The sequence below is a fragment of the Flavivirga amylovorans genome (assembly GCF_030540875.1).
Classification (GTDB): Bacteria; Bacteroidota; Bacteroidia; order Flavobacteriales; family Flavobacteriaceae; genus Flavivirga; species Flavivirga amylovorans.
Genome location: NZ_JAUOEM010000003.1, coordinates 115,344 through 230,686 on the forward strand (window position 1 = coordinate 115,344; position 115,343 = coordinate 230,686).

Here is a 115,343-nt window from a genome sequence, read left to right on the forward strand (position 1 = left end):
CTGAAGAAAACATGGATTTACGTAAAGATCCAATGTCTTTACAACGTTTAAAAGAAGCTGCTGAAAAAGCTAAGATTGAATTATCATCTTCTGCGCAAACAGAAATCAACTTGCCATATATCACAGCGACTGCAAGTGGACCAAAACACTTGGTACGCACATTAACACGTTCTAAATTTGAGCAATTAATTGACGATTTAGTAAAACGTACTATAGAGCCTTGCGAATCTGCTTTAAAAGCGGCAGGTTTATCTAAAAGTGATATTGATGAAGTTATATTAGTAGGAGGTTCTACTCGTATTCCTGCAGTACAAGGAGCTGTTGAGAAATTCTTTGGAAAAACACCAAGTAAAGGTGTAAATCCAGATGAAGTTGTATCATTAGGAGCTGGTATCCAAGGAGGTGTATTAACAGGAGACGTTAAAGATGTATTGCTTTTAGATGTCACACCATTATCTCTAGGTATAGAAACTATGGGTAATGTATTTACAAAGCTTATTGAAGCTAATACAACAATACCTACTAAGAAGTCACAAGTATTCTCTACAGCGGCAGATAATCAACCATCGGTTGAAATCCATGTATTGCAAGGGGAAAGAGCTATGGCTGCAGATAATAAAACAATTGGACGTTTCCACTTAGACGGTATTCCACCAGCAAGACGAGGAACACCACAAATTGAAGTGACGTTTGATATTGATGCCAATGGTATCATTAAAGTTTCTGCTACGGATAAAGCGACTAATAAATCACAAGATATTCGTATTGAAGCATCTTCAGGTTTAACGGAAGAAGAAATCCAAAAGATGAAAGCAGATGCAGAAGCGAATGCAGAGGCAGATGCAAAAGCAGCCGAAAGTGCTCAGAAATTAAATGAAGCAGATTCTATGATTTTTCAAACGGAAAAACAATTAGAAGAGTTTGGTGATAAATTATCTGACGATAAAAAGAAACCAATCGAAGAGGCTTTAGAAGAATTGAAAAAAGCTTACGAAACTAAAGATTTAGAGGTTATTACGCCTGCTTTAGATAAAATAAATGAAGCTTGGAAAGTTGCTTCAGAAGAAATGTATAAAGCACAAGCTGAAGCCCAAGGAGGTGCACCAGGACCAGATGCTGGAGCTGGAGAACAAACTCAAGCTGAAGAAGGAAGCGACGTAGAAGACGTAGACTTCGAAGAAGTCAAGTAGCCTGTCCTGAGCGAAGTCGAAGGATAGACTTCGAAGAAGTTAAGTAAGTAGAGAACTAATTTTGTTTGACAAAATTAAGTGAATCACTTATCCTGAGAGAATTCGAAGGATCTTAATATAGATTAAAAGTAAAGAGGCTGTCTAAAAAGTCAAGACAGCCTCTTTTTTATTCGGATAGGTGTCGGAGAGATTTTTCAAATACGCAATTCTCAAGGACTTGAAAAAACTTTTTAGACGCCCTCTTTATTTCGTTTGTTTTTTAATCACTTTTAAAACCCATACTTTTGAACGCTAGTAAATCACAATATGTTATTTTCAACTAAAATTCAATCAAATTATAAGCCCAAACGTTTAGCTGTAAAACTAAATGCAAAAGGGGAGCAATTTGTCGTAAAAAAGCATCCATGGGTGTTTTCAAATAACATTGTAAAGATTAATGATGATGCTAAAACAGGTGATTTAGCGATTGTTTTTAGTAAGAATAAAAATAAAGTCGTTGGTTTAGGCTTGTATGATGCGAATTCGCCCATACGTATAAAAATAATTCATAGTGACGCTTCAAAAGCAGAAATAAACGCCGATTTTTTTCATCTAAAAATAGAAGAAGCTTATAAAAAACGATTAGAATTATTAAAAACAAATACAACTAGTTATCGTTTATTATTTGGCGAAAACGATGGTTTTCCTGGGTTAATTGCCGATGTTTACGATACTGTTTTAGTTGTGAAATTATATTCGGAGATTTGGCTACCGTATTTGGAGCCTATTTTAAAAAGTTTGCAAATCGTTTCTAATGTAGATACCGTTGTTATTCGTTTAAGTCGTGGACTAGAACAATCAAAAAACCATCAATTAAAAGATGGAGAAGTCGTTTTCGGAACTTTAGAGAATGAAGTTGTTCAATTTATAGAGCATAATGTAAAGTTTTCAGCGAATGTTATTAAAGGCCATAAGACAGGTTATTTTTTGGATCACCGGGCAAACCGAAAACAAGTAGGTGAATGGAGTGGAGGAAAAACAGTTTTAGATGTTTTTTCCTATGCAGGAGGTTTTTCTGTACATGCTTTATACAATGGAGCTAAATCGGTTACAAGTTTAGATATAAGTAAACAGGCATTAGAAATTGCCTATCAAAATGGAAAACTAAATGATTATTCAGGGAAGCATGATACCATTGCTGGAGATGCTTTTGTAGAGCTTAAAAAAATGATCAAAAGCAAACAAACTTTTGATGTCGTGGTTATTGACCCTCCGAGTTTTGCCAAACAACAATCTGAAATAGATCTTGCTAAAAGAAAATATGCACAATTAGCTGAATTAGGAATTCAATTAACTGCTAGTAAGGGGCTTTTAGTTTTAGCATCTTGCTCATCAAGAGTTCTAGCACAGTCATTTTTTGATATTAATCTACAGGTATTAAATAATCAATCACGACCGTTTAATAATATTTTAAATACGTATCACGATATAGATCATCCAATCAGCTTCCCTGAAGGTGCTTATTTAAAATGTGGGTATTATAGATTTTTAAATTAAGCCTTAAAGGAACAAGTTTTACAGAAAAATTCCTTTTTCATCGGTTTTTACCATAATAGTTTTGTTGTTGTTTTTTATTTTGACCTTGTATTTCTGAATTAAGGAATCTTTATTATGATCATATCTTATGAGATAGGTATCTTCAATGATACCCCAATTTGGAAATCGTTTGGAAATCGCTTGCATAACAGCTAATGGTAACTTTACGTTTTTATACTTTTCGTTAGTTCGTATTATTTTCCCTTTTTTATTATATGCAGCGATTATTATTCCTTCAGGAACAGAAAAAGATATTTCGTAAATATCATCTATTCTATCATAAAGCTTAGAGAGTTCTTCGTGGTCATAATTTAGAATTTCATCTTCTAATTTTTTGACGCGTTTAGGCGTATGATCTAAATCTGTTACATCCAAATATTTGTAATTCACAGAAATTACAGTGTTTGGTAGTTCAATTGTTTGAGAATTGATTTGGGTGGTTAATCCAAAAATAAAGAAACCAAATAATATTTTTTTCATGGCTAACAATATTAAATTTAATGCCATTAAAATTAACTATGCATGCATAATAAAACTATGATAAAAGTCATACTTTCAAATATTTATGCTAAATATTATCTAATAGTTTGATTTTCATTCAATGGAATGTTATTGCTAAGGCTATAACATATCTTTTAAAAATTATAGATAACCGTAGTAATGCTTTTAATAAGAAATTAATAAAAAATACTGTGATTATGTACAAGCATAAATATATTATGCATGCATAATATATTTATGCTTATATTTGTATAGATTAATTTAAAATAGCTATGCAAACTAAATTGACAGAACTACTTCATATAAAGTATCCCATAATACAAGCCCCAATGTTTTTGGTATCCAATGTTGCTATGGTCACAGAAGCTATGAAAGGCGGTATAGCTGGGTGTATTCCTGCGTTAAATTACAGAACATTGGAAGAATTACGTTCCGCTATAAAAGAACTAAAAGCAAATAGAGTAGAAGGTGGTTCTTTTGGGTTTAACTTAATCGTAAATAAATCAAACGTAAAATATAAAGGCCAATTAGAAGTGATTTGCGAAGAAGGTTGTGATTTTATTATCACATCTTTGGGCAGTCCTGAAGAAACAATTAATCAAGCCCATAAAGTAGGGATTAAAGTGTTTTGTGATGTGGTCGATTTAAAATTTGCAAAAAAAGTAGAGCAACTTGGTGCAGATGCTATTATCGCTGTAAATAATCAGGCTGGTGGTCATCGAGGTGATAAAACCCCAGAAGACTTGATTAAAGAACTAAGTACAGATTGTAGTATTCCTATAATTTCGGCTGGCGGTGTTGGTAATAAAGGAGATATTGATACTATGTTAGGTTATGGAGCAGCTGGGGTATCTGTTGGAAGCCCATTTATTGCCTCTATAGAAGCTGGTGTTACCGAAGAATATAAACAAGCTTGTGTTGATTATGGCGCGAATGATATCGTTATGACTGAACGTATTTCGGGTACCCCATGTACAGTCATAAATACACCTTATGTTCAAAAAATTGGAACGAAACAAACTTGGTTAGAATCGGTTTTAAATAAAAACAAGAAGCTTAAAAAATGGGTAAAAATGATTCGTTTCTCAATTGGTATGAACGCTACCAAAAATGCAGCAACCAAAGCAACATATAAAACTGTTTGGGTTGCAGGTCCAAGTATTGAGTATACAAAAGAAATTCTACCAACTAAAGAAATTGTTAATCGCTTAGTTAATTAACCAAAGCGATTTTAGCTTTCTTTTTTTTGTTCTTGTTCTTTCCAACAAATAAGTTCAATGTTGTACTAACTGTTAAACCTCCAACGGTTGTAGCAATAGCCTCTCCCGTATCAAACCTTTCATTTTGTATACCACCATCGTAAACCTCTTTAGCCAAACCTGCTAATGCAGAAGCTCCTAAACTATACCAAAAGGCTTTTTTCTTATTTTTTGTTGTAGTATAAACTATAGTATAAGTAGTAGCCGATATTAATGCACCAGCCCCTAGATGTAACTTGTCATCTGCCGAAATAAATTGTGCACTGCATAATCCTGTAAAACAGAAGATTAAAATGGTAATTAGAGTTTTCATTAAATTATTAGTGTTTGGTTTGTTGGGTGTAATTTTATATAATATTTACAATAAGGTTAATAAATACTTGTTGAAATACAGTTTTATTTGGTTACAGAGTATTTTTTTTGCCATAATAGTTACTTTTGATAATCATATTCTAATCCATTATTATGCAAATTAAAACAGAATCACAGCTTCGTGAATTATATGGTTTTCCTAAAGGAAGAGCCAAAGAAAAAGTACTCTCTAGTTTAGAAAAGCATGCCATTCGCTTTATTGAAACGTCACCATTTCTGGTTATGTCAACATGCGATAATGAGGGCAAATTAGATGCGTCTCCAAGAGGCGGTACTTCTGGATTTGTAAAAGTAACTAGTAACACAGAAATAGTAATTCCTGATGCTAAAGGAAATAATATTGTTGATAGTATTGGTAACATTATAGAAACAGGTATGGTTGGTCTGTTGTTTGTAATACCAGGATTAGATGAAACACTTCGTATTAACGGCCAGGCTATTGTTAGTACAGATGCTAAACATTTAGAATTATTTACTTCAGAAAAAAACCTTCCAAAAGCATGCATAGTTATTACTATACAAGAAGTGTTTTTACATTGTGCAAAAGCCTTTATGCGTTCTAAGTTATGGGAAGAAGGATCAAAGATTGATAGAAACTCATTTCCAACTATGGGGAAAATGTTAAAAGATCAGCTAGGATCTGATGAAGCTCCAGAATCCAGAGAAGATATGGTTGAACGCTATAAAAAAGACTTATAAATTCAATTTATAAAAAACATATTGCCAGAAGGGCTATCCATGGTAGAATTGGCTTTGCGTTGGATTTTAGATCACCCGTCTGTAAGTTGTGTTATTCCGGGAGCTAGTTCTACAAAACACGTTTTATCAAATACAAGTGTTTCCAATTTTAAACCATTGTCTGAAGACACCCATCGATTATTATCAAATCTGTATTTAAAAGAGATCCATCAGTGCATCCGTGGATCTTATTAATTATAAAAATGATATATTTGAGTATTATTTAAAGGTTTAGCTAACGCTGAATAATAAGGAATTGTGTTAAAATCACAAGCTGTCGCGCAACTGTATGTAATATAAAATATTACAAGCCAGATACTTCCCTTTAAAAAATGACAAACGTGCTTTCGCGATTTAAAGCCAAGTCAAGACACATACGTTTCCAACATGCTAAATGTAATTAGTTTATTGTTGGGGTCTTGCTTCTTTTTATCTCTGCACATAAATACAGAAGCAATGAAAATGAAATCAAACACATTACAGGGGCCATTAAAATGCTGGGATATTTACTCAATGCATCTAGCAAAACAAGCCTTAAATTTTAATAAGCAAAACGATATTGAAATTTTAAAAGCTTATAAAATGAAATTTGATTGGTCTTTTGATATTGAAGCCGTACTTGCCAAAAGTGAGTTTGAAGCGTTAATTCTTACCGATTTAATGCAGGAAATACAATGGGTAAACGGTGGGTTTACAAAAATGACAGGCTATTCTTTTAAATATGTAAAAGGAAAGAAACCTAATTTTTTACAAGGTAAAAATACATCTCCCAAAACGTTAAATAATATACGTAACTATTTAAAAAGTGGTGTTCATTTTAAAGAAAATATCGTTAACTACAGAAGAAATGGTGAGATGTATAATTGTAATATTGAAGTCTATCCACTAAAAGATGGTAATAATATAATTACACACCTTTTAGCTTTAGAAAAAGAGGTTAAACTATAAGTCTATACTTATTTTATTGGTATATAAAATTCGGTTTTTAGTTTATGCGGCTCAACACGTTCTGGGTTACTTATATATTTTTCTCTAACAACGTCATCACGTAATTCATAATCGTTATTTAGTAACCATTCATTAAAAATGTAATTGTATACTTCTTGAAAAAAATCATAACTACCTTGATATAAAAAGATAGCAAACTTACCACCTTTAAGTATTTTAGTGCCAATATCTCCAGAGGCTTGGGCATCTTTGCGTATAACTAAACAAGAATCATATCTAATTTTATCTTCGTCTGTTACTTTTGGGTCATCATAAGGCAAACCTAGGTGTTCTATTCCTGCTGTAAATAGCTTTTGTTCTTTTACTAGACCCCAAAGCTTTTTCCAGGCTCCCATATAATCTAATGTTTTATAGGGACCTTGCATGCGCAGGTAGATACATTTTTTGTCTTCTATATCTAGAATTTTAGGTTTTTTAATGTTTAAACTTTGACTTTTTTCAATGTTGGATGTTGTTTCCATAATGTTCGATTTTTTAATTGTGAAAAATTTGTTTTTGCGATACGCAGTTGGAGATACTCCAAAATGATTTTTAAACCTTTTAGATAATGATGAAGGTGTTTCAAAACCAACATTATAAGCAATGCTTTCAATATCTAAAGACGTATAACGAATCATTTTAGCAGCTGTTTCTACACGTGTTCTAGAAATGTATGCTCCAATGGGTTCTCCTAAAAGCGCTCTACTAATACGATGAAAATGAAACGGCGAAAAATGTGAGATCTCGGCCAGCGTTTTTATGTCTATTTTACTATCTAGGTTATTGTGAATATATTCTACAATAATATTTAGTTTTTGTTCGTAAAAAGCCTTGTTCGTTTGTTTCCGTGTCATTTTTAAAGTATTGATATTGCAAATGTATTCACAAATCAATGTACAAACTTTTCCAAACTTGCTGAGTTATTATAATGAACTCATTTAGACTTTTTCAATTTGCTAAAAAATGGCTGTTTTCAGCGCTGTTTTTGTCTTTTTTTCCTTCCGTAGCTCTGCTATGCAACTCAAAAAAGTCTTCAACATAGGCAAAAACTTCTAATTTTCGCTTAAATCCAAAAAGCCTAAATGAGTTCAATGTCATAATCATATAAAATAAAAATTAATCATTTATTATGTAACGTATAAGGCATATTGGTCGTCATACTTTAAAATGTTTAATATTTAAATGGAATCATTGTAAAATTTAAATCTTATGATTTCTTAAAACGAACATGGAAACCTAAGCTTTTTCAATATGTAAATTATGTGAAAAGTTTGTGAAAGTTTATAATTTCATTATTACTTAAGTAAAGGAAATTCTAAGTTTGTTTATGTAAAGTGATCTCATGTTAAGGTGTTATCAGTCAAACCATTTATTAGAACATAATAATCTAAAATTTAAGCAAATCAATCAAAATTCAAACTTATGAAGTCAATGTCAAATTACTTTTTACACAAAACAGGGTTTTTAGTACTTTTTTTATTATTAATGAGCAGTGTGTGCTTTGCACAATCCAAAGTAGAGCAAATAGATAAACTTATAACTGCCTATACAGAATATGGTAAGTTTAATGGTTCTGTATTAGTATCAGATCATGGTAAGGTTATTTATAAAAAAGGATTTGGTATGGCAAATATGGAATGGGATATTCCAAACCAAACCAATACAAAACACCGTTTAGGGTCTATTACTAAACAGTTTACAGCGATGCTTATATTACAATTGGCAGCAGACGGAAAATTAGACTTACAAGCTCCAATCACTAAATACCTTCCAGATTACCCAAAAGAAACTGGAGACAAAATAACGACCCACCATTTACTAACACATACATCTGGAATACCAAACTACACAGCATTTCCTAAGTTTTTTCAAGAAGAAAGCCGTAATTCATATACACCAGATGAGTTTGTGAAAAAGTTTGCAGATAAAGCGTTGGAGTTTACACCGGGCGAAAAATTTAATTATAGCAATTCAGGATATTTTCTTCTTGGTGTTCTTGTTGAAAAATTATCTGGTAAAACTTATGAACAAATGCTTCATGATAAAATTTTCACACCATTAAGCATGAATGAATCTGGTTACGATAATCATGGTGAAATTTTAAAAAATAGGGCTACAGGTTACGAAAAAAGAGGTGGTAAGTTTATAAATTCAAATTATTTAGACATGTCTATTCCATATGCTGCAGGCTCCATGTATTCAACTGTGGAAGATTTATATAAATGGGATCAAGCACTATATACCAATACGATATTGTCAAAAGAATACATGGATTTATATTTTAAACCTTATATCTCTGCTTTTGGAAACAGTCATTATGCCTATGGTTGGGGTGTTGGCTATAATAAAATCGGTAAGTCTTCCGATAGTATATACACCATAGGTCATGGCGGTGGTATTAATGGATTTAATACCAATATTTCCAGAGCACCGTCTGATAAATCTTTGGTTGTACTTTTAAATAATACAGGACGTGCACCACTTAATCAAATGACCAGAGCTATTAGGGGTATTATATATGGTAAGGATTATAAAATGCCTAAAAAATCGGTAGCCAATGAGGTATTAGCCGTTATAGAAAACAAAGGTGTTGATGCAGGAATTGCACATTATAATACCATAAAGGATTCTAAAGATTATGATTTAAGAGAAAATGAAATGAATGGCATTGGTTACCAACTTATGGGGTCTGGTAAGGTGGATGAAGCAGTAAAAGTGTTTAAGCTAAATGTTGAGGCATTCCCAAAATCATCAAATGTTTATGATAGCTATGGAGAAGCACTTATGAATTCAGGAAAGAACGATTTGGCTATTGAGAATTATAAGAAATCTGTTGAGATAAACCCTAATAATTTAGCAGGTATTGAGGCTTTAAAAAAATTAGGAGCAGATGTAAGCGATATAGAAAAAGAAGTCGTTGTACCGGATGATATTTTGGAAACCTATGTAGGTAAGTTTGAACTCATGCCTAGTTTTATTATTACTATAACAAAAGAAGGCAGTCAATTAAAAGCACAGGCCACAGGACAAGCAAAATTTGATATATTTCCTAAATCTGAAAATGTATTCTATTTAAAAGTGGTGAATGCACAATTGACTTTTAATAAGAATGAAGCTGATAAAGTAGATAGTGCAACATTATTACAAAACGGACAAGAAGTAACTGGTAAACGTATTGAAGAATAATAATTATGTAAACTTAATTTATTATTTGTTGAGATTAGATAAACACTTTTCATGTATTACCTACTTACTAGAGCATACGTTTTTTGTCATTACTGTCTTTCAGCTTAGCCTGTTTTGGGCAGAGTCATAAGCTTTAATGATAAACTACAGCAGGAATGACAATTTAAACTAAATCATTTATAATATCTACATTAACTTCATGTACACCTTCAAAGGGGATGATGTTTACATGACTTCCAAATAATTCAATGGCTCTTTTAGTTTCAAGTGCCATACGGTCTTTACTTAAAAAAGTATCATTAGTTCCATAGACTAGTGATACTTTAGCTTTTAAAAATTTTAAATCATCAACAATTAATTCTTTAGGAATACCTCCAGAATGTAGTATTAATTGATCGCATTGTAATTTTCTTTTAACTACATAACGTGCCGCAATACTCACACCTTGCGAATACCCAAAAACGATTAGTTTTTTATCTTTTGGAATATTTTCAGCTTCTAGAACAGCATCTAAATAGCTTAAGATATTCTTGGTCTCTGCTATTGTATTTTCTTTAGTTAACCAACTAGCACCAACATGTTTAAACTTAGAACCTAAATAATATTTGCTACTTGCCTGCGGTGCGATAATATAATTCTCTTCAGCATTTATTTGTTTAAAATATTTTAAAAAATAACGGCTCAGATATCCCATACCATGGCATACCAGCCAAACATGTTTTGTTTTACTGCTTAATATATTTAAAGTAGAATACGTATTTGTTGTTTGATATGATATTTCTTTTTCGCTAGAATTCATTTGTTAAACTGGTTTTGTACTTTTGTTTCGTCATTAAAAATAAATTATTATATGCAATTATCTAAGGAAAAAGTATTGGCTAAAGCTAATTCAGCTTGTAAAGATACTTTAATGGAAACCTTGAACATTGAAGTTGTAGATTTTGGCGATAATTTTTTAGTGGCCAGGATGCCTGTGAATTCTAGGGTATATCAACCAGATGGAGTGTTACATGGTGGTGCTACAGCTGCTTTAGCGGAAAGTGTTGGCAGTTTTGCAACGCATATTTTTATAGATACAGAAAAATTCTTTGTACGTGGTATAGAAATTACAGCAAACCATTTAAAGAGTGTAAAAGAAGGGTTTGTTTATGCAAAGGCTACCTTTTTACATAAAGGCAGAACTACACAATTATTAGACATACGAGTAACGGACGAAGCCGATAATTTAATATCAATTTGTAAATTGTCTACTATAGCTTTACCAAAAAGAAATAGTTAATGGTGCTGGACTTTTTTAAACGTATTGAAACCCAATACAACAGTAAATCACCCTTTGTAGCTTACAGAAAGCCAAATGAGAAGAAGGTGAGTTCCTTATTGCAAGAAACAAACGATTTACATTTTACAAACGATTTTACGGAAAAAGGATTTGTTTTTTCTCCATTTGATGATGCAGAAAAAACAGTTTTAATACCCTTTGGAGGCTCTGAATCTATTGAAGTAGATATAGATTTAGAAGATCATAGAGCGTTTATAAAAGAAAAAGAATTCGATATAGTTAAAGCGGAAGCATTAAATGAAAAGCAACAACACATCAATCTAATTAAAAAAGGAATTGAAGCTATTTCTAATGGTGGATTTAAAAAAGTAGTGCTGTCCAGACAAGAATCGGTTAACATTTCAGAACCAAATCCAATAACTATTTTTAAAAACCTTTTACATACTTATAAATCTGCATTTGTGTATTGTTGGTATCATCCAAAGGTAGGACTGTGGCTAGGAGCAACACCAGAAACATTAATAAAGATTGAAGGGAGTAGATTTTCAATCATGGCATTGGCTGGTACACAAGATTACCAAGGTACTTTAGATGTGGTTTGGCAGGATAAAGAAAAACAAGAACAACAATTCGTTACCGATTTTATAGTAGATAACTTAAAATCTTCAGTAGAGAATTTTAAAGTATCTGATGTAGAAACAGTAAAAGCTGGTAACTTACTACATTTAAGAACGATGATTTCTGCTCGGTTAAAATCGGAATCAAATTTAAAACAAGTCATTTCTCTGCTACACCCAACACCAGCCGTTTGTGGTCTGCCCAAGCTTGAAGCAAAAGCGTTTATTTTAAATAATGAAGACTATGACAGAGCTTTTTACACAGGGTTTTTAGGTGAGTTAAATATGGAAACTCAATTACAATCCAGGTCTGCAAAACGCAATATTGAAAATAGGGCTTATACCATCAATAAAAAAAGCACAAGACTTTATGTAAACTTAAGATGTATGCAATTAAAAAATGCCAAAGCGTTTATTTATGTTGGTGGAGGTATAACGAAACATTCTAACCCAGAAAGGGAATGGGAGGAAACTGTATCTAAAACTTTAGTAATTAAAAACGTTTTGTAGTTAGGTATTTGGACCTATTTCTTATTTTTGTACTAGATTATTAATCCATGATTTATCCAAAAATTCCATTGGCGCAAACTGTTGTACAGTTATGTAAAGCAAAAGGTGTCAAACATATTGTTATCTCTCCAGGTAGTAGAAATGCACCATTGACCATTGGTTTTTCTAACGACGATTATTTTAAGTGTTATAGTATTGTAGACGAACGTTGTGCCGCTTTTTTTGCCTTAGGAATTGCTCAACAATTACAAGAACCAGCGGTAGTAGTTTGTACGTCTGGTAGTGCATTGTTGAATTATTACCCTGCCGTTGCCGAAGCTTTTTATAGTGATATTCCTTTAATTGTATTATCGGCAGACAGACCAAAGCATTTAATAGGTATTGGCGATGGACAAACCATTAATCAGAAAAATGTGTTTGAAAACCATGTACTGTATTCTTCAAATTTAAAACTCGATTTAAAAGAGAAAGATACTCATGGAGTAGAAGAGGAGCTGCCTATTTTTAAAAACATGGAGAATAAGGTTGAAACGTTACTAGGATTAAAGAAAACCATTCAGCAGTATAATGAAGAAGAGATTGATAAGGCCATAAATATGACACTTCTTGAAAATGGTCCTGTACATATTAACGTTCCGTTTGATGAACCATTATATGATATGGTTGAGGAGTTATATGTAAAACCAAAGTCAACAAATCCTGAAAATAAGCCGTTACAAATTGATGATTATATTTTAGGAGATTGTATAAAAAATTGGAATGCAGCCTCAAAAAAAATGGTACTTGTGGGGGTTAATCAGCCCAATCAAATAGAGCAACGCTGGTTAGACACTTTAGCAGCAGACGAAAGTGTTATTGTATTTACGGAAACCACATCCAATTTACATCACGATACATTTTTTCCAAGCATCGATAAGCTAATAGCTCCTTTAACAGGTGACCATTTTAAAAAATTACAACCAGATATTTTACTCACATTTGGAGGCTTGATCGTTTCAAAAAAAGTAAAAGCATTTTTAAGAGCATATAAGCCCCAACAACATTGGCACATAGATGAAAAGAAAGCAAATGACACATTTTTTAGTTTGAATAATTTTGTGAAAACAACACCAAATTATTTCTTTTCTAAATTTTTACCTCAAACAAGATTGGTTACAAGTAATTACAAGTCATATTGGAGTCATTTGAAAGCGTTGAGACTCGTTAAGCATAATGATTATTTAAACAGCATAGATTTTAGCGATTTAAAAGCTTTTGATACCATATTGAGAGCAATACCAAACGATACCTGTTTGCAGTTAGGAAACAGTTCTACAGTGCGCTACGCACAATTATTCGACTTAAATAAAACATTAAGGGTATTTTGTAATCGCGGTACTAGCGGTATTGACGGCTGTACAGCTACAGCTATTGGCTGTGCTGTGGTAAACAATAAGCAAACTACTTTAATAACTGGTGATTTAAGCTTTATTTACGATAGTAATGCCTTGTGGAATAATTACATTCCTAATAATTTTAGAATCATTGTTATTAATAATCAAGGAGGTGGTATTTTTAGAATTCTTCCTGGTCATAAAAACACTGAAAATTTTGATACTTATTTTGAAACAAACCATCAATTAACAGCAGAACATTTGTGTAATATGTATGGATTTAACTATGAATCTGTTTCATCTGAAACAGCCTTGAAAGCATCATTAAAATCATTTTATTCAGATGGAGATCACCCTAAATTATTAGAAATTTTTACACCAAAAAACCTTAATGATGAGGTACTTCTAAATTACTTCAAGTTTATTGGCTAAAACAATATGTAACTTTTTCTTACTTTTTGTCTTTAAAAATTGGTTACCTTTAAAACAGTTATTAAGACAAGTATTTTACAAACACATTAAAAACACATTATTATGAGTAAAAGAGATGAACTTATTGCAAAGTATGCTGCAGATTTAAAAGACAAATGCGGTGTTAATGCAGACATGGATTTATTAACCAAAGTGGCTATTGGATGTGGTCCATCAATTTACAATGCTGATTCTTCAACCGTTTCTGGTTCGGACGAATCTGAATTAGCTACAGTAAAGAATAATTTTTTAATTAAAAAATTAGGGTTAAATGATAGTGCTGATTTAGATAAAGGTATTACAATTGTGATGGATAAGTATGGTCAATCTAATCGTAATAAGTATAGAGTCGTCGTGTATTATTTATTAACGAAGCATTTTAAAAAAGAATCTGTTTATTAATAGGTCTTCTCTTATATAGAAATAATGAGCGCTACTATTTTTTTGTAGCGCTTTTTTTTACTCATAACCTTGAGCTTATTTTATTTATAAATCGTTTAGATTCAAATAAAAATACTCAGCCTAATATTATTACCTTTGTCGCATGATACATTTAGGACAGATAAATACATTAGAAATACTTCGTGAAACAGATCATGGTGTGTATTTAATTGATGATGAAGACAATGAAGTGTTATTACCAAATAGGTATGTACCAGATACGTTTAAAATTTGGGAGAAATTAGAGGTTTTTGTGTATTTGGATAACGAAGAACGCCCTGTTGCTTCTACGGATATGCCCTATATTAAGCGCGATGATTTTGCTTTATTGCGTTGTAATCAAGTAACTGATTATGGAGCGTTTTTAGATTGGGGGCTAGTTAAAGAATTGTTTTGCCCGTTTAAAGAACAAGCTTTTAAAATGAAACCCGGAGGTTGGTACTTGGTGCATTGTTATTTGGACGAAAAAACAGATAGGTTAGTAGCTTCTAGTAAAACAAATCGTTTTTTAGATAATAAAGAACTGACTGTAAAGGTGTTTGATGAAGTTGATTTAATTGTATCGCATCCATCGGATATAGGAATGAATGTTATAGTAAATAAAACACATGCTGGTTTAATTTATAAAGATGCCATTTTTTCAGACCTTAGTGTTGGTGATAAATTAAAAGGTATCGTTAAGAAAATCCGCCCAGGGAATAAGTTAGATATTACTTTAGGACAAATAGGGTATAGGAATATCGAGCCTAATGCAGAACGTATTATGCATGAACTTCATGATAATAGTGGATATTTAAAACTTACAGACAAATCTAGTCCAGAAGTTATTAAAGAAACATTGCAAATGAGTAAGAAAAATTTCAAAAAGGCAGTAGGTACGTTATATAAGCAACGCCAAATCGAAATAAAACCTGATGGTATTTATTTAGTTTAATGTGTGCATAAGTTGCTGTTTTACTTTATTGTAAACACTATCAATAGCTTCATATAAATTATCATAATCAATGTTATCAGAAAGACAGAAATTGTTTTCAATTTTTGCATTCATTTTACTTGCTGGATTATGCCCTACAACTCCATAAGCACATAAGTTCTTTGCTTGATTTCTAAATAAATCAGCATCCATTAGCTTTACAGAATATGAGTATATTCTATTAGCAATAACACCAAATGGTCTTGAATTTCCAAAATATGATTTAAACTCATCAAAAAAACCAATGGAGTTATTAATATCAATATCGACCCCTTCATTAAATTCAATTACAGCGATATGGTTGAAAAAAAAGATGGTTCCTAGTTCTTTTTTTTTAGTTTTTATAATATGGTTAGAAATTTCAGACTCAATTATTTTCATATCCTTTAATTTATTATATCCTTCTTTTTTAATTTTAATTATTCAAATTGAAGTTATAATGATTTGATTATTAATAAATAACCTTTTATGCGTGCTGAATTTTTTCAGCTTGCAAATATACAATGCTTGCATAATATATTTACATCTGTTTAATATTATTATGTAAATTTTATTCCTAGATTAAATAAGTTAACTATTCTGTAAGTGGTTGACTATGTTATTGTTAATAGTTTAATTAATTGAGAAAAGTTTTGAATATTATCTATTATGTTATTAGTGAAATAGTATGGAAGCAAACATTAAACTTGGTCTAAAAGTACTTTTTTACATTAAGCTTGAAGATTACAATACTTTTTCAATTTGCTAAAAAATTGCTGTTTTCAGCTCTGTTTTATCTTTTTTTCCTTCCGTAGCTCTACTATGCAACTCAAAAAAGTCTTCAACATAGGCAAAAACTTCTAATTTTCGTTTAAATCCAAAAAGTCTAAATGAGTTCAGTGTAAAGAAAGCAGAATGTCATTTTTTACCTTACTGTAAATACTGTTCATGGCTTCATGAATGGTATTGTAATTGATTTTATTCCTATCACAGAACCTATTCTCAATTTCAGCATTCATTTTACTGGCATTATTATGACCAACTACCGCATAATAACATAAGTTACTAATCTTTTTCCTAAATAAATCTGCATCCATTAGCTTTACAGAATAAGAGTTTATTCTATTAGCTATGACTCCAAATGGTCTGGAGTGACCATAATAGCTTATTAGCTCATCAAAAAATTCAGATGAATTATTTATATCAATATGTACACCTTCGTTAAATTCTATAACAGCTATGTGTTTAAAAAAGAAGATGTTTCCTAATTCTTTTTGTACAGATTCAACAATGTGAGTTGAGAAGTCAGATTCGGCAATTTTCATATGCTATTATATCTTCTTTTTTTAGGGTTGAGAGTATGGAAGTTATAATTTCTGTTAATTTATATCAGAAGACTATAAAATGACAGAACGTAAATATACTATGAGCGAATATTATAGTCAAGATTAAATACAAGCCAATCATATTATTATGAATAATTCTTTATTTTTTGTTTTGCATTATTTAATTGTTAAGATTTTGTTTAAAATGTTAATAAATGTTTATCTTTTCTTGTTTTATTATTCTGTATTTAAGAATCAAGAATTAATTCTATTCTTTTGTTATGTGAAAATTCTTAATCAATAACGCGCGTTTTGTGGTTTAACTTATAGGCATTAAGATTATCAAATTTAGTATTTTTGCAAAATGATTAATCAGGACACCATAGTAGCTTTAGCAACACCATCTGGAGCTGGAGCTATTGCTATTATAAGATTATCTGGAAAAGATGCTATAGACTTTGTAGAAAGCCAATTTAAATCTGTTTCGGGAAAGAAGCTAAGTAAACAAACTACTCATACAATTCATTTGGGTCATATTGTAGATGGTAATAGAACCATAGATGAAGTATTAGTATCGGTTTTTAAAAATCCCAATTCTTATACAGGTGAAAATGTTGTTGAGATTTCATGTCATGGTTCCAATTATATTCAGCAAGAAATTATTCAATTGTTTTTGCGTCAAGGCTGCAGAATGGCTACAGCTGGTGAGTTTACCTTGCGTGCCTTTTTAAATGGTAAATTAGATTTAAGCCAGGCAGAAGCTGTGGCAGATTTAATTTCTAGTGATAATGAAGCGTCGCATCAAATTGCCATGCAGCAAATGCGTGGTGGTTTTTCATCAGAAATAGCAAAACTTCGTGAAGAGCTTTTAAACTTTGCATCTTTAATAGAATTAGAACTTGATTTTGCCGAAGAAGATGTTGAGTTTGCAGATAGAACACAATTTAAAGATTTAATCGAACGTATTACGTTTGTTCTTAAGCGTTTAATAGATTCATTTGCTGTTGGAAATGTTATTAAAAATGGTATTCCAGTTGCGATAGTAGGAGAACCAAATGTTGGAAAATCGACACTTTTAAATGCACTTTTAAATGAAGAACGCGCTATTGTAAGCGAAATAGCAGGGACTACCAGAGATACTATTGAAGATGAAATATCTATTGGAGGGATAGGTTTCAGATTTATCGATACCGCAGGAATAAGAGATACTAAAGATGTAGTAGAAAGTATAGGGATAAAAAAGACCTTTGAAAAAATAGAACAGGCGCAAGTTGTTGTATATCTTTTTGAGTCTAATGTTATTTCAAATACTAATGAGAAGTCTCAAAATATTAAGATAGAGATAGAAAAGATTAAGAACAAATACCCTCAAAAACCATTGGTAGTAATTGCCAATAAAGTTGATAAGCTTTCAGAAAATGAAGTTGCTATTTTAAATGATGAGCTCTATGTCATTTCCAGCGCTAGCGAGAAATCCCATATTCAGTTACTATCAGCAAAAAAAGGTATAGGCGTAGAGGAGTTAAAAAACAAACTTTTAAGTTTTGTAAATACTGGCGCTCTAAGAAATAATGATACGATTGTTACAAACTCGCGACATTACGATTCTCTTTTAAAAGCGTTTGAAGAAATTGATAAAGTTAAATCTGGATTGGATTCTGGCTTATCCGGAGATCTTTTAGCTATAGATATTCGTCAAGCATTATTTCATTTTGGAGAGATTACAGGAGAAATCACAAATGATGATCTATTGGGGAATATCTTTGCTAATTTTTGTATCGGGAAGTAGATTTCAATTTTTTAGTATGATTAGATTCCATGGTTGATGTATAGTTGAGAATAGCTTATAAAGGATAAATAGTTTAAGGGTTTATATGATTTTACAGTATTATAGTTAGATATAATATTTCACAGTACATTCTACATGACAAAAAATCAATTAACTTACTCTTTATTGTTTACTTTAATATTAACCGCTTCTTGTCGTCAATCTAAAAATATTGAAATTAAAGACACCCAAATCCAATTAGATTCACCTCTTAATATAAGATTTGGTAAACTGGTTACCTATCCAGCAGATTCATCATCCATCCCGAGAAGTATCGATTTAGAATCTGGAAAAGAAAAAACCACATCGTCTAGAACTTGGACAAGTGGTTTCTTTGCAGGTAATTTATGGTATTTATATGTGCTTACTCATAATGAGCTATATAAAACCAAAGCTATTGAATGGACTGAATTTATTGAAAGAGAAAAAAATAATGATACCGACCATGATATTGGTTTCAAGGTCTTTAATAGTTTTGGTAATGCATATAAAATAACAAATAATGATTCTTATGCTGAAATAATTGCAGAAAGTGCAAAAACGTTGATAACAAGGTATGATGCTAACATAAAAGCCATTAAATCTTGGGAATCAAAAGAGGGGAAATGGGAATATCCAGTTATTATAGATAATATGATGAATTTAGAACTCCTGTTCGAAGCATCCCTAATAACAAAAGACAGCATATATTACCATATAGCAGTAGAGCACGCAAATACGACATTAAAAAATCATTTTCGTAAAGACAATAGCACCTATCATGTTGTTGATTATAATGCAACAGGAAAAGTTAAAGCGAAAATGACTCATCAAGGACTTCATAACGAATCTGCGTGGGCTAGAGGACAAGCATGGGCTATTTATGGATATACTATGGCTTACAGATTTACTAAAGATGAAGCATATTTAAATCAGGCAGTACAAGCAGCAGCGTTTTATTTAAACCATAAAAAATTGTCATCCGATGGCATCCCGTTTTGGGATTTTAATGATCCCAATATACCGAATGCCCCTAAAGATGTGTCTTCCGCTACTATTATAGCCTCTGCCTTTTTTGAATTAGCTGAATACACAAAGAATAGCTTATATCTGAATTATGCCAATAAAATTTTGGAGACTTTAAAACAACCTCAATATTTGTTGGGTAAAACAATAAACGCTCCCTTTATTCTGAATAGAAGTACAGGTAATTACAATAAAAACAGTGAAATAGATTGCCCTATTGTATATGCCGATTATTACTTTTTAGAAGCTTTAATCAGGCAGCAAAGCGGCCTTTTTTTAATCCAAACAAAAGAATAAGTCTAAAAAAGAAGTTATAATCTGGTTTTTTATTTTAGAACGCATCTGGACTTTTTAAACTAACATTTAAAGTCGGCTATACATAAAATAGCAATATTGAATGAAATTTATCTTAATAGTAAACCACTATTTATGTTTTGATTTAATCAGAGGGTAAATTATCTTTAAAATAATAGCTTTGTTTAATAAAACCCCGACCAAATAAGAGAAAGAAATACGAATCCTCTTCAAACCCCTCTCTAATCTTCTTAAAAGCTATTCTCATTTGAGATTCAACCGTTTTTATTGAAATACCCAAACTTACAGCTATATCTTTGTATTTTAAACCTTCAATTTTGTTGAGTAAAATAATTTTTTTGCACTTTGGAGGCAAATTTACTAATATTTGGTTCATTTTTTTTAGTCTTTTTTCCAATACAAAATCATCTTCTTCAATAACACTTTCTAAAGACCTTTTCCATATTTCGCTTAGATAAAGCTGCTCTTTTTTATTTTTATTAATAGTATCTATAAATCTGTTTAAGGTAATGGAATATAAATAACTTTTTGGACTTTTATTTGGATCTAATTTAGCCCTGTTTTTCCAGAAATTAATAAAAGCATCTTGTACAATATCTTCAGCTTTTTCTTTGTCGTTATTAAAAGTAACAATATATGCGACTAAACGATTGTAATATTTATCAAAAAAAAAGTTGAAACCTTCCTCTTCACCCTTTTTTAATTTTAATACAGCCTCTAGTTCATTCATAAAATTTAAATATACTCTTTGTTAAATCAACAAAATTTCTGAATTATTTTCAAAAATATAAATTTTTATTAAGGGTTTTTTTAAAAATATAGTAATAGTAGTGTAATTTAAACATATACAATTGAATAAACTTGTTATAAAATTAATTGTTGGAACTATAACTAAAGAAGAAATTATAGAACTTCAGAGGTTATCAAAAGAGTCTAAAAACAAAAAGAAGTTAGAATCTATTTTAAGGAAGTATCATGACCTTAATCTTTCTCTTTTAGAAAATGATCTTGATAAAGCACATCAAAAAATCATAAAGGGTATAAGAGTTAATGATAGAAAAGTTAGAAAACCGTATTTCTACTGGACCAAGTATGCCGCAGTTTTTTTAATCTTACTAAGTATTGCTTGGGTTTTTAAAGATAGTTTTCTTAAAACGAATACAAATGAAACAAATTTATTTCCCAAAGATGAAATTATTACACTAGAACTAAGTAACGGAGACATATTACCTATTAATATATTTGAAAGCCAAAAGATAAAAAACACAGATGGAAAAATAGTTAGTTATCAAAATGCAGATAGTTTAAATTATACGTTTGAAAATGCTGAAACAAAACTTACCTATAATACACTTAATATCCCAAACGGCAAACAATTTAAATTAAGGCTCTCAGATGGTACCATGGTGCATTTAAATTCGGGTTCTTCATTAAAATATCCAGTGTCATTTTTTAGTAGCGGTAGTAGAGAGGTCTTTTTAGAAGGAGAAGCTTATTTTGATGTTGATCATGATAAAAACAGACCATTTTTAGTAAATACCAATAATTTAAATATTAATGTTTTAGGTACTAAATTTAATGTAAGCTCTTATAATGAAGATGCGTTTACTGAGGTTGTTTTGGTTGAAGGTTCTGTTGCACTTCAAGACTTTAAAAACTTAGATACTAGTATCGTATTAGAGCCTAAGCAAAAAGGAATTCTTAAAAATAACTCGCAAAATATCGAAGTTTCATTAGTAAATACGGCATTTTATACGGCATGGATTGATGGTAAATTAGTGTTTAGAAATATGTCTTTTAATACCATTATTAAAAAGTTAGAACGGCACTATAGTGTACAAATTGAAAATAACAACAAAATTTTAGGTGAAGAAATTTTCAATGCCAGTTTTGATCCTATGACCATTGAAGAAGTTTTAAGTTCTTTTAAAGAAACCCACAAAATAAATTATACAATTAAAAACAATAAAGTACTAATTAATTAATTCTAAAAAATAATTATAAGAATAAATAAAATTAAAAATCCGGAAGGTATTGCAGTACCTCCCGGAAATAATAAGTGATTAAACTAATTGAGTAACCACCTTTAAACATTCAAATTTATGAAAAAACTCAAAACAAGAGTTAAAAACGCAGATAATTCTCTATGTCCTAATTTTAAAATCAAGATGAGATTGACAATTTTATTTATGTTTTCGTTGATTTTTGGGCTTCAAGCTAATAATAGTTATTCTCAAAAAACTAAGATTACTATTAATATTGAAAATAGCTCTGTTGCTGAAGTGATTGATCATATTGAGCTTACAACCGATTTTAGATTTGTTTACAAAATTAAATTTGTTGATATTAAACGCAATATTTCAATAAAGGCAGAGCAGAAAACGATACATGAAATTCTTGACATTTTATTTAAAGACACGAATACTGATTACATTATAAAAGATACCCTGATTGTTCTCAAACAAAGAGAAACAATTAAACCTGCTCAAAAAGAAAGGCAAATTCAAGATAAAATTAAAATCACGGGTAAAGTACTTGATCAAAGTAATGTTCCTTTGCCTGGGGCGTCAGTTTTAGAATTAGGAACAGCAAATGGTGCCCAAACTAATTTTGATGGAGCATTTACACTAGAGGTAACCAACCCAAATACAATTCTTAAAATTTCGTATTTAGGATATACAAGTGTAGAGGTGCCATTAAACGGGCAAATAAATATAGTTGTTAACTTAAAAGAGAGTTCTGAGAGTTTAAGTGAAATTGTTGTTGTTGGTTATGGTACGCAAAGAAAAAGTGATATTACGGGTTCGGTAAGTTCAGTTTCAAGAAACCGTTTAGAACAAGTTCCTAATACAAATTTTACCCAAGCCATACAAGGTGCTGTACCTGGTGTTAATATACAAACAACAGGGTCTTCTGCAGATGGTGATGAAATAAACATATTAATAAGAGGAAGAAATTCTTTTAGTAATTCAAGAAATACCCCTTTAATTGTTTTAGATGGTGTACCGTATAACGGAAATATGTCTGATATAAACCCTACGGATATTGCCTCTATTGATATTTTAAAAGACGCATCATCTGCTGCTATATATGGTTCTAGAGCTGCTAACGGTGTTATTTTAATAACCTCAAAAAAGGGCGTAAAAGGGCAAGTAAGGTTTTCTTATGACGGGTTATACGGTACAGAGGCTTTAACTGAGTTTCCAAAACCAATGTCTCCAGCCGAATTTTATAATTTTAAACGTATTCGCGATGCCAGCTTATTAACAGATTCTGAGATAGAACTTTTTGAAAATGGCGGAGGAACAGATTGGTTAGACTTAGCTACAAGAACAGGAACACGACAACAACATACATTATCTGCTTCTGGAGGTGGAGAAAAAACCAAGTATTACATATCAGGAAGTTATTTAGATGTACAAGGTGTAGCCGTTAATGATCAATTTAAAAGAACAACATTACGAGTTAATCTTGATACAGAACTAACAGATTGGCTAAAATTAGGAACCAATACACAAATGTCTTTCTCAGAGCGCGATGGCCAAAATGCAAGTTTTGGCTTAGCCTACAGAGTTAATCCTTTAACAACAGCTTTTGACGAAGATGGAAATTTAACTCTAGATCCTTGGCCCGAAGATATTCAATCACAAAACCCCCTTCACAACCTACTATATAAAGACAATTACGATACCTATAAAGTTTTTACTAACAACTATTTAGATGTTACGCTGCCTTTTATAAAAGGATTATCATATAGAATAAATACGGGTGTGGAATTTACATCAATTAACAGACAACAATATCAAGGTAGAGATACAAAAAATGGCTTTAGAGACCAAGGGCGAGCTGAATTAGAAGATAATATAAGCACTAATGTTTTAGTTGAAAACCTACTAAACTATAATAATAAATTTGGTAAAAATACTATTGGAGTAACAGCACTATATAGTTATCAAAAAATCAAGGCAGAAATTAGAACACTTCAGTCCAGGGGATTTCCAAGCGATGATTTAACCTGGTATCAGGCTGAGTTGGGAGCGGTAGTGGAACCAGGTTATAGTTTTTCAGAACAGATTACGTTATCTTCAATGTTAAGGATAAATTATAATTATGACGATAGATTTTTGCTAACATTTACAGGCAGGCGTGATGGTTATTCAGGATTTGGTGAAAACAATAAATGGGGTGATTTTTTGTCAGGAGCATTAGGTTGGAATATACATAATGAAGCATTTATGAAAAATTCCATATTTAATACACTTAAAGTTAGAAGCTCTTATGGTTTAAATGGAAATCAAGCCATTGGACCCTACCAAACCTTAACAACATTAGACAACAGGCCTTACTTAAATGGATCTGAAACAGCAATAGGATTTATTCCAGATGATATTGGTAACCCAAACTTAAAATGGGAATCTACGCTAATGGCGAATATTGGTTTGGAATATGCTTTATTAAATAATAGAATAAGTGGTTCTATTGAATATTACTCCTCAAAAACTAAAGACCTTCTGCTTAATCGGACCATTTCATCAGTATCTGGAGATAATGCTATCATAGATAACATAGGAGAGCTTACAAATACAGGTCTTGAATTGATGATTTCAGGAGATATTATTAGTAATGACGATTTTCGTTGGAACGTATCGGCCAACGCCACATGGACAAAAAATGAAATCACTGAACTTTATGGTGATGGTACCGATGATCTGGAAAACCAGTGGTTTATAGGTAGGCCTATAAATGTTGCTTTTGATTTAGAATTCGATGGTGTTTACCAAATAGGTGAAGATATTGCATCATCCGCTCAACCAAATGCCCAACCCGGATTTGCAAAAATTGTCGATCAGAATAATGATGGCGTCATTGATGATGAAGATCGGGCGATTTTGGGTAACGAAGATCCAAATTTCTTTGCTGGTTTTAATACCACTATAACTTACAAAGATTTTTCTTTAAATATATTTTCACAAGGTGCATTTGGAGCTATAAAAGAAAATGATTTATTAAAGGATGATGTTAACAGTGATATTAGAAGGAATACGATACCTAAAAATTGGTGGACTCCAGACAATCCTACAAATGAGTTTTGGGCCAACAATATAGATGCTAATCTTAGAAGTGTAGATATTTATGAAAGTATAGATTATTGGAGAATAAAGGATATTACACTATCCTACGTGCTTCCAAAAATTGTTTCAGAAAATATAGGAATAGATAATTTGAGATTATATGTAACAGGTCGGAACCTGTTTACAATAACTAACTATACTGGTTTAGACCCAGAACTCACGGGTTCTAGAGACATACCCCTTTCAAAATCCTATGTTTTTGGGGTTAACTTAAGTTTTTAAATCAGTTATAATTATTTTAAAATATACATGTTATGAAAAATTATAAATTCATAAAATCAATCATATTAAGCTTAATTTTATTAACCCTTTGTAATTGTTCTGAAAATGAGCTAATTGAAAATCCGCCAAATGTTATAGCACCCATATCGCTTTATAAAGATTTGGCAGGCTTTGAAAATGGACTTAACGGGCTATATGCTCAATGGGCCAGAGAACGAAGCGGGACTAGCTATGGCGATCCTAACAACTTAATGATAGACCCTTCAGTTGTAGGTGCGGATAATATGTATGGAAATAGACGCGCAGGTTGGAGTGCTGACGTTGCAAACCGTTTTGATAACAATACCTCTTTAAATGGTTTTTCTCGCGCCTTTTTTAATTGGTTATACGACATTATTAATGCGAGCAATACTTTAATTGGAGCGTCTCAAACTGCCGCTGGAGGTGCATTAGATGATCAAGACAGAAACCGTATTGTTGCAGAAGCTAAACTTTTTAGAGCGTGGGCTTACCGACACTTAACGTATTCGTTTGGTGATGTGCCGTTAGCATTGAATAATGGTACGCAAGGCACTCCGTTGAGAGATGATTGGACGAGACAATCTCTAGCAGAGGTGAGAAGTCAAATGCTGGAAGATCTTTTATTTGCAGAAGAAAACTTACCCGAAACTTCTCCAAATCCAGGGAAATTAGTTAAAGGAGTGGCCACCCATTACTTGGCAGAACTTTATTTAGAATTAGACGCAGAAAAAGCAGTTACTAAAGCAAAAAGCCTAATTGATAACGGACCATATAGTTTAGTAACACAGCGATATGGTGTAAATGCAAATAAACCAGGAACACCGTTTACCGATATGTTTTTGGATGGTAACTCTAACAAAGCAGAAGGAAATACAGAAGCGTTATGGGTCATGCAACACGAACCACTTACCATTGGAGGCGATTATAACATGATGCGTCGCTGGTATAGAAATAGATCGCAAGATGTTAGAGTAGACGGAAGATCCGGAACTATTATTTTTTCTATAGAAAATGGCGGTCGTGGTTTAGGAAGAAATGGGCCAACACGATATGCTATGGAACTATACGAAGATTCTGATCACAGGGGAGGTAGGTTCGCATGGAGAGATTACGAAGTACTCAATAATCCTGATAATGTACCGGGTTCAAGACAACTTGGAGATACGATCTTTTTTGACTGGAGAAATAAAGACGAAAAGATAAGGGATCCTTATTGGCCAAGTACCAGAAAATGGGACTATGCAGATCCTAACGACCTTTCAGGAACTACAAATTACAATGATCAAGTTTATCTAAGACTGGCAGAGACCTATCTGGTTTTAGCAGAGGCACAATTGCTAACAGGAGATATTAGTGGTGCCGTTCTTACGCTAAATACATTGAGGCGCAGATCTAATGCCAGCGATATAAACGGTGATGACGTAGATATTGACTTTATTTTAGATGAACGATCTAGAGAATTATGGTCAGAAGAACACAGAAGGTATAGCTTATCAAGAGCAGGAAAATGGTATGAAAGGGTAAGTCAATTTAATAAAGTAGGTGGACCAACTGCCACCGAAGGTAGAGATGAATTGTTACCAATCCCGCAATCTGTTATAGATGTAAATACTGTTGAATTTCCTCAAAATCCAGGGTATTAGTTAGAGTTAGTTTATTTAGTTGTTTAGTTATAGTGAGGTTTTGGTAGATGAATGCTATTCAGGCCTCCTATAATTAAAACACGTCTAAACTTCATTAATACGTATAATTTAAAAAAACTAGTTATGATTAAGAAAGCATTATTAATGTTAATACTTTGCTTATATATCTCATGTAATAGTAGTGAGAATGAAGAACAAGAACCTGGGGCTGTAAATCCTCCTAACGAAGAGGTAGTAAGGTTTAAAGATGGTTTTGAAGGTGTTTATAACCCAGATCCTTCCAACTTGGCTTATAATGTTTGGTATCAATCTCACCGGGGTGAAAGTACAGTAAAACCAACCTCAGAAATTCAAGCAAGAACAGGTGAAAAATGTTTAGCAGTAAACTTAGTAGCTAACGAAAATGGATTAAGCAGGTCTGAAATAGGAGTAAATCTAAGAAACTCCCTCGGAGACTACTGGTACGGATTTAGCATTTTTATTCCATCTGAATACGACATTAGTAAAATGGTGTTGGATAGAGACAACTTTGTTACAGTTTTAGCCCAATGGGGCGTTTGGGAAAACAATCCGGGGTTACCAGATTTTGCGCTTAGATTAGGTCGTGAAGATGGTCAAAATAAATTTTTTCTTACCTACGAGCCATCTACAAAATTAGAATACCTCTGGGATGCACCACTAATTCAGGGCGAATGGGTCGATTGGGTCATTCATATCAAATGGGCAAAAGACAATACGGGCCTTATTGAAGTTTGGCAGAACAAAAACCTGGTATTTAGCAAGTACAATTTTCAATCTACCGATGGTGATGGTTCAGAGGTAAAAAGCAAAATAGGCTTGTATTACTCATCCTGGGGGGATCGTACTCGTGGTTATAATGAAATAAAGGTGTATTACGATAACTACACTATTGGCAAAGGAGAAGATATGTTCGATTTGGTAGACCCAGGTAAATAACACATTAAAATTAATTAATCTAAAAACTATATTACAATGAAAACTTTTTACTTTTTATTCTTATTCGTTGTGTCTTTGTGCTCGGGACAAACAACACTAAACCCCGGAGAAATTATGATTACCGGATATTACGGTGACTCATTTGATGTTGAAGATGGTTGTGGAGATTCATTTGCGTTTGTGAGCTATGTACCTTTATTACCAGGAACAACCATACGTTTTTCTGAAGAAGATTTCGATCAATGGGCCACTGGTAATGAAGGCGATTTGGTTTGGGAAAATAATACAGGTAACACAATAGCAGCTTTGACAAACATAAATATTATAACCAGTAATCAAGAGCTAACTTGTGGAGCGAACCCTATTGCTAGCATTGGCTTAGCGCAATATGAAGAAGCAATTACTGGTGCTTTTTGGTCGTTAAGTACTTCAAATGAAGAAATAATAGTTTTTCAAGGCACAGCTGCAAGAACAATTGGAACAGCAATTTCAGTTTTTTTAACAGATGGTGAGGCCGATGCAACAAGTGTGCCTCCTTCTTTATTGGGTACCAATTTTATTACCAATTTTAATAATATTGATGATGATTTGGATGTCGCTGTTTATGATGCTAAAACAACATTCAATGATTTTAACGATTTTGTAACATTCCTTACTAATGCAGGAAGTACCTGGGCAACTCAAGATGAAGGAGGCGGAGTAGACAATGGTAAAGATGGCATTTTTCCTGATTATCCGGACGACTTACCAGAATTTGCAGGAAATCTATCTACAATTAGTTTTGATGGCGAAGTCCTTATTAATGCCTATCCCAATCCGGTAAAAAACAAGCTTGTATTGCAATCAAAAAAAAATATTTCTAGTGTGATAATACATAATAGTTTAGGTAAAGAGGTCTATAAAAACAGATCAAGTAGTATAAATAGTAATATCGATATGTCTGATTTTCAGTCTGGCATTTATTTTATTAAAGTATTTATCAATGATCTTTCAGGCACTATTAAAGTGGTTAAAATTTAAATTGCCTAACGGCTTATCAAGATGAGTTCTATTTCAAAATAAACAGAAATTGCAGCATAGTAAAACCACATTAGTTATTATGTCCATTACAGATTTGTTGTTAGATGATGGCTAATAGTATATATCATGCTATCCTATATAAACCCGTTGTGCTATTAAGATTCTACTCTAACCTTAGTAGCACACCAACGGGTTAATCGAAAAGAATTCCTCGACGCTTTGCGTCGGGTTTCCGATGAAATTGTCATTCCCATGCCTGTGCTGAACAGGTTTCAGTAAAAATGGGAATCTAAAGATGCAACCAACTTACAGAACAAATAAAATTAACGTAATACTAATACATGATGAACTTCCGATTTTTATTTTTCACCATTTTGAGTCTCTATGTTAGCGGAACATATTCGCAAGTTAATTGGGACATGGCGGATACAATTGTATCACATATAGTGCCTGTTAGTTTTCCAGATAAAAACTATTCCATTTTATATTTTGGTGCCCTTGGTGATGGTAAAACGTTTTGCAAAGAGGCTTTTGATAAAGCAATAATGCATTGTAGTGAAAATGGAGGAGGCAAGATAATTGTCCCCAAAGGCAATTATTACATGAACGGCCCTTTAGTTTTTAAATCCAACGTACATATAGAATTGGAAGCAGGAGCCATTCTTAATTTTAGCCATAACGAGAACGATTATCTACCAGCAGTGCTTGTTAGGTGGGAAGGAACAGAAGCCTATAATTATTCTCCGCTTATTTATGCGTATCATGTCAAGAACATTGCACTAACAGGAAAAGGAACTATAAATGGCAACGGTTCCAAAAATTTCTCAAAATGGAAAAAAATACAAAATACAGATAAAGAAACTCTAAGAAAAATGGGGCGCGAGAACCTACCTGTTTATAGACGGGTTTTTGGGGACGGTTTTAAGTTAAGACCTAGTTTTTTTCAGCCTTATGGATGTACAAGTGTACTTTTAGAAGGTATAACCATTGAAGACTCACCTTTTTGGGTTATACACCCTACATTTTGTGATAATGTTATTATACGAGGCGTAACAGTTAATAGTTATAACACAAATAATGATGGTTGCGACCCTGAGTCATGCAGTAATGTACTTATAGAAGGTTGTACTTTTTCAACAGGTGACGATTCTATCGCTATTAAAGCTGGTCGTGATAATGATGCATGGCGTATAGGTCGCCCTACAGAAAACGTGGTCATTCGTAATTGTAACTTTCAATCAAAAATAAACGGCGTGTGTATTGGTAGTGAAATGTCGGGAGGCGTTCGTAACGTATTTATTGAGAACATAAAAATTCCAAAATCATCCAATGCGTTGTATTTTAAATCCAATCTGGATCGGGGAGGCTATATTAAAAATGTGTTTGTTAGAAATATACAGGCAGATAGTGTAAGAACATCGCTTATACGATTTGAACCTAATTACAAAGGAGAGAAATCGTCATTTAACCCCACTGTTTTTGATAATTTTCACATAGAAAACGTTTACTGTACCCAATCAAAAGAAGTAGGGCTTTATTTATCTGGAATAAAAAACCACCCTATTAAAAATATCAATTTAAAAAATATTACTATTAATAATACCCCACAACCTTATGTTTTGGAGCATGCCAAAGATATCTTTTTTGAAAAAGTTAAAATAAATGGAAAATTCCTGAACCAATACCCTAAACCAATCAAATTAATACCATTAAAAACATTATAAAACCTAATCGTAAACAAGTGCTTTTAGGTTTTTCTAGATCATTTAAATACTAATATTATTACTATAATTTAATACTTCATCATATGATTAATCTTTTTTCTTCAAAAAGAAATTTATTTATAAAATTTAGTTGTATTACCCTCCAACTTCTATTTTTCAATGTACTTAGTGCACAAAAAAACAATGAATTGGATTCTCGAATAATCCAAAATATTGATTCGAGAGACAAAATAAGTTTGAATGGTTTATGGCAGACCATTATTGATCCATTAGAAAATGGATACTACAACCATCAATATGGTTTACGCACAAAGAAAGCTTTCTACAAAAATAGAAAAATGAAATCTCCTTCAGACTTAATAGAATATGATTTTGACTCGGATTACCAATTAACAGTACCAGGCGATTGGAATACACAAATGGAGAAATTATATTATTATGAGGGTACAATCTGGTATAAGAAATCGTTTGATTTTAAAAAGAAAACAAATTCAAAAGTGCTATTGTACTTTGAAGCCGTTAATTACCAATCAATAGTTTACTTAAATGGCAAAAAGTTAGGGGCTCATGTAGGTGGGTTTACGCCCTTTCAGTTTGATGTTACGGACCATTTGATAGAAGGTGAAAATTTTATTATCGTGAAGGTGGATAACCAAAGGAAAAAAGATGGCATACCAACATTAAACATGGATTGGTGGAATTATGGAGGCATAACACGATCCGTTCATTTAATAAACGTTCCCAATAGCTATATTTCAGATTATAATCTTCAAATCAACAAGCAAAATTCAAAATATATTGAAGGTTGGGTAGCCATAGAAGGTGCTGAAGACGGCGAACAAGTGGTGGTTGAAATCCCAGAACTTAAAAAACAGATTAGCGTATTTACTACAAATGGATTGGCAAAGTTTAAAATTAAGGCCTCACCAAAACTTTGGACACCTGGTAATCCTAAATTATATAAAGTAACTCTTAAAAGTAAATCAGATAAGGTTAATGATGACATAGGTTTTAGAACCATTGAAACCAAAGGCAGTAAAATCTTATTAAACGGTTCCGAGATTTTTTTAAAGGGGATAAGCATTCACGAGGAAGCACCATTTGGTTTGGGTAGAGTATCTTCAAAGGAAGAATGCTTAATATTATTGAATTGGGCCAAAGAACTGGGCTGTAATTTTATACGTCTGGCACATTATCCCCACAGTGAAACAATGATTAAAGAGGCTGAAAAAATGGGCTTTTTAATTTGGTCAGAAATTCCAGTGTATTGGTCTGTTGCTTTTGATAATCAGGAAACCTTCGCTAATGCAGTCATGCAACTTGAAGATATGATATCTCGTGACAAAAATAGAGCGGCTATTATCTTATGGTCTGTGGCCAATGAAACCGCAGAGGGAGCATCCAGAAATATTTTTCTAAAAAAACTAACCGATAAAGCACGTAAAGCAGATGCATCAAGATTGATTACTGCTGCTTTAAATTCTCAAACAAATAAAGGAAATGAAATAGCCATTGAAGATAAACTCGGAGCCTATGTGGATGTTATAGGAATAAACAATTATTGTGGATGGTATGGAGGTAAACCGAGTTCTTGTGCAGATATTAAATGGACTAATAATTATGATAAGCCAATGATTATGAGTGAAGTTGGAGCGGGAGCCCTTCAAGGCTTACATGGGGAAAAGAATGAAAGATGGACAGAAGAGTACCAACAAGCGGTTTACGAGAACAATATAAAAATGATGAAAAATATTGATTTTCTTAGTGGATCTACACCTTGGATATTAATGGATTTTCGTTCACCCCGAAGACATTTAAGACGGATTCAGAATGACTATAACAGAAAAGGAATTATTTCAGAACAGGGTATAAAGAAAAAGGCATTTTTCACACTAAAAGATTTTTATTTATCGCAAGATATAAAGGATTAGGGTTTTGAAAATCAGGAAAATGAGCTAAGTGATTCTATAATTAGTTAAAAACATATTTGGCTGAATAATTCGTTAGTAACTAAATAACTTACAAATCTTAAAAGTATAAACTTAAATACCAATAAAATATATTACTATTCAGCAAGATAGCTCAGAAATGTCTTCTTAATTTATTGTTTCATTTTATTTCATTTAGTTTCGATTTAATAAATAATTATTATATTTGAATTAAAATGTAAATAAAAATAATTATTTGTATAAAAATGGATCATATTAATAAATAATAAAATTTATATGAATCAATCGTTTTTATCAAATCAAAAGTATTAAATCCATGTTTATGAAAGTCTTCATTCTACTATTGTTGTCTTTTTTAGGATTCTCATGTAATTCAAATGTAAAATCAAGTTCTAAAGAAGAGAAAAAAAAGCCTAATATTTTATTAATAGTGGTAGACGATCAAGGCTATGCAGATTTTTCGCCTTTTGAAAAGCATGATACCAGCGTTTCAACACCAAACATATCCCGTTTAGGGAAATCAGGGACTGTGTTTACCCAGGCTTATGTTACAGCACCAGTTTGTAGCCCGTCAAGAGCTGGAATATTAACGGGGAAAAATCAATTCAGATGGGATAAACCCGCAAGTTGGGGCCCTGGATTACCAGATAATATAAAAACCATTCCAGAGTATTTAAAAGAAGTTGGTTATGAAACTGCACGTATTGGTAAAAATGACCTGGGACGAAATTTTCATAAAAACAATGTTCGTGAATATCCATTAAAACACGGATATGATGAGTTTTTAGGATTTAGTGCCCATGCCCATGATTATTGGTTGCATTCTAATGAAATTAAAGAGCGAACCCCGGATCCATATGGAACTAGTGCGCTTTTAGGACCACTGATGCATAATATGGGAGAGAAGAGTTATGATGAAGGCTATCTTACAGACATTTTAACAAATGAATCTATTGATTATATAAAAAGAAAAAGAGAAACCCCTTTTTTCTTGACCCTTTCTTATAATGCGGTGCATCATTTAATTCATGAAGTGCCAAAAAAGTATTTAGACAAATACAATGTTAGGGAAATCCCTAATTACGACCCAGATAGTTTATTGGCTTATGGTAAACATAAACCTGGAACATATTCTGCCTATTATGATAAATATTCTCGTGTTGGCGCTATTCAGCATAAAGATTTACGGAACTATTATTTGGCTAATCTTAATTGTTTAGACGATAATATAGGACGTGTTCTAGATGCTTTGAAAGAACACGGTCTTGATAAAAACACGGTTATAGTATTTATATCAGATAATGGTGGTTCTCCACTTACAGGCGCTAATAATTCGCCTTTAACAGGAGGTAAGTATTCCCTTTGGGAAGGTGGTATACGGGTGCCCATGTCTATAAGTTGGCCAAATAAAATAGAAACGGGTAAAGTTGAGACTCGTTATGTTTCGGCAACCGATATACTCCCAACACTTGCAAATATAGCTGGAGTGGAAATTAATGATGATGCCATTGATGGTATCAACCTCTTAAAGCCAGAAGCAAATCGGTTATTGGTTTGGAAATGGCAAAAAACTTGGGCAGTAAGACAAGGTGATTGGAAATTAACTAATGCGAAGGAAAACCATTGGAAAAGTGAGCCGTCTTCACAGTATATTGCTCCAATAGTTGATAATATGGAATTAAAACTTTTCAATATAGCACAAGATCCTGGAGAACGTATGGATCTAGCTGAACAACATCCCGAAAAAGTAAAAACCCTAGAGGCTGCTTATAAAGATTGGATTGATAAGAATGTGAAAAAATAGAGATAATATGACGTTAAATAATAGTGACTTCAACCCCTTTTTCTTCCAATTTTTTCTTGGTTAACGAAGATATTCCCTTATCGGTAATGATTTCATTTACAGCATCCAGATCACATATTTTTGCAAAACTTTTTTTACCAAATTTTGAAGAATCAGCTAAGACAATTGTTCTTTGGGTCGATACTAGCATTTTCTGATTTAGTTGGGCTTCTTCTAAATTTGTGGTAGATAATCCATAATCTAAATCAATACCATCTACACCTAAAAAAAGTTTACTACAAGAAACATTTTCCAAAATATGCGCAGCATAAGAACCTATTACAGAAGCAGAACTGTGACGTATATAACCTCCAAGTTGTAAAATTTCTATGTTTTTATCATGAATTAAATGCAAAACAGCATGTAAGGATGACGTGATAACGGTTAACTTGTTTTTTGGCTTTATAAATTTTGAAAGCGCTTGAATGGTAGTCCCCGATGCCATCATTATAGAATCATTTTCGTCAATACGTTTTGCAGCAGCTTGAGCAATGCCGTTTTTTTCTTCAACCGATATTTTTTCCTTTTCAATAACAGCCTTTTCATTTATATAAGGATTTTCTAAAGAGGCCCCGCCGTGTGTCCTAAAAAGTAAGCCTTTCTCTTCTAAGAGTTTTAAATCTTTTCTGATAGTAACAGCCGAAACATCTAGTTGTTTGCATAGATCTAAAACCTCAATATGTTTCTCTTTTGCTAATGTATTTAATATGATTTCATGTCTTTGCATAAGAACAAATATAATGAAATGAAAGAAAATGAAGTTAAATAGCACTTGTTTAACTTTTAAAAATAAAAATTATGTTTCATTTAGTTTCGTTTTATTATTTTATTTAATACATTTGAGATGAAATAAAATTAATCAAAACTAAAACAAATCGATTTGTTTAATAGGAATACATTAATTAAGCAGTTAAAAGAGCAGCTTCAATGGGATGTCATCATCGTTGGAGGTGGTGCAACCGGTCTTGGAATTGCATTAGATAGTACATCTCGTGGCTATAAAACACTACTTTTAGAACAAGTAGATTTTGCAAAAGGAACATCGAGCCGAAGTACAAAATTAGTACATGGTGGCGTAAGATACTTGGCACAAGGAAATGTGGATCTGGTAAAAGAAGCGCTTTACGAAAGAGGATTAATGCTTAAAAATGCGTCTCATTTAGTGAGTAATCAGTCATTTATTATTCCGAATTACAAATGGTGGGATAACTTGTTTTATACTATAGGATTAAAAATATATGATTTTTTAGCAGGAAAATTAAGTTTTGGGAAATCCATTAGAATCTCGAAAGAAGAGACCAAAACACGATTAGAAACCATAAAAGATGTAGATCTCAAAGGAGGTGTTGTATATCACGATGGTCAATTTGATGACTCAAGACTGGCCATAAATATAGCACAGAGTTCTATCGAATACGGCGCAACAGCTATAAACCACTTTAAAGTAGAGCAATTGTTAAAGGATGATGATGGTTCAGTAAACGGTTTAGTTGCCAGAGATGTAGAAACGAATTTAACTTACAGGTTAAAAGCTAAAGTGGTTATTAACGCAACAGGTGTTTTTACAGATGAAGTCCTAAAAATGGATGACTCCACTGCTAAAAACAGAATTCGCCCTAGTCAAGGTGTGCATTTGGTCATAGACCAATCATTTTTGCCTGGAAAGGACGCAATTATGATTCCAAAGACAGATGATGGCAGGGTTTTGTTTTTAGTGCCTTGGCATAACAGAGTCGTAGTAGGTACTACAGATACCTTACTGGATAGTCATAGTTTAGAGCCAAAAGCACTAGATAAAGAAGTTGGTTTTATTTTATCAACCGCCAATAGGTATTTAACAAAAAAAGTCACTAAAGAAGATGTATTGAGCATATTTGCAGGGTTACGACCACTAGCAGCCCCAAAGCATAAATCGGAAAAAACAAAAGAGATCTCCAGAAGTCATAAAATTATAGTATCAGACTCTGGTTTAATTACAATTACGGGTGGTAAATGGACCACGTATCGCCGCATGGCTCAGGATACCTTGAATAAAGTGATTGAACTAGGTAAATTGCCCAATGCGACATGTAAAACTAAAAAATTGTTAATTCATGGAGCAAATGGCGTTGTAGACAAATCAGATCACTTGTATATTTATGGAACCGATAAAAAGGCTATTAAAGAACTCATTAAGGAATCCCCGGAATTAGGCGAAAAATTACATTCAAGATTAGAATTTTTAAAAGCGGAAGTGGTTTGGGCTATACGAAATGAAATGGCCAGAACGATTGAAGATATTTTGGCAAGACGTGTAAGAGTCTTGTTTTTAGATGCAAAAGCAGCTGTAGAAATTGCCCCTGTAGTAGCGAATCTATTAGCAAAAGAACTAAATAAAAATAAAGATTGGGAGCAAGAGCAAGTTTCTGATTTTACAAAAATAGCGAGTCATTACATCATTTAAAACCAGTATCTTATAAGATTCTTAACAAGGTCTTTTCTAATTACTAATTTAACTATCATGGAAAAATACATACTAGCATTAGACCAAGGAACGACAAGCTCTAGAGCCATCGTTTTTGATAAAAAAGGCAGTATCATTTCAGTAGCTCAAAAAGAATTTACTCAGTATTTTCCAAAGCCAGGATGGGTAGAACATGATCCTGTTGAAATTTGGTCAACACAAGCAGGTGTTGCAGCTGAGGCCATAGCAAAAAAAGGATTAAACGCAGAAAATATAGCTGCTATTGGTATTACTAATCAGCGGGAAACGGTAGTTGTTTGGGATAAAAACACAGGAAAACCTATTTATAATGCTATTGTTTGGCAAGATAAGAGAACATCTTCTTATTGTGATGAACTCAAAAAACAAGGGTATGAAAAAACTATAAGAGAAAAAACAGGACTGGTCATAGATTCGTATTTTTCAGGAACAAAGGTCAAGTGGATTTTAGATCATGTGGAAGGCGCCAGACAAAAAGCTGAAGCTAATGAGCTTATCATGGGAACTATTGACACTTGGTTGATATGGAATTTTACAAAAGGAGACCAACACGTGACCGATGTTACTAATGCCTGCCGTACCTTATTGTTTAATATAAATACCATGGATTGGGATGATGAGTTACTTGATTTACTTACCATTCCTAAAAGTATGTTACCAGAAGTGAAACAATCCAGTGAAGTTTATGGGCATACAAAATCAACCTTTTATGATACCCAGATTCCTATTTCTGGAATTGCTGGTGACCAACAAGCAGCATTATTTGGACAAATGTGTACAAAAACGGGTATGGTTAAAAACACTTACGGAACAGGTTGCTTTATGTTAATGAATATAGGAGACAAACCCATTGTTTCTAAAAACAACTTGTTAACTACCGTAGCTTGGAAAATAAACGGAAAAACCACTTATGCCCTAGAAGGAAGTATTTTCATCGCTGGAGCAGTCGTGCAGTGGTTAAGAGATAGTTTAAAGATCATTAGAAATTCGTCAGATGTAGAAAAACTGGCTAGCTCAGTAGAAAGTTCAGAAGGTGTTTATTTTGTTCCTGCTTTTGCCGGATTGGGAGCGCCGCACTGGAACCAGCAGGCGCAAGGCACTATTTTTGGTTTAACTCGAGGTAGTACCGATGCGCACATGGCTCGAGCGGCATTAGAATCCATAGCCTATCAGACAATGGATGTTTTAAAAGCAATGGAAGCCGATTCTGGAATTTCCATAAAAGAATTGCGTGTAGATGGCGGTGCTACAGTAAATAATATGCTCATGCAGTTTCAGGCAGATGTTTTAAATACAACAACGGTACGTCCAAAAGTAGTGGAGACTACGGCCATGGGTGCTGCTTTTTTAGCAGGATTAGCGGTAGGGTATTGGGAAAGTCCTGAAGAGATTCAAGAAATATGGCAAACAGATACGCATTTTAAACCAAATGAAGAAAGAAAGACCATTGATGAAAATATCAAAGGATGGTACAAAGCTATTGATGCATTGGAATATTGGTCAAAATTAGATTAGTATCAATGTTAAGTCCAGACTTATAAAGTCATATTAAAACTAAAAAAACACAAATTTAAACGAGTATCAAGTCTCAATTGAAAATAACAAATCATTCGTATATCAATAATTGTAAATCTTAAATAGAAATGACACCATTTATTGCAGAAATTATAGGAACAGCCATACTTATTTTATTAGGAGGTGGTGTTGTAGCGAATGTGGTATTAAAGAAAACCATAGGTAATAATAGCGGTTGGATCGTTATAACTACAGGTTGGGCTTTAGCAGTTTATGTGGCAGTTGTTATTGCAGGACCTTATAGCGGTGCTCACATCAATCCAGCAGTTAGTATCAGTTTGGCAGTAGCTGGTAAATTCCCTTGGGAATCTTTACCATTATATGTTTTAGCACAAATGATTGGGGCTATGTTAGGAGCATCAATAGTTTGGCTATTCTATAAAAACCATTTTGATGTAACGGATGATGCCGATGCAAAAAAAGCAGTATTCTGTACAGCACCAGCCATAAAACACTCATTTTCTAATTTTTTTAGTGAAGTAGTAGGTACCTTCGTACTCATATTTACTATTTTGTATTTTACTAATGCCACAATAAACGATACAGATACCATTATTGGTTTGGGGTCTCTAGGCGCATTGCCAGTTGCTTTCTTGGTATGGTCTATTGGTTTATCACTAGGAGGAACAACGGGATATGCGATAAATCCAGCCCGTGATCTAGGACCAAGAATTGTACATGCTCTACTGCCAATTAAAAACAAAGCATCCAATGATTGGGGCTATGCCTGGATTCCCGTTTTAGGCCCTATAATTGGAGGAATGTTGGCAGCATTACTTATGCTGGCACTTTCTTAAGGTTAAAAAAATGTTTCTTTAAGAGAAGTAACACGTGTCATTTTGTATATTCATTTTCTAGAAGTACTTTTATAAAGTGATCCTGTTATAGCATAAATTTTTACTAAAATTGAAAACCTTACTGTTTGTTTTTCTAACACTGTTTAGCCTGATATCTTTTGGTCAGGAGTTACCGCCTATTGAAAAATTTACTACAGAAAGCTACAAGGGGGATAACCAAAACTGGATGATTTCACAGAGTGCCAACAATTATATTTACGTAGCCAATAATAAAGGCTTACTGGAATACAATGGTGCTGAATGGACATTATATGCTTCGCCTAACAATACCATTATACGAGCGGTGAACGTTATTGGTAACAAAGTTTATACAGGATGTTACGCAGAGTTTGGCTATTGGATAAAAAATAAATTTGGCACTTTAAAATATAGCTCCTTAAGATCCAAACTTGACAAAAACATGTTGGAGGATGAACAGATCTGGAATATCATCGATTACAATGAATGGGTTATTTTTCAATCTAACTCCAAAATTTATTTTTACAATACAGAAACCGAAAGCTTTAAAATAATTCCAGCTACAAATACCATTTATAAAATTTTCAAAGTAAACAAACGGATCTATTATCACGTAGCAGATAAAGGTATTTATGTTATTGGAAGTGGTCAACCAAAATTAGTCATTGACAATCCTATTGTTAAATCTGAGCGGGTCATCAATATATTTGAAAATGGCGAACATCTCATCATCCTTACCCGAAATTCTGGATTTTACAAGTTTTTAAACGGTAAAATACAAGCATGGAAAATACCTGCGGACACGTTTCTAAAAGGAACCAATGTGTTTAGCAGTATTCAGCTTGAAGATGGCAGTTTTATTATGGGAACAATTTCTCATGGTATCCTACATTTAAATGAAGGTGGAGATATTGAATATCAAATTACTCAAAAAAACGGATTAAGTAATAACACGGTCTTATCCTTATTTGAAGATGAAGCTAATAATGTTTGGGTTGGTCTGGATAATGGTATTAATTGTATTAATGTTACATCGGCCATAAAAACATTTTTTGATTATGAAGGTGTTCTAGGGACGGTTTATACGACACAGGTTTTTAAAAATATCTTGTACATAGGCTCTAATCAAGGATTGTTTTATAGGAAACGACATGCGGTAAATGAACCTTTTAAGTTTATCGAAGGTACCGCAGGTCAAGTATGGGATTTGTTCAATTATAATGATGAATATTTGTTTTGTGGTCATCATTTAGGAACCTTTTTAATTGATGAAAATAAAGCCAGTAAAATAAGTGGCGAATTGGGTGCTTGGACATTTAAACAAATTCCAAAGAAAGAAAATTTGTTACTACAAGGGAATTATAATGGGCTATTTGTTTTAGAGAAACATAATGGATCTTGGAAGATCAAGAATAAAATTGAAGGTTTTAAAAATTCATCCAGATATCTTGAAATTAATGATGCGAATCAAGTATGGGTAAGTCATGAATACAAAGGCGTTTTTAAATTAAAGTTAAATGATAGTTTAACAAAAGTTTTAAAACTGGATATGGAAACGAGTTTGCCTTTAGGAAAAAAATCAAGTTTAAATAAATATAAGAATGAGATCCTTTATGCTTCAGAAGAAGGTATCTTTAAATATAATGAATCAGATAAAGGATTTCAAAGAGATTCAGTTTTAAGCAAAACTATTAAAAATAGTGAATACATTTCTGGTAAACTGGTTGTAGATAAGAATGAAAAACTTTGGACATTTTCAAAAGACAATATAAGTTATATAGAAAACGACGATGTCACTAATAAACCAGTTATTCATGATATTCCAATTCCATCAAAATTAAGAAAAGGTGTTTTAGGATATGAAAACATTTCACTTACCAGCAAAAACACCTATGTTTTAGGCACAGCAAATGGGTATATAACGCTGGACCTATCAAAAATAAACAAGATAAAAGATTATTCAATTCATCTAAACTCAGTCGCTTTACAAAATAAGGATGAAGAGATAAAAGAATATGCCGTTAGCGATGAAAGTGAATTTAATTATAAAGCAGGCATATTGCTATTTAAGTATTCGGTTCCAGAATATGATAATTATTTAGAAGTAAAATATCAGTACAAACTACAAGGGCATTTGAATAAATGGAGTAAATGGACTGAAAATACTCAAGTTACTTTTGAAAATTTGTCTTTTGGAGATTATATTTTTAATGTTAGAGCAAAGGTTGGTAATAAATTATCAAAAAACACACTGTCTTATAGTTTTATTGTACAAAGACCATGGTACATTTCTAATACAGCTTTAATTTTTTACGTATTAGTGCTTTTAATAATTATTTTAATTACCCATAAAGCTTATAAACGTTTTTATGTAAAAAAGTTTGCTCGTGAACAAATGGAGAATAAACAAGTCATTATGCAAATTAAAAACGAAAAATTAAATCAAGATATAGATAATAAAAATAGGGAGTTGGCAATTTCTACGATGAGTATTATTAAAAAGAATAGACTTTTAAATAAAATTAAAAAAGAGCTCAAAAAGAATAAAGATGCAGATAATAATGTAGCCCTTAAATTAATTGAGAGTAACTTAAATGATGCCAAAGATTGGTCTTTTTTCGAACAAGCATTTAATAATGCAGATAAAGATTTTTTGGATAAGATAAAAAAAAGACATCTAGATTTAACACCTAATGATTTACGTTTTTGTGCCTATTTACGCTTAAACTTATCTTCAAAAGAAATGGCACCATTGCTAAATATATCTGTTAAAAGTGTTGAAACAAAGCGTTACAGATTGCGTAAGAAATTAGGTTTAGAACATGACAGCGGACTTGTTAACTATATCTTAAAGTTTTAGAAACACGACACACCCTCTTTTTACCACGACATTACCACTACAAACATGTTAATCCTAATGTTTTAAAGGGTTGACAAGTGATTTTTTTTGATTTTTAACTTTCTAGTGTTTACAAGGTTTTTTAGTCGATAATTGAAATAGTTTCTTCTTTTTAAATACGATGTTCGTTTTTTATCGGCGTAAAAATTATCAATTTCTCAGAGTTAGAGGTTAAGTTTACAAATACTTAATTCGAATTATTACCCAAAAATTAAATCAAGCTATAATTTTGAAACTAAACTAAATAACACACGTATGAAATTAAAACTCTGTTATCAAAAAATTAAAGTGCTGTTTTTGTCATTACTTTTGTTTACTTCTTTAGGAGCATTAGCACAATCACAAAAAACAGTTACAGGAACTGTACTCTCAGCAGCTGATAATATGTCATTGCCCGGAGCTACGGTTATTGTAAAAGGAACCACCAATGGCACATCAACTGATTTTGATGGAAAATTTTCATTATCAGTTGACAGTAGTGGAACTACATTGGTTATATCTTATATAGGATATGTAACTAAAGAGGTTGCAATAACGACTGGTCCAATGAGCATATTATTGGAAGCAGATCAAAATATACTGGATGAAATAGTAGTGGTAGGTTATGGTACGCAAAGAAAAAGCGATATCGTTAATGCCGTTGCTACTACCGATATGAAGAAAGCCATACTATCACCAACCTCAGATGTTAATGAAATGTTGCGAGGTAGAATTGCTGGTTTACAAGTTGATGTGGGTGGCGGTACTTTAAGACCAGGAGGTACTTCAGAAATTCTTTTTAGAGGTCGTGGTTCTATTGAAGGTAATGTAAGTGCCATTTATGTGGTAGATGGTATTATTAGAGATGGTGGTATTGAAGACATCGATCCAGATGATATTGATTCTATTGAGTTCTTAAAAGATGCATCCGCACAAGCCATATATGGTTCTAGAGGTGCAAATGGCGTGGTGTTGATTACAACCAAACGTGGGAAATCTGGAAAAGTTAGTGTTAGTTATCACGGGTTTATAACCACGAAATCAATTGAAAGAAATTTTGATGTTTATAATGGTCAAGAATTTGCGCAATTGAGACGAGAGGCTTTTAGATCGACAAATGCGGATGATATGTATTTAGATGATGCAGATGTATTTTCGGAATTAGAACTTGAATCAATCGCAGATAATCGTTTTGTAGATTGGGAAAATGAATTATTGCGAAATGGTTTTGTTAATAGTCAAGCCATGAGCATCAGTGGTGGTACAGATGTAACTAAAGTGTTTGGTAGTATCAACTACTTTAAAGAAGATGGGCTTATTCCAACTTCAAGTTATACAAGAAAAACATTGCGTTTAAATATAGATCAAAAGATTAGTGATAAATTTTCTATAAATTTTGATTTAAACCTTTTAAATGACGATACAGAACGCGCAGCTAATGTTAATGTAATTACAACATCACCATTGGGTAGAGCTTTTAATGACGATGGAAGTATAACTCGTTTCCCTAGTGGAGAAGAAGACACTGCTGTTAATCCGTTATGGAATCTTAGAGAACAAGACCATGATGAAAAAGGAAATGATTATGTAATTAATGTGACGCCTATCTGGCAAATCACTAAAGATTTACAATACCAATTAAAAACAAATTTAACACGAAGAACGTCTGAAAGAGGTCAGTATTTATCTTCATTAAGTTCTGCTGGTGATGACGTTAGAGGTATTGCAAGAATCGATAACCGATTGGAAGAGTCGTATTTATTGGAAAATATTCTTACTTACGATAAAGTTTTGAATGATAATAATAAGTTTAATGTAACTTTAGTACAGTCTGCTCAAGAAATTCAGACATCACGAACGTTTACAGAAGGTCAAGGATTTACAAATGAAGATTTAGGGTATAACGGTATTACTAGTGCTATAAATAATGTTTTTGTAGAACGTGATGTAAATAGAAGAAGATACTTAGGTTATATGGCTAGAGCACGTTATAGTTTATTTGATAGATATATGCTCGAGGGTACTATGAGAGCAGATGGAGCTTCGGTTAACGGAGAAGACAATAAGTGGCTTTACAATCCAGCAGGATCTTTTGCTTGGAAAATACATAATGAAAGCTTTTTAGAGGATGTAAGTGCAATACAAGAGTTGAAATTTAGAGCCAGTTACGGTTCTTTGGCAAATGATTTGGGACGTCCATATACATCACTGTTTACAGCAGATCCACAACCGTACATATTTGATTCTGAATCTGCATCTGGATTTTCACCCTCAACCACACTGCCAAACCCAGGTTTAAAGTCTGAAAGAATAACAACATTAAACTTTGGTTTGGATTTCTCTTTATTCAATAGATTATTAATAGGTAATATTAACTGGTATGATGCAAGAACTAATGATCTATTACTGAGAAGAGGCGTGCCTTCAATCACTGGGTTTACGGATACTTTTTTTAATGCAGGAGAAATGCAAAATTCAGGTTTAGAAATTGGTTTAACCGCTAATATTATCAATACGGAAGATTTTAGATGGTCAGTTTCTACCAATTGGTCTAATAACAGAAATAAAATATTGGAACTTTACAATGATGGAGACGGAATAGCTATTACAGAAGACAATACGTTTAATTACTATGTAGATCAACCCGTAGGTGTTATTTATCAATATGATTTTGATGGTATTTGGCAAGAAGGCGATGATTTTGCAAATGCACCGCAAGCTAATCCAGATTCCGCATTTCCACAAGCAGATTTAAGACCTGGTGATATTAGGGTTAGAGATACAAATGGTGTAGATGATGATGGTAATATGACGGGTGTACCTGATGGTAAAATTACTCAAGAAGACCGCGTCTTTAAAGATCCTAATCCAGATTGGTTTGGTTCTTTATCTACAACGTTGGCCTATAAAGGATTTGATTTATTTGTGGATTTTTATGCTGTAGAGGGGGCTACTAAAAGAAATCCTTTTTTATCAGATTTTAATAATGGAGGCACACTATCTGGAAAATTAAATGGTGTAAAAGTACCTTACTACACACCAGAAAATCCGTCAACAACATTTCCCAGAGCTAATTTTGATGTAGCGCCTCTGTATTTAAATGCATTAGCAATTAAAGATGCGTCTTACATTAGATTAAGAACGGTGAGTTTGGGTTACACATTATCAGATAAGGTAATTTCTAAATTAAACTTTGATCAAATTAGATTATATGCTACCGCAACTAATGTATTCACAAATACAGATTATATTGGGTATAGCCCAGAAGTAAATATTAGAAGCACCTTTTCTAATGCAGATACAGGTTATCCAGATGCGAGAGCATTTACTTTTGGAATAAGAGTTAAATTTTAAATTTAAAAAAATAATATTATGAAAGCGAAGTTTTTTTATTCAAAACTAAAAGGAGACTTATTGGTATGCATAGCGTTATTTTTCGTTGTGGTTTCTTGTGAAAATTACTTAGATGAGCAACCTAGTACATTAATTGACTCAGATTATATATTTACAACTGAAGAAGGCTTAAAATCTGGCGTAGTTAGCTTATACAAGTTTGACAGAGATAGATATGACCGAAGAATAGAAGATTTTATGGGAGCGGTTTTAATGTCATCTAGAAGTGATTTGGCATTCAGTAGAACAGGTTATACAGGCTTAATGGGCAGATATCAAAGAGGTGTTTCCCCTGTAGATCAAGGTGCAAATTTTGTGTCTACTTTATTCTGGAAACATTTTTATAACATCACAAATAAAGCGACCGAAATCATAAATGCGGCAGAGGTTATAGAAGGTGTAGATGACGATACTAGAAATCAAATTATAGCAGAAGCGAAATTTTTTAGAGCTAACTCTTATTTCTATTTATATAGAATGTTTAATAACATTTATGTAACTACTAAAACTGTAACTGTAGATAATGCATTTGATGTTATTAATGATAAATCCTCTAAAGAAGACATTTTTGCACTTTTAAACAGTGATTTAGATTTTGCGATTGAGCATTTAGAATGGACCGATACGTTTGGTCGTGTTACAAAAGGAACTGCAAAACATGTAAAAGCAAAAGTAGCCATGTGGGAAGGTGATTGGGAAGAAGCTAAAAGTCAAGCTTTAGATGTTATAGAAGATCCAGATAGCCCTCACGGTTTAGTAGCCAATACAGGAGATGTTTTTAAAGGCGATAGAAACCATTCAGAATCATTATTTGTGATACAGTCTCAGGATGACTTATTAGGTGGCGGTGATAACACCATGATGAATGCTAATTATGTAACACAATATTTTCAAATATCTGGCATAGAATCAAATATAGAACAAGGTGGGAGAGGCTTTTCTCGTGTATTACCAAACCTGTATTTGTTGGGTTTAATTTCTGAAGACCCCAATGACACTAGAGACGATGATACCTATTTCAGATTGAAATATTATTATACTTCAGGACCCAGAATTGGAGAAGAAGTAGATAACTATGCACCAATTACAGATCTTAATAATCCCAGTAGTACCTATCAAAGGTATTATCAAAGACAACATCCTTCCTGTATAAAATTTGCCCAGGAGGATGACAATCCCGATTCGTATTTAAATAGAAGTAATATTATGGTATACAGACTCGCAGAGACTTATTTAATTGCTGCAGAAGCTATGATGCGGTCTACAGGCGATCCGCTACCATACATAAATGCAGTAAGAACCAGAGCAAATGCAGCACCATTAACAAGTGTAGATGAGCAGGCTATTTTAGATGAACGTGCTCGTGAACTTGCTTTTGAAGGACAGCGATGGTTTACTTTAAAAAGAATGGGGCAAGCCGTTATAGACAGACAAATTACTAGTTACGCAGGTGATGGTGAATACTTCCCTGCTAATCTAGGTGTGAAAGACCCAAGAACCAATTGGCAACCACATTTTATTAATTTTCCTATTGCTCAAATAGATTTAGATTTATTAGGTGCAGGTTATCCACAAAATGATGGGTACTAATCTTAAGAATAGTTAGAGTTTTTTTAAATTGAGTTAGTTTGTTTTTTTAATCTAAGGGCAATATTATTGCTCTTAGATTTTAATAGTATTTGGTAAATTATTGTGAATAATATTTAGGAGTGGATCCGTCATCCTATGTTTGTATAAAATTAGTTTTTAATAATAGTTCCCAGGTTTATGATAAAAAGTATGCGATATTTGTTTTTATTGACTGTTCTTACAGCTTCAATCGCTTGCAATAGTAATTCTAATAAAAATGAAATCAACTTTGCAGACAATGTGGTTATTGCTCATCGTGGTGCATGGAAACAAAAAAATCTTCCACAAAATTCTATAGCGTCTTTAAAACAAGCCATAGCCCTAAATTGTACAGGGTCTGAGTTTGATATTAGAATGACTTCAGATAATGTACTTGTTGTAACACACGATAGAGATTATCACGGACTGGTTGTTGAAGCGTCAACATATAACGAATTGTCAAAATACAAGCTTTCAAACGGAGAAGCTCTCCCCACTTTAAAACAATATTTACTGGCAGGCATGCAAAATAATAGCACTACTGGTTTTGTATGTGAAATTAAACCTTCAAAAATCGAAGGCCGAAACAGTATGATTGCTAACAACGTATTAAGTTTAATAAAAGAACTAAAAGCAGAACCTTATATTTTATCATACATTAGTTTTAGTTATGATATCTTAAAAAAGATTAAAGTGTTAGATTCCGAGGCTAAAACACAATATTTAGATGGTTCAAAAAAACCTGATTGCTTAAAAAATGATGGTATTTCCGGGTTGGATTATTTGGTTTACAAATACAAAAAACACCCCGAGTGGATTGAAGGTGCTAAAGAAAATGGGGTATTATTAAATGCCTGGGTAGCTAATAAAACTGAAGATTTGGATTGGCTTTTGGCTAACGATTTCGATTATATTACTACAGATGAACCTGAATTGCTTTTTGAAAGAATAAAAAAGAGCCCTACCTATGATGGTTACAAATTGGTTTGGAGCGATGAATTTAATTATCAAGGAAGGCCGGATAGTACAAAATGGGCTTTTGAATATGGTTTAAAAAGAAATCAAGAAAAACAGTATTACGTTGATAGCTTAAAGAATGCTAGAGTAGAAAAAGGGTTACTGGTTTTAGAAACCCATAAAGAAACCATTAAAAACGAAGCCTTTGTTTCTAAAGATGCTAAAGGTTGGAAAAAGAATTGGGAATATGCAAATTATACGGCACCTAGCCTGACCACTAAAGGCATAGCCGAATGGACCTACGGACGTATCGAAATAAGAGCACAATTACCAAAGGGTGTTGGCTTATGGCCAGCATTTTGGATGATTGGCGCAAATTATGATGAAGTAAGGTGGCCGGAATGTGGCGAAATTGATATTATGGAACACGTTGGTTTTAATCCCGATTCTATCTTTGGAACCATTCATACAAAAGCTTATAATCACATGAAAGGCACAGAAAAGGGAAAGAAGATATTCATCGATAAACCTTACGATTCTTTTCACGTATTCGCATTGGAATGGACACCCGAAAAAATGGACTTTATATTAGATGATACGGTCTATAATCATATAGAAAACGAACATAAAACAACACACGAATGGCCATTTGATCAAGACTTTCATTTGAAGATAAATATCGCCGTGGGAGGTATGCTTGGTGGACAAAAAGGAATTGATGATACTGTTTTTCCGCAGCAAATGCTCATAGATTACGTTAGGGTTTTTCAAAAAAAAGAATAAATACATGACATATTATTCAGTAGTACTATTGGTGTTAAGCTTAGTTTTTACAAGTTGTAAAAGTGAAAACAAGAACCCAGACAATAATAAAAGTCAAAACCTGAGTGTAATGACTTATAACATTAGGTTAGATGTAGCTTCAGATGGCGACAATGCATGGCCAAATAGAAGCCATTTTTTAAGTTCACAAGTACAATTCTATAGTCCAGATATTATGGGCGTTCAAGAAGCACGACCCAATCAAATGGATGATTTAAAAGCAGCTTTAAAAGATTATGATGTTATTGGAACAGGAAGAGATGGTGGTAATAAAGGGGAGTTTTCAGCCATTTTTTACAATTCAAAAAAAGTAAAAGTTGAACAAGAAAATACCTTTTGGCTATCAAAAACACCAAACAAAATGTCTATGGGTTGGGATGCTGCATATCCAAGAATTTGTACTTACGGACTCTTTACATTACTTGAAAGCAATCAAAAGATATGGGTGTTTAATACGCATTTAGATCATGTTGGAGCGGAAGCGCAATTAGAAGGGATGGCGTTAATTCTCAAAAAAATAATAGCTTTAAATACTGCTAATCTTCCCGTAATTGTTATGGGCGATTTCAATGTAGAGCCGGATAGTCAGTTAATTGAGAGTCTTAAGCAAAACATGAATGATTCAAAAGATATAGCGAAAATTGTTTTTGGTTCTAACGGAACGTTTAACGGTTTTAAGTTTGAAGAACCAGTGACTAGAAGAATTGATTATATCATGCTTTCTAAATCTAATCATATAGAAGTTGAAAAATATGGTGTTTTATCGAGTTCAATAGATTTAAAATATCCTTCAGATCATTTTCCTGTGTATATAGAATTAATCTTAAAGTAAATCCATGTCAAAACAAATATCAGTTATAGCTTTAACGTTCGGTTTCATTTTTCTTATAATTATTTTTGGTTGTGATAATAAAGCAAGTGAAACGACTCAAAATAGCAAATCAAATTTCAATAATAACATCGAAAGGAAAGTAGATTCTGTTTTAGGATTAATGCATCTTAATGAAAAGATTGGACAACTGGTTCAATACAGTGGTAAATGGAATGCCACAGGCCCTTCATCTTCAAAAAACGATCAGCATAAATTAAACAAACTTAAAAAAGGCGAAGTCGGTTCTATGTTAAATGTTGTCTCAGTAGCTTCCGTTCGTGAGACCCAAAGAATAGTTATGGAGCATTCCCGTTTAAAAATTCCATTAATTTTCGGGTATGATGTCATTCATGGATATAAAACGATGTTCCCTATTCCATTGGGAGAAACTGCGAGCTGGGATTTAGATATCATTAAAGCATCTGCAGCAATAGCAGCTAAAGAATCAGCCGCTTCGGGTGTTAATTGGACTTTTGCTCCCATGATAGATGTATCAAGAGATGCACGTTGGGGAAGAGTTATGGAAGGCGCTGGCGAAGACCCGTATCTAAACACGGTTGTAGGCGTGGCTCGTATAAAAGGATTTCAAGGTGATGATTTATCACAAACCAATACCATTGCAGCATGCGCAAAACATTTTGCGGGGTATGGTTTTGCCGAAGCAGGACGTGATTATAATACGGTAAATATTGGCGAGTACGAATTGCATAATACTATTTTGCCCCCTTTTAAGGCTGCTGCAAAAGCTGGTGTAGCTACTTTTATGAATGCCTTTAATGATATTGATGGTATTCCTGCAACAGGACATAAAGTGCTGCAACGTGACATTTTAAAAAGAGAATGGGATTGGAATGGATTTGTCGTTTCAGATTGGGGTTCCATTGGTGAAATGATTGCTCATGGTTACGCTGAAGATAAAAGACATGCTACTGAAATTGCTATGAATGCAGGGAGCGATATGGATATGGAATCCTATGCTTATGAAGCACATTTAGAGTCTTTACTCAAAGAAAATAAAGTGACAATACATCAAATTGACGATGCAGTGAAGCGTGTACTGCGTTTAAAATTTCAACTAGGGCTTTTTGATGACCCTTTTAAATATTGCAATGAACAACGTGAAATGGATCATGTTTACACAGAAGAACATTTAGCAATATCTCGTGAGGTGGCAAAAAAATCAATAGTATTACTTAAAAACGAAAACAAATTATTGCCAATTTCAAAAGACGTTAAAAGTATCGCTGTTATAGGGTCGTTAGCCCATGATAAAGATTCTCCACTTGGTAACTGGAGGGCGAAAGCAACATATAACTCAGCAGTATCATTATTAGAAGGCGTTAAAAACGCCATTGGAGAAAACACGAAAATACATTATGCAAAAGGTGTAGATCTAACCATACCGACATTAGAAGCCGGTGCTAACCAATTTTTATATCCTTTAAAATTTAATACTACAGATGATTCCGGAATAGCAGAAGCTGTAGAAGTTGCAAAAAAATCAGAAGTCGTATTATTGGCGATAGGAGAGAATGCATACCAAACAGGAGAGGGACGAAGCCAAACGAATATTGGTTTTTTAGGACTTCAAAACGACTTGTTAGAAGCCATTTATAAAGTGAATAAAAATATTGTTGTTGTTTTGATGAATGGACGACCTATGGCGCTTAGTAGAGTTTCTGAAATCACACCAGCTATATTAGAATGCTGGCATTTAGGGTCCGAATCTGGAAATGCCATTGCAGATGTGCTTTTTGGTGATTATAATCCGTCAGGAAAACTCCCAGTATCGTTTCCTCATCATGTAGGTCAGGAACCATTATACTACAATCAGAAAAATACAGGACGTCCGTATAGTAATAAACACGTTACTTTTTCGAGCTATAGAGATGCACCTAAATCAGCATTATACCCTTTTGGTTTTGGGTTGAGTTATACGGTATTTAAATATGATAATTTGAATTTTGATAAAACCGAAATAGACAGAAATGGTCGTATTAAAGTATCTGTTGAGGTTTCAAATAAAGGAGATAGAGATGGAGAAGAAGTTGTTCAATTGTACATTCGAGATTTAGTTGGTAGTTTGGTTAGACCTATTAAAGAACTTAAAGGATTTGAGAAAATAATGTTGAAATCAGGGGAAACAAAAACCGTATCGTTTACGATAGATGCTAAAATACTTCAGTTTTATACCGCAAGTAAAAAATGGGAAGTAGAGCCTGGTGATTTTGAAATTTTTGTAGGAGGTAATTCTAAAACAACTTTAAAATCTAGAATAACAGTTATTGAGTAAAATATTTATACTTAATTTGGTATTATATCCAATCTGATGAACGTTTCTTTTTTTTACAAGCATTAACTGCTAAGTAGAAATACGATTATATCTGCAAGAACATGCCACATTTCATACAAGAATTATCTCAAAAGGAGTTAGCTTCTTTTTTGGGTATAACCAGAGAAACATTGAGTAGAATTAGAAAGTACTCATAATGAATTAAATACTTTACCAGCAGAAAACTTTCTTCAATTTATTGCTGTTAATAGAGGTTTAGTAACTCAACTCTCTTAAGATTTTACTGCAATTGATGTGATTTTGTCGTTATTGACATATGTCACGGATATCCATAATACTTCGATATAGCTTTGTATCGAAAATAAATCATTATGGAAACACAAAAACAGTTTTACCCTATTTTTAATAATAGTGCATTTTACCCAAAAACCTTAAGTAGCGTTTTAAGCATCTTTTATGTTTCAAATCAAAAATACTTCACTGTTGCACAACTCAAAGAAGAGACTCAATTGAGCGAAACTGAAATAGAAGATGCTTTAAGTTTACTACACAGCTTGGGAGATGTAGGAGAGAAGAAGAATGCATTCTCTGAACGCCACTTCTTTGTAGATACCGATGGTAGTATAAAAAACATTAAAAATAGTATTAAACAAAGCAAGTGTTTACTCAATGTTTTAGAGAAAATTCTTGAAAAACGAAATAACACTAATGAGGCATTAAACACTTTTATCAAAAAAGCCATCATGTTTTACAGTGAAACCTTAGATTTTATTTCCATAAAAACAGAAGAATATTTTAAGCACTAACATAATGAGAACTACAAAAGAACACCTTTTAGTACTAGTTTGTTTTTGGTTTCTACAGCTATCAGCCCAACAAAACACTTATCGTATAGGTATGTTATTAGATAGCAAAAACGAGCAAACAGTACCATTAATAGAACAGTTAAAAACAGAAATTAAGGCAACAGTAGGCGAAGATGCTACTATAGTTTTTTCTGAAAATATAACATTGGTTAATAACTATAGTATTGATATTGCCAAAAAACAATACGCACAACTTCTTGCCAATGATACTGATATACTACTTGTTTTAGGAGTTATAGCTAGTGAGGTTGTACGTGAACAAAAAAACTATACGAAACCTACTATTTTACTAGGAGCGGTAAATACCGATATGTATCGTATAGATTTTGATAAAAAGACTTCAGGTATTGAAAATTTCACCTATCTGGTGGAACAAGATTCTTATAAAGATGATTTAGAAACATTGCAAAAAATTACCGATTTTAAAAAGGTAGGTGTCCTTATAGAACAAGCATTTATAGATGTACTTCCTATAGAAGAAACTTTTAAAAATATTTCAAAATCATTGGATATTGATTGTAAAGTTATTCTTCTAGACAAGAGAACAAATTATGCCAAAATGCTTACTGATGTAGATGCATTATACATTGCTGGAGGTTTCTTTTTACCTAAAACTGAAATTAAAAGTATTGCCCAGATATGCATCGATAAAAAACTCCCTTCATTTACAATTAATAATAGAACACAAGTTGAAGCAGGTATTATGGCAACTCGTAGCACTAGCAATAATTTTAATCAAATCATTCGCAGATTAGCATTAACTGTAGAGCGCTATGTAAATGGTGGTCAGCTATCAAAAATGCAAGTTCATGTTGCTTCAAAAAAACAATTGGTAATTAACTACAATACTACAGATGCCATAGGTGTTGGTATAAAATACAGCATGGTAAACGAAGCAGAGTTTGTTGGTGCATTTACTAATGCTAACCCAGTTACGACATATTCACTTAAACAGGCCATCGATAAGGCCATAGGTAAGAATTTAGATTTACAAGCTGCTAAAAAGAATATTGAATTACAAGCACAAGAAGTTACAACTGCCAAAAATAATTATCTGCCTTTAGTAACAGCAAATGGTGAGGCAAATTATACAGATCCAGATATTGCAGCTTTAGGGTTTGGTCAAACACCAGAGTTTCAGACCTCTGGAAATATAAGTTTAGACCAGACTATTTTTTCAGAAGCTGCCAATGCTAATAAAACGATTCAAAAACAATTACAGGAAGCAGAACAAGAGCAGTACAAAGCAGAAAACCTAAATACTATATTTAATGTAGCTGCTGCCTATTTTGAAATTTTAATACGAAAAACAAATGCCGAAATTTTAAGAAGTAATCTTCAAACTACAAAAAAGAATTACATCATTGCCCAACAAAACTTTGAAGCAGGTATTTCTGGTAAATCAGATATGCTTCGTTTTAAAAGTGAAATTGCACAAAACACACAACTTTTAGTAGAAGCATTTAATCAACTGGAACAAGGATATATAGGTTTAAACCAATTATTAAATAATCCTGTAAACACAAAAATTGATGTTGAAAATGTGCCTTTAGAATTGGGTTTATTAGAAACCGTACAATACACAGAGTTAAATGCATTAATAGATAATCCAGTAACTCGCGGACCGTTTATTGCATTTTTAACAGAAGAAGCTAAAAAGAATGCGCCAGAATTGAAGGTATTGGGGCATAATCTAGAAGCTACCAAGCGCAGTGTTAAACTTAATAGTAGCGGACGCTTTTTACCTACTATAGGCTTACAAGCTCAATACAATACAGTGTTTAGTAGAGATGGTAAAGGCAGTACAACACTAGATGGTTTTATACTACCAGATAATACATATAATGTTGGTGTGCGTATGACTATTCCTCTATTTAACAGGAACCAAACACGTACTAACCAGCAAACTGCCATTATTCAAAGAGAGCAATTAAACCTAACTATAGAAAATAGTGAGCTAGCTATTAGTAGCAATGTAAATAATGGTATTCTAAACGTTATTAACCAAATGACTAACATCGATCTGTCAAAGGTTTCTGAAAACACAGCCAAAGAAGCTTTAGAGCTTATTCAGGTATCTTATGCCGAAGGTGCTGTAAATATTGTCCAGCTTATTGATGCGCAACGTAATTATCTAAATGCTCAAATAAACAGAACAACAGCTATCTATAGCTACTTATTAAGCATTTTACAGGTTGAAAGATCTATAGGATATTTCTTTTTAATGAATTCAACTGAATCTAATGCAGCATTTATATCTAGGTTTTTAGATTATCAAAAGAAATAAGAATTAATAAATAATATAAATCAAGATACCATGAAAAAGTTATTTCAAATCATAAGTCTAATAGTACTCGTCCTTTGCCAGTTATCGTGCTCTGATAAAGAGAAAACGACACAGCGCAAGCCTAAGTTGGTAAAATATAAGCAAATAGGGTTCAATAATCAAAATGCTAATTCTAGCTACAGTGGTATTACTCAACAGGAGTTGGTGATTAGTTTAAGCTTTAGAAATAGTGGTACAATAACTAAATTTAATATACAGTTAGGTCAAAAAGTAAGAAAAGGAGAATTATTGGCAACGCTAGACAATGTGTCTGCACGATTAGCGTATGAGCAAGCTGTAACCCAGAAAAATGCTGCAAAATCAAATTTCAATACCGCTAAACTAGCATTAGAAAGAGCAAGGAAACTTTATGAGAAAAGCGGTGCTTCATTAAGCGATTTTGAGCAGGCTAAAAATGCATTTCAAACGGCAAAAGAAAATTATGAAGCTTCTAAACGTACCGTTGCTATACAACAAGACCAAATTAATTATGGTTACATCTATGCGCCACAAGACGGAGTAATAGCAGCTGTTAATGCAGAAATTAATGAAAACATTGCGGCAGGTCAATCTGTAGCAACTTTAAATGCAGGTAAAGGTATGGAGATTAAGGTAGGTGTCCCCGAAAATGTTATCAATACTATTAAAGAAGGTGATGTGACAGATGTTTTTCTGGTCTCATTAAAGGATCAAAAATTTACAGGAAAAGTAATTGAAGTAGCACCTGCACTCTCTCAAGAATCTGCCACCTATACAGTACGTGTAGTACTTGAAAATGTAACAGATACTGTAAAAAGTGGAATGGCTGCCGATGTATATTTCCGCAATAGCGAAAAAGGAAAAATAGCAAGTATGCTTATAGTACCACCACAAGCTGTGGGCGAAGACTATAATGGTAATTATGTCTTTTTGATACAAGAGAAAGATAGTGTTTTGATAGTTAAAAAACATCCAATAACAGTAGGTAATCTTATGCAAAACGGATTTGAAGTGCAATCTGGTGTTCGTAAGGGAGATCGCATTGCTGTAGCTGGTCTTCATACATTATTAGATGGCCAAGTCATTCGATTAAAATAATAATACCATCCTTAAAATGAATTTAGCAAAATTTTCCATTGAAAAGAATAGAATTACCCTAATGGTTTTGGGTACCATACTATTGATGGGTATTATCATTTATTCTAGTTTATCTAGAGATAGTATGCCTCCTTATACAGTACGTGTAGCAAATATTGTTACAGAATTCCCAGGGGCGAGTCCAGATAGGGTTGAACTTTTAGTAACAGATAAGGTAGAAAAAATTTCTCAGGAATTACCAGAACTCAAAGAAATGAAAAGTATTTCAAGAACAGGATTATCTGTAGTTACAGTAACCCTAAAAGAAGAAGTAGGACCTGATAATTTACAAAGTGTATGGAACCGTTTAAGACGGAAATTAAATGGTATGGAAAATCTGCCAGAAGGCATTGCTCCTTTTCTTGATGACGACGGTATAGGTGATGTATATGGGATTGTGGTAGGCTTGGTATCTGATGGCTTTTCGTATGCCGAAATGAAAAGGTATGCAGACCCTATTAAAAATGAGTTCATCAAATTACCCGACGCAGCTAAAGTAGTACTGGGTGGTATTCAAAAAGAACGTGTATTTATTTCTTTTAATAACACGCGTTTAAAAAATTATGGACTTTCTGCACTAAAATTACAAGAGTTTATTGCAAGTACCAATATACTAACCTCTGGAGGAGAAATTAATCTAGGAGACGAACGTATTATTTTAGAACCTACAGGAAACTTCAATAATGTAGATGCTATTAAAAATATGTTGATTCCTGTAAGTTCGGGAGAAGTGCAATTAGTAAAGCTTGGAGATATAACATCTGTCACGAAAGGTTATGTAGACCCTTCAGAGCAACGCGTTCGTGTTAATGGAAATGATGCTATTTCATTACATATCAATTTGAAAAAAAATGCAAATATCATTAGTTTAGGAGAAGAAGTGGATAAGGTAATTACACGTTGGCAAGATAAATTACCTGCCGGATTAGAACTGCAAAGAATATCATCTTTAGATACTTATATTGATAATAAGGTCAACAATTTCGTAAGTAATTTGCTGCAATCTATAGGCATTGTATTGGCAGTGATGTTGGTCTTTTTAGGGTTTAGAACAGGCATGGTGATTGCAAGTTTAATTCCCATAGTTACCATAATGACTTTATTGATTATGGGGCTTATGGATATAGGGCTTAATCAAGTCACATTAGCCGCGCTAATTATGGCATTAGGTATGCTGGTAGACAATGCCATTGTAGTAGCCGAAACTATTATGGTAAAAATAGAAGCTGGTCAAAAACCCAAAGCAGCGGCTATTGCAGCCTGTTCTGAGTTGTTTGTTCCGCTATTGATTTCTACTTTAACAACGTCTGCTGCATTTTTAGCTTTTTATTTATCGCCTACTAACATGGGTGACATTGTTGGTCCTATATTTTTAGTTGTTAGCATAGCCTTGTTATCATCATGGGTTATAGCGCTAACTATTGTAACCATGTTTTGCTACTTGTTTTTAAAAGTAACGCCAAAAGCAGGGAAAAAGCTAAGTGCTATTGATAAAGCGATTAATAATTTAAAGCGTACTTATAAAAATATTATTGTTAAATCTTTATACCATAAATGGAAAGTGATAGGCGCTATTTCTATAGCCTTTATATTATCGTTAGTAGGCTTTTCTAAAATACCTTTTTTATTTTTTCCAGATAGTGACCGTAATATGTTCACGGTAGATATAAGTTTTCCGGAAGGTACTAAAATACAAACCACTTCAAATACTGTAGCATCTCTAGAAACATATATGAGAGACTCTTTACAAGTAAATACTGAAAGGGTAGAAGGTATCGTAGATTGGTCTTCTTACATAGGTCAGGGACCAGAGTCTTATGATTTAGGATATACCCAAGAGGAGGCCAACTCAAACTATGCTCATATTTTGGTAAATACCTCTTCTTTTGAAGTAAACAATGCAATGATTTCAAAATTAGATGCCTTTGCTTATGAAACGTTTTCTAATGCAGATGTTAAAGTAAAAGCATTAGCCGCAGGTACTGCTCTAGTACCAGTTGAAATAAAAATTATAGGAGATAATCCTGATGAATTGGCCAAAATAGCAACGGTTGTAAAACGTAGATTATCCGAAATTCCAGGAACAAAAAATGTAAAGGATAACTGGGGGCCGAAAACTAAAAAGTTTGTCGTACAAATAGATCAGAAAAGAGCATTAGCAGCTGGTGTAAGTAGTCAAGATATCGCCTTGTCACTACAAACCAATTTAGATGGTTTTCAAACTGGTGAGTATAGAGAAGACAATAAGTCAATTCCTATATTAATGCGAGGTGAGGTAAATAAAGAACAATCACTAAGTTCATTGCAAACGCTTAATGTATATGCACAAACAACAGGTAAAAGTGTACCATTACAACAAGTGGCTTCCATTGTGCCTTTTTGGCAATATGCTTCTATAAAACGCTATAACTTAAATAGGTCAATAAGTGTTACCAGCGAGCTGCATGCAGGAGGTAATGCTTCATCCATTACTGCAGAAATGAGCAATTGGTTAAGTGCCGAAGTTGCAAATTGGCCTGAAGACTATACCTATGAATTTGGTGGTGATGAAAAAGATACTGCCGAAAATATGGGTTCAGTTATTAAATACTTACCGCTTTCGGGCTTTATCATCGTGTTGTTACTAATTATACAGTTTAACTCTTTTAGAAAGATGGGTATGATTGTCGCTACCATTCCATTAGCTTTAATAGGCGTGGTTATAGGATTATTATGCTTTAGGGAACCTTTCGGGTTTATGCCCTTTTTGGGAACTATATCCTTAGCGGGAATCGTTATTAATAATGCCATTGTACTCATAGACCGTATGCAAATTGAAACCAATGAGTTGGGGAGACCTATAAAAGATGCCATCATAACGGCTTGTTTACAACGCTTTAGGCCTATTGTGTTAGCTACCTGTACTACGGTGTTGGGTTTAGTTCCACTTTATATAAGTGGTGGCGAGATGTGGGAAGGTATGGCCGTAAGCATTATGGTAGGATTACTTTTTGGAACCGTAATAACACTGGTTTTTATACCCGCATTCTATAGTATTCTCTTTAAAGTGAATTACAAAGGTTACGTTTTTGATGAAAAATTATTAGACGATTAAATAAAAAGAATATTAATTTTTAAAAAAGAATATCATGGATACTATAACAACATCTGAGAGAAAAAGTGCCCTTATTACGGGAGCTTGCGGAGACATAGGTTCGCGAGTTTCTAAAGATTTAGCTGAGAAAGGCTACCACCTTATTTTGGCAGATATAAATCAGGAAGCCAATGAGGCTTTAGTTGAAAGTTTACCAAGTGCAGAAGCTGTTACTATAGACCTTACCAATAGAGATGCACTGAGCAAATTTTGCGAAAAAATGCCAGAGTACAATCCGCATATTGTATTTATCAATGCAGGTATGGTACATCCTGGGGAAGTGGTAGACATTAGTGAACGCATGGTTGATTTACAGCTCGAAATCAACTTACGAAGCGCCATTATATTAAATAGAGCTGCTGGTATTCATATGAAAATAAAAGGTGAGGGACATATTGTAAACACGGTTTCTATAGGTGGTGTTTTTGGTTTAAAATCTAGTTCAATTTATAGTGCAGCAAAATTTGGTTTACGCGGATTTTTAATGGCATTCCATTCAGAAATGAAATCTTTTGGAGTACACGTGGCAGGAATCTATTCAGCTGCAGTAGATACCCAAATGTTGCGTTACGAAGCCAATAATGGAGGTAGTGTTTTAAATTTTGTATGCACACCTACAACGGTAGAGCATATTTTAAAAGGGTTTAATAAAGCGATTGAGAAAAAGAAGTTAGAGGTGTATGTACCGTATTCAGACAGTATCTTTCCAAGACTGTTAGGAGGAGTTATGCCTGGATTGATTGACAGATTTTACCCAATGCTTGAACGCATGGGTAAAAAGGGGCGTAAAAAATATTTAGACCGATTAGCAGCAAAAGGACTTTAAAAAATGGCTTTATAAATTTATGTGTATGAAACTAAGCAAGCGCATATTGCGGGAGTATAGGAACCACTTATGGAAGTCTACCTCATTTTGGACACTAGCTATGGCATTGTTTGGAATATTTAGATATTATGCTATAAGTGCGGAGGTAGGCATTCATATTGAGGATTCTTATGCTGGTGTATACGATATGAGGCAAGTTATGTTAGGCTTTACGGTAGTAGGGCTTTGCGTAGGTATCGTTTACGGAACAGTTGAATATTTCTTTGATAAATACGTACTTAGAAAAATAACATTAGGGATTAATATACTATTACAGGTAATTATTGTTTTTGTAGCCTTGATTTTTATTTCGGAATTGGTGATTAACATTTCATATCGAATCAATGGTTACCAATTTCCTCTGGAAATAGGTTGGTGGTATAAAGACCGTTCATTTTGGCCTGTTTTACTATATGTTGCTTTTACATCATTTGTGTTTTCATTGGTGGTTATCGTATCTGAGAAATTTGGGAAAGGCATCTTTTTTAAACTGCTTATCGGTAAATATAAATACCCCAAAGAAGAACAACGCATTTTTATGTTTGTAGACCTAAAGAGTTCCACCTCTATTGCAGAACATTTAGGACACTTAAAGTATAGTCAGCTAATACAAGATTGTTTTTATGACCTTAATGAACTGGTAGACAAATATCAAGCCGAAATTTATCAATATGTAGGTGACGAAGCCGTAATCTCCTGGAACTTTCAAAATGGGTTGAATAATAGAAACTGTATTGAGTTGTTTTTTGCGTTTCAGAAAAAATTAGATGACAAGCACAATTTTTATATGAATAAGTTTGGTGTAACACCCCAATTTAAGGCAGGCGTTCACGGTGGAAAGATTATGGTAGCCGAAGTTGGGGTCATCAAAAAAGAATTGGCGTATCATGGTGATGTGGTTAACACAACGTCTAGAATTCAAGGGGCTTGTAATCTGTATAAAGTACCATTATTAATTTCAGAAATGTTATTGGAAACTATGAGAGAACAACATAGCATAGTCTCTCATTTTTTCGGGGATGTAAAATTAAAAGGCAAACTAAAAGAAATTAAAATACACGGTATAATAGTTCAACAACAACATTAATTCATCAATTAAAAAATCATGAAATTTAAAAAACCTGCAGTATTAAAAGTGATTAAACAGCTAGATGTAATCATTGAAAAAATTAAAGTTGAAGAAAGCAAGCAGGAAGCAACGCTTGAAGGTGTGGCTAAGCAATATCGTAAAAGTGCCCAAAACTTATTGCATTATAATGTTTTGAGAACTTTCGATTTAAGAGAAATTCAAAAGCATCTTAAAAATTGGGGATTAACCCGATTTTCTAATGATGAGGCACATATTATGGCGAGTCTTCAAAGTACACGCTACGTATTAGCTAATCTTATTGGAAAAGATAAAGGTAAATCTTTAAAAAAAACATGGTCTATAAAAAAAGGGAAACGTATGTTGGCAAAACATACCAAAGAACTTTTAGGATACAGGTCTAAAGGAAGGCGTGTTCGTATTATGGTAACACAACCAAATACGGCTGCTAATGATTATGATATGGTGTATCAAATGATAAAACAAGGTATGAACTGTGCCAGAATTAATTGTGCTCATGATACTCCCGAAGTTTGGGAGGGAATTATTAAAAACGTTAAAGAGGCCTCTAAAAAATTAGGAAAAAATGTAAAAATAGCAATGGATCTATCTGGGCCAAAAATAAGAACAGGAAAAATGGCACCAGGGCCAAAAATTAGAAAATTTAAGCCAGAAAGAGATGTTACAGGTAATATTATAAAGCCTTCAGAAATACTATTAGTATCGAGCATAACACCATCATCACCTATAAATAGCTTACCCATTTCCCAAGAAGCATTACGATTGCTTAAAAAAGATGATGAGTTTCAATTTATAGATTCTAGAAAAAAAATAAGAAAGCTTAAAATCATTGATGTTAGTTTTACACATGTTACATCACATTGTTACGACACCTCATACATTGGGACTGGTTGCGTATTAAAATGCCAAAATAGAACTTTTAAAGATGTTATTATAGGTGATTTACCACCTGTGGAACAATCTATAGTATTGAGAAAAGACGATACCTTAATTATTACCAGAGAGGACATTTTGGGGCAACCGGCTATTATAGATGAAGACGGTGCACTTACCAAGCCAGGAATAATATCCTGTCAACTTCCCGAAGTGTTCGATTATATTAAATCAGGCGAGAAAATACTATTTGATGATGGTAAAATAGAAGGAGTTATTATGGAAGCTAACGAAACAAAGTTTATAGTTAAAATAACCTTAGCTAAAGATACGGGTTCTAATTTAAAAGCCTATAAAGGCATGAATTTTCCAGATACCAAGCTTGCTATTTCTGGACTCACTAAAAAGGATAAAATGGATTTACACTTTGTAGCGAAACATGCCGATATTATTAATTTTTCATTTGTAAACAGTCCCGAAGATGTAAAAGAACTTTATCAAGAACTTGAAAAGCTGAACACATTAGATAAAATGGATATTATTTTAAAAATAGAAACGAAATATGCATTCAATAACCTAGTGTCTATATTGCTCGAGGCCATGAAAATGCAACAAGTAGGGGTGATGATAGCTAGAGGTGATTTAGCTGTAGAAACAGGTTGGGATAACATAGACAATATTCAACAAGAAATACTTGCTATTTGTGGTGCTGCGCATATACCAGTGATTTGGGCTACTCAGGTATTAGAAAGTTTAGCGAAGAAAGGGTTGCCGTCAAGATCTGAGATAACAGATGCCACCACCGCATTAAAAGCAGAATGTGTCATGTTAAATAAAGGGCCGTATATAAACGAAGCTATTCATTTATTGCATGTCATTCTTTCAAAAATGGAAGTTTCTCAAGATAAAAAAGAAACTATGCTGTCAAAAATGGATGTATTGACAGCATAGAACGTTTGTTTATTTTCATAGTTAGTTTTGGTTGGTTAAGATATTCTATAGATAGAGTATCTGGTAAAAGCCCGTAATTATAGTTTGTTACGGGCTTTTTGCTATAATTATAAGGAACTCATTTAGATAAATGGATTCTACATCAGTAGTAACTTGGTTTACGGTTATAAAAAAATAGCTGTTCTCATTATTAATTGACATATATCACGCTTATCGTAGCAGTTGCTTTATAAGTTTGTTATCAAATAGAGTAAACATTTTTTCAAAAAATAACTTTTTAAAAATATATAATATGTTACGATACTTTTTAGGTGATAGCCCCAGATGGTTTAAAGCAGTAATGATAGGATTTTTTATATTCAATGTATTTTCGTATTACATTTTTGGGCCTTCTATAACCGCTTGGTTTATTATAGGTGAATTTATTTTCACCCTAGCAATGGCTCTAAAGTGTTATCCGTTACAATCAGGTGGCTTATTAACTATTCAAATTTTATTACTTAGCCTTACTACACCTAAAAATGCGTTGAACGAGGTCATTCAAAATTTAGAGGTTGTGCTATTACTGGTCTTTATGGTTGCAGGTATTTACTTTATGAAACCTCTATTGATGTATCTTTTTAGTAAGGTGTTTATAAAGGTGAAATCTAAAATATTGTTATCGGTACTTTTTGTATTTATTGCAGCTGTATTATCGGCATTTTTAGATGCACTTACCGTTACTGCAGTACTTATTAGTGTTGCGGTAGGTTTCTATGGAGTGTACCATAAAATTCATTCGGGTAAAAGTGATTATGACCATAATGGCGTTTTAGATAAAAAAGAATTAAGCGGCAAGACTTTAGATCAATTTAGAAGCTTTTTACGAAGCTTAATTATGCATGGTGTAGTAGGTACCGCATTAGGTGGTGCTTGTACGCTGGTAGGAGAGCCACAAAATTTACTAATTGGTGAAAAATTAGGATGGGATTTTATAACCTTCTTTCTCAAAATGGCACCCATAACATTGCCTGTTTTAGCTGCCGGATTGTTAACTACATTTATATTAGAAAAGACAAAAATATTTGGTTTCGGTGCTCAATTGCCTGAAGAAGCTAGACGTATTATAGAGAATTATACAAAAGAAGAAGATACAAATAGATCTGTAAAAGCTAAATATGGTTTATTGGTACAAGGCATTGCTGCTTTATTGCTTATTGCAGCTTTAGCGCTTCACCTAGCGCCTGTAGGTTTTATAGGTTTGACACTTATTATTGTACAAACTGCTTTTATGGGGATTACCGAAGAACATCAGTTGGGAAAATCATTTGAAGAAGGCTTGCCTTTTACAGGGCTTATTGTAGTGTTTTTTATTATTGTTGCCATGATACACGATCAGCATCTGTTTAAACCCATTATTAGTTGGGCTTTAACCTTAAATCCGGAAGATCAACCCGCTATGTTTTATGTTGCCAATGGGGTGTTGTCAATGATTAGCGACAATGTATTTGTAGCCACAGTCTACATAGGTGAAGTAAAACAAGCTTTTAATCAAGGGGCTATATCAAGATTACAATTAGAGCAACTTGCTGTTGCTATAAATACAGGAACAAATTTACCTAGTGTAGCTACGCCAAATGGGCAAGCCGCATTTCTATTTTTGCTAACATCATCACTAGCTCCACTTATCGGTTTATCTTATATGAAGATGGTTAAAATGGCATTGCCATATACTATTGTTATGGGCTTGGTTGGATTAGCTGGTATTATTTATTTTTTGTAAAACAAATAGAATTTTTAAGATATAAACAACATTTTCAGTTTTGGTTAGTAGTTAGTTTTTTTAGAAAAATCGTTCTAGTGATGGGGCGATTTTTCGCTTATAATACTATTTGCCATTTGAATTTATTGGAATAAAACACCCTTTATCCTTTCTGTTTTACCAGAAAAATAAAGCCATAGCTATGGCTGTGCCTTGATTTTGTGGCTTGCTTAAAGAAAAAATCATCATCTTACTTTTTAGTCAATTCAAATGTATTCACAGATTACTGGATTATGATGAAAAACGGATATTTAATTAATTTGTATCTCTATATCAGGTGATAAGTACGATAGTATTAATTTTTATAAAAATATACTTAGACTTCTTAATAACCATCATTTTGCTCTAAGTTGGGATTAAGGTCTATTTGTTCCTGAGGAAGTGGGTAACGAATATGAAAAGTTTGAGCGGGTTTTCCCCTAGATATGGCACTCTCAATAAATTTCCCGTGTCGTATTAAATCGTCCCTTCTCAAGCTCTCTGTAAAAAACTCTCGTGCTCTTTCTTCTAAAATATAGTCTCTTAAACTATCTTTATCGGCAAAATCAAATAAGTTAATAGATTCTACTGCTGCACGATTACGAACGATATTAATCAAATCGATACTCTCTTGATTTGGACCATTTATTTCATTCAATGCCTCAGCTTTTGCAAGAATAATATCGGCCAAACGTACTAAAGGGACATCGTTCCCGTTATATCGTCCTAAAGCATTGGGGTCAGGTACATATTTAAAGCTACGTACATTGTCTAGGGCATTGCCTTGTGTATCTCTGTCTAATAAGATTAACTCACCTGTTGTTACAGAGGTATATTCTTTTATGAAAGATTGCTTTCGCACATCATTTAAATCAAAAGTTTCGAAAAATGCAGTATAAGTTCTGGCTTGAGCACCAAAATTTTCCCAATTGCTTTGAATGGGGTAGTTAGGTGGAAATGCCAATGGAATATATACATGTTGTTGATTGCTTCCCACTAGGTTTTCAAATCTAAATATATATTCATTATTACTTTCACCATTTACTGAAAATAGATTTAGATAATCACCATAAAGGTCATATCCACCTTCAGATATTACTTTTTCAGCAGAAACTGATGCTTCTATCCATTGTTTATTATTGAGATAGAACTTGGTTAAAATAGACAAAGCGCTACCTTTGTTTGCTCTACTAGAAACACCTCCATAGGTTAAGTTGTCTGTAGCAAACCTCAAGTCCGATTGTACATAATCTCTATATTCGCTTTCAGTAGCTCTTGGTGTACTTCTAACGATGGTTTCTATTTCATCAATTGTTGCATCTTTTGGGATTTCTATTATTTGGGTAGGTCCAAAAAAGCCATGTAGTATATAATAAGATGTTCCTCTTATAAATCTTGCTTCTGCTTGGACTTGTAATTTAATAGCATCATTTAAATTATCAAGTTCTTCTATTTCCATAAGGACATTATTTGCTGTGGCAATTGCTTCGTAAAACTTATCAAATTGAGAAGCAAAATACGGATGCCCAGAATCCCATGTAAACTCAGTTAAAGGTAAGAGTAGTGCGTTAACTCCACCACCAGATCCCCATGTTATATCTGTATTTACTTCTTGTAGCCAAAAGTAATTATTGCCAGAGAAATTACTGATGGCAAATTTACTATAGGCTCCTGTAAGTAAAGCATTAACACCTTCTATATCTTTTAGAAAGGTAGAAGGGTCAATTTCTGTGAAAACCTCTTCTTCTAAAAAATTATCACAGCTAAGTATCGTTGAGATCGTAACAAAAACCAATATATATATTTTCATAATATGTCTTTTGTTTTAAAATTTAACATCTAATCCTAACCTTATTGTTTTTGCTAAAGGATAGCTATTATAACTCACTCTGGCCACTGCAGTTATATCAGATCCCATAGTTCCACTTGGGTTCACTGAAGTAGCGCTGGCATCTGGATCATATCCTTCAAAATCTGTAATTGTGAATAGATTGTCAGCTGCTAAAAAAACTTTTAAAGAAGATATACCCAATGTGTTTTTTAAAGGCACATTATATCCTAATGTAATGTTTTTAAGTCTAATGAAAGAAGCGTCAGTAACAGTTAATGAGTTTATAGACAAAGCACCACCATACAAACTGGGGGTTTCTCCTGAAGGTAATTTATTTGTTGGGTTTGAAGACGTCCAACGTTCTGTGTAGTATCTTGAAATAGAATTTCTAAAAGAATTTGTAGGATAAAGAGACTCCAAGGCATTAGCATCAAGACTCTCTATCCCAATAACTCCTTGTAAAAAGGTGTCTACATAAAAGTTTTTGTATTTAAAAGAATTACCAAACCCAAAACTATAATCAGGAAAGGGATCTCCTAATATGACTCTATCGTTTGCATTTATTTCTCCATCACCATTTTGGTCTACAAAGCGTGGCATACCTGCAGCATACCCTTCAGCAACAGGAAAAGGAGTTGGAGAATTCTCAATGTCATCACCTAATTGAAAAATACCATCAATTTCATAGCCATAAAAAGATCTTAATGGAGATCCTTCACGAACAATTGTGTATTGCGAAATGAAAGTTCCAATATTGCTACCAATAATTTCTTGTGCAAAATCAGGTAATTTCTTTACCTTGTTATTCAAAAAGGATATTGCTAATCTAGAACTCCATTGACATGATTCAGAATCAAAATTAAGTGTCTTTAAACTAATATCTAATCCTTTGTTTTGTACCTCTCCAAAATTGGTAAATACGCCCTTAAACCCCACAACTGAAGATATAGGTTTATTAAATAATTGATCTGTAGTTCTACGATCAAAATAATCCAGACTGCCTGAAAGTCTATTATTTAATATAGAAAAATCAATTCCTACGTTTATCTCTTTTGTTGATTCCCATTTCAAGTCTGGATTAGCCCATCTGGTTAAACTAACACCTTGTGCTACAGATCCTCCAAACACTGAATTGCTGCCCACAGTTAGTGTTCGTCTTGTTTCAAAATTATTGATACCCTGATTACCAAGTACTCCATATCCCAATCTGATTTTAAGTTTATTTATTGGTTTAAACTTTTTAATAAAACGTTCCTCACTTAGCTTCCATGCAATAGATCCAGATGGAAAAAAGCCATATTTATTACCTGGAGCAAACCTGGAAGAGCCATCTATCCTGAATGTTCCTGTTAAAAGATACTTCTCCTTATAATTATAAGTTAGCCTTCCAATAAAGCCGTTTAAACGGTTTTTGAACTTATCACTAAATAGATTATCAATATTTTCATCACCACTTTGCAATAAATCTGTACCAGTTACATTAGGTGGAAAATTACTTGCTGTAGCCCTAAAACTTCTGGAAGTAAAATCTTCAAAGGTTGCACCACACAAAAAATTAAAATTATGTTCATTATTAATAGATTTTTGATATTTTATTAATGCTTCCACTAACCAATGTGTTTTTTCATTTGTATCAATCTCAGCAATACCTCCATTGCTTAATCCCATTATTGTGGATCGATCTTTGAAAAAATCAGTACGAGACCAGTTTGATTCAGTTCCTATGCGGAGCATAGTGCTAATATTGCTGGTGATTTCGTATTCAGAGCTTATTGTAGTATAAAACCTGTTAAGAACAGATTCATTGTTAATACCGTTAATTAAAGCTAGTGGATTATCTAAAGCTATAGTTGGATTTAAAAAATAACGTCTATTTTCATCTAACTCAGGAGAGAGTGTTGGGTCGAATTGAATGGCTGAATTAATAGGGCCTGCTCCTTCGTTTGCGCGATTTGAGAACAAAATCTCATCATTTGTTTGATGCGTGTAGTTGGCATTAACAGAAATTAAAAGTTTTTTTATAGGTTTAGATTGAACATTTAGTCTGATATTATACTTCTGACTGGAAGAACTTTTGACTATTCCTTGCTGGTCAAAATAATTCAAGCCTAAATAATAGTTAGTTTTGGGATTGCCAGCAGAAAACGATATTTGGTGGTTTTGAACTATGGCTTCCCTAAAAATTTCATTTTGCCAGTTAGTACCCTTTCCAAAAGAAATGATTTGCTCTTGAGTAAAGGTGCCTGGACTTCTGGAGTTCACAAGAGTAGCATATTCAGTTGCTTCAAGTACATCAAGATGTTTTGTAGCACTTTGAATACCAAAATACGTGTTATAAGATAAACGAGGTTTACCAATACTTCCTTTTTTAGTGCTGATTAAGATGACACCATTTGCTGCTCGAGTACCATAAATAGCTGCAGACGATGCATCTTTTAAAACATCTATACTTTCAATATCTCCAATGCTCAAAGATTGTGGATCTACACCGGGTAAACCATCAACTACAAACAATACAGAGTTATCACTATTAATAGACCCAGCGCCACGAATTTGTACTTTTAAGCGAGATCCTGGTGCTGAATTTACTTGACTTACATAAATACCCGATAAAGCTCCATTAATGAGTTGTGTAGCATCATAATTGACTCCTTTTGTAAAGTTTTCCTGCTTAATGGTTGCTATAGCACCTGTAAGGTCTTCTTTCTTTTTACTTCCATAGCCAACAATGACTATTTCATCTAAATCGGCCACTTTTGGTTGCATTTGAATAGTAATCAAATTTTGATTACTAACAGTTACTTCTTGGGTGATATATCCAATGAATGAAACCACTAGTATAGCATTATTATTATTATTATTATTATTATTATTATTATTAGAAATGGTAATATTATAATTGCCTTCAAAATCAGTAGTGGTACCAATGGAAGTTCCTTTTAAAACTATATTTACTCCAACTAAAGGAAAGCCTTTATTGTTGGTTACTTTTCCCGTAATACTTTTTTGAAGAGTATATGAAGCTGTAGGTAGTGTAGATTCTTTAGATACTGTTATAATCATTGCATTTCCTGTAAGTTGGAAAAACAGCGTTGCAATGCAAATAAACAATAGCCTTATTTTTTGACTACTGCATCTTAAGATAATGATATATGTTTTGCATATCACCTTACCAACTTCCATATTCTAGATACCTATTAAAAATAAAACTATAATTCAAAAATACTCATCTCAAAAGACTTGCATAAAGAACAAAGGTTTTTATATAATTAAATAAAAAATGCTCTAATATTAAATCTAGTATGTCTATAAATGAGTTCATTGAGTATTTATTGTACATTTTAATTGTAAAATAACACGAAATTAATGAAACTTTACCTGAGCCACTTAATTAGCTTGTTAAAATACAACTATAGTGCAAACTTTAAAATTATATTAGTAGCAGTACGTTTTTCAATCTTTTTGTATTTTATGTTTAATAGATAATGAGCTTAACATAGACGCTGAAGTATAATGTGGTGATATGATGATAAAAAATATAAACTTATTTATTGGCTTTTCCCTTAATCATTGTAAATTGCAATAAAGACCAATCATTAAGGTAGGAGAATTAAAAAAGAAATGCTATATGTATCGTAATTTTCAATTGATTGGATATTCAAATAGCAAAAATCAATGCATTGATGGTATATTGTTTATTTCTAGATAACTTGCGGTCATTTTTTGAACTTAAGAAAAAAATATCCTTTTTCTTTCTACTTCTTCTTTTTCATAGTGGATATACTCAAAGTAATAAACTTGCCAATACCTTAGAAAGCTTTAATTCATATGAGGAAAAATGGGACTTTTATTATTCGTCTGAAGTCCATCTTGATAGCATATCACAAATGTTAGAAGAAAGAATTCCTGATAATGAGTTACTTGAATTATTGTTGTTTTACAAATATAAGAGTGGTGTTAAGAATGTTTCGAAAACAAAAATACAAACAGAAAAAGCTTTAAAAATAGCAAGGAACTTGCGGAAACCACTACAAGAGGCTATGGCGTTACGTTATCTTGCGCTTCCAGTTTCAGATAAATCGTTCCAATATGCAGATGATGCTCTTAAAATAGCTAAGGCTATTGATGATCAGGTGTTAATAGCAGATATTTATAATAGTATGTTCTTTATTTATAAACACAGAGAAGATTATATTAAGGCTACCAATTATTTTCTAAAAAGTGTTGATCTTATTAATGAACATGGAGGGCATTCTATAAAAAATGTAAAATCAATGGCTATAGCCAATATATCATTGAAAAATGATAATTTACCCCTGGCAGATAAAACGATAAAACTTGTTGATTATAATGATTTAAATATAAGCTATAAAAAACTTTTTATGGAATTGAAGACCGAAATTCTTAGAAAGAAGAATGATGTCGATTCTCTTCAATTTTATTACAGTAAAATGCTATCTGAACTACCTTCTAATCAAACATTTCAATTTATTGCAGACGAATCTCTACAGAGGGGAGACTTAAGTATGGCTCTGGATTTTTATCATAAAGCGGCAAAAATTAGATCTAATTCATCTGAATATTCATTTAGAGTACATGGAAAAATTGCTGAGACCTACCAAAAAATGGGTGTTAAAGACAGCACAGAGCTTTTTTTAAAAAAGAGTCTTGAAGATGCTGTCCTGTTTAAAAGCACACATGATATACCTAAAGCTTATGCAGCCTTGTCATTATTTTATATTGAAGAAAAGCAGTACAATAAGGCTAAAGACTATGCTGTTAAGGGATATACGTTAGCTAAATCTAAAAGTCTTACAAAGTCTTTGGCTGAAATCACCCAAGTATTAAGTAGAATATATTCTTTGGAAGGTAAGTATGATAAGGCTTATTTGTACTTAAAAGAAAATAAGTGGTATACAGAAAAGTTGACCATACAAGAAGCTTCAGAACTCTTACAGAAAACAGAAATAGATCGTGAATTGAGAATGTGGTCAGAAATTCAAGAGCAAAAGATTGCCTTTGAAGTTGAGCAAAAAGATAAAGAAATTTCTATTCTAAAAACAGAGAGAAAACTCCAAGATGTTGAGGCTAAACAACAACGAAACCTTAAAATAAACCTTATTATTGGAAGTCTTATGCTCATTGCTTTACTTCTAATTATTTGGAGTAGATTTAATATTAAAAAGAAAGCTCTTAAGAAAATAAAGAGTAAGAATGATGAAAATCTTCTATTAATGAAAGAAATTCATCATAGGGTAAAAAATAATCTTCAGATTGTACTAAGCCTTCTTAATGCGCAATCAAGTGCTTTTAATGATGATAAAGAGCTTAAGCTTGCATTTGTTGAAAGCCAAAATAAAATTAAGGCTATGGCTATTATCCATCAAAATCTTTATAGTTCTAATAATTTTGTTCGTGTTCCTTCTATGAATTACCTAAATGAGCTCGTTGCGAATATTCAAGATTCATATAAAGGGAGTGATAAAAAAATTAGTTTTAATGTTAATATTGAAAATAGTGAGATTAATATGTCTATGGCGGTGCCATTAGGATTAATAGTTAATGAGCTTGTTACCAATGCTTATAAATATGCTTTTATTTCAAGTGATAGTAACAATAAGATAACTATACATTTCGGTGAATTAGAAGAGAGTGAGGTTTATAAATTAGAGATTTCTGATAATGGTATAGGTTTAGCAGAAAGTATTAACATAGATGAACTAACCTCTTTTGGTTTACAATTAGTAAAAGGTTTGGTACAGCAATTAAATGGAAAAATTGAAATTAAGAGTGAAGCCAATAAGGGGACTAAATTTATAATTCATTTGACACAACCTGAAACCGTATAGCTTGAAAATATATAAGTTATTGTCCAGGCTATAAGTTTTATCTAAGAATTCTATCTATACTTACGTATTCTACTCAGTGTCTCAGGAGATACTCCAATAAAGGAAGAAATTTCTTTGCAAGACAAATTTTGAATGAAATCAGGGTAATTCTTAATGATATAGTCATATTTCTGCTTTGCTGTTAAGGCTAATAAAAAAAATAGTCTTTCTTGTGAATCTATGCAATATGCTTCTGAAATTTCTCGAAAAAAGCTATCAACAGCATGGTACTTCATTTTCAATTTATAATACATATCTCTAGAGATACTATAAAAATCACAGTCCTCTAGAGCTTTTATGCCTTCTTTACTAGGGGTTTGTTTGATAAAGCTTGTATAAGCTATTACTACATCGCCTTTAAAATTAAACCAAGTAGTATACTCGTTACCATCTTCCTTGTACCTGAATTGCTTTACAATTCCTGATTTTAAGATATAAATATTATTGCTAATTTCATGAATTCTATTTAGAAATTGCCCCCTTTTACAGTTCCCCTCTTTAAAGGAGACCATGAATTCATTATAGGCATTTATATCTCTTGATTTCATTTTTTTGAGAGCTGTGTAAGTTGCTGTACACTCAATTTGCATTGATTTTGAGCTTATTTCTGATGCTTCTTTTATATGTGATAACATGCTATTTTGTCTTTTAGATTGAACGTAATGTGAGTTTTCTTATATAATTTGAGCATTGTTTTATAATTGATAGTTTTTATGCATGCCATTAGGTATCTTATATTGAGGGTTAAAATCTTGAGTCATCCCTATTAAGAATAGATCAAATACATACGGTTTTCTAATTCCAGCTTCAATTGCCATAGTCTCTATCCAACGAACCACCTCAAAATGCTCATGATGTTTTATGGATAGCCCATCAATTAACGTTCTATCTGTTCTCCATTCCAAATTGTAAGAATCATAATTAAAAAACAGCATGTCTCCACTTTTAGTAAGCTTTTGAGTATGAAGGCTACTACTATGGAGACTATGGTATAATACGATTTGGGTAGCTTTAGAAGAGAGTAAAAAACTTCGCTCTGTCGAGATTAGATATTTAATGGCTATTTTAATGTAACTTTCCATAACTTTTTATGTGAATTTCACTTTATAAATTCAAAAAACATATATAATGCATCATATATATTGAGTGCTTTACGAAAGCCATGCCAAATATTAATTATATGTTAATAGACTGATTGTCATATTGTTATATTATTTTTTTGTATGTGATATTTCAAATAGTAGTACAGTATTTTGTATATATACAATATATTATGGCTAGAGAAGGTTTCTATTCAATTTATGATGAAGCCAGAGTCGTTCTCAAGAAAAAAAGAAAGTTTAAATATGTAGTAAATTATAGATTTATTGTGAGAGATTTTACATGTAACACCTTGTTTTTAGGCATATACTTGTGTTTGATTTTTATGATTAATGTTTATATCTTGTGACGTATTAAATTGTATTAAAAAATTAATATCAATAAATAAATGAATGGTAAGCTTTTGGTTGTTGAAGATGAATTTGTTATTGCTCAGGACTTACGAAGAATTTGTACAAATTTAGGATATGTTATTATGGGAATGGCTAGATCTGTAAAAGAAGCTTTGTCCCAAATTGAAATGGAGAGACCAGATTTAATTTTGCTTGATATCAAAGTGGAGGGAAAGCTTACTGGAATAGATTTGGCTCATATTATTGATAAAAAACTTCAAATTCCTTATATATATGTAACATCGTATTCTGATTCTGATATTTTAAACCAAATGAATGCTACAAACCCAGTAGGGTATATATTAAAACCATTCGATGAAAGAGATATTAGGGTAGCATTAGAAATAGGATATTCTAAAATTAATGATAGAATTGTTTCAAAGAACTCTAAAAAAGCTATTTCTGCTGTAAATGAATCGGATTTTCCTATTATTGGAGAGAGTAAATCTATAAAAGATGCATTAAAGAAGGTGAGTCAGGTAGCTAGTACAGATGTTACAGTCTTGATACATGGAGAAACAGGTACTGGTAAAGAATTATTTATGCAAGCTGTTCAGAAGATGTCGAATAGAAATGATAAAATATTAATTAAGGTAAATTGTGCAGCTTTACCTGTTAATCTTATAGAATCTGTACTTTTTGGACATGAAAAAGGAAGTTTTACTGGAGCAACAGAAAAACGAATTGGTAAATTTGAATTGGCTGATGGAGGGACTATTTTTTTAGACGAGATTGGAGAATTACCTCTAAGTAGTCAGGCCAAATTACTTCGTTGTTTACAAGAAAAAGAAATTGAAACTGTAGGAGGTAGTGTTTCTAAGAAAGTAGACATTCGTATTATTGCTGCTACAAACAAAGACCTTGCAGAAGAAGTAAGAATTGGAAACTTTAGAGCAGATTTATTCTTTCGGTTAAATATTTTTCCAATTTATGTTCCGCCGCTCAGAGATCGTGAAGATGATATTATTTTACTGGCTAATTTCTTTTTAAAAAACGTTACCGATAAGATGCAAAAAAATGTAAACTTAATTTCTTCTAAAACAATGGAAGATTTTAAAAGATACAACTGGCCAGGTAACGTTAGAGAGCTTCAGCATTGTATTGAAAGAGGTGTGATTTTGGCAGAGAGTAATGAAGTCTCCATAACTATTGAGAACCCTAATTTAAAAGGATATGCAAGACATCATGAAGAATTTCAATTAAAATCATTTGAAGAGACTGAACGTGAGTTAATTGTGCAAACTTTGAACTATTGTAAGGGAAAAATAAGAGGTAAAGATGGTGCTGCAGAAATCTTAAAAATGCACCCTAACACATTAGATTTTCGAATCAAAAAACTTGGAATCAAAAAGTCCATTTACCACTCTAAGGAAGAATAACTATAGAAGATAATTGAATGAGTACGTATTTTAGTAAATATTCTTTTAAGAGTAAAGAATGAATTACAGATTTGATTATTTTTGTTGGGAAAGTTTCTTTAAAATGGGGTATTTCTAGACCATAAAGCCTGTAAACTTGTTGAAATAACTCCTCTATGGGAAGATACTGAATCCACTTATAATGTATCTAAAGAACGCATTCAAGAATAAAACTATTGAGTAGATATTGCTTTATGAGAGTGGTTCAAAATCAAATTCTAAGGCCTTTATAAAGACCTTAGAATTTAATATATTATATCCAACTCTATGTTTTGATATACAATTATTGAAATTTTAACTGTCTAGATATAATACTACAAATATTATGTAGGATCTCCAGAAACTTTCAATTTTATATCTGTGTATATCCATAGACGTTATTAGGCTCATTCTTCACCCTATTTTATTCCATAATTATAGGTTTTCTATGGCTTTTCTAAGATTACTAACTGAAGGATGGTTATTATTACCTCCCGCTTTTGCGTTTTCCTCAAAGAAAATATCAAAACTTGTTTGCGCCTTTTCCTTATCTTTTTTATGCAAATAAAGTTTGGCTAACATTATATTGCCCATAATAATGCCGTTTTCTCTATCTGCGGCAAAATTTTGAGCAATTGTAATAAAATTATCTATAATTTCATTTGATGCAGCTAACTTTGGTGTTCTTAAAATTTCATCACAAATATCATAATACACATATATGTGTTGTTTTTCACCTTTTAAAGCTTCTGCATCTTTTAACTTATTAACGTACCATGTTTGTAATTCATTATTAGCAATATAAAAATCGTAGCTCAAGTCTTTTTTAACATCTCTAAACTTGCTTATATCAAATAGGGTATTGCTATTTTTAATTTCTAGGTGAAGCGCTTCTAAGCTTTTACATTCTTTTGCATACTTCTGCAAATGACCAAAAATTGGCCTAAAATAAACCGTACCATACTCATAGTCTTTCGTAAGAGCCTTTACGTTCTCTTTATTGTTTAGCAAATAGTTGAATTCCTTAGTGCCATAAGAAAAATTGGCTGCTGCTATTACAAAGAATAAATCATTAGTCATGAATTTTTCAATGGACGACTGAGCAATTATCTCTTTTGCCACAATGGCAATATTTGCAGCGTTACTTTCTGCTTGTAAAGCTTTTAAATAAGTTACCAAGAAATCATGATCCTTGTTTCCGTTGTTGTATTTTTCTTTAAGACTACTTATTCTCGTGTTTGGGTTTAGGGCGGCCTTTGCACCTTCAATTAAATCCGGAGCTTTTTTCCCACCAACAAGTTTATGAATTTCCTTGCCACTACTATCGATAAAGAGTAAGGTAGGATAGGCATTTACTCCATATTCACTATTCAGTGCAATACCTTCACCTTTTTCCATATCAATTTTTATACTAATGAAATTTTCATTAAAAAAATCACCAACTTCTTTTTGGGGAAATATTTCTTTGGTCATCCATTTACAAGGACCACACCAAGTTGTATAGCAATCCATGAATAAGATTTTGTTTTCTTTTTTTGCCTTTTGTAGAGCTTCTTTAAATGAGGTTTTTTCGAATGAAACACCTTGACAAAATGATAGGTTTAACACGCCTATAGCTAATAATGTAAATATTTTTTTCATATAATAATTATTTTAATTAGTCGCATGACTTTTAAATAATGTTAAAAACACTGTTATACCTTGCCCACGATTATAAACTTTGTCCATTACCTTGCGCTTGGCTTGAAGATATTCTGAAACACCTGCTCCTTCACCTGAAACCTATAAGGTATTTTCTTTTTTACAGGAAAGAAATGTACATGTCGCTACGAATACAATTAGCGTTTTTATCTATTTAAGTATTTTTTTTAGTTCTTCCGTTAAGTTATCTTCGTATTTATGCTTGTAAATAATTTTACCTTCTGGAGATATTAATACTAAATGAGGAATAGCTACCACTGTATATTTAGAACCAATGTCTACTTTTAAACTGTCATCATCTATAACCTGCGCCCAAGGTAATTTGTGTTTCTCAACAGCCTCAATCCATTTATCATAATTTTTATCTGTGCTAATACTTATCATTTCTAGTTTTTCTTTACTGTAAGATGCTCTAATTTCTTTTAGCTCTGGAAAACTAGCAATACAAGGCGTACACCAATATGCCCAAAAATCAATTAATAAATATTTTCCTTTGAAATCTGTAATTGATATATTTTTCCCTTCGGGGTTTTTAAGTGTAAATAGAGGTGCCGGTTTACCAATTTTTACCAAATGTAGATTTCTTTGTCTTTCAAGTAAAGGTTGTAGGAAATAATTATTCTTAAAACTACTGTCAAAGCTTGAGATTACCTCATCCAAATTACTCCCATCTGCACTCCAAAATTGACTATAAGCTATTTGTGCTAAACCAGAATTAGTAGGATGTTTTTTAATAATTTCAATGAGCTTACTAGGAAATTTTGTAATAAAGTCTTCTTCTTCTGAAGAACGCTCCTTTTTATATCTTAATTTTTCAATTTCTGATATTCGTAATTCTTCTTTTATAGCCATAAATTCGTTGTGTCTAGCAGGCCCCTCAACAGTAAGGTCATTGTTTTCAATTGATATCTTAAATTTTCCGACACCAGTAAACAACTCTGTAGAATAACTATTAACTCCAATCTTTAAGTTAACTTTTCTCAAAGCTTGTACTGTATCAATTTCAATTTTTGTAATGCTTCCTTTAATAGAATCTTTAATGGTTAGCTTATTATACTCTTCCATACTTTGAACACGTTGATATGGAGAGATAACCAAGACTCCATTTTCATTACCATCTGTATGAATTTCGATTTGGCATGTATTCAAAGGTGTACTTTCCTTTTTTTTACAAGCTCCTAGAAATATTACAAGCCCAAGTGTTAAAAAAAATAACTTTTTCATAAGTTTTGAATTTATAAATTATGATGTTTATAAAAACAGAAAGCTAAATAAATATTTAGCTTTCTGTTGTTTTGATTAAAACGTATTTTATTCTCGAATGTTTTCCCCAATTTCTGGGCTTTGCAATATGTATTTTGCTGCTATTGGAAATGCCCAATTAGTACTATTGGCATTTAATGTATATGTGGTTCCGTTAAATACATGTGTAAGATCAGTTTTAGGTGTATCATAAACATTATATCGCTTTAGATCAAAGAAACGATGTCCTTTCATTATTAATTCAAGACGCCTTTCTGTTTTTATCCAGTTCAACACTTCCGTTTGATCAGCACTTGCAAAAGGTGTAAAGGTACCTGTATCAACACGCATTTCTCTTAATGTATTTAAATCATTCAAGGCTTCAGACAAATTACCTAATCTTGCGCTGCACTCAGCTCTAGTGAGGTGCATTTCTGGCACAGATGGTCCAATCTCTTTAAAATTTCTTGCAAACCCAGTAGCATAGATACTTTCTGTCCCGCCTAGACCGAAAAGAAATGGTCCTGCAAAACGTCTTCTACGTTGATCATTTGGTGCTATTAAACTTAAGAAATCATTAGAAGCGATTCTAAACGAAAATGTATTGTTACTAGCTTTATGCCAAATAATCTCAGCATCATCTTCAGGTAAATCACCAGGATTCACAACACCAGGAAAGAACCAATCTGGATGCGTGTTAAAATCTACTAATGTATTTGATAGTAGCAACGCATTATTTGAAGCTTCCCAGGCTTTTTGAAACTCGCCCATATAAAGATAAACTCTTGCCAATAAACTGTATACGCCAGCCTTTGATGGTCTATGTACAAACTCAGGAGTATCAGGTAAATTGTCTAGAGCTTCATTTAAATCATCTAGTATTAGGTTATAAACATCTTCAATTGTAGCTCGAGGAAACTCAATGCCCACCAGTTCAGTTCCTAGCCTTAGTGGCACTCCCAAATCGGTAGTCACAGATGCCGGGTTATAATGAACACCATATAAATTCACTAAAATAAAATAAGCAAATGCTCTATGTGCCTGTGCTTCTGCTTTTAAAGCTAGCTTTTCTTGTAGTGTTCCATTTGTTGCGTCTAAAATTTCCTCTAGAACGATATTCGCAGTATATATTTGACCATATAACAATTGCCAATCTTCATCTTCTTGGTCCTGTGTAAAAATATTATCACTCCAAGTATAGATATTTACATCAGGGGTACCTTCGGGATAATTATCAGATAAATTATCAGTAATCATTACATCATCACTGGCTATTTCAGTCCCAGAAAATGTTTCTACAAATCCAGCAGAAATGCCTCCAAAATCCAATGTTTGATCCAATAAAAGTCTGTAGTCGTCTACTTTATTTGGAATTATTTGACCTTTTGGTTGTATGTCTAAGTACTCTTCTCGATCACAAGAGAATACTAAAAATGTAAGGCATAATATATATAAGTATTTTTTCATTTTATTTTTTTTAAAAGTTAGCATTTACTCCAATGGTGAACGTAGGTCTCTGTGTAAAAAATGTAGGCTTGTTTTGTGTAACAATTAAGCCTTCAGGATCTACATCCCACTTATTGAAATTAATTAGCGCAAGGTTTCTACCTTGTAGATTTATACTCAATCCATTTAAACCAATTTTATTTGCTATTTTTTGATCCAACTGATAAGATAAAACGACTTCTCTCAATCTAATATGTGAAGCATCATCAATGTTTTGACTGCCATATTTATAGAAATTGGAGTACATAGCTAGAGTAGCGTCAGCTCTTGTGGTTGGTGTTCTTGGAATGTTTGTGTTAGCCTCATCACCAGGGTTTTGCCATCTGTTCTCAAATTCTTCATGAACAAAATGATTGCCACCAAAAATATTTGGCAACTGATTATAATCTAAGAAATCTGGATTTCTAAACACATGACCAAACTTAAAAGTCGCTAGTGCCCTTAAAGTAAAGCCTTTGTAAGTGAATTGATTTATCCAACTTCCATAAAATTTTGGTAATGTGGTACCCTCATATTTAAGAGCATCAACATTATCAATAACATCATTCACCAACTCTCCATTTTCGTTTAAAAATAATGGGTCTCCTTCGTCATTTAACCCTTGGTATTGATAACTATACAAATAACGAAGAGGTGTATTTACTAATGGAGTTCTAGTTACGGTATACGTAAAAGGAGTATCGTTTGGCACATCAACTTTGGTAACTTCATTTTCATTAAAACTGAAGTTTAGCGTCGTGTTGTAATTAAACGATTTAGTTTTTACTACGTCTCCTCTAATTGAAATATCTAGTCCTTTATTTACCATTTCGCCTGCGTTAATTAAGGCCGAATTAAAACCAAGTATTGAAGGGAAAATAACGTTAGATAGCAATTCCTGACTTTTTCTTTCGTAATATTCAATGCTACCAGAAATACGGTTATTAAATAATCCAAAATCTAAACCTAAATTTGTAACAAATACTCTTTCTAGTCTTAACTCAGGGTTTTTTACATTAGATATATAAGCAAATGGGTTGCCTGTATTGAAATCACTAGTTACTGTTAATTGCACATTGGGACTGGTCTGGTTATTGACATTTCCGTTACTGCCGTAAGTCGCTCTAAGTGCCAAGTTGTTTATAACAGCACTGTTAAAAAAGTCTTCATTATGTATGGCCCATTTACCTCCAATAGAGAATAGGGGGATATTTTTATATTCATCACTAGCTCCAAAAAGGTTAGCGTCATCTAAACGAATGCTTCCTGTTAAAGTATATCTTCTATCATAATCGTAAGAGAAATTCCCATAATAAGAGATAAACCTATCTTCTAGATCACTAATTCTCTCTAAGTTTGGTATGTTTCTCTGACCAAAAAAGAATACTGTTGGAAATAAATCAGCATAGTTTATATTGCTATTAAAATCTAATGACTGGTCGTCATAGGCATACAGCCTATTTCCATGCGAACTTGATTGTACTTTCCTTACCTCATAACCAGCTAAGGCAGTAACATTATGCAAGTTATCTTTAAAGGACTGATTATAGTTTAATTGCAGTCTTCCTGATTGAGATTGACTTGTTTCATTATTAAAATCAACCATAGCTCCTTTTGGAATAGCACTTACAATGTCACCAGTAGCATTTCTTGTGGTAAAAGTGTTTACAAGATTTCTTACGGTGAATGTATTTTCGTTAAATAAGTTTTTTGTATTTATGTGGCCTCTTTCATATTGATACCTTCCTTCAATTGCCAAATGATCTGTTATATTATAATTCAAGGCTCCTTGCAATCTTATTTGCGAATTGGTACTTCTATTATTTTTATTTTCTAATTCTTGTAATAGATTATAGTCCCAATTATAAGGATAGCCATTTTCTACGCTGCGTTCTTCTTTAAACTCCTCATAAAAACCTCTAGGTTGTGCCAAATAATTACCATTTTCATCAATAATATTTTGATATTGATCCAAATCTTGTGCGTCAGTCAAACTTAAGCCATTTGGTTTGTTTCTTGTATGAGAATAGTTGATGCCACCCGTAAAACTAAGCTTAGGTGAAAGATCTATTTGGTTTCTAATATTTGCAATAATTTGGTCTCTATTTGCATGGTTAAATGAGCCAATATTTCTATTTTGGTTATAAGCCAAAGAAACTTGGTAACTGCTGCTCTGTCCTCCACCGCTAATACCTAAGTTATGTTGCATCCATGTTTCATCAGAAATAAATAGATCTTCAAATTGTTGTCTACTATCAATAGACCTTAGACCATTAATTATGTTATTAGCTTCATCTTCGGAAATTAAACCAGCATTTAACTGAAGATAAGTATTTAACCCATTACTAACATTAGAAGAATTAAATGCATTTGGTAAGGATCTCCATTGGTTGTCGGCTATATGTTTTTCTAAATCTAAAAAACTTGAAGTAGATGCATAGCGTTGCTCGTGTAAGTCCAATTGCGATGTAATAGAAAAATTAGAAGCATAACTTACTGAAGTTCTGGTATTTTTATGGCCTTTTTTTGTTACGACTACTATAACTCCATTTGCAGCCCTAATACCCCAAATAGATGCTGCAGCTGCGTCTTTAAGAATTGTAATACTTTCCACATCATTAGGGTTTATGGTTTCTAAGCCCTGTTCAACAGGAAAGCCATCTATTACAATTAGTGGTTGGTTAACTGAATTTATAGTACTAATTCCACGTACTACCGCACTTTGTGTTCCATCTGGTGCTTGATCAAAAAGTACACCAGCTACCTCACCTTCTATTTTATTAAAAACATTTTGAGCAGTTTTAATTCCTAGTGTCTTTTCATTTATATTTTCAAAAGACCCAGTAGCTCTTTCTTTTGATATTTTTTCATATCCAGTACTAAGTACGATTTCATCTAAAACATTTGTGTTCTCCTCAAGCACAACATTAATAGTAGTACTATTTTCTACAGGAACTTTTTTTGTTTTATAACCGATATAAGAGAAGATTAGTAGTTCAAATTGACTGGCTTTAATTTTGTACTTACCGTCAAAGTCTGACGATGCACCTCTTATAACAACACTATCACTGTTAAGAATAGCTATACTGGCTCCTGCAAGTGGCAAGCCATCTTTGTTGGTTATTGTTCCTTGTATTATTTGCTGATCTTCGGAGCGCATTATTCTATTAGGATCGGAAAGTTGAATGGTTTCCTCACTTACCAAAGAAAAATTATAGCCTCCTAACGATAATGTCTTTTTTAACAGTGCTTTTGTTCTAATAGTTCCCTTACTAAGATTTATCATGGGATAGTTCTTGAACATATCCTCATGGTAAATAAACCTGTAATCGGTTTGGTCGCTGATAATACTAAAAACATCATCTGCTGATACTACCGTATCTTCTTCAATCGTAATTTTTGAATTTTGTGACAATACGTTGTTGGGAGATAAACCAAACATTGTAGTACAAAATAGAAATACAAATGTTCTCATCATTATTGATAAAATTTTCTTTCTTCTTAATAAAAAAGAACAGCTAGTTAATTTTAGTTCCATAAATTTGCATGTGTTAGTTAATTAATTATTAATTGATTAATACTTATCAAAAGAGGGTTAATTGGAAAAGTTAGCGGTGAGATGTTGCTTTTCCTTAACCCTTTTAATTTATTATGACTGTTTTATCCTTAATTTCATAATTGTTTATTATTGTGGTTTGCTTTATTAATTTCAAAATTTCTTCTAAACTTTGATATTTACTTAGTTCTCCAATGAATCTTTCATTTTCTAAACTCTCATTCTCAAAAACTACGTTTACGTCATACCACCTTTCTATAGTTTTCATGATGGTTTTAAGAGGTAGTTTATTAAAAACAAAATCACCATTTACCCAAGCTATTTCTTGTTTAATATTTGCTTCTGCAACTAAAATAGTTTTTGTTTTTGAGTGAATAACTGATTGCTCGTTCGGTTTTAAAATTTTTGAATTTATATCGGTCGATACTTTTACTTTTCCTTCAACAAGGGTAGTTATAATGTTATCTTCGTCACTGTAAGCTCTTATATTGAATTTTGTACCCAATACCTCAATCTCTTGGAAGTTATTTAAAACCATAAAATTATCGCCATTATGGTATGTGCTAGGTGATACTTCAAAATAAGCTTCTCCATATACCAGTTCAACGTGTCTAGTTTCACCATCAATAAAGTTTACAGGGTATTTAAGTTTTGATTCTGAATTTAACCAAACTTGCGTTCCGTCTGATAGCTCAACATTATATTGACCACCTCTTGGAACGGTTAGGGAATTATATGTTATTTCTGTTATATTAGATTTAGCGTCATTATAAATAATTTTTGTGCCGTTGCTTTTTGCGCTATTGGTTACATAATTTTGACCTTTCTCTAGAGTAATATTACTACCGTCTTCTAATGTAAGCGTTGCTTTATCCGTGCCTTCTTTAATGGCGTTATTTACAATAATTGGTTGCTGGCTTGATTCTGACTTGTTTTTTACAAATAATGGAATGGTGATTAGTATTGTTATAGTGGCAGCAACAGCGTATTTCCAGTATGCATGTCTTTTCCTTTTATCTTTAATATTATGTTCAATAGCATTCCATACAAGACTTTTGCTGTGATTTTTTCTATGCTTTAATTGTTCGATAGAGAAATTTAAAGCCACATACTCTTGAAATATGATTTTATTATTTTTGTCTATTAACCAATCGTTAAGTTTCTTTGTTTCTTCATCATTGATTTGATTTGTAAAGTACTTAACGATTAAGGTTTCAATTTTTTTGGGTACCATTTTTAGCTATTTATATATTTTTATACACAATACTATAAAAATACCCCTATTATTATTTTACTTTTTTTAGTTTAGCTTTGTTTTAAATTGTTAATGAAGAGGAAACAAAAAAATAATTATTCAATAAAGGAGGCCTTTGAAGCGGGCAATAGAGAGGCGTTTAAACTTTTGTTTGAGGCATATTATGATAAACTCTTTGTGTATATTAATGGATTTACTAATGACTCTTTTTTAACTCAAGACATTATTCAAGATACTTTTGTTAAACTTTGGAACCGTAGAGATAGTTTAAAATTAGAACAATCTGTTACGGGATATTTGTACAAGACAGCATACAACACATTTTGTAACAATTACAGAGACCAGAGAAAAGAATCTAAAATGCTTGATAGTTTAACCTATGAAAAAATAACAAATCTATTAAGTGAAGATACTGATGAAAGATTGGCAAAGATTGAAAGAATAAAAGCAGTGATAGAAAAGTTACCTCCAAAAACGTTAAGAGTGTTTAAAATGAGTAAGTACCAGGGGTATAAATATCATGAGATAGCGAAAGAGTTAAATATTTCAATAAAAACTGTAGAAAATCAAATGACGAGAGCTTTTGCTTTTATAAGAAAAGAAATGAAGGATAAAGATACTTTTTCACTATTTGTAAGTCTATATTTTTAGGTTTGAAACTCGTTTTTAACGATAGATTTTCAACTAAATATTTTGAAATAAATTAAACCAGAAAAATCTAGTTTCTCTGGTTTTTTTCATTTTACTATTAATCAATAGTTAATATTTCGAAATTGCGCAAAGTATTCCTCTAATTTAGAGGATTACAATATGTTTTGCTTAAAAATACTTTTAACATCGATACTATTGAATTTATAATGTACAAAATATTCTATTCTATATATTTAATTCTTTAAATAGCACTTTTAATTTATCACTTGAAGGCCTTGGTGCATCTGCATTAACTACATTTCCATTTGGATCTATTAAAATAAATCTAGGTATTCCAGAAACTTTATATTCATCAACAAAAGTTTTATCTTCTTTAGCCCACAATTGTATCCCGGATAATGCTTTGTCTTTAACCATATTTCTCCAAGTATTGTAAGCCTTTTTTTTGTCAATAGAAATACTAACGAAAGCAATATTTTTATCATGATATGCCTTTTCTACTTCTTTTAAAAAAGGGATTTCTGCTTTACATGGACCACACCAAGTTGCCCACATATCAATATATACGTATTTCCCTTTTAAATCATTTAAGGAAGTAGTACCTCCCGCATAGTTTTCATAATCAACAAACTTTGGAGATGCTTGACCTTTTAAAGCTAATAATTGTTTCTTTTGGTACGTTCTCTTTAACATTTCAGTCGTCATTTTAGTATTCTTTTTCTCGCTTGCAACAAACGAAGAATCTAAACTTTTAGTAGTTTCTAAAAGTGATGTAACTGATTTTGTATACTCATCCATTGTTCTATCTAAACTAGCTTGATCCATAGCCAATAATGTTTCGTAATCGAATAGTCTTTTTTCAAGGATACCTTTTTTAACTAGGTAATTGTTAGCTTCTGCACCATTACCTGAAAAAACAAGTGTTTCATGAAATTTTTTAGTGTCTAAATTGATATTTAAATCGTATCCGTTTTTTAAATAAATACTGGCACGCTGTTCTCCATCAAAAAGAATATAATTACCAGTTTCTTCTACCTTTAAAGTGTCTGAAAAATTGCCTTCGGCATCTACTTTCATCTTTTTAATAACACTACGCTTGCCTATTAGTAGAGAATCTGAACTTTGATTTTTAATAGTTCCCGAAAGAGTGACATAGTCCTTTGTTGATTCTTTTTTACAAGCAACTATTACAATTACAATTGATACAATACAAATTAATTTTTTCATTGTTTTATTTTTAAATTTTTAAATCCCTTCTTTTAACCAAGCATTATACTCATCAACGTTTGGAGTATACGCTACAGGATTTATTAAAATTTCTTAATTATAATCCATGGTATTAGAGTGTAGTTTTTTCTTGCTTATATATTGCTATCTGTTTTCACATAGTTTTATTTCTTTGATTAGATATTTTGCTAAATATTAATTATAGTATGGGTTTCTGCTACTCCCTTTTTTTAGTATTATAATTAATGCTTTGTTAATTTGTTATAGACGATAAGTTTCACTTAAACAGGAAGTTATTTTAAATTTTATATCTAGACAAATTCAATATTATACTTCCAAATGTTTAATGGTTTTAAAGATAAAAAAGGCTGTCTAAAAAGTCTATAAGTTGTCATTTTGAGCGCAGCCGAAAAATCTCAACACGCTGGTATTCAAAATGTTTAATTTAAAGAGATTCTTCATTTCATTCTGAATGACACTTTTTTAGACAGCCTCTTTTATCTTTGTTCTACATTCCTAAAGAAACATTATCCCTTTGGTTTTGTTCCCAATCAGGATTAAAATCCATTACGTTTAGGGGGATATTTATCACCCAATTGTTAGCATTAGGTGCCATAGGAAAATCTCTACCAAATAGACTACGAGTTAATGTTTCGGTAAAATCGCCAGTAACCATTAACCTTTTCATATCGAATAAGCGCATATCTCTGAATGCCAATTCCTTTTTTCTTTCATCAAGCACAAAAGAAAGTGCTTCATTCATATCTGAAATATCAGAGGTTGTTAAATCTGTATATGTTCCAGTAGCAAAACGGAATACTCTAACTGTATTTAAATCATCCAGAATGTTTTGCAAATCTCCTCCTGGAAGCCTCGCTTCACACTCAGCTCTAATTAAATATAACTCTGGGACTGAAAGCCCAACATTAATATTACGTTCACTAGCCTCTATGTAAAACTCACCATTATCATTAAATCTGGTATTTCTTGTTAAAATTGGAAGCCTTATATCTCCAGTTTCAAAGGAATCTGAGAAATCTGAATCTAAAGAAAAACCACCTCCAAATATTGGATTGCTAGCATAAGATATACCATTTATCCAGCCAAACCTTTCTTTTAAATAAATAACTTCTGGATTATCAACTATTGCTGGGAATGGTCTATTATTGTAATCATGAATACTACTTTTAATTGTTAATGCCAAAGTTGCATTTTCTTTTGCTTTAGTATAATCATGCATAAATAAGTATACTCTTGCTAAAAAAGCATAAGCCATATCCTTACCTGGGTAAAAAGTCTTTAGATATTCTGTCTCAGGTAAATCTGGAAGCGCCTCATTCATTTCGGAAACCATATAATCGTAAACTTCTTGAACAGTATGTCTATTAGGAATTACCGCATTTAAATTTGGGCTAGTAATAATTGGCACTCCTAGGTCCGTTGAAGCTGTAGCCTGATTATAGGATTTACCAAAAGCATTAACAGCATCAAAATATTCATAAGCACGAGCTGCTCTTGCCATAGCTACTAACCTTTTTACTTCGTCTTCACTTGCTTCTTCTATGTCTTTACTAGTAGCTTCATCAATAATGCTATTATAAACAAAAATTCTTTCATATATATTATCCCAAAGCTGATTGCTTTCGGATGTGCTTTCATCTAAGAAATCCGTTCTTACAAAACGTCTTAAATTAAATAGACTAGTTGCATTTTTAAATCTATCATCAGCTGAGACTAAATCAGTCATCATAAGCATTGAAAAGGAAGAACGTGCTTGCATAAGGTCATATTTAATCATTAAAGACTCAAAATGCCCTAAAGTTGTAGGAATGAAAGTTCCATTTGGTTGAACGTTTAAGTAATCTTCACATGAAGTAATGAAAACCGTAAAACAAAATATTATGGTATATATTCTTTTTTTCATTTGTTCTAATTTTTAGAAGTTAATATTCAAACCAACAGTATAAGAAGTCATAATAGGTAACAATCTTGTACCATAAGATAATTCATGAGCTTCTGGGTCTATACCGTCATTATTCGCTGTCCATCTCCAAGGATTATTTACTTGTAAAATTAATTGAGATGGACCAATTGATAAACTAGATAAAACAGACTCTGGTATATTATAAATAAGACTTACTTCTCTTAATTTAATATAATCTGCGGATATTACATTAATATCAGCAAATTGATACAAATTATTGCTTAATATTGGTTCTGTAAAACGTGTTCCAATTCTTGGTACATTGCTAGTAGCTTCATCTCCTGATTGTTTCCAGCGATTAACCACATCTGCATGCGGTCTAGTAATTTGATTAAAATTAAGGTTAGGAACATCTCTACGCATTACATGCCCAAAACTACCAACAAACATTGTAGATAACTCTAAGTTTTTATACCTAAATTGAGATCTAAAACTACCAACCCAATTTGGTACAACAGAACCACTAAAAACAAGCATATCAATTCCAGTTAAATCAGTATACTGGGTTGTTGCTTCTCCATTTACGTCTAAAACTTGCGGCAGCCCTTCTTCACTTATACCGGCCCACTGAAGGCTATACAATCCATTTGCAGGAAGCCCCGGAGCTGAATATAAACCTCGCAATAAATTTTCTGGGACCTCTTTCCGCTCTGATGTTTCTACATCAAGTACTTCGTTTTTGTTATACGATACTAACATTGTAGCTCCCCAATAAAAATTTTCTCTCTGTATTAATTTAGTATTGAGTTCAAGTTCAAATCCTTTATTCACAATAGTACCATTATTTGCTGTAACGCGTCTTATTCCATATGTAGGGTCAATCTCTCTACTAGATAAAACATCAATACTTTTCCTGTGATAAAAATCTAAAGAACCTGATAACTTATAATCAAACAACCCAAAGTCTAGTTTAATGTTATTGGTTACAGTTTCTTCCCATTTTAGGGCATCGTTTTTTGGGGATTCTATTGTTCCAATTATTTGACCTGCAAAGGCATCAAAATTTTGTGATATTTGTAGTTCAGGAATTGCTCCCCTAACTACATTACCATTGCTGCCATAGGTATATGCTAACTTTAAATTGTTAATCCAGGAAATACTCTCCATAAAGTTTTCTTTAGAAATATTCCAGCCTGCTCCAAGAGACCATAATGGTTGCTGATTAAACCTGGCATTGCCTCCATACAAATTAAAGTTGTCTACACGGGCACTGGCATTAAGAATATATTTCTTGTCAAAGATGTATCCCATATTCCCAAAATACGAGGCAAACCTATCATCTTGAGATGTTATCTCTCTAAAATTTTCAAAATCATCAAAATAGAAAGTAAATCTATTCGCATTTAGTGATGGAAAAATAACTCCATTAAGATCATTTATATCTACAGGTTTTTCAATTAATGTTGAGGGGTCAAATCCAAATTGGGTTGATTTATAAAATTCATTAAACCTTTTATTAATTTCTCCACCTCCTAGTAATACAATAGAATGTTTACCAAAAGTTTTGTCATAGTTTAATGTTCCTCTAATAGTATAGGCGTAATTATCTCCTGTATTGACCTGTTGAAGTGCTCCCTCTGGAATTATCTCCTCAACAATATCACCAGTAACAAAATCAGTACGAGTAAAGGCAGCTCTTGACTGATTAAGAATTCTTGCATTTTTACTCCAAAAACTCTTATCTGTTCTGCTTCCTCTCTCATACTGAAAACCTGCGTTAAAAGTTAAATCTTTAGTGATTTTATAGTTAATATTCGTTTGTAATCTTGTTAAAAAAGATTTAAATCCTCTACTTGTTTCATCTATATCGTTAAGTAAATTGCTATGAGTTTCTATTCCATATCGATCTAATACAAAATCAGAATGCCTTAGATTAAAAAAACCTCTTAGTCCTAATGGTTCTCCTATGTAATTTCTAGACTGATTAAGATAGTTACCTTGATCATCTACTAACTGCTCCCAAGGAGCAATTTGATCTATAACAGCTGATCTACCACCTACACCTGGTTCCCTTGCAAAAATTGGCGAGTAATCTGCATCTTCGTAAATAAAATTCAACCCTAAACTCGCTGTTAAGCGATCACTAATTTTAAATTCATTATTCAATCTAAAATTGATTTTTTCATTTTCATTACCAACATAACCACCTTCTTTAGATAGGTAGTTAAGGGAGGCTCTATAGTTAATTTTATCTCCGCCTCCTTGAACAGCTAAGTCATGTTGTTGAATAGTTCCAAATGCCAATAGTTTATCTTTAGACTGATCAAAGTTGTCACCCCTAGCTCTAATTTCAGCTACAGCAGCATCGTACGTAATTTGATCAATAGCTCCATTTCTCAAATCACGCATTAAATAACTTAACTCTGTTGGTCTTGAAGTTTCAATAGTATTAGGGCCAATTCCATTAAGTGCATCTCCAAGCACTTCTTCTAAATAATCAATTGTTTCACTTGCATTGGCTTTATTTAAATAGTCTAAATCCCATTTTGGAGTTAACTGATGTGTATATCTATAAGATACTTTTGGTACTGAGGCAGAACCTTTTTTTGTTGTAATTACAATAACACCATTAGAAGATTGTGCTCCCCAAATAGATGCCGCAGCTCCATCTCTCAAAAAAGTAATTTTTTCAATGTTATTTGGGTTAATACTAGATAATCCTTCATCAGTAGGAAAGCCATCAATAACTACCAATGGAGAAGAGTTTCCTGTAATAGTTGAAATACCACGCATGATCAACCTATTATCGTTATCTGAATCTGGTAAAAAGTTTACCATAAAGTTAGCATCTCCAAAAGTAGAATTTAAAACTCCGGGAACAAGCCCTTCCAGCCTAGCTTGAACGCTAGTTTCCAATGTTTTTACATCTTTTCCTTTTATTACTGAATAAGAACCAGTAGCTCTTTCCTTAGAAATTTTTTGATATCCAGAAGACACCACTACTACCTCGTTTAATTCACTAATACTCTCTTTTAGCGTAATATTGTATACTGTTTGTTCTGCTTTAATTTGATCTTTGAAAAATTCATATCCTAAACCAGAGACAATTAAATAATGGCCAACATCTGCTTTTATGGTAAATTTACCATCAAAATCTGTTGATGTGCTTCTCACAACAAAGTCGCTGGATATTTTTTCTGATGTAGGCTCTCTATTTGATACATAAACAGTGATTCTAGATAGTGGTAGATTATTTTCATCTGTTACTGTACCAGTTATCACAAGTTCCTGTACCTCTGAAGCTTGACGTATAGTAATAGTGTTATTGGCCGAAATATTAAATTTGAAATCTCCTTTAGAAAGGCTTTTTTCTAATAATCTATTAGCGTTTATTACCCCTTTTTTCACATTTATTTTGGGATAATCTTTAAACATGCCAGATTTGTAGATAAAATTAAAATCTGTTTGGGTTTTTATAATTTTAAAAACCTCATCAACGCTTATGGTTCTATCTGCATCAATCTTGATTTTTGCATTTTGAGAGAATACCCCATCTGATGTTAAGCTAAAGACTGTAGAACAAAATAAGAGTATAAATGTTCTCATAATAAATTTTAGTAAGTTCTTTCGTTTGAAAGAAAGAACACTTGTTAATTTAATTTCCATAAATTTGTGTGTTAGTTAATTTATTAATTGACGTGTTAGGGAAATTGAGGTTTGTTTGGTGAGATATTCTAACCTCTTTTTCCTTTATTTTTAGTACTACCTAAAAATGATAGTGTCGTTGTTTATTTCATATGTAATATTATTTATAGTTCTAATAATTTCTAATATTTCTTTTATACTTTGATTTTTTCTTAAAATTCCTGTGAATAGGATGTCTTTAAGGGTTGGGTCTACAAAAATCACATTAAAATCATACCATCTGGCTAACACTTTCATGATTTTATCAAGAGGCATGTCTTCAAAACTAAAGATGCCTTCCTTCCAAGAGATTGCTGAGAACGTATCTACGTTCACTACTTCAATTCCAGAAGTATTCTGTTTAATTATAGCTTGTTGATTTGGACTTAAACTGGTACTAGAGGCGCCATTTACGATATTCACTTTACCCTCAACAAGCGTTGAGTATATGTAGGCTTCATATTTGTAGGCTTTAATATTAAACTCAGTGCCTAGAACCTCTAATTCTTGGTTGTCTGTAATGACACTAAATTTTGCACCATCGTGCTCGCTACTTGGAGATACATCAAAGTAAGCCTCTCCGTATATTAATTCTACCTTTCTTAATGCTCCGCTAATAAAATTTGTTGGGTATTTAAGTTTTGATTCTGAATTTAACCACACCTTAGTGCCATCAGAAAGTTTTACGTAATACTGTCCTCCTCTTGGTACGGTTAAATAGTTATAAGCTATTTCTGTTTTAACAGAATTGGTTTTTTCATAAATGATCTTTGTACCATCACTCTTTATATTATCAGTAACATAACTTTGATCTTTTACTAAAGTTATATCTGTACCATCTTCTAATGTAAGTGTTGCTTTATCTGTACCTTTTTTAATGGTATTATTTACAATGATAGGCTCGTGGTTTACTTTTTGTGTATTATTTTTTATTAATAAAGGAAGAGAAATAAGAATTGCTATAACAGCTGCCGCAGCATATTTAAATACGCTTCTCTTATACAAAGGTATTTTCTTTAATGGCATGCTAGTTTCTTCTATCCTTTTAATCACTCCCGCAAAAGCTTCATCAATATTAGCTTTAGACTGACTTAAGTTTATATCGTAATTGTCTCTAATATAATTTTCGAGCGTTATTTGATTTTGAGAATCTTCTAACCATTTTTGAAGTTCTCTGAGCTCAGCATCGGTGATTGTACGATTTAAAACTTTATATATTAAATATTTCATAATTAAATGTATAATTTGGGGTTTTGAGTTTTTCTTTTAATTTAATAGCGTGACTCTTTTTTTTAGAAAAACCCCCAAAAAAAAATATTTTTTTTTTAATCTTTGAGAAACTTTTAAATTTTATGAATGAAAAAGATGCCATAAAAAGGTTGCGAGAAGGGGATAAAACGGCATTTAAATATTTGTTCGAATTATTTTACGATAGGCTAGTAGCCTATATACTTACCTATACTAACGACAAAATGCTAGCTGAAGATATTGTGCAGCAAGTATTTTTGAATCTATGGAATGGAAGGGCTAAACTTAATGAAATTAAAAACCCGAAAAGCTACTTATACACAATGGTTTATAATCTTTTTATAGATAGCAGGAAACATGAAAAAAAAGTGAATAAACTTTTAGACAATATTTATGAGAAGGCTCTAAGAGAAAGGATTAAAGAAGATAAGTCTCTCATTGATTTAAGAATTAAAAAAATGAATGCTATCATAGAAACCTTACCTCCAAAATGTAGAGAAATACTTAAAATGAATAAGGTACAAGGTTTTAAGTATAAAGAGATTGCAGAAATTTTAGGGATTTCTATCAAAACGGTGGAAAATCAAATGGGGTTGGCTTATAAAAAAGTTAGAAAAGCATTTGAAAACCCCTCATTAATCTTATTCCTTATTAAGTCAAGAAATCTATTAAAATTTAATTAAATCCAAAATTGGCTAAGCTAGGTGTAGGAAAAATAATAATGGAGGCAGACCAAGAGGGGTGTCACAAAGATTAATAGATTTAACCCCTAAATTATAAGTTGTTTTATCAAAAAACTAAAAACAATTAATTATCCACTTTTTTGTTGCAAGTCCAGTTTTCTATGTTGCTAAATAGTAGTAAATAAGAAAGATATTGTTATAAGAGAATAAAAATAGAAGTAATTTTAGTTGTGCTTTTTCTTAAATTTCGTGAGTTATAGAGGCAAACATTTCATGTTTAAAAGCAATAATTTTCATTTTTGAGCTATTTTTATCTAATTGTAACTCACTGTTATACCATATATTTTAACAAAATTCAGGATAAAATGCAAAAAAATCGGTTAAAATGTTGTTTTTTAAGATTATTTGCATAGTTTTGCTATTCATAATCAAGAAAATTTTGTAATATGAAAATGAAAATTATATTTTTTAGTCTTAGTTTATTTTTAATAACGGGCGCAAGTTTTGCTCAAAAAGATGCCCCTAGAAGTATTATTAGTGAAAAAGTAGGAATAAAAAAATACCATGACAAGGATGAATTGGATCGCATGCAAAAAGGACAATTGTTAGAGCTTTATATTGAAAGAATAAAGCTTCTTGTTAAAACGTTGCCTTATATTGCATTTGCAACAAAACCAGGTGTAACAATGTCTACTTTAGGTATTCCAAATACAAAAGATAACAGATCTACTTTAGAAGACGAATTTGAAGCATCTGATGCATTTTTAGAAACAACTCTAAATTTTCAGAGAACCATGCTGCCATACTCAGATAAAAGTAATTTAGTAGCAGCTATTATATTCTACGAAGATACAATGAAAGCACTGCATCAATACAGTGAATTTCGTTAATTAAGATTTGTTTATATTATTTGTTTATCGGACTAATGATAAATAATTTTTTTCATTAACAATACAATATATAAAGGTTTAATTCTAAATTAAACCTTAAGTATCATTCTATAGTTTATTTTATAGTATACATTATTTGTATAATATATAAATAGACAAAATCATTTTAGTATACAGATTTTCTTTAGGTTATAAATTTTATAAAAATAAGCTTTTTTGTTTTTATAAAATTTAAAACATTAGCAATGTAAGATTTTCTATTCGCAAAGAGTAGTTAAAATAGATACAGTGTATTACATCGAGTAAATTAATAAGTAAATTCTTTCAATATTATGCATTTCATCGAATATATTCGCTTTTTATGGAATTAAATTGTAAATAATTGTAAATTTGAATATTGAACTTAACAAGTGTTAAATATTAACAGCTATGAGAAAAATTATACAAATAGTGGTGTTGCTTTTATTGACTGGAAGTGCATCAGCCCAGCAAGAAAAAGGAATAATTGGTACAGATAATTGGTTGAATAATTGGACCGATTTTGATCCTAAAAGTGCTGACTACGGAGAACCGAATGAGATTCTTACAGGAAATATAACCGAGGATAAAAAACTATATAAGAAAGATATTTACCTATTAATGGGTAATGTTTTTGTTACAGATAGTGTTACGCTTACTATAGAGCCAGGAACCGTAATTATTGGTGATTGGGAATCGCAAGCATCTTTAACTATTGCTAAAGGAGCAACTATAATGGCAGAAGGTTTAGAAACAGATCCAATAGTATTTACTTCTAATAGAAGTGTTAAAAAACCGGGAGATTGGGGAGGTATCATTTTATTAGGTGATGCCCCGACCAATAAATTCGGAAACGGTTCTGTTGCATCTATGTATGCTAATCTAGACCAATCTTCGTATCAACATACAAATTATGGCGGCGAAAATGTTAAAAGTAATTCTGGTGTATTGAAGTATGTTAGAATTGAGTATGCTGGAGGAGGAAAGAAAGGAAGAGGAGCGGCTAAATTTGATGGATTGCTATTGGCTGGTGTCGGTAACGAAACAGTATTGGAAAATATAATGGTAAGCTATTGTGAAGGAGATTCTTTTGAAGTAATGGGTGGAGGTGTTAATTTTGTTAAAGCAGTTTCTTATAGCTCTAATAGTAACGATTTTAAATTTAATTTAGGGACACAATCTAGGTTAGATAATTCATTAGCTATTCGATCTCCATATGCTACCAGTAGTAAAGGAGCAAGATGTTTAGATATTTCTTCATACGATAAAAAAGAACAGGTTGATTTTACAAAGCCTGGAACATCAATAATTGCTAAAAATATGACGATGTTAAATATGAGTGATGATTTAAATTCCCATATTCAATTAGGCTTAATTAAAGAAGCTGTTTTTATAGGAGAAAAAGCGTCTCTGGATATTAATAAAAGTGTTATTTCTGGATTTAATCCAGCTGTAATATTAGATGATAAAATAATTATTAATCAAGAAAATTTAGAGAAAATTAAATTCGTTGATATGTTTTTTAATAACTGTAATGGAAACATATTTAAAGAGTATAACTCTAATAATGAGGATTTAGAGAATTGGTATGGTAATAGATCTTTTTACAATGTATATTCCAAAACTCAAAATTCAGAAACATTTATTGATTTAAAAAATAGAAGAAGACCTGACTATAGATTGCGTATTAATAAAATAATAGCAGCCAATGGCAAAAATTAAATTTACTGGAAGGGGTTCAGTTCATATAAGTTGAACCTTCCCATAAATTTAAGCAGAGTTCTTTTTAATTAAACCAACCAACAATTATTAAAAGTGATTTTCTATTATTCTAATGGTATCGTCGTTAGAACGGTAATTGTTTCAAAAAGTTTTATTAACTAAAGACAATAATATCGTATGCGAAACTTTACTATTACTACTAATATTATCATTGTTGTTTTTCTGTTTTTTGCCGGACAAATGAAGGCGCAAATTATACGAAACCCAACCTTAGAAATTACTAGCAGAGCTTGTGCGAGTGATACTTTTAATTCTTTTGAGGCAGAATTTGTATTTGAAGAAGGATCTATAAACACGTCATCCAATCAATTTATATTAGAACTTTCCGATGAAAATGGAAGTTTTTCAAATCCAGAAATACTTTTTACTTCTGCCATAGGAGCCATTACCACTTCACCAGGTATTATTGATTTTTCTTTGCCAACTACAGCAGCAGGAGATGCATATAAAATAAGAATAAAAAGTACTGAAACCGCATTTACAAGTAGTGGTTCTAAGTCTTTTGCAGCATACTATAAAATTCAAAACACACCTTTTACAATTAATAACTTAAATGATACTGCTGTTTATTGTGCAGGAGGAAGTTATTTACTAACCATAGACAATCCAGGAACAGGAGAAAACGATTCGCCATTACAATACCCTTCACTTACATTTAGATGGTATAGGGAAACAAGTCCGACTACATCTGTTTTTGTTACAGATGGCGCTAGTTTAGCTGTAAGTGAACCTGGGACTTACTTTGTTGAAACAAATTATGGTCCTTGTAGTACTCCAGATTCATCTTCAAATAAAGTAACAGTCAGTCAGGCATCCTCAGGAGGTGCTTCTACCGATATAAATTCAAGTTTAGGTAATCCATACTGCTCTAGTTTAGGAGAAACAACTTTAAGTACAGTCTCTGGAGGTGATAGCTATCAGTGGTTCAAAGATGGTAATGAGATTGATGGTGCTATAACAGAAACATATGTAACAGACCAATCTGGTTTATATGAAGTAAATGTTTCTTTAGGAACATGCTCAACAAGTGGATCCATTAATTTAGATGCCAATCAATTTACAAGCAGTATTGATGTTGACGAAAAGCCAGATGTAAACTTATTGCCAGCAAGTGGGACTTTAACAATTACTTTAATAGATACAGCTACTAATCCAGAATATGAATGGTATTTAAATGACGTTTTAATTCCTGGAGCTACTAGCGATAGTTTTGATGCAACACAAACAGGTGATTATAAAGCTGTTATAAAGCAAACAGTAGGATGTATATCATCAAAAGAATTTCTTTTTGCAATACAAGAAACATTTCCCGATGTAGAAAATATTCCCAATTTAATAAGCCCTAATGGAGATGGTGTAAATGATACCTGGGTCATCCCTAAAGAATATATTTCAGGAACAAATGCAGACATTGTAATAATTAGTTCTCAAGGAAAAATAGTATTTCAAACCAATGATTATCAGAATAATTGGCCAGATACAGAATTAAATCTTAAAGACGTAAACCCAGTTTACTATTATATAATAACGACCGAGGGTCAAAAAACAAAAAAAGGATCAATAACGGTCATAAAATAACGTGAAAAAATATCTAATACATATCGTTTTATTTTTATGTTGCATACAACAATTCCATACTCAAGAAGAAGTAAATGGAGTTGTTTCGTTTGCTATACCCGTTAGAAATTCCTTAAAGTTTAATAGACATATAGTTAACCCGACTTTTAGTTTTGTAAGAGAACAAAATAAATATGTTAGTTTTAATAATAAAAGACAATGGGGTCAATTTGATAATGCTCCACAAACATACTTATTCGGTTATTCAGGAAGGTTTAGAGAAGACATAGGAATAGGTGTGAGCTTATTTCAGCAAAACTACGGTGTATTAACTACTTTCGGTGGTCTTTTAAACTTTGCCTATAACGTTGCTTTAAGTAGAGATAGTAATCTAACTTTCGGTATTAATCTAGGATTTTATAGAAGTGGTTTAAACGAAGGTAAAGTAGTAACAAATTTTCCAGACCCTTCATTAGAAAACATACCTTCTAATTCTTTATTAACTATAAATCCGGGAATAAATTATGGAACAGATTTCCTCGATTTTGGACTCTCAATAAACAATGCCGTTTTATATAACCTTAACGGTTCTAAAATAGTAGAAGATGATCCTGAGCAAAGTATTCAAATTCATGCCATGTATACTGGATATACAAATTCTCGTGGATTTTTTGATGAAAGTAAATTTTCTGCATTAATCAGGTCAGAATTCAAAAAAGATAACACCGTTATTTCAGGAATGGCGATGCTAACAATTCCTAAAGGTATTTGGGCCCAAGCCGGATACAATACATTATACGGATTATTTGGAGGCATAGGCTTTAACATAAGTACTCAAATTTCTATAGAGTATAATTATGAAAAAGCTATGGGGGATTTAGTAGATTTTGGAAACTCCCATGATATTACTTTAGCTTATAAATTTAAAAACAGATACAGGTATAGATATAGTGGTGATGATGAAGAAGGTTCTATGATCATACCAGCTAAGAGATCAAGACGTGCAATAGCAAGACGAAAAGCTCCTTCTAAACCAAAAGTATCAGCACAAGATAGAGCAGCGGCAAGAGCAAAAGCTAAAGCAGATGCAGAAGCTAGAGCAGCAGCAGCAGCAGAAAGAGCCAAAGAAAGAGCAGATGCCGCAAATACCGCAGCCGCGAAAGCCAAGGCGGACGAAGAGGCTAGACTGAAACGTGAAGCAGATGCCGCAGCCGCGAAAGCCAAGGCAGATGAAGAGGCTAGACTGAAACGAGAAGCAGACGCCGCAGCCGCGAAAGCCAAGGCAGACGAAGCAGCTAGACTGAAACGGGAAGCAGACGCCGCAGCCGCGAAAGCCAAGGCGGACGAAGAGGCTAGACTGAAACGAGAAGCAGATGCCGCCGCCGCGAAAGCCAAGGCAGATGAAGAGGCTAGACTGAAACGGGAAGCAGACGCCGCCGCCGCGAAAGCCAAAGCGGACGAAGAGGCTAGACTGAAACGAGAAGCAGATGCCGCAGCCGCGAAAGCCAAAGCGGACGAAGAGGCTAGACTGAAACGGGAAGCAGACGCCGCCGCCGCGAAAGCCAAGGCAGACGAAGCGGCTAGACTGAAACGGGAAGCAGACGCCGCAGCCGCGAAAGCCAAAGCGGACGAAGCGGCTAGACTGAAACGAGAAGCAGATGCCGCAGCCGCGAAAGCCAAAGCGGACGAAGCGGCTAGACTGAAACGTGAAGCAGAAGCAGCAGCCGCGAAAGCCAAGGCAGACGAAGAGGCTAGATTGAAACGTGAAGCAGAAGCAGCAGCCGCGAAAGCCAAGGCAGACGAAGAGGCTAGACTGAAACGTGAAGCAGAAGCAGCAGCCGCGAAAGCCAAGGCAGACGAAGAAGCTAGACTGAAACGTGAAGCAGACGCAGCAGCCGCGAAAGCCAAGGCAGACGAAGAGGCTAGACTGAAACGTGAAGCAGAAGCAGCAGCCGCGAAAGCCAAAGCGGACGAAGAAGCTAGACTTAAAAGAGAAGCAGAAGCAGCAGCGCCTTCACCAGTTGATGATATTACTAAATCGATGAATGATTTATTAACAAGACTAGATGAGACAGTAGCTAGTAGAGATAAAGACCTTAAAGATTTAAAAGAAGAAAATGATTTAGGAGAGAAAGGAATTTTTACAGCTCCAAAACCTTTTAAAAGTATAACAGCTGAAAACGCTGCTTTAGAATCTTTAAAATCTGAGCTTGATGGTGTTATTAGTACTCGTAATAATAAAATTACAGCATTAGAAAAATCATATAAAGGGTCGATTAATCCAGCAGAATTAAAAATGCTGGAAAGATTGAAATCTGAACAAGCACAGGCTTTAAATTCAAGAAAAAATTTAATGGCCACATTAGAAAAAATTAAAGTAGCTACAGAAATAGAGAGAAAACGAAGAATTAAAAGAGCAGCTTACGATAATGCAGATGATAGGTATTCTAAAGATATGGCAACATTAAATAGAATTAAACGAAATACACCTGTTAGCGCAGTGCCTCTTAAAGAAGAAGATTTTGATTTTGGAGAAAAACAAAGCGGAAACATACGAATTGTAAAGGATATTAAAAATGTAGAAAGCGGTTATTATTTAGTAATTGCAGTACATAATGATGTTGATAAGAGAGATGAATTTGTGAAGAAAACGGTCTCTGCTGGACAAGCAGATGTAAACTTTTTCTACGATGAAAACACTAGTAAATATTTCATTTATTATGAAAAATATAGTAGTGTAGAACAAGCAACTAGAGCTTTACAGTCTAAAGGAGATAAACCATATAATGGCAAAATGTCAATGGTTAAAATAGAAAATTAAAATATATATATGTAATAAAATTAGCCTAGCATACTTTATCTGATAAAGCCCTAACTATAAGGATAAAGAAGCGTCAAATATAAACTATTATGAAAAAACCTACTACTTTAAAAAAAGAACTAATTGTTCTGCTGATATTTTTGTTCAGCGTACAATTGTTTGCTCAAAATCAAGTGCCCTTCACACCTAGATTTAATCAAGATTTGAAGGGTGATATCATATTGATAGGTAATAATATTTTGGGACCAAACAACAATGATTTCAATAATAATTCGACATATAACGATAATGTTAATATGCGATATATCGATATTGATTCGGATGGAACCACGTTTAGCTCATCGAGTGCGGATTTACAAATCCCTATTAATCCTAATATCCCACCTGCAGCTAACGATTGTTATGAAATTGTACATGCAGGTCTATATTGGAGTGCCGTTACAGATGGTACAGAACCTATTACCGCTGTAAAATTAAGAGGGCCAACCGGTGGGTATAATGATATTACAGGAACTGTTATTTTTAATGCAGGTACAACATCAGTAGATGGGGGTAATAGTTTTCCATATGCATGTTATGCAGATGTAACAAATATTATAAGAGCATTAGGTACCGATCAGGGAACATATACGGTTGCTAATGTATCATCGGCTCAAGGTCAAACAGAGCTTTTCGGTAATAATACTGGAAATTCAGCAGGATGGTCTTTATTTATAGTTTATCAGAATCCGTCTTTACCAGGTAAATCCATTACTAGTTTTGATGGTTTTAGTACGATCACAAGAAATACTCCTGGATTAGATGTTGCGGTTTCAGGATTTAGAACCGTACCAGCACCTGCTCCAGTTAGAGCGAATTTCGCATTTGCTACTTTAGAAGGAGATAAACCAATTACTGGTGACCGATTAATAATTAATGGAACCAGGCTGTCTGACCTGAATCGAGATCAAAATAACTTTTTCAACAGTTCGGTAACAGGACCACCAGTTAGGGTACCTAATAGTAGTAATTCCTTAGGGTTTGATACGGGTATATTGGCCGTACCTAATCCAGCAAATGCCGTTATTAATAATAATGACACAAGTGCTACAGTACGTTTAGAAACAGGTCAAGATACGTATTTCCCATATTTCTTCGCCTTTGCGGTAGATATTATTGCGCCTAACATGGTGCTTACTAAGACCGTTGAGGATGAATTTGGAAATAATATTGGAGGCGGATTAGTCGCTCTCGGTGATGAATTAAATTATGTAATAGGTTTTCAAAATACAGGAAACGATGATGCTACAGGGTTAACTATAAGAGATGTACTTCCGAATAATATTGAATTTGATTACCCAGCCGATATGGGTTTATTACCTTCAGGGATTACAGTTCAAAGCTATACCCCAGCAACGCGAGAGCTTATTTTTGCTGTAGATGATTCTGTAATAGAGGAAAATGACCCTATACTAGAAATCCGTTTTAGAGTGACAGTAGTAAGGGAATGTAGTTTGCTGAATGATGCCTGCGATAATATTGTAAGTAACCAAGCTTTTTCAACTTATAGAGGTACTTTAAACCCTTTGTTTGTTATTTCAGATGATCCAAGTTTCAGTACCAATACAGGTTGTTTGTTAATACCAGGAGCTACTAACTTTATTGCCGATATTGATTGTACGTTTGAAGAAGACGTGATTCTTTGTGGTGATAATGTGGTATTAACGGCAGGAGATGATTACGATTCATATTTGTGGTCTACAGGAGAAACAACACAATCCATAACAGTTACAGCTCCAGGAACGTATACTGTTCGTAATACAGCAACAGCACCTTGTCAATCTATCGACCAGATTTTTAATGTAATTACTTTTGGTGCAGGAGTTCCAAATCCAGTAATTCCTTTTGCAGATCAGGTAGTTACTTGTCCTGATGACGGAACAGAATTGCCAAACATTTTTATGTGCGGTGCTTCCGATACAACATTTATTGATACAAATATTACTGATGCTAACTCAATAATTTGGCAAAGACTGGACGAATCAAGCTGTACAGCAGTTGCAGATATAAGATGTCCCAATGTGGAGGCAACTTGTACATGGGTTACAGTACAGACCGGACCAGATTATTTAGTAGATACAGCTGGGCAATACCGATTAACGTTAAATTATACAGGTGGTTGTTTTAATGAGTATTATTTTAATGTTTATGAAAATGTATTGTTACCAACATATACATCAAATGATATTATTTGTACAACACCAGGAGAAATAGTTGTAGCAGATGTACCTAGTGGATACGAGTATAGTATTGACAATGTAAATTTTCAACCTAGTAATATTTTTTCTATAGCTACCGCGGGTATTTATACTGTTTATATTAGACAAATAGGTGTTACGCCTAATCCTTGTATCTTTACGATACCAGATATTCAAATAAGAGAAAGAAATTTTACTGTTACAACAGACATTACACAACCATTATGTCATAATGGTCAAGGAAGTGTCTTAGTAGCAGCTAATGATGTACGTCCACAATATTACTATTCAATTTCCTTAGGAGCTACATTAATAAATAGTGTAGGTCCTATAGCGGCTAGTGATTATACATTTCCCAATTTAAACCCAGGAACATACACTATAGACGTTACTACGGACGATGGTTGTGTATTTAATGGTGATATAGATATAATAAACCCGACATTGTTGGAGGCTACCGCGGCTTTAACAAGTCCTTTAACTTGTACCGATGGGGAAATTACCGTATATCCAACAGGAGGTACATCGCCTTATTTCTATTTTGTAAATAGTACAACGGTATTCCAAACACTACCACAAATACCAGTTACAGCAGCAGGAACATACAATATTAGAGTTGTAGATTCTAACAACTGTTTTGTAGATATATCAATAGATGTAGATGCCATACAACCTCCTGCCTTTACTGTTTCTAAGACGGATATTTTATGTGCCGGTACTGGTAATGTTGGAGAAATAGATATTAATGTTTCGAACGCTAACGGAAATACGTTGCGATATAGTATTGATAATGGAGTAACATTTTTTAATTCACCTACTTTTACAGGGCTTGCAGTTGGAAGTTACGAGGTCGTAGTTGAATATACTTCAGGAACAGATGTGTGTCTAGCTGCACCACAAACTATAGATATTATAGAACTTTCAGCAGTTATAGGAACAGCAACATTAACAACACCATATAATTGTGATACCGATGGAATTATTACTGTTTCTGGAGTTTCAGGAGGAACTGCTCCTTATACATATAGTATAGATGGAGTTACATTTCAAGCTGGACTTACATTTACAGGGGTAACAGATGGTTCTTATACAGTAACAATAAGAGATGCTAATGGTTGTACGTTTACTGCACCTGCTATAGATATTAATCCATTAGACCCACCAACAAATTTAACTTTCAGTAATACGCCTTTAACCTGTCCAACAAATGAATCTGATGTTACAATTACGAATACAACAGGTGGAGTAGGAACCTTAGAGTATAGAATAACAGCACCAGCAGCGGCAATTACAGGGTATCAAAGTTCGACTACTTTTTCAGGTCTAACTCCTGATATTTATACTTTCGAAGTTAGAGATGCTAATAACTGTACTTATAGTGAGTCTTACGAAATTGAGGCACTTCCAGCATTAACGGTGGTAGGTCAATTAATAAATGATATTACTTGTGTCGGTGCTTCAGATGGAGCAGTTCGATTTACAGTTTCAGGAACAACAGGTTTTACCTATACTATTAATGGAGGATCTTCCACGGCTGGTTCATCACCTATTGATTTAACAGGATTATCAGCAGGATCTTATGCAATTGTTGTTACAGATACAGCTACAAATTGCCAGGAAACAGCTTCTGTAACAGTAAATACACCAGCAGTAGCATTAAGTGCTACAGCAACCGAATCCCCTATTACTTGTCTTACAGATGGTAGTGTTATTATTAATGCCGTAGGCGGTTGGGGTGGAAATTCATATACACTTACTCAACCAGATGCAACGGTTTTAGGGCCACAAGGAAGTAACACTTTTGGAGGTTTAACGCAAGCAGGATTATATACAGCGACGGTTACAGATTCAAATGGATGTACAGCGACAGATACATTTACTTTAAGTTTAACAACATTACCAGTTGCTTCTATAGATGTGACATCAGACTTATGTTATGATACGACTAATGCTGCAACACTAGTGGCAACAGTAACATCTGGAGGACAAGCTCCTTTTGAATATAATATTAATGGAGGGCCTTTTGGTTCTAGCAATACATTTGCGAGTTTAACTCCTGGAAGTTATACCATTATAGTAAGAGATGCTTATGGATGTACAGTTACTTTACCAGCACAAACCATAGCACCACAATTAACATTAAGCGCCGTTTTAACAAAAGATATAGATTGTTCTGCATTTCCAGATGCTTTAATTACGGGTACGATTTCGGGAGGTACGCCTCCATATCAATATACAACATCTTTTAATGGAGGTGCGTATAACCCAGTACTTACAACAGTACCAGGAACAACATTTGCACCAGCAGTAGCTGCTGCTGGAGATTATAGATTTAGAGTAGTAGATGCTATAGGATGTGAAGTAGAATCTGGAATTGTTACTGTGAATCCATTAGTACCACTAACAGCTTCTGAAACCACTGTAAATATAACTTGTAATGGTGGTACAAATGGTTCGGTACAAATAACAGCAACCGGAGGAGAAGGACCTTATGAATATAGTTTTAACGGAAGCGCTTTTACAACAACATCATTTTATAATACGCTAGGTGCTGGAACATATACGTACCAAGTAAGAGATAATAAAGAATGTATTGCTAATGGTACAGTAACGCTAACAGAGCCGTCAGCTTTATCAGCCACGGCAGCAGTAGCGCCACCATTAAGTTGTAGCCCTACGAATACGAATCAACCGGCCACTGTAACAGTAACAACTACAGCAGGAACGGGAACAGCACCATACGAATACAGTTTTAATGGCTCGGCATTCGGTACAACAAACACATTAACCGTAAACGATACCGGAGCAGACCAAACAATAAATTATATCGTAAGAGATGCTAACGGTTGTACCTTCCCAGGTTCGATAGTGGTCACGGCGCTAGATCCGCCAACAGCTTTAAGTTTTGCTTCAACGCCAGTGACATGTTTGGCGTCAACAAGCGACGTTACCTTAACAGCGACAGGTGGTGTAGGGGCCTTAGCATATGCGATCTTATCACCAGCATCAGCAACAGGAAACGTAACAGGAGCAGTCTCTGGAATTTTTACAGGACTAGCCCCGGACACCTATTTATTTGAAGTAAGGGATGCCAATGGCTGTTACTATACAGAATCGTATACCGTAGATCCAGTAACCAATATTACAGTAACAGGAACATTGGTTAGCGATGTAAACTGTAATGGCGGTTCGGACGGAGCAGTCACGTTCACAGTTGCAGACTTCGCAGGAACCTATGGCTATTCGATTACAGGAGGTGCATTACCGGCAACAGGTGCTGCACAATCAGCTTCAACCATTAATTTCCCAGGATTAGGAGCTGGAACTTATGCAATTACCATAACAGATGATAGCACAGGGTGTACAGCAAATGCTACAGTAGTGGTTGTAGAACCAGCAAATCCTTTATCATTTACAGCAACAGCAACCAATGTATTCTGTAGTAATGATAACTCACAGATTACGGTTACAGCAATAGGAGGAACAGGCCCTTATACTTATGCGGCAGTTGTATCGGGAGCAGGAGCTCCATTACCAGCAGCTTATGGGATCAATAATGTTTTAACAGTCGATACGAATTCGGGAGCAGATTTAGCCTGGGATGTATATGTTTTAGATGCCAACGGTTGTACTCAAACTCCAATATTCGATACTGTTACTATTATTAACGATCCGGTACCAACAATAAATCCTGTAGTACAACAATGTTATACAGGTAGTCCTATAAATATTACTTTAGTAGAGGGTACGGGTACAGCAATTGGACCATTGTCCTATAGTATTGGAAGTGGTTTCCAGGCGAGCGATAGCTTTACGATTAATGCTCCGGGAACCTATACCTTAACCATAAGAGATGCCAACGGATGTGAGGCTTCAACCCCATATGTTGTTGATCCTCAATTACAGGCAAGTGCTGTCTTAACGAAAGTTTTAACATGTTCTGCACCAGCTGATGCTACTATTGATGTGACTATATCTGGTGGTAATGCGAATTATACCGCTTATGAAGTTTCTATAGATGGCGCTGCTTATACACCAGTTTTACCAGCACCAGTAGGCGCATCATTTACTTATACGGTTTCTACAGCAGGAACGTATCAGTTTAGAATTACAGATACAAAAACTACAGGAGTTACATGTACGATAGAAACAAATGTTGTTACAGTTATTTCTATAGTTCCAGTTGCAGTTACAGAAGCACATGTAAACCCTAGATGTAATGGTTCCACAAATGGTTCTATTACCTTAACAGCTACAGCAGGTCAAGCTCCTTTTACTTATAGTATTAATGGAGGTGCTACTTTTGCATCTACAAATGTATTTGGTGGTTTAGGAGCAGGTACTTATAATTATGTAGTAAGAGATAATTTAGGTTGTGATTCACCACCAGCCTCTGTTACATTAAATAATCCAGCACCTATTGTTCCTGATATTGATATATTTGGATTATCATGTGCAGGTAATGTAGCAACACCTGGAAGGATTGAAGTTAGTATAGTTTCTGGAGGTACAGAATCTTATACATATACTTTATACGATAATACGTTTACGCAAATTGGTGTGGCGCATGTTGAAGCATCTGCAGCACCAACTCCAGTTCATACTTTTGGAAATTTATCCTTTGGAAATCATTATGTTAGAATTGTAGATAGCAACGGTTGTGAATACAACAGTGGACCTCTAATGGTTAACACAACGCCCGATTTAACATTAACAGGGACTTTAAATTCGAATAACTGTGCTACCGGAGTGGATTATACTGTTACAACAATAGGAGGAACAGCTCCTTATAATTATTCGATTGTAGGGCAACCTGAAACAGTTGGACCAGCTACTTATACTTTTACAGGACTATTACATAATGTAAATTACTTTTTACAGGTAAGAGATGCTAATAATTGTATTTTTGTGTTACCTATTCTAACGCCAGCACCGCCATCTACGATAGCCATATCGGGTACAACAGCTACCAATATAACTTGTAATGGAGTAGATAATGGTAGCTTTGCGTTTACCGTTCAAGATTATGATGCTACGGTTACAAATATTGATTATAGATTATTAAATGCACTAACATTATTACCTTTACCAACACCAGTAAACGGAACATTGGTTGGGCCTGCAGGAGGACCGGTATCACATACTATTTCTGCTTTACCTCCGGGTAATTATGTTTTAGAGGCTAGAGAAGCAGCAGGAACGCTTTGTGCTAGTACATCTACTTTTACAATTACGCAACCAGCGCAGCCACTTACTTTTACAGAAACATTAGTACCATCAAATTGTAACGCAGGGGCTCAAATTACAGTTTCAGCAAGAGGAGGTACAGGACCATATAGGTATGCGGCAGTTGTATCAGGAGCAGGAGCTCCATTACCAGCAGCTTACGGTACAAGTAATGTTTTAACAGTTAATACAAGTTCAGGTACAGCTTTAGCTTGGGATGTATATGTTTTAGATGCGAATGATTGTTCCGATGATCATCCTGTTAATGTTACACATCAAGCACCACCAACAATAGATCCAGTAACACAACAATGTTATACAGGTAGTCCTTTAAATATTACTTTAGTAGAGGGTATGGGTACAGCAGTTGGGCCATTGTCTTATAGTATTGGAAGTGGTTTCCAGGCGAGCGATAGCTTTACGATTAATGCTCCGGGAACCTATACCTTAACCATAAGAGATGTCAACGGATGTGAGGCTTCAACACCATATGTTGTAGATCCTCAATTACAGGCAAGTGCTGTTTTAACGAAAGATTTAACATGTTCTGCACCGGCTGATGCTACTATTGATGTGACAATATCTGGCGGTAATGTGAATTATACCGCTTATGAAGTTTCTATAGATGGCACTGCTTATATACCAGTTTTACCAGCACCAGTAGGCGCATCATTTACTTATACGGTTTCTACAGCAGGAACGTATCAATTTAGAATTACAGATACAAATGTTACTGGTGGTACATGTACCGTAGAAACAAGTACTATTACTATTGATGCGTTAGTAAATCCAACAGCTACAGTAGCGCCAATAAACCCTACTTGTAATGGAGGCACAAACGGATCGGTACAAATAACAGCAGCGAATGGTGTAGGACCTTATACCTATAGTTTTAATGGAAGTGCTTTCACTTCAACTGTATTATACACAGGGTTAAGTGCAAATATTGCTTACCCTTATACGGTAAGGGATAGTAAAGGCTGTGAATTTACCAGTTCAGTAACGCTAACAGAGCCGTCGGCTTTAGCAGCCACGGCAGCAGTAGCGCCACCATTAAGTTGTAGCCCTACGAATACGAATCAACCGGCCACTGTAACAGTAACAACTACAGCAGGAACGGGAACAGCACCATACGAATACAGTTTTAATGGCTCGGCATTCGGTACAACAAACACATTAACCGTAAACGATACCGGAGCAGACCAAACAATAAATTATATCGTAAGAGATGCTAACGGTTGTACCTTCCCAGGTTCGGTAGTCGTTACGGCGCTAGATCCGCCAACAGCTTTAAGTTTTGCTTCAACGCCAGTGACATGTTTGGCGTCAACAAGCGACGTTACCTTAACAGCGACAGGTGGTGTAGGAACCTTAGCATATGCGATCTTATCACCAGCATCGGCAACAGGAAACGTAACAGGAGCAGTCTCTGGAATTTTTACAGGACTAGCCCCGGACACCTATTTATTTGAAGTAAGGGATGCCAATGGCTGTTACTATACAGAATCGTATACCGTAGATCCAGTAACCAATATTACAGTAACAGGAACATTGGTTAGTGATGTAAACTGTAATGGCGGTTCGGACGGAGCAATAAGATTTACAGTTGCAAACTTCGCAGGAACTTATGGCTATTCTATTACAGGAGGTGCATTACCGGCAACAGGTGTTGCCCAATCAGCAACAACCATTAATTTCCCAGGATTAGGAGCTGGAACTTATGCAATTACCATAACAGATGATGGCACAGGATGTACAGCAAATGCCACAGTAGTGGTTGGGGAACCAGCAAATCCTTTATCATTTACAGCAACAGCAACCAATGTATTCTGTAGTAATGATAACTCACAGATTACGGTTACAGCAATAGGAGGAACAGGGCCTTATACCTATGCGGCAGTTGTATCGGGAGCAGCAGCTCCATTACCAGCAGCTTATGGGATCAATAATGTTTTAACAGTCGATACGAATTCGGGAGCGGATTTAGCCTGGGATGTATATGTTTTAGATGCCAACGGTTGTACTCAAACTCCAATATTCGATACTGTTACTATTATTAACGATCCTGTACCAACGGTAACAGCAGCTGTAGACAATCAGTGTTCAGGAACAACATCATTTACTATTACAGCAACTCCGGGAGCAGGAGCAATAGCACCATTAAGCTACAGTATTAATGGCGGTGTATCGTATCAAACAAGTTCTATATTTACGGTAAGTACAGCTGGAAGTTATACGATTACTATTAGAGATGGAAACAATTGTACGGCTAATACTGTTGCGCCAATAGACGTTTTTGCACCACTTGCAGCAAGTGCCACTTTAACTAAAGATTTAACATGTTCTTTACCAACAGATGCTTCTATGGATATTGAGGTGCTTGGAGGAAACGGACCGTATTCTTATAGAGTTAGTATAGGGGGAGGAGCTTATGCAGGGCCACAAATACCATTTGCAGGAACTACATTTACTTATAACAACACTACGGCAGATACATATCAGTTTGAAATTACTGATGTAAATAGTTGTACAACAGAAACAAATGTGATAACAACCAATGCTACAATACCTGTAACATTTACAACAACTGTAGTTGATGTTAGCTGTAATGGGGGTAATGATGGTTCAATCACTGTAAACTTAAATCCAGGTAACGATAATCCAATTTATAATTATGAAATTATAGCTGGACCTATTGTAAGACCTTCACAAACCTCAAATCTTTTTGAAGATTTAGTAGCTGGAGATTACACCGTAGAAGTAACTTCTGGTAAAGGATGTACCAATACTGCAGTTGTTCGAGTTGATGAGCCGTTAGCTTTAACGGTTTCAGGAACCGCAACACCTTATACATGTGCACCAGATAATTCTGTAAACACGAGTACATTAACTATTAATGAAGGCGCAGGAACAGGAACGGCTCCATATACATATAGTATTGATGGTACAAATTATTTCACAACCAATACATTTGATATCATTGATACAGGTGTTTCGCAGACCATTAATATTTTTGTAAGAGATGATAATGGGTGTATTGAGACCAATACTGTAAACATAGCACCATTGCCAACACTAACTGCTGCAACAGTAGCGGTAGCTACGCCTATTGATTGTAATGGCACAGGTTCGGTTGATATAACTGTAACAGGAGGATCAGGTAACTTTACTTTTCAAATGTTGCCTGGTGGAACGCCACAAGCGTCGAATACATTTAATATAACAAATCCAGGAACTTACCATTTCCAAGTAAATGATATAACTACTGGATGTACTATAGATGCATCATACGAAGTATTGCCTTTTGATACTATTGATGCAGTAATAAATGCATCAACTCAAGTCACCTGTTTTACAGATAATAATGGTGGATTTGAACTTAATATAAGTGGTTATACAGGACCTTATAATTATGATATATTAAATAGCACAGGAGCTTCAGTAAGAGGTCTTACAGCAGCTAATACATCAACGAACCCTGAACTGGTAACAGGGTTACAAGGAGGTAATTACACCGTGGTAGTAACAGAAACGGCAAGCCCATTCTGTACTACAACATCGAATGTAATCACTATAGATTCTCCTGTCAGTGCATTAACATTGGTAGCAACAGAAACAGCGAATGTAACCTGCGATAATAATGTAGGTACTATTACTGCTGTAGCTAGTGGGGGAAGAACACCTTATGAGTATGAATTAACAGGAGCGGCTACAGTAGGGTATTCTCCAAATGGAACGTTTAGAAATTTATCGGCAGGAGCTTATATAGTAAATGTTAGAGATGCCGGAGGATGTATAGAGCCTTATCCAATTACTTTGAATATTCCAACACCAATTTCAGCGACCGTGACTCCAAGTGCAAGCTTATTATCTTGTTTTGGTGATACAAATGGAACGATTACTGTAAATGCTACTGGCGGACAAGGAAGTAATTATTCTTATACGCTTAATATGGTCTCACCAATAGTAGCATCGTCAGGACCTCAAACAGATCCAGTATTTACAAACCTGGGTGCAGGAACTTATAATGTTACTGTAACCGATGGATATAATTGTGAGTTTAATTCGCCTAACGTTGTTATAAATGAGCCAACTCAAGTACAAGTAACTTTGGCAAAAGAGACCTCACAAACTTGTTTAACAAGTGCTACGTTAACATTAAGCGCTACAGGGGGAACAGGACCATATACATATAGTGATACACAAAATTTTGTTACGACTCTAGGATCATTCCCTTCGTCGATAACATTCCCTGTATCTGTAGGATCACATGTTTATTATGTGAGAGATGCTAATGGATGTCCAGCAAATGTTTCTAATGAAATCATAATAGATCCATTACCAACTTTAACAGCTGATCCTGAATCGGTTGATATAAACTGTGCTGGAGATAATACTGGTGTAATAACAGTAACAGCTGAAGGTGGTTTAGGTAATTATGTTTATACTTTACAAGATACATCTGGAAATGCTATAACACCAGTGGTACAAGATACCCCAGGTGTTTTCACAGAACTCCTTGCTGGAAGTTATCAGGTAAGAGTAGAAAGTGGTGATTGTTTATTCACTACTGTAAGAATTGACATTACCGAACCTACGGATCCATTAATAGCAAGTTTTGTACCAACAAATGAAACCTGTCCAGGTTCTAATGATGGTGTATTACAAATAAATGCATCTGGAGGTACTGGATTAATTAGATATGCCATTTCACCTCGATTAGATCAATTTTTCGAAACATCTACATTTGAAGATCTTGCTCCTGGTACCTATCAGGCTATAGCTCAAGATGAGTTAGGATGCTTCGTGTTTGATACTTTTACGATTGGTTCACCAACGCCAGTAATAGTAAGCGTAGTACCTAATTCATTAATCCCTGAGGTTTGTGAAGGTGATGCAGATGGATCATTTAGTATTGATATAACAGGAGGCAATATGCCATATAGTGTTGCCTTAGATGATGTTAATGGAACTTATACAACAGGAACAGCAACTCAAACACGATTTGATTTTGATAATCTTGTTGGAGGAGACCATATTGTCTTTGTTAGAGATGCTAGCGATTGTTTATCAGAATGGACTATAACGTTCCCACCATCAGTAAGAATAAATCCTGAAGCTGCTATAGAGTATGCTTGTACTGGAAATATAACAACAAACACCGTTACGGTAACTGTAGATGTTAGTATAACAGACTTAACAGATCTGGATTATTCATTAGATGGTGCACCATATCAAGCTAGCAATGTATTTGTAAATGTGCCAGCTGGGTTAGATCATTATGTAGACGTAAGACATACAAATGGATGTATTCAAAGAACGGAAGGTTTTGATATTGATCAATCAGATCCATTAACGCTTGTTTTAGATGACGGTAACTTAAACGAAATCGTTGCTGTAACAACAGGAGGTTCAGAACCATATGAATATACACTAAATGGTGAGTCTTATGGTAGTACAAACACATTCCTTATTTATTCGTCAGGCGATTATACAGTCACTGTAACAGATAGAAATGGTTGTGTGGCGACTGTTACCAGATATTTTGAATATATAGATGTATGTATTTCTAATTACTTTACCCCGAATGGAGATAATGATCAAGACGAATGGGGACCAGGGTGTACATCTCAATATAAAGATCTTACTTTCGATATTTTTGATAGGTATGGTCGTATAATAGCAACTTTAAGTGTAGGGGAAAAATGGGATGGTAAATATAATAACGCGGAGCTTCCAACAGGTGATTATTGGTATGTATTAAAACTTAATGACCCAAAAGATGATCGTGAATTTGTTGGACACTTTACACTTTATAGATAATCAAAATAAAGGATTATGATATTGAAAATTAGAATGATACGTATACGGAAATTATTTATATACATGTTTCTCTTGGTTATAGCAAATAGCTATAGCCAAGAGTTAAACTTGCCAGTTTTAACACAATATTTGGCAGAAAATAATTTTGTAGTCTCTCCGTCTTATGCAGGAATAGGAGATAATTTAAAAATCAGAGCTAATGGATTAACACAGTGGGTTGGTATTAAAGATGCCCCACAGAACCAATCTATCTATGCCGATTTTAGAATTGCAGATCGTTCTGGTGTGGGCGTATCTTTCTATAATGATAGTAATGGAAATACCATTCAAAAAGGCGCTAAATTTTCGTTTGCGCATCATCTTATTTTAGACTATTATGCTAAAATGTACTTATCATTTGGTATTTCTTATAACCTCAATAGTTTTAGGATTGATACTTCTAAATTTGTAAATAATGGTAATGGTCAAAACCCCCCTGTCACTAATATCCCAACCGATGACCGGGCGATTACAAATAATAACTTTGATGTTAGTGCCTTGTTTAGACTTAAAGGGTTCTTTTTAAGTTTTAATGCCA

General features: G+C 33.3%; 72 protein-coding genes and 1 riboswitch (2 of these 73 cut by a window edge). Of the genes, 50 read left to right on the forward strand and 22 right to left on the reverse strand.

The window, feature by feature from the left end; all coding sequences use genetic code 11:
- Positions 1 to 1,190: the 3' portion of a molecular chaperone DnaK gene (dnaK, locus tag Q4Q39_RS09120; RefSeq protein WP_303282119.1), read on the forward strand. It extends 718 nt beyond the left edge of the window; 1,190 of the gene's 1,908 nt are visible here — the last part of the coding sequence; the start codon falls outside the window, past its left edge; it ends in the stop codon at positions 1,188 to 1,190.
- A gap of 306 nt (positions 1,191 to 1,496) precedes the next feature.
- Entirely contained in the window at positions 1,497 to 2,726 is a 1,230-nt protein-coding gene (locus Q4Q39_RS09125; RefSeq protein ID WP_303282120.1) for a class I SAM-dependent rRNA methyltransferase, read from the forward strand.
- An 18-nt stretch (positions 2,727 to 2,744) separates the two neighbouring features.
- On the opposite strand, the gene Q4Q39_RS09130 is transcribed toward Q4Q39_RS09125, so the two are convergent.
- Positions 2,745 to 3,245, reverse strand: a complete 501-nt coding sequence (locus Q4Q39_RS09130) for a nicotinate-nucleotide adenylyltransferase (RefSeq protein ID WP_303282121.1) — start codon at positions 3,243 to 3,245, stop codon at positions 2,745 to 2,747.
- Positions 3,246 to 3,538: 293 nt separating this feature from the next.
- Here Q4Q39_RS09130 and Q4Q39_RS09135 point away from each other — a divergent pair, with 293 nt between their 5' ends.
- Positions 3,539 to 4,486, forward strand: a complete 948-nt coding sequence (locus Q4Q39_RS09135) for an NAD(P)H-dependent flavin oxidoreductase (RefSeq protein WP_303282122.1) — start codon at positions 3,539 to 3,541, stop codon at positions 4,484 to 4,486.
- On the opposite strand, the gene Q4Q39_RS09140 is transcribed toward Q4Q39_RS09135, so the two are convergent.
- A complete protein-coding gene (locus Q4Q39_RS09140) occupies positions 4,479 to 4,838 on the reverse strand; it encodes a hypothetical protein (protein ID WP_303282123.1) in 360 nt (119 codons plus the stop codon). The two genes, Q4Q39_RS09135 and Q4Q39_RS09140, sit on opposite strands and share 8 nt — an antisense overlap.
- Before the next feature lie 152 nt (positions 4,839 to 4,990).
- On the opposite strand from Q4Q39_RS09140, the gene Q4Q39_RS09145 reads away from it, so the two are divergent.
- From Q4Q39_RS09145 to Q4Q39_RS09155, 3 genes are all read left to right on the forward strand, one after another.
- Positions 4,991 to 5,596, forward strand: a complete 606-nt coding sequence (locus tag Q4Q39_RS09145) for an MSMEG_1061 family FMN-dependent PPOX-type flavoprotein (protein WP_303282124.1) — start codon at positions 4,991 to 4,993, stop codon at positions 5,594 to 5,596.
- 21 nt (positions 5,597 to 5,617) lie between these two features.
- Complete coding sequence (locus Q4Q39_RS09150; RefSeq protein WP_303282125.1) at positions 5,618 to 5,830, forward strand: aldo/keto reductase; 213 nt, start codon at positions 5,618 to 5,620, stop codon at positions 5,828 to 5,830.
- A 15-nt stretch (positions 5,831 to 5,845) separates the two neighbouring features.
- A riboswitch (cobalamin riboswitch) is annotated at positions 5,846 to 5,976 on the forward strand.
- Positions 5,977 to 6,097: 121 nt separating this feature from the next.
- Positions 6,098 to 6,583 (forward strand): PAS domain-containing protein, encoded by a 486-nt coding sequence (locus Q4Q39_RS09155; RefSeq protein WP_303282126.1) that lies wholly within the window; start codon positions 6,098 to 6,100, stop codon positions 6,581 to 6,583.
- A gap of 8 nt (positions 6,584 to 6,591) precedes the next feature.
- Here the strand turns inward: Q4Q39_RS09155 and Q4Q39_RS09160 are convergent, their stop codons facing one another.
- Both Q4Q39_RS09160 and Q4Q39_RS09165 read right to left on the reverse strand, forming a co-directional pair.
- A complete protein-coding gene (locus Q4Q39_RS09160; RefSeq protein WP_303282127.1) occupies positions 6,592 to 7,476 on the reverse strand; it encodes an AraC family transcriptional regulator in 885 nt (294 codons plus the stop codon).
- Between the two features lie 94 nt (positions 7,477 to 7,570).
- Complete coding sequence (locus tag Q4Q39_RS09165) at positions 7,571 to 7,720, reverse strand: hypothetical protein (RefSeq protein WP_303282128.1); 150 nt, start codon at positions 7,718 to 7,720, stop codon at positions 7,571 to 7,573.
- Positions 7,721 to 8,044: 324 nt separating this feature from the next.
- Here Q4Q39_RS09165 and Q4Q39_RS09170 point away from each other — a divergent pair, with 324 nt between their 5' ends.
- Positions 8,045 to 9,808, forward strand: coding sequence for a serine hydrolase (locus Q4Q39_RS09170; protein WP_303282129.1), 1,764 nt, complete (start codon positions 8,045 to 8,047; stop codon positions 9,806 to 9,808).
- A 163-nt stretch (positions 9,809 to 9,971) separates the two neighbouring features.
- Here the strand turns inward: Q4Q39_RS09170 and Q4Q39_RS09175 are convergent, their stop codons facing one another.
- Positions 9,972 to 10,607 carry an alpha/beta hydrolase gene (locus Q4Q39_RS09175; protein WP_303282130.1) on the reverse strand — a complete coding sequence of 212 codons (636 nt, stop codon included), beginning with the start codon at positions 10,605 to 10,607 and terminating at the stop codon, positions 9,972 to 9,974.
- A gap of 51 nt (positions 10,608 to 10,658) precedes the next feature.
- Between Q4Q39_RS09175 and Q4Q39_RS09180 the strand changes: the two genes are divergently transcribed.
- The 5 genes from Q4Q39_RS09180 (at position 10,659) to Q4Q39_RS09200 (ending at position 15,433) form a co-directional block, all read left to right on the forward strand.
- Positions 10,659 to 11,087 (forward strand): PaaI family thioesterase, encoded by a 429-nt coding sequence (locus Q4Q39_RS09180; RefSeq protein WP_303282132.1) that lies wholly within the window; start codon positions 10,659 to 10,661, stop codon positions 11,085 to 11,087.
- On the forward strand, positions 11,087 to 12,214 hold the full coding sequence (locus Q4Q39_RS09185; RefSeq protein ID WP_303282133.1) for a chorismate-binding protein: 1,128 nt from the start codon (positions 11,087 to 11,089) through the stop codon (positions 12,212 to 12,214). Before Q4Q39_RS09180 ends, Q4Q39_RS09185 begins: the two co-directional genes overlap by 1 nt.
- A gap of 47 nt (positions 12,215 to 12,261) precedes the next feature.
- Positions 12,262 to 14,019, forward strand: coding sequence for a 2-succinyl-5-enolpyruvyl-6-hydroxy-3-cyclohexene-1-carboxylate synthase (gene menD, locus Q4Q39_RS09190; protein WP_303282134.1), 1,758 nt, complete (start codon positions 12,262 to 12,264; stop codon positions 14,017 to 14,019).
- Between the two features lie 102 nt (positions 14,020 to 14,121).
- On the forward strand, positions 14,122 to 14,460 hold the full coding sequence (locus Q4Q39_RS09195; protein WP_303282135.1) for a DUF2853 family protein: 339 nt from the start codon (positions 14,122 to 14,124) through the stop codon (positions 14,458 to 14,460).
- A gap of 142 nt (positions 14,461 to 14,602) precedes the next feature.
- Positions 14,603 to 15,433, forward strand: a complete 831-nt coding sequence (locus Q4Q39_RS09200; protein WP_303282136.1) for a CvfB family protein — start codon at positions 14,603 to 14,605, stop codon at positions 15,431 to 15,433.
- Here the strand turns inward: Q4Q39_RS09200 and Q4Q39_RS09205 are convergent.
- Together Q4Q39_RS09205 and Q4Q39_RS09210 are read right to left on the reverse strand one after the other, a co-directional pair.
- Positions 15,425 to 15,853 (reverse strand): hypothetical protein, encoded by a 429-nt coding sequence (locus Q4Q39_RS09205; protein ID WP_303282137.1) that lies wholly within the window; start codon positions 15,851 to 15,853, stop codon positions 15,425 to 15,427. The two genes, Q4Q39_RS09200 and Q4Q39_RS09205, sit on opposite strands and share 9 nt — an antisense overlap.
- Before the next feature lie 494 nt (positions 15,854 to 16,347).
- Positions 16,348 to 16,776: a hypothetical protein gene (locus tag Q4Q39_RS09210; RefSeq protein WP_303282138.1), complete on the reverse strand. Its 429-nt coding sequence runs from the start codon at positions 16,774 to 16,776 to the stop codon at positions 16,348 to 16,350.
- 364 nt (positions 16,777 to 17,140) lie between these two features.
- Here Q4Q39_RS09210 and mnmE point away from each other — a divergent pair, with 364 nt between their 5' ends.
- Together mnmE and Q4Q39_RS09220 are read left to right on the forward strand one after the other, a co-directional pair.
- Complete coding sequence (mnmE, locus tag Q4Q39_RS09215) at positions 17,141 to 18,565, forward strand: tRNA uridine-5-carboxymethylaminomethyl(34) synthesis GTPase MnmE (RefSeq protein WP_303282139.1); 1,425 nt, start codon at positions 17,141 to 17,143, stop codon at positions 18,563 to 18,565.
- Positions 18,566 to 18,700: 135 nt separating this feature from the next.
- Positions 18,701 to 19,906, forward strand: a complete 1,206-nt coding sequence (locus tag Q4Q39_RS09220) for a glycoside hydrolase family 88 protein (protein ID WP_303282140.1) — start codon at positions 18,701 to 18,703, stop codon at positions 19,904 to 19,906.
- 142 nt (positions 19,907 to 20,048) lie between these two features.
- Here Q4Q39_RS09220 and Q4Q39_RS09225 read toward each other — a convergent pair whose 3' ends face one another.
- Positions 20,049 to 20,654, reverse strand: a complete 606-nt coding sequence (locus tag Q4Q39_RS09225) for an RNA polymerase sigma factor (protein ID WP_303282141.1) — start codon at positions 20,652 to 20,654, stop codon at positions 20,049 to 20,051.
- A gap of 121 nt (positions 20,655 to 20,775) precedes the next feature.
- Here Q4Q39_RS09225 and Q4Q39_RS09230 point away from each other — a divergent pair, with 121 nt between their 5' ends.
- From Q4Q39_RS09230 to Q4Q39_RS09265, 8 genes are all read left to right on the forward strand, one after another.
- The gene (locus Q4Q39_RS09230; RefSeq protein WP_303282142.1) at positions 20,776 to 21,909 is read left to right on the forward strand and encodes a FecR family protein; all 1,134 of its coding nucleotides are present in this window, start codon (positions 20,776 to 20,778) and stop codon (positions 21,907 to 21,909) included.
- A 117-nt stretch (positions 21,910 to 22,026) separates the two neighbouring features.
- A complete protein-coding gene (locus Q4Q39_RS09235) occupies positions 22,027 to 25,278 on the forward strand; it encodes a SusC/RagA family TonB-linked outer membrane protein (protein ID WP_303282143.1) in 3,252 nt (1,083 codons plus the stop codon).
- 32 nt (positions 25,279 to 25,310) lie between these two features.
- Positions 25,311 to 26,942: a RagB/SusD family nutrient uptake outer membrane protein gene (locus Q4Q39_RS09240; protein ID WP_303282144.1), complete on the forward strand. Its 1,632-nt coding sequence runs from the start codon at positions 25,311 to 25,313 to the stop codon at positions 26,940 to 26,942.
- Positions 26,943 to 27,065: 123 nt separating this feature from the next.
- Positions 27,066 to 27,899 carry a heparin lyase I family protein gene (locus Q4Q39_RS09245; RefSeq protein ID WP_303282145.1) on the forward strand — a complete coding sequence of 278 codons (834 nt, stop codon included), beginning with the start codon at positions 27,066 to 27,068 and terminating at the stop codon, positions 27,897 to 27,899.
- A 36-nt stretch (positions 27,900 to 27,935) separates the two neighbouring features.
- Positions 27,936 to 28,919, forward strand: coding sequence for a T9SS type A sorting domain-containing protein (locus Q4Q39_RS09250; protein ID WP_303282146.1), 984 nt, complete (start codon positions 27,936 to 27,938; stop codon positions 28,917 to 28,919).
- Positions 28,920 to 29,260: 341 nt separating this feature from the next.
- On the forward strand, positions 29,261 to 30,643 hold the full coding sequence (locus Q4Q39_RS09255) for a glycoside hydrolase family 28 protein (RefSeq protein WP_303282147.1): 1,383 nt from the start codon (positions 29,261 to 29,263) through the stop codon (positions 30,641 to 30,643).
- Positions 30,644 to 30,831: 188 nt separating this feature from the next.
- Positions 30,832 to 32,574, forward strand: a complete 1,743-nt coding sequence (locus tag Q4Q39_RS09260; protein ID WP_303282148.1) for a glycoside hydrolase family 2 protein — start codon at positions 30,832 to 30,834, stop codon at positions 32,572 to 32,574.
- A gap of 340 nt (positions 32,575 to 32,914) precedes the next feature.
- Positions 32,915 to 34,396: a sulfatase family protein gene (locus Q4Q39_RS09265; protein ID WP_303282149.1), complete on the forward strand. Its 1,482-nt coding sequence runs from the start codon at positions 32,915 to 32,917 to the stop codon at positions 34,394 to 34,396.
- Between the two features lie 13 nt (positions 34,397 to 34,409).
- Here Q4Q39_RS09265 and Q4Q39_RS09270 read toward each other — a convergent pair whose 3' ends face one another.
- Complete coding sequence (locus Q4Q39_RS09270) at positions 34,410 to 35,162, reverse strand: DeoR/GlpR family DNA-binding transcription regulator (protein WP_303282150.1); 753 nt, start codon at positions 35,160 to 35,162, stop codon at positions 34,410 to 34,412.
- 153 nt (positions 35,163 to 35,315) lie between these two features.
- On the opposite strand from Q4Q39_RS09270, the gene Q4Q39_RS09275 reads away from it, so the two are divergent.
- From Q4Q39_RS09275 to nhaB, 18 genes are all read left to right on the forward strand, one after another.
- Positions 35,316 to 36,878: a glycerol-3-phosphate dehydrogenase/oxidase gene (locus tag Q4Q39_RS09275; protein WP_303282151.1), complete on the forward strand. Its 1,563-nt coding sequence runs from the start codon at positions 35,316 to 35,318 to the stop codon at positions 36,876 to 36,878.
- Positions 36,879 to 36,935: 57 nt separating this feature from the next.
- A complete protein-coding gene (glpK, locus tag Q4Q39_RS09280; protein WP_303282152.1) occupies positions 36,936 to 38,432 on the forward strand; it encodes a glycerol kinase GlpK in 1,497 nt (498 codons plus the stop codon).
- Positions 38,433 to 38,560: 128 nt separating this feature from the next.
- Complete coding sequence (locus Q4Q39_RS09285; RefSeq protein WP_303282153.1) at positions 38,561 to 39,289, forward strand: MIP/aquaporin family protein; 729 nt, start codon at positions 38,561 to 38,563, stop codon at positions 39,287 to 39,289.
- A gap of 109 nt (positions 39,290 to 39,398) precedes the next feature.
- Positions 39,399 to 42,167, forward strand: coding sequence for a triple tyrosine motif-containing protein (locus Q4Q39_RS09290; protein ID WP_303282154.1), 2,769 nt, complete (start codon positions 39,399 to 39,401; stop codon positions 42,165 to 42,167).
- A gap of 294 nt (positions 42,168 to 42,461) precedes the next feature.
- On the forward strand, positions 42,462 to 45,539 hold the full coding sequence (locus tag Q4Q39_RS09295) for a SusC/RagA family TonB-linked outer membrane protein (RefSeq protein ID WP_303282155.1): 3,078 nt from the start codon (positions 42,462 to 42,464) through the stop codon (positions 45,537 to 45,539).
- 18 nt (positions 45,540 to 45,557) lie between these two features.
- A complete protein-coding gene (locus tag Q4Q39_RS09300) occupies positions 45,558 to 47,168 on the forward strand; it encodes a RagB/SusD family nutrient uptake outer membrane protein (RefSeq protein WP_303282156.1) in 1,611 nt (536 codons plus the stop codon).
- Positions 47,169 to 47,357: 189 nt separating this feature from the next.
- Positions 47,358 to 48,926 carry a family 16 glycosylhydrolase gene (locus Q4Q39_RS09305; RefSeq protein ID WP_303282157.1) on the forward strand — a complete coding sequence of 523 codons (1,569 nt, stop codon included), beginning with the start codon at positions 47,358 to 47,360 and terminating at the stop codon, positions 48,924 to 48,926.
- Positions 48,927 to 48,930: 4 nt separating this feature from the next.
- The gene (locus Q4Q39_RS09310) at positions 48,931 to 49,797 is read left to right on the forward strand and encodes an endonuclease/exonuclease/phosphatase family protein (protein WP_303282158.1); all 867 of its coding nucleotides are present in this window, start codon (positions 48,931 to 48,933) and stop codon (positions 49,795 to 49,797) included.
- 4 nt (positions 49,798 to 49,801) lie between these two features.
- Entirely contained in the window at positions 49,802 to 52,129 is a 2,328-nt protein-coding gene (gene bglX / locus Q4Q39_RS09315) for a beta-glucosidase BglX (protein ID WP_303282159.1), read from the forward strand.
- A 101-nt stretch (positions 52,130 to 52,230) separates the two neighbouring features.
- Complete coding sequence (locus Q4Q39_RS20615) at positions 52,231 to 52,326, forward strand: helix-turn-helix domain-containing protein (protein ID WP_367892714.1); 96 nt, start codon at positions 52,231 to 52,233, stop codon at positions 52,324 to 52,326.
- 174 nt (positions 52,327 to 52,500) lie between these two features.
- Positions 52,501 to 52,935, forward strand: coding sequence for a hypothetical protein (locus tag Q4Q39_RS09320; RefSeq protein WP_303282160.1), 435 nt, complete (start codon positions 52,501 to 52,503; stop codon positions 52,933 to 52,935).
- A gap of 4 nt (positions 52,936 to 52,939) precedes the next feature.
- Entirely contained in the window at positions 52,940 to 55,282 is a 2,343-nt protein-coding gene (locus Q4Q39_RS09325; RefSeq protein WP_303282161.1) for a TolC family protein, read from the forward strand.
- Positions 55,283 to 55,312: 30 nt separating this feature from the next.
- On the forward strand, positions 55,313 to 56,398 hold the full coding sequence (locus Q4Q39_RS09330) for an efflux RND transporter periplasmic adaptor subunit (RefSeq protein WP_303282162.1): 1,086 nt from the start codon (positions 55,313 to 55,315) through the stop codon (positions 56,396 to 56,398).
- Between the two features lie 16 nt (positions 56,399 to 56,414).
- On the forward strand, positions 56,415 to 59,531 hold the full coding sequence (locus Q4Q39_RS09335) for an efflux RND transporter permease subunit (RefSeq protein WP_303282163.1): 3,117 nt from the start codon (positions 56,415 to 56,417) through the stop codon (positions 59,529 to 59,531).
- A 34-nt stretch (positions 59,532 to 59,565) separates the two neighbouring features.
- Positions 59,566 to 60,396, forward strand: coding sequence for an SDR family NAD(P)-dependent oxidoreductase (locus Q4Q39_RS09340; protein ID WP_303282164.1), 831 nt, complete (start codon positions 59,566 to 59,568; stop codon positions 60,394 to 60,396).
- 25 nt (positions 60,397 to 60,421) lie between these two features.
- Positions 60,422 to 61,522, forward strand: a complete 1,101-nt coding sequence (locus Q4Q39_RS09345) for an adenylate/guanylate cyclase domain-containing protein (protein ID WP_303282165.1) — start codon at positions 60,422 to 60,424, stop codon at positions 61,520 to 61,522.
- 18 nt (positions 61,523 to 61,540) lie between these two features.
- On the forward strand, positions 61,541 to 63,367 hold the full coding sequence (locus Q4Q39_RS09350) for a pyruvate kinase (protein ID WP_303282166.1): 1,827 nt from the start codon (positions 61,541 to 61,543) through the stop codon (positions 63,365 to 63,367).
- Between the two features lie 292 nt (positions 63,368 to 63,659).
- Complete coding sequence (nhaB, locus tag Q4Q39_RS09355; RefSeq protein ID WP_303282167.1) at positions 63,660 to 65,129, forward strand: sodium/proton antiporter NhaB; 1,470 nt, start codon at positions 63,660 to 63,662, stop codon at positions 65,127 to 65,129.
- A 364-nt stretch (positions 65,130 to 65,493) separates the two neighbouring features.
- On the opposite strand, the gene Q4Q39_RS09360 is transcribed toward nhaB, so the two are convergent.
- Together Q4Q39_RS09360 and Q4Q39_RS09365 are read right to left on the reverse strand one after the other, a co-directional pair.
- Positions 65,494 to 66,957 (reverse strand): RagB/SusD family nutrient uptake outer membrane protein, encoded by a 1,464-nt coding sequence (locus Q4Q39_RS09360; RefSeq protein WP_303282168.1) that lies wholly within the window; start codon positions 66,955 to 66,957, stop codon positions 65,494 to 65,496.
- 15 nt (positions 66,958 to 66,972) lie between these two features.
- Positions 66,973 to 70,041 carry a SusC/RagA family TonB-linked outer membrane protein gene (locus Q4Q39_RS09365; RefSeq protein ID WP_303282169.1) on the reverse strand — a complete coding sequence of 1,023 codons (3,069 nt, stop codon included), beginning with the start codon at positions 70,039 to 70,041 and terminating at the stop codon, positions 66,973 to 66,975.
- Positions 70,042 to 70,865: 824 nt separating this feature from the next.
- Here Q4Q39_RS09365 and Q4Q39_RS09370 point away from each other — a divergent pair.
- Positions 70,866 to 72,827, forward strand: a complete 1,962-nt coding sequence (locus Q4Q39_RS09370) for a histidine kinase dimerization/phosphoacceptor domain -containing protein (protein WP_303282170.1) — start codon at positions 70,866 to 70,868, stop codon at positions 72,825 to 72,827.
- A gap of 50 nt (positions 72,828 to 72,877) precedes the next feature.
- Here the strand turns inward: Q4Q39_RS09370 and Q4Q39_RS09375 are convergent, their stop codons facing one another.
- Both Q4Q39_RS09375 and Q4Q39_RS09380 read right to left on the reverse strand, forming a co-directional pair.
- A complete protein-coding gene (locus Q4Q39_RS09375) occupies positions 72,878 to 73,501 on the reverse strand; it encodes a Crp/Fnr family transcriptional regulator (protein ID WP_303282172.1) in 624 nt (207 codons plus the stop codon).
- Between the two features lie 60 nt (positions 73,502 to 73,561).
- The gene (locus Q4Q39_RS09380; protein WP_303282173.1) at positions 73,562 to 73,948 is read right to left on the reverse strand and encodes a hypothetical protein; all 387 of its coding nucleotides are present in this window, start codon (positions 73,946 to 73,948) and stop codon (positions 73,562 to 73,564) included.
- Between the two features lie 407 nt (positions 73,949 to 74,355).
- On the opposite strand from Q4Q39_RS09380, the gene Q4Q39_RS09385 reads away from it, so the two are divergent.
- Positions 74,356 to 75,738 (forward strand): sigma-54-dependent transcriptional regulator, encoded by a 1,383-nt coding sequence (locus tag Q4Q39_RS09385; protein WP_303282174.1) that lies wholly within the window; start codon positions 74,356 to 74,358, stop codon positions 75,736 to 75,738.
- 453 nt (positions 75,739 to 76,191) lie between these two features.
- Here Q4Q39_RS09385 and Q4Q39_RS09390 read toward each other — a convergent pair whose 3' ends face one another.
- The 5 genes from Q4Q39_RS09390 to Q4Q39_RS09410 all read right to left on the reverse strand — a co-directional run bounded on the left by Q4Q39_RS09390 (position 76,192) and on the right by Q4Q39_RS09410 (position 84,974).
- The gene (locus Q4Q39_RS09390) at positions 76,192 to 77,397 is read right to left on the reverse strand and encodes a thioredoxin family protein (protein ID WP_303282175.1); all 1,206 of its coding nucleotides are present in this window, start codon (positions 77,395 to 77,397) and stop codon (positions 76,192 to 76,194) included.
- Between the two features lie 210 nt (positions 77,398 to 77,607).
- Entirely contained in the window at positions 77,608 to 78,681 is a 1,074-nt protein-coding gene (locus Q4Q39_RS09395) for a TlpA family protein disulfide reductase (RefSeq protein ID WP_303282176.1), read from the reverse strand.
- An 87-nt stretch (positions 78,682 to 78,768) separates the two neighbouring features.
- Positions 78,769 to 80,166, reverse strand: coding sequence for a RagB/SusD family nutrient uptake outer membrane protein (locus Q4Q39_RS09400; protein ID WP_303282177.1), 1,398 nt, complete (start codon positions 80,164 to 80,166; stop codon positions 78,769 to 78,771).
- Positions 80,167 to 80,176: 10 nt separating this feature from the next.
- Complete coding sequence (locus Q4Q39_RS09405) at positions 80,177 to 83,662, reverse strand: SusC/RagA family TonB-linked outer membrane protein (protein WP_303282178.1); 3,486 nt, start codon at positions 83,660 to 83,662, stop codon at positions 80,177 to 80,179.
- A 163-nt stretch (positions 83,663 to 83,825) separates the two neighbouring features.
- A complete protein-coding gene (locus tag Q4Q39_RS09410) occupies positions 83,826 to 84,974 on the reverse strand; it encodes a FecR family protein (protein ID WP_303282179.1) in 1,149 nt (382 codons plus the stop codon).
- 93 nt (positions 84,975 to 85,067) lie between these two features.
- Here Q4Q39_RS09410 and Q4Q39_RS09415 point away from each other — a divergent pair, with 93 nt between their 5' ends.
- Positions 85,068 to 85,646: an RNA polymerase sigma factor gene (locus Q4Q39_RS09415; RefSeq protein WP_303282180.1), complete on the forward strand. Its 579-nt coding sequence runs from the start codon at positions 85,068 to 85,070 to the stop codon at positions 85,644 to 85,646.
- Positions 85,647 to 85,871: 225 nt separating this feature from the next.
- On the opposite strand, the gene Q4Q39_RS09420 is transcribed toward Q4Q39_RS09415, so the two are convergent.
- The 4 genes from Q4Q39_RS09420 to Q4Q39_RS09435 all read right to left on the reverse strand — a co-directional run bounded on the left by Q4Q39_RS09420 (position 85,872) and on the right by Q4Q39_RS09435 (position 93,711).
- Complete coding sequence (locus tag Q4Q39_RS09420; protein WP_303282181.1) at positions 85,872 to 86,873, reverse strand: TlpA family protein disulfide reductase; 1,002 nt, start codon at positions 86,871 to 86,873, stop codon at positions 85,872 to 85,874.
- A 508-nt stretch (positions 86,874 to 87,381) separates the two neighbouring features.
- Positions 87,382 to 88,797 (reverse strand): RagB/SusD family nutrient uptake outer membrane protein, encoded by a 1,416-nt coding sequence (locus Q4Q39_RS09425; protein WP_303282182.1) that lies wholly within the window; start codon positions 88,795 to 88,797, stop codon positions 87,382 to 87,384.
- A gap of 12 nt (positions 88,798 to 88,809) precedes the next feature.
- Complete coding sequence (locus Q4Q39_RS09430) at positions 88,810 to 92,403, reverse strand: SusC/RagA family TonB-linked outer membrane protein (RefSeq protein WP_303282183.1); 3,594 nt, start codon at positions 92,401 to 92,403, stop codon at positions 88,810 to 88,812.
- A gap of 156 nt (positions 92,404 to 92,559) precedes the next feature.
- Positions 92,560 to 93,711 (reverse strand): FecR family protein, encoded by a 1,152-nt coding sequence (locus Q4Q39_RS09435; RefSeq protein ID WP_303282184.1) that lies wholly within the window; start codon positions 93,709 to 93,711, stop codon positions 92,560 to 92,562.
- 122 nt (positions 93,712 to 93,833) lie between these two features.
- Between Q4Q39_RS09435 and Q4Q39_RS09440 the strand changes: the two genes are divergently transcribed.
- The 7 genes from Q4Q39_RS09440 to Q4Q39_RS09470 form a co-directional block, all read left to right on the forward strand.
- Positions 93,834 to 94,412 carry an RNA polymerase sigma factor gene (locus Q4Q39_RS09440; protein ID WP_303282185.1) on the forward strand — a complete coding sequence of 193 codons (579 nt, stop codon included), beginning with the start codon at positions 93,834 to 93,836 and terminating at the stop codon, positions 94,410 to 94,412.
- A 446-nt stretch (positions 94,413 to 94,858) separates the two neighbouring features.
- On the forward strand, positions 94,859 to 95,302 hold the full coding sequence (locus Q4Q39_RS09445) for a hypothetical protein (protein WP_303282186.1): 444 nt from the start codon (positions 94,859 to 94,861) through the stop codon (positions 95,300 to 95,302).
- 429 nt (positions 95,303 to 95,731) lie between these two features.
- Complete coding sequence (locus Q4Q39_RS09450; RefSeq protein WP_303282187.1) at positions 95,732 to 97,042, forward strand: beta-helix domain-containing protein; 1,311 nt, start codon at positions 95,732 to 95,734, stop codon at positions 97,040 to 97,042.
- A 177-nt stretch (positions 97,043 to 97,219) separates the two neighbouring features.
- Entirely contained in the window at positions 97,220 to 98,680 is a 1,461-nt protein-coding gene (locus Q4Q39_RS09455; protein WP_303282188.1) for a T9SS type B sorting domain-containing protein, read from the forward strand.
- Between the two features lies 1 nt (position 98,681).
- The gene (locus tag Q4Q39_RS09460; protein ID WP_303282189.1) at positions 98,682 to 101,480 is read left to right on the forward strand and encodes a PorP/SprF family type IX secretion system membrane protein; all 2,799 of its coding nucleotides are present in this window, start codon (positions 98,682 to 98,684) and stop codon (positions 101,478 to 101,480) included.
- Between the two features lie 89 nt (positions 101,481 to 101,569).
- Positions 101,570 to 114,766 carry a T9SS type B sorting domain-containing protein gene (locus Q4Q39_RS09465; protein ID WP_303282190.1) on the forward strand — a complete coding sequence of 4,399 codons (13,197 nt, stop codon included), beginning with the start codon at positions 101,570 to 101,572 and terminating at the stop codon, positions 114,764 to 114,766.
- A 15-nt stretch (positions 114,767 to 114,781) separates the two neighbouring features.
- A protein-coding gene (locus Q4Q39_RS09470) for a PorP/SprF family type IX secretion system membrane protein (protein WP_303282191.1) crosses the window boundary here: on the forward strand, positions 114,782 to 115,343 show its 5' portion. Its footprint extends 455 nt past the window's final position; the window shows 562 of its 1,017 coding nt (coding positions 1-562); its start codon is at positions 114,782 to 114,784; its stop codon lies beyond the right edge, outside the window.

Coding starts and splice junctions, on each gene's coding strand:
- Q4Q39_RS09170 (WP_303282129.1), top strand. CDS start 8,045: ATGAAGTCAATGTCAAATTACTTTTTACACAAAACAGGGTTTTTAGTA.
- Q4Q39_RS09160 (WP_303282127.1), bottom strand. CDS start 7,476: ATGACACGGAAACAAACGAACAAGGCTTTTTACGAACAAAAACTAAAT.
- Q4Q39_RS09310 (WP_303282158.1), top strand. CDS start 48,931: ATGACATATTATTCAGTAGTACTATTGGTGTTAAGCTTAGTTTTTACA.
- Q4Q39_RS09235 (WP_303282143.1), top strand. CDS start 22,027: ATGAAAAAACTCAAAACAAGAGTTAAAAACGCAGATAATTCTCTATGT.
- Q4Q39_RS09350 (WP_303282166.1), top strand. CDS start 61,541: ATGAAATTTAAAAAACCTGCAGTATTAAAAGTGATTAAACAGCTAGAT.
- Q4Q39_RS09400 (WP_303282177.1), bottom strand. CDS start 80,166: ATGAAAAAATACTTATATATATTATGCCTTACATTTTTAGTATTCTCT.
- bglX (WP_303282159.1), top strand. CDS start 49,802: ATGTCAAAACAAATATCAGTTATAGCTTTAACGTTCGGTTTCATTTTT.
- Q4Q39_RS09255 (WP_303282147.1), top strand. CDS start 29,261: ATGATGAACTTCCGATTTTTATTTTTCACCATTTTGAGTCTCTATGTT.
- Q4Q39_RS09225 (WP_303282141.1), bottom strand. CDS start 20,654: ATGAATGAACTAGAGGCTGTATTAAAATTAAAAAAGGGTGAAGAGGAA.
- Q4Q39_RS09450 (WP_303282187.1), top strand. CDS start 95,732: ATGAGAAAAATTATACAAATAGTGGTGTTGCTTTTATTGACTGGAAGT.
- Q4Q39_RS09395 (WP_303282176.1), bottom strand. CDS start 78,681: ATGAAAAAGTTATTTTTTTTAACACTTGGGCTTGTAATATTTCTAGGA.
- Q4Q39_RS09250 (WP_303282146.1), top strand. CDS start 27,936: ATGAAAACTTTTTACTTTTTATTCTTATTCGTTGTGTCTTTGTGCTCG.
- Q4Q39_RS09465 (WP_303282190.1), top strand. CDS start 101,570: ATGAAAAAACCTACTACTTTAAAAAAAGAACTAATTGTTCTGCTGATA.
- Q4Q39_RS09340 (WP_303282164.1), top strand. CDS start 59,566: ATGGATACTATAACAACATCTGAGAGAAAAAGTGCCCTTATTACGGGA.
- Q4Q39_RS09360 (WP_303282168.1), bottom strand. CDS start 66,957: ATGAAAATATATATATTGGTTTTTGTTACGATCTCAACGATACTTAGC.
- Q4Q39_RS09385 (WP_303282174.1), top strand. CDS start 74,356: ATGAATGGTAAGCTTTTGGTTGTTGAAGATGAATTTGTTATTGCTCAG.
- Q4Q39_RS09325 (WP_303282161.1), top strand. CDS start 52,940: ATGAGAACTACAAAAGAACACCTTTTAGTACTAGTTTGTTTTTGGTTT.
- Q4Q39_RS20615 (WP_367892714.1), top strand. CDS start 52,231: ATGCCACATTTCATACAAGAATTATCTCAAAAGGAGTTAGCTTCTTTT.
- Q4Q39_RS09240 (WP_303282144.1), top strand. CDS start 25,311: ATGAAAAATTATAAATTCATAAAATCAATCATATTAAGCTTAATTTTA.
- Q4Q39_RS09205 (WP_303282137.1), bottom strand. CDS start 15,853: ATGAAAATAATTGAGTCTGAAATTTCTAACCATATTATAAAAACTAAA.
- Q4Q39_RS09200 (WP_303282136.1), top strand. CDS start 14,603: ATGATACATTTAGGACAGATAAATACATTAGAAATACTTCGTGAAACA.
- Q4Q39_RS09425 (WP_303282182.1), bottom strand. CDS start 88,797: ATGAAAAAAAGAATATATACCATAATATTTTGTTTTACGGTTTTCATT.
- Q4Q39_RS09270 (WP_303282150.1), bottom strand. CDS start 35,162: ATGCAAAGACATGAAATCATATTAAATACATTAGCAAAAGAGAAACAT.
- Q4Q39_RS09185 (WP_303282133.1), top strand. CDS start 11,087: ATGGTGCTGGACTTTTTTAAACGTATTGAAACCCAATACAACAGTAAA.
- Q4Q39_RS09375 (WP_303282172.1), bottom strand. CDS start 73,501: ATGTTATCACATATAAAAGAAGCATCAGAAATAAGCTCAAAATCAATG.
- Q4Q39_RS09155 (WP_303282126.1), top strand. CDS start 6,098: ATGAAATCAAACACATTACAGGGGCCATTAAAATGCTGGGATATTTAC.
- menD (WP_303282134.1), top strand. CDS start 12,262: ATGATTTATCCAAAAATTCCATTGGCGCAAACTGTTGTACAGTTATGT.
- Q4Q39_RS09435 (WP_303282184.1), bottom strand. CDS start 93,711: ATGAAATATTTAATATATAAAGTTTTAAATCGTACAATCACCGATGCT.
- Q4Q39_RS09455 (WP_303282188.1), top strand. CDS start 97,220: ATGCGAAACTTTACTATTACTACTAATATTATCATTGTTGTTTTTCTG.
- Q4Q39_RS09430 (WP_303282183.1), bottom strand. CDS start 92,403: ATGAGAACATTTATACTCTTATTTTGTTCTACAGTCTTTAGCTTAACA.
- Q4Q39_RS09420 (WP_303282181.1), bottom strand. CDS start 86,873: ATGAAAAAATTAATTTGTATTGTATCAATTGTAATTGTAATAGTTGCT.
- Q4Q39_RS09320 (WP_303282160.1), top strand. CDS start 52,501: ATGGAAACACAAAAACAGTTTTACCCTATTTTTAATAATAGTGCATTT.
- Q4Q39_RS09245 (WP_303282145.1), top strand. CDS start 27,066: ATGATTAAGAAAGCATTATTAATGTTAATACTTTGCTTATATATCTCA.
- Q4Q39_RS09295 (WP_303282155.1), top strand. CDS start 42,462: ATGAAATTAAAACTCTGTTATCAAAAAATTAAAGTGCTGTTTTTGTCA.
- Q4Q39_RS09210 (WP_303282138.1), bottom strand. CDS start 16,776: ATGAAAATTGCCGAATCTGACTTCTCAACTCACATTGTTGAATCTGTA.
- Q4Q39_RS09410 (WP_303282179.1), bottom strand. CDS start 84,974: ATGGTACCCAAAAAAATTGAAACCTTAATCGTTAAGTACTTTACAAAT.
- Q4Q39_RS09305 (WP_303282157.1), top strand. CDS start 47,358: ATGCGATATTTGTTTTTATTGACTGTTCTTACAGCTTCAATCGCTTGC.
- Q4Q39_RS09345 (WP_303282165.1), top strand. CDS start 60,422: ATGAAACTAAGCAAGCGCATATTGCGGGAGTATAGGAACCACTTATGG.
- Q4Q39_RS09330 (WP_303282162.1), top strand. CDS start 55,313: ATGAAAAAGTTATTTCAAATCATAAGTCTAATAGTACTCGTCCTTTGC.
- Q4Q39_RS09390 (WP_303282175.1), bottom strand. CDS start 77,397: ATGAAAAAAATATTTACATTATTAGCTATAGGCGTGTTAAACCTATCA.
- Q4Q39_RS09265 (WP_303282149.1), top strand. CDS start 32,915: ATGAAAGTCTTCATTCTACTATTGTTGTCTTTTTTAGGATTCTCATGT.
- nhaB (WP_303282167.1), top strand. CDS start 63,660: ATGTTACGATACTTTTTAGGTGATAGCCCCAGATGGTTTAAAGCAGTA.
- Q4Q39_RS09195 (WP_303282135.1), top strand. CDS start 14,122: ATGAGTAAAAGAGATGAACTTATTGCAAAGTATGCTGCAGATTTAAAA.
- Q4Q39_RS09405 (WP_303282178.1), bottom strand. CDS start 83,662: ATGATGAGAACATTTGTATTTCTATTTTGTACTACAATGTTTGGTTTA.
- Q4Q39_RS09135 (WP_303282122.1), top strand. CDS start 3,539: ATGCAAACTAAATTGACAGAACTACTTCATATAAAGTATCCCATAATA.
- Q4Q39_RS09415 (WP_303282180.1), top strand. CDS start 85,068: ATGAAGAGGAAACAAAAAAATAATTATTCAATAAAGGAGGCCTTTGAA.
- Q4Q39_RS09145 (WP_303282124.1), top strand. CDS start 4,991: ATGCAAATTAAAACAGAATCACAGCTTCGTGAATTATATGGTTTTCCT.
- Q4Q39_RS09335 (WP_303282163.1), top strand. CDS start 56,415: ATGAATTTAGCAAAATTTTCCATTGAAAAGAATAGAATTACCCTAATG.
- Q4Q39_RS09125 (WP_303282120.1), top strand. CDS start 1,497: ATGTTATTTTCAACTAAAATTCAATCAAATTATAAGCCCAAACGTTTA.
- Q4Q39_RS09175 (WP_303282130.1), bottom strand. CDS start 10,607: ATGAATTCTAGCGAAAAAGAAATATCATATCAAACAACAAATACGTAT.
- Q4Q39_RS09140 (WP_303282123.1), bottom strand. CDS start 4,838: ATGAAAACTCTAATTACCATTTTAATCTTCTGTTTTACAGGATTATGC.
- Q4Q39_RS09130 (WP_303282121.1), bottom strand. CDS start 3,245: ATGAAAAAAATATTATTTGGTTTCTTTATTTTTGGATTAACCACCCAA.
- mnmE (WP_303282139.1), top strand. CDS start 17,141: ATGATTAATCAGGACACCATAGTAGCTTTAGCAACACCATCTGGAGCT.
- Q4Q39_RS09445 (WP_303282186.1), top strand. CDS start 94,859: ATGAAAATGAAAATTATATTTTTTAGTCTTAGTTTATTTTTAATAACG.
- Q4Q39_RS09220 (WP_303282140.1), top strand. CDS start 18,701: ATGACAAAAAATCAATTAACTTACTCTTTATTGTTTACTTTAATATTA.
- Q4Q39_RS09380 (WP_303282173.1), bottom strand. CDS start 73,948: ATGGAAAGTTACATTAAAATAGCCATTAAATATCTAATCTCGACAGAG.
- glpK (WP_303282152.1), top strand. CDS start 36,936: ATGGAAAAATACATACTAGCATTAGACCAAGGAACGACAAGCTCTAGA.
- Q4Q39_RS09370 (WP_303282170.1), top strand. CDS start 70,866: ATGTTAGAAGAAAGAATTCCTGATAATGAGTTACTTGAATTATTGTTG.
- Q4Q39_RS09365 (WP_303282169.1), bottom strand. CDS start 70,041: ATGATTATAACAGTATCTAAAGAATCTACACTACCTACAGCTTCATAT.
- Q4Q39_RS09285 (WP_303282153.1), top strand. CDS start 38,561: ATGACACCATTTATTGCAGAAATTATAGGAACAGCCATACTTATTTTA.
- Q4Q39_RS09300 (WP_303282156.1), top strand. CDS start 45,558: ATGAAAGCGAAGTTTTTTTATTCAAAACTAAAAGGAGACTTATTGGTA.
- Q4Q39_RS09440 (WP_303282185.1), top strand. CDS start 93,834: ATGAATGAAAAAGATGCCATAAAAAGGTTGCGAGAAGGGGATAAAACG.
- Q4Q39_RS09180 (WP_303282132.1), top strand. CDS start 10,659: ATGCAATTATCTAAGGAAAAAGTATTGGCTAAAGCTAATTCAGCTTGT.
- Q4Q39_RS09165 (WP_303282128.1), bottom strand. CDS start 7,720: ATGACATTGAACTCATTTAGGCTTTTTGGATTTAAGCGAAAATTAGAA.